A 114585-nucleotide genomic window follows, 5' to 3' on the forward strand; every position below is an offset into this window, starting at 1 on the left:
TACGAGGGGCTGAAGGTCTCCGGCAGCGCCGAGAGCGTCGGCATCATGACCACCAAGGCGGTCGTGGAGGGCATCTTCCTGGTGATCGTCATCGACGCGGTGTTCTCCGTCCTCTTCTCGCTGCTGGGGGTGTGATGGCAGGATCTCCCGTGATCCGCGTGCGTGGTCTGGTCACCCGCTTCGGCCCGCAGACCATCCATGACGGCCTCGACCTCGATGTCGAGCGTGGCGAGGTGCTGGGCGTCGTCGGCGGTTCCGGCACCGGCAAGTCGGTGCTGCTGAAGGAGATCCTCGGCCTGATCGACCCCGCCGCCGGCAGGATCGAGCTGCTCGGCCACGACATCGCCGCCATCGACCGGGCGGAGCGCACGGCGCTCCAGGCCCGCACCGGTGTGCTGTTCCAGAACGGCGCCCTCTTCAGCTCGATGACGGTGGCGGAGAATGTGATGCTGCCGCTGAAGGAGCATACCGGTCTGGCCCGGCCGCTGATCGCCGAGCTGGCGCGTGTGAAGATCGCCATGGCCGGGCTGCCGCTTGATGCCGGCACCAAGCATCCGGCCCAGCTGTCGGGCGGCATGATCAAGCGCGCCGGTCTGGCCCGCGCGCTGGCTCTCGACCCCGACATCCTGTTCCTGGACGAGCCGACCGCCGGGCTGGATCCCATCGGCGCCGCCGCCTTCGACACGCTGATCCAGGGGCTCCAGCGCAGCCTGGGGTTGACCGTCTTCATGGTCACCCATGATCTGGACAGTCTGACCTCGATCTGCGACCGCATCGCCGTGCTGGTCGACAAGACGATCCGGGTGGGCACGCTCGCCCAGCATCTGGCCGACCCGCATCCCTGGATCCACGATTATTTCCACGGACCGCGCGGCCGCGCGGCCCTCGACGCCAAAGAGCGCAATGACGCTCGGCTGTTTGCGAAAGGGTAGGGGCACGCCATGGAAACCCGCGCCAGCTATGTCCTGGTCGGCAGCTTCGTGCTGGCGCTGGTCGCCGGCCTGCTGGTCTTCACCGCCTGGATCGCCAAGGTCCAGCTGGATGAGACGCGCGAGACCTACCGCATCTATTTCACCGGCTCGGTCACCGGGTTGCAGCAGGGCAGCCCGGTGCGTTATCGCGGCGTCCCGGTCGGCACGGTGGCAGATATCCGGCTCGACCCCGACAATGTGACGCGGGTGCGGGTGACGATCCAGGTGCAGAACGGCACGCCGATCATGTCCGATTCCATCGCCTCGCTGGAGTTGCAGGGCATCACCGGCGGCGCCTATGTCCAGATTTCCGGCGGGACGGTGGGGGGCAAGCATCTGACCGCAACCGATGCCGACGGGGTGCCGACCATCCCGTCGCGGCCCAGCTCGCTGACCGCCGTGGTGGACAGCGCGCCGCAGCTGGTCAACCGCTCGCTGGAGGTCGTCACCAGGCTGGGCGAGATGCTGAACGGCGAGAACCAGAAGGCGGTCGCCGACATCCTGGCGAATGCCCGGACCATCAGCGCCGAGCTTGCCGGCGCCAGCGCCGGGCTGGAGGAGACGATGGCCCAGGCCCGCCGCACGCTGAACGGCTTCGAGACGGTGGGGCCGCAGCTGGCCCGCACGCTGGCCCAGGCGCACGACACGCTGGCGACGGTGGACGGCACGGCCAAGCAGTTGGGTGGCGAGACGCGCGAGCTGCTGCGGTCGCTGAAGCGGACGTCCGACACGCTGAACGCGCTCGCCGCCGAGAACCGCGAGCCGGTGCGCGACTTTACCGCCACGGGGCTGTATGAACTGACCTTGCTGATCACACAGCTGCGCGACCTGTCCGGCCAGCTGTCGCGGGTGGTCACGCGGATCGAGAACGACCCGTCGAACTTCCTGTTCGGCGGGACGCGGCAGGGCGTGGAGGTGCGTGGGAAATGAGGCGGGCGATGATGGAGCGGCGTGGAGTCGTGCGGCCGGTGGCGCGTGGAGTGCTGGCAGCTGTTCTGCTGCTGGGGCTGGCCGCCTGTTCGACGCTGAACCCGACGGCGCCGCATCTCTACACCCTGACCCCGCGGGCCGGCGTCGCCCCCGGCCCCAAGGCCGACTGGCAATTGCTGGTGGAGACCCCGGCGGCGGCGGCGGGGATCGATACGCCGCGCATCGCGCTCGCCCGCACGCCGACCTCGCTCGACTATTTCGCCGACGTGTCCTGGGCCGACCGGGCGCCGAACATGGTGCAGGGGCTGGTGGTCCAGACCTTCGAGGACAGCGGCCGCATCGTTTCCGTCGGGCGCGACACGGTCGGGCTGCGCTCCGACTATGTGCTGAAATCGGAGCTGCGCGATTTCCAGGCCGAATATTCCACGCCGGGTGCGGCCATGCCGGACCGGGTCCATGTGCGGCTGTCGGCCAAGCTGGTCGCCATGCCGCGCCGCTCCATCGAGGCCGGCGAGACCTTCGAGGCGTCGGTGCCGGTGCGGGGCCGGTCCTTCACCGACGTGGTCGCCGCCTTCGACGAGGCGCTGGGAAAGGTCACCGGCGATCTGGTCAACTGGTCGCTGTCGCAACGCCTGCGTCCGCCCGCCGGTTGATGTGTTCAAAGGGCATGGATTCGCAACCATAGGATGCGATTCCGAAAAGGCCTTGCCACGCTCCCATAACCGCGTAGCTAATAGGGGTGTTCGCGCAGCGCAGGATCGGGCGATGACGGATTTGTCGGAAATGTCCCGCGAAGAGTTGGAGGCGATGGCCGAGGCGGGGCGCGAGGTCCGTCTGTGCCAGCGCGTTCTGGCCAAGACCGGTGACACGGTGGTGGGCGAACTTCTGCGCGGGCACGGCACGCTGTACGAGTGGAAGCATTATCCGCCGGGCGACGTCTACGACGCCGAATTCCATGCCCAGTACTATTACCACTGCCATCCCGAAGGCGAACGGCCGCAGGGAGAGCACGGGCATTTCCATAGCTTCCTGCGCCCGCACGGCATGCCGCCTGGCGTGCGGCCGGCGCCGCTGGCCGATTTCGTGCCACCGGACAACGACAATGACGCGCTGTCCCATCTGATCGGCATCGCCATGGATGTGGCCGGCCAGCCGGTGCGGCTGTTCACCACCAACCGCTGGGTGACGGGGGAGACCTGGTATGGGGCCGAAGACGTGATCGCCATGCTGAACGCGTTCGAGGTCGACCACGCCCGTCCGTCCTGGCCGGCCAACCGCTGGATCACCGCGATGATGCGGCTGTTCCGGCCGACCATCATCGACCTGCTGCGTGAACGCGACGCCGCTATCGGACGCTGGGCGGAGAGCCACCCCGACGCCTATGTCTACGAGGATCGCGGGCTGGAGGTCGCCTCGCAGCGCCACATCTCAGTCGAGCAGCAGATCGCCGAGGTGGCTCTGCTGCTGCGCGGCACCCGCCGCCATCGCCCCATCCTGCCGGAACCGCCGAGTTTCGTCGAAATCCCTTGAGCAATGCGGCGGGATGCCGATCTTCCGTGGCGTCTCCGCCCAACGTCCTATGACCCCGGGGTGTTAAGGAAGGCTCAATCGTTTGGGAAGATCCTGTGGCGAGTGGACAAGTCTCCGCCCACATCCGCGCGGGTTTCGCCCTTCCGCGACCGATACGGAGATGGACCAGGGCAGGAAGGGTCCGGGATCCATGAGTGACGGTTTCAAAGCGGGTCAACTGACCCAGGGGGACGTGGCCCGGCTTCTGGCCGATCCCTCGCCGGACAGCCGGACCGATCTGGCTGTCAAGCTGGCCCAGCAGTTCGACAGTCCCGAGTTGTCGCAGTCGGAGCGCCGGCTGGCGGAGGACATCATCCGCGTGATGGTGAAGGACACGGTGCTGCGGGTCCGCCAGACCCTGGCCGAGAACCTGAAATCCAGCCACGCCCTGCCGCGGGATGTCGCCCTCGCGCTCGCCCGCGATGTCGAGGCGGTGGCGATCCCGGTTCTGAGCGTCTCCACCGTTCTGACCCCCGCCGATCTGGTCGAGATCCTGCGGTCGGGCGGCGAGGGCAAGAGCACGGCCATCGCCCAGCGGCCGACCGTGCCGGCCGCCGTCGCCGACGCGCTGATCGAGAGCGGGTCGGAACGCGCGGTGGCGGCGCTGGTCGCCAACGAGGGGGCCGAGCTGGGCGAGCGGAGCCTGGGCCGCGTGATCGACCGCTTCGGTGGCAGCGAGGCGGTGCAGGACCCGCTGGTCCACCGCTCCAAGCTGCCGATCACCATCGCCGAACGGCTGGTCGCCGTGGTGTCGGAACGGCTGCGCCAGCATCTGGTCGCGCACCATGAATTGCCGTCGCGGGTCGCGTCGGAGCTGATCCTGCAAAGCCGCGAACGGGCGACCGTCGCCCTGTTCACCGGGGAGAGCGACGAGGGGGCGCTGGACCGGCTGGTGACGCAGCTCGCCCGTACCGGCCGCCTGACGCCGTCGCTGCTGGTCCGTTCGCTGTGCACCGGCGACATCGCCTTCTTCGAGATGGCGACCTCGCGCATGGCGAACGTGCCGCTGACCAACGCCCGCCTGCTGATCCATGATGCCGGGCGGCTGGGGTTGAAATCGCTGTACGACAAGGCGAAGCTGCCGCCCGCCCTGCTGCCAGCCTGCCGAATCGCCATCGATGTGCTGAAGGAGACTCCCTATGACGGCGAGCCCGGCGACCGTGAGCGCCACCGCCGCCGCGTCATCGAACGCATCCTGACCCAGTACGAGGATCTGGCGCCGGAGGATCTGGAATTCCTGCTGGCGAAGCTGGGGGACATCATGCAGCCGGAAAACGCCGCCGCGTGAGCGACCGGAGCCGCCCCAGCGATCCGCCCCCGCGCCGGCTCCCGCCGTCGGTGAGCGACCCGGCTGAGACCATCCGCCGGCTGGAAGCCCGCATCGCCGAGTTGGAGGCCAACCTGCGCCGGAGCGAGACGCGGGTCGGCGAGTTGCGGTTCCGCTCCCTGGTGCAGACGGCGGCCAGCATCATCCTGGTTCTGGGGGCCGACGGGCGTGTGCTGGAGGCCAACCATGAGGCCGAACGCGCCTTCGGGCTGGAGGTTGGACAGGCCGTCGGCCGTCCTTGGACCGAAGTGATGGAGGAGCGGCCGAACGGGGCCTTCGCGACCCAGCTGGCCATGGCGGCGGAGGGAACGGAGATCCGCAATTTCGAGCAGGCGGTGCGTGATCAGCAGTACCGGAGCGAGCGGGTGTTGCTGTGGAACCTGAACCGGCTGCCGGAGTCCGACGGGGCGCCGGCGGGCATCCTCTGCGTCGGTCAGGACATCACCCGGCGCAAACGGGCGGAAATGGCGCTGCGCCAGGCGCGCGACGAGCTGGAGATGCGGGTCGCCGACCGCACCCGCGCGCTGATGCAGGAGATCCAGGAGCGCCGCCGCGCCGAACAGGCGCTGATCCAGGCCAAGGAGCAGGCCGAACTCGCCAACCGCGCCAAGAGCGAGTTCCTGGCCAACATGAGCCACGAGCTGCGCACGCCGCTGAACGCCATCATCGGCTTTTCCTCGATGATGGAGAGCGAGATCGTCGGGCCGCTCGGCCATCCCAAATATCTCGACTATGCCAAGGTGATCGGCAAGTCGGGCCAGCATCTGCTGGCCGTCATCAGCGACATCCTGGATGTGGCCAAGATCGAGGCCGGCAAGCTGGAGATGCATCCGCAGCCGATGGATGTCCGCGACGCGGTGGAAAGCTCGCTTCTGCTGATCGCCGAGCGGGCGAAGGAGGGCGGGTTGACCCTGGTCCAGGACATCGCCCCCGACACGCCCCGCCTGCTGGGCGACCCGGTGCGGGTGAAGCAGATCCTGCTCAATCTGCTGGCCAACGCCGTGAAGTTCACCCCGGCCGGCGGCAGCGTCACCCTGCGGGTCCGCCCCGAAGGCGGGCGCATCCTGATCGAGGTGGCGGACAGCGGCATCGGCATGAGCGCCGAGGGCATCGCCATCGCCCTGCAACCCTTCGGTCAGGTCGACAGCCAGCTGTCGCGCCGGTCGGGCGGTACCGGGCTGGGGTTGCCGCTGGTGCGGTCCTTCGTCGAGCTGTTGAACGGCACGCTCGACATCCGCAGCCGCGAGGGCGAGGGCACGACGATCAGCGTGCGCCTGCCGGTTGCGATGAGTTATGACATATAAAAATATTCAGATTGGGAATCCATACAATACAACTATGATCCATGTTTGGGATGCTCTTTTGGAGAGTTTCCCTAGATTGTAAGCATGGAGTCAATGGATGACGCTTTTTTTGATGAAGCCGGTGCATTGGAATGCAAGTGGGTATTTGAAGCCGGATGGGCATAGAGCGACGGGCGGATATCCTGCCGAATGCGGTTATGGTCATGAGGAATGGAATAATAACCCTCGGATGCGGTATCGCGGTGATGATCAGGATATCAAGGTTTTCCATACCGAAGGCCCGGGAAATATTGATGCGGAAGATCATGACGGAAGTGTTTTCGTCTTCATGTACGCGTCCCATCATGGCATCCAGCAAATTGTTGGCATCGCTGGTAGCGCCACTTGCTTGACCGATGAGAGTCGTCGCCGGCAACGCGAAGAGATCGTCAAGAAACTCAATATCAATGATTTTAAGGACGATGCCTGGGATCAGAAGCTCGTCAGGAAATGCTATTATGACAATGAAAAGAAATTTCTCAAGGATTGGAAAACAGACGTCAATTGGATTCCCAATTGGATATGTCCGGAGGAACAATATTTCTCCCCAGGCCCTGCGGAAACCATAGAAATTGACGCGTATTCAATAACCGGCAAAAAAAATCTTTCCACAAGATTCAGAATGTGGCACCTCATCGACAGGGCGACGGCAATCAGGGTGATGGAGCTTGTTCCTGATAGCCTGAGAACACGGGAATGGCACAATATATATAACGAGATTTCCGGCGGCCAGTCCGCAGTCTCCTATGACATCGACCAGCTCCAGAGTGAGGATATTCCCGAGACGGAGCGGCAGGCCCTGCATCAGGCCCGGATCGGGCAAGGGGCGTTTCGCGGCCGTCTGCTGGAGCGATGGAGCAACGCTTGCGCGGTGACGGGTTGCACTGTCACAGAGGCATTGCGTGCGTCCCATATCAAGCCCTGGTGCGAGTCCGGGAATGCCGAGCGGCTCGACCCCAACAACGGCCTCATCCTGTCGGCGACCATCGACGCGCTGTTCGACCGTGGGCTGATCTCCTTCACGGATGACGGGTCGATGCTGGTTTCCGCCGGGATCTCCGCCGATGACCGTGCTCTACTGGGGCTACCCGTATCATTGCGGCTTCCGTTGAGCGACCAGGAAAAGGCCTATATGGCGCTTCACCGTGGCAAGCACTTTTCCTGATGCCGGGCGTCGCGCCGCTTGCGCGGCGCGACGAGCCACGCCACCTTGCCGTTTTGAATGGACGACCGGCGGAGTGGGACATGGCGGTGAGCCGCGACGATCTGAAGACGCGCATCGGGCAGGCGCTGGGCGAGGCGAAGGCCGATCTGGTCATCAAGAACACGCGTTTCCTCAATGTCGTCACCGGCGAGATCGCCGAGGGCGACATCGCCGTCTGCGGCGAGACCATCGTCGGCACCTATGAAACCTATGATGGGGTGGAGGAGATCGACGGGCGCGGTCTGACCGTGGTTCCGGGATTCATCGACACCCATCTCCATTGCGAATCCACCTGTGTCACCCCGCAGGAATTCGACCGCTGCGTCCTGCCGCGCGGCACCACCACCGCGATCTGCGACCCGCACGAGATCTGCAATGTTCTGGGCGAGCGGGGCCTCCGCTATTTCCTCGACAGCGCCGGCGGCACCGTGCTCGACCTGTTCGTGCAGCTGTCCTCCTGCGTGCCGGCGACGGAGCTTGAGACCTCCGGCGCCCGGCTGGAGGCGGCGGACCTGATCCGCCACCGGGACCATCCCCGCGTGCTCGGCCTGGCGGAATTCATGAATTTCCCCGGCCTCTTCCACAAGGTCGACGGGGTGCTGGACAAGCTGGCCGCCTTCGACGGCCGCCACATCGACGGCCACGCCCCGCTGGTGTCGGGGAGGGAGCTGAACGCCTATCTGTCCTGCGGCATCCGCAACTGCCACGAGACGACCAGTGCGGACGAGGCGATGGAGAAGCTGCGCAAGGGCATGCAGGTGTTGATCCGCGACGGGTCGGTGTCGAAGGATGTCCATGCGCTGGCCGGGATCATCAGGCCTGAAACCTCGCCCTTCCTCGGCTTCTGCACCGATGACCGCAACCCGCTGGACATCGCCGAGGAGGGGCACATGGATCACCTGATCCGCAGCGCCATCCGCCTGGGCGCGCCGGTCGCCCATGTCTACCGCGCCGCCACCTGGTCGGCGGCCCGCGGCTTCCGCCTGTACGACCGCGGGCTGGTGGCGCCGGGCCATCGCGCCGATCTGGTGCTGCTCGACGATCTGGAGGAGTGCGCGGTCAACCGGGTCATCCGCAACGGCCGGGTCGTCGGCCCGCACAGCTTCGACGGAAGGCCGACGGTGACGCCGGTTGGGTTGGAGTCGGTGAAGCTGGAGCCGGTGGCGGAGGAGGATTTCGCCGTGCCGGCCGGCGGGTCGATGCAGTCGGTGATCGGGCTGGAGCCGGGCAGGATCCTGACCGAGCATCGGCGGATCGAGGTGCCGGTGGCCGGCGGCCGGATGATCGCCGATCCGGCGCGCGACCTGCTGAAGATCTGCGTCTTCGCCCGCCACGGCACCAACCGCAACATCGGCCGCGGCTTCGTCCAGGGCTTCGGCCTGACGGAGGGGGCGCTGGCCTCCTCGGTCGGCCATGACAGCCACAACATCTGCGTGGTGGGGGCGGACGACGCCGACATGCGCGTCGCGGTGAACCGGCTGATCGAGCTTCAGGGCGGCTTCGTCGCCGTGCGCAACGGGCGGGTGGTGGGGGAACTGGCCCTGCCGCTGGCCGGGCTGATGAGCCTGGAGCCGTTCGAGACGGTCGAGGTGAAGCTGCGCGCCCTGCGCGCCGCCGTCCGGGCCATGGGCTGTCCGCTGGCCGAGCCCTTCCTGCAATTGGCCTTCCTGCCGCTGCCGGTCATCCCGCATCTGAAGATCACCGACCGCGGCATGGTCGATGTCGACCGCTTCGAGCTGATTGCCGCCTGAACGGGCGGGTTGCCTGGGAAACAGGCGATTGTCTGGCAAATGGGCGGGCGGGATCGGGGTCCGCCCACCGCATAAGCGTATAAATGACGCAGCGGAACCACTGGCACGGGCTTTGCCAAGACGACACATTCATTGTCGTTCGTCCTTGAGCGAGCCCGACCCGCCATGGCTCATCTGGCCCCGATGTTCAAGCAATCGCACAGCCTGCTGCCGGTCCGGCCGCCGGAAACCGTGTCGATGCGGACACGGGACGGCGCGCGTCTGGATGCCGACCTCTATCGCCCCGATGCCGCCGGCAGTTGGCCGGTGCTGCTGCTGCGCGTGCCCTGCGGCCGGCGCACCGCGCTGACCAGCCATTACGCGCACCCGCGCTGGTACGCGGCGCGCGGCTATGTCGTGGTGGTGCAGGACATGCGCGGCTGCGGCACGTCGGACGGCCGGTTCCGCCCCTTCGAGGCGGAGCGGGAGGATGGGGCCGACGCGGTGGCCTGGGCCGCCTCGTTGCCGGGCTCGTCGGGGGCGGTGGCGATGTATGGCTGCGGCTATGCCGGCATGGCGCAGTGGCTGGCGCTGGCCGAGGCGCCGGCGGCCCTGCGCGCGGTGGCGCCGGCCTTCGCCGGCTGGGACGTCTTCTCCGACTGGGCCTATGAGGGCGGGGCCTTCCGGTTGGCCGACGCCATGGGCTGGGCCCTGCGCACCGCCGCCGACGCGGCGCGGCGGGTCGAGGACGGCACCGGCCACCGGGTGCTGTCGGACGCGGCCCGCCGCCTGCCGGTCGATGACGAGATCCCGTCGCGGCCGCAGGCGCTGCGCGATTATGCCCGCTACACCCATTACGACGATTGGTTGACCAACCCGGCGCCCGGTCCGGCCTGGGCGGCGCTGTCGCCCAAGGCGATGCGGGACGGCATGCCGGCCGATGTCGCGATCCTACAGATCGGCGGCTGGTACGATCCGCGTCTGGCCGGCATGCTGGATGCCCATGATTTCCTCAACGACCGCGTCGCCGCGCGCGGACGGGCGCCGTCGCGGCTGGTGATCGGTCCCTGGGGCGCCGACGGTCCCGCCGCCATCCCGCTTCCGGCGGGATCGGGACCGACGCTGGACACGCTGCAACTGGCCTGGTTCGAGCGGGTGCTGAAGGGCGAGGGCGGCGACCGCGGCGCTCCGGTCCGCCTTCATGACGTGGAGACCGGGCGCTGGCACGAGCTGCCGGCCCTGCCGGCGGCGGCGGCGGTCCTGCATCTGGCCAGCGACGGGCTCGCCAACCGCCAGGGCGGCCGGCTGGAGCTGGACATGCCCGAGCTGGAGGCGCTCGACGTGGTGGTGCATGACCCGCGCCTGCCGGTGCCGACGCTGGGCGGCCATGCGGTGCCGGATGCCGCCGGGCGCGTCGACCGCGCCGCCGTCGACCGCCGCGCCGACGTCGCCACCTACACCAGCCTGCCGCTGGAGGAACCGCTGATGCTGGCCGGGCGGGTGGCGCTGGATGTGTGGGTGGAGGCCGACGCCCCGTCCTTCGATGTCAGCGCCGTGCTGTCGGTGCTGCGGCCCGACGGGCAGGTGCTGCCGCTGACCCAGGGCCATGCGCGGGTCGAGCCGGGCGACCCGACCCGGCCGCTGACCATCGCCATGCGGGCGGCCTGCGCCACCCTGGCGCCGGGATCGGCGCTGCGCCTCAGCCTCGCCGGATCCTGTTTCCCGGCCTATCCGGTCAATCCCGGCACCGGGGCCGAGCCGGGCGAGACCCGGCGGGTCGATGAGCAGCCGATCACCCTGCTGATCCACAGCGGGCCCGACCGGCCGTCGCGCCTGCGCCTGCCGGCCGGAGGGGGCGCGGCGGGCTAGGCTCGGCGGGTTAGCCGAGGGGGTGCTCGGCGTCCGGCGCTTCCGGGGCCCCGCCGGCCGCTTCCAGGCAGAAATCCAGGCTTTGCGACAGGAAGCGCAGCATCAGGTCGCGGAAGGGCGTCTTGTCGCCGACCGCCCAGGCCCGTTCGACCAGATCCAGATACAGGCCGCGGTCGTCGGCCGGGATCACCACCGGGGGATAGCCGGCGCGGTTCAGAATCAGGTTGCACAGCAGCAGGGCCGTCGCCCGGTTGCCGGTGTGGAAGGGGCGGATGGCGCTCAGCCGGTGATGCGCCTCGAACGCGGTGTCGGGGGTGGCGTCGGACTTGCGCATCCAGGTCGACAGCGCCGACATCGACACCCGCAGCTTGGCCGGATCGGGGGCGGTTTCGGCCGGATCGTCCTTCGGCGGTCCGTCGCGGTATTTGCCGGCCTCATCCCCGATCCCACGATAGAGCAGGCCGTGGAAGGCCGCCACCGTCCGTTCGGTGACGGCGCCCGCCGGATCGAAGGACAGCCGCGCCATCAGTTCCAGCGCCGCGCGGTGGTTCAGGACGAAGCGCTGTTCCTCCACCGCGCGGTGACGCAGGATGCCGCCGCGCTCCAGGATCGCCTTCACGTCGGCGCGCTTCAGCGGCACCTCCTCCAGCGCGGCGGCGGCGGCGGTCAGATCCAGCTCCAACCGGTCGGCGATGCCGTGGACGACCTCCTGCGGCAGGGGGCGCGCGGCGTCGAGCGCCCGTTTCTTCTCCGCGATGTCGTCGAGCAGGGCCATCGGTCACTCTGTCGCTGGGGAAGGGATGAGGGCGGGGAGGGGCGGCACCCCTGCGGGGATTTGCCGCTTGGACGGGCACGGTTGCCGGTTTTAGGATCCCTGTCAAGATGTCCACAACCCGGCCATCCAACCCGGCCATCGCCGGTCGTGAAGGGGGAGATCGCCGCGATGAGCTACGTCGTCTGGGACGAGACCATGAGCGTCGGGGTTCCGGTTCTCGACGACGAGCATCGTCGCCTTCTGGATCTGTTCAACGGCCTGCTGGAAAGCGGCATCACCCCCGCCAACCGGGAGGAGCTGTCCAGCCTGCTCGCCAGCCTCCGCGACTATGTCGCCGTCCATTTCGCGCGGGAGGAGGCGATGATGGAGCGCGGCGGCTATCCCGACCTGGACGCCCATCTCGCCGCCCACCGCTATTTCGCCGACGAGGTGGAGAAGCTGGCCCGCGATTTCGACGGCGACAACCCGACCATGCTGCGGATGGACCTGATCCTGCTGCTGAAGGACTGGTTCGTCGAGCACATCCAGCAGACCGACAGCCTATACAGGCCCTATGTGGGGGCGGGCTGAGTGCCGAGCCGCCAGCTGGTCGAGCGTCGGCGGCTCGGAAATTTGTATGGCGTGCCGTTTCATCCGAACCTATGACTGCGACATCGGCAGTCTGTCATAGCGGCAACGATGAAGGCGGACGAGGCATGCGCGTCGCGACGACCGAAGATCAGGTGCGGCAAATCGTGGCCGATTTCAATGCCGGGCGCTTCGAGCAGGCGATATCCCTGTGCGAGGCCGGTCTGCGGCGGAATCGGAACGACCCGATCCTCAATCACCTTTTCGCGGCGGTTCTGTTCGCCAAGGGCGACGCGGCAAGGGCGGGCGCCCATATCCGGACAAGTCTGGCGGCGAAGGCCGACAACGCGCCGGGTCACCTGCTCGCAGGCCGCATCGCGCGATCCTGCGGGGATTTCGAGCGGGCCCTGTTTCACCTCGGACGTGCCGCCGCGATGTCCCCCAGCCTCGAAATCCTTCTCGAACAGGCCCGCACGGTCGATGCCGTGGGCGATCGGAACCGGTCGATCGATGCCTGGAGGGCGGTGACCCGCGCCAATCCCGGCCTGCCGGAAGCCGCCGCGCGTCTCGGCCGACTGCTTTTCGAAGATGGATTGCTGCGCGATGCGGCCGCCGTGCTGGAAGCCGTCCCGGCGGCCGGCCGGACCGCTTCCCTGTGGTTCGATCTTGGTCTGGTGAAACAGGATTTGCGCGATCTGGCCGGCGCGGCCGATGCCTATCGCGAAGCGCTCGAACTGCAACCCGGCAACGCCGAGGCGGCGGTCAATCTCGGCATCGTGCTCCAGGACATGCGGGACATCGACGGCGCCGTCGCGGCTTATCAAGTCGCCTACGGCGTGCAGCCCGAAACCTTCGGCGTGATCGCCATGTCGCTGACCTCGGCACCGCGGGGCCAGCTGTGGCTTGACCGCCAGGCCTTGAAGCGCATGCTCAAACCCTGATTCCAGGCCACGGTCAGACGGAGTCCGGCACGGGGCGGCGCCGCTTGGCGCGGAAGCGCTTCCGGTAGACGCCGGGCTTGGCGAGCACCTCGGCGACCGTCTTCTCGTAAGCGGTCTTGTGCGGCTCGTCGAAAGCTTCGAAAACCAGATCGGGAGCCGCCCGCGGCACCGGAAAGCACTGCGCGATGGGCATACCCTTCGGCAGGACACCCGAGAAATCGGGATCGGACCAGACCGCCGGGAAATTGATTCCCGCATCGGAAAAGCGATCCGAATCCACGACACCGGTCACCAGACGGAATGGAAGCTCGTGGCGATTGACCGGATGCGTCGCGAACAGCGACCAGCCCTCTTCCAGCTCGATCGTCCAGAAGCTGTTGAACTTCACCGCGGCCAGCCCATTGGAAAAAGGCGCGCCGGCAAGCTGTTCCGCCACATGGAAGCTGAGCGGTGACCGGGGATGGCCTTCGGTCGAAGGCTCCGGGATGGCCCAATCCCAGGTGAAGGCACCATTCCGAACGGTCACGTCACACGGCAGCAGGATCATGAAGCCGTGGGACATGGCGTCAACGAAAGGGGGGCATTGCTTCACGGTGCGGATTTCCCGACCGTGGATTTCCGAATGGGCCTTCGCCGGCATGAAACGCAGCCAATCCGGCAGAATGCCGCGGGCCGGAACAGGACGGGGCAGATGGCCGGCGAGCGCGGGATCGCAGCGGAACAGGATACGCATGGGAGTGCCTGAAGACGTTGACGGCGCCGTTTCCCGCAAAAGCCGGAAATCTCAGGTCCAGCAGAGCCCAGAACGGCCGGTGAGGCAAGGGGATGGGCCGAGTTCGGAGAAGGAGGCGTCGCGCGGGTCAAGGGAAGCGGCCGGGATTGCCGAAGCCCGATCCGGTCGAGACATGCCGCGCGTCCCCTCACTGCTTCGCGGCGGCCTTCCGGTCGGTCAGGCCCTTGTCCAGCTTGTCCTGGATGGCGCCCTTGTCGGTGTCCTCGTCGGCGTTGCGGAGCGCGCGCGTCCATTGGAAACGCGCCTCGTTGCGCCGGCCCGCCCGCCAATAGGCGTCGCCGAGATGGTCGTTGATGGTCGGATCGCCCGGCTTCAGCTCCACCGCCCGTTCCAGCTTGGCGACCGCGGCGTCGTAGTCGCCGAGCTTGTAGAGCGCCCAGCCCAGGCTGTCGACGATGTAGCCGTCGCGCGGGCGCAGTTCCACCGCGCGCTCGACCATGGCCCGCGCCTTGTCGAGATGCTCGCCGCGGTCGATCCAGCTGTAGCCGAGGAAATTGAGCAGCGACGGTTCGTCCGGCCGCAGCGTCAGCGCCCTTTGCAGATCGGCCTCGGCCTGCGGCCATTGCCCGGTCCTCTCGTAGCACATGGCGCGGGCGTACAGCAGCGGCCAATGCCGTTCCTGCGGCGTGCCGATCCGCTCCAGCGCCGTGCCGTAGGCGGGAATCGCCTCGGCGTAGCGTTTGGCGTAGCGGTAGATGTCGCCCAGCCGGATGATGGCGTCGGTGCGCTCCGGCCGCTCGGCGGCGAGATCCTTGAGGATCGCGATGGCGTCGTCGTCGCGATCCAGGCGGACGAGGCTGTCGGCCTCGCGCATGCGGGCGGTCCAGCGCAGCAGCGGGTCGGTTTCCAGGCGCTTGAAGGTCGCCAGCGCCTCGTTGTGATGGCCGCGGGAGGCGGCGATGTCGCCGATCAGCAGATGGGCGAGCGCCAGATCATCGCGCAGATGCAGCGCGATGCGGCCGAACAGCAGGGCCGGCTCGTCGGCATTCTCATGGTGCAGCGCGCTGCCGAGGTCGAACAGCGCCTCGGCAAGGCCGGAGCGGGCATCGGGCACCGGACGGACGTCGGACGGGCCGTTCGCCATGGCGTCCAGCGCCGGCTCCACCAGCAGACCGTCGGGGTTGTTGCCCTGGAAGGTCTGGTAGAGCTTGCGCGCCTCGTCCTTGCGGCCGGTGCGTGTCATGAAGTTGCCGACGATCTGCACCACCCGCAACGGCGCGTCGGTCTCCGTCACCTTGGCGTAGCGGGCCGCCGCCTCCTCGCTGCGGCCGGCGAGGTCGAGGACCAGGGCCGCATGCAGGTTGTAGAGCGCTTCGAAGCCCTTGACCTCCGCCAGCGGCCGCAGCGCCGCCAGCGCCTCGTCCGTCTTGCCGCGCGCGGCCGCCAGCCAGGCGCGGGTCAGCGGCGTCAGGAAACGGCCGAGCCCGTCGGACGGCAGGCGGGCGGCATAGCCGTCGGCCTCGTCCAGCCCGCCCCTGGCCAGCGCGTCGGCGGTCAGCAGGGTCAGCGCCATCTGTGGTTCGCCCTGCTCGCCCAGAAGGCGGGCGGCGTAGCCGAGCGCGGTATCGATCCGGCCCTCGCCCAGCCGCAGCAGAAAGGTGCGGCGCAGCAGGGAATCATCGTCCGGGTCGGCGGCGAGCGCCTGCGCGGTGAAGCGCGCCGCCGCGGTCCAATCATCCTGATGCTGGGCATAGCGCCCGGCCAGATAGCTGCCGGTGGCGGAGCCGGCGCCGTCCGCGGCCGATTCCGCGCCCGGGCCGGCGGCGACGGCCGGCGCCAGGGCGGTTCCCGTCATCAGGACCGCCAGGGAAATGGGCAGGAGCCGGCTTCGGACGCTCGTCATGCTCGGGTCACCTCTGATGCGCGGCCCGGATCGCTGGGGCCGCCGCGGTCATACACCACAAGGCGCCATCCCAGCATCTTCCACCGGGGACGGGCAAGACATTCCATCGCCGCCCGCCGCCGATCGGTCGATTCCACGGCTGGTGGGGCCGATCGCCCGATGCCGCGCGCGTCGGTGGCCGCATCCGGTTTGGGCTGTCCCAACGGAGATGCGCCGGATATGATGGGGTACGCCCTGTCTGCGATGGCATGCGAAGGATGGCGCCGTGAAGTTCGGGTCCGCTCTGTCCGCGTTGATGACGCTCGGCCTGCTGTGCGGAACGGCGGGGGGCCAGGCGCTGGCCCAGGCACTGGTCGAGGATGAGCCCATCGACCGCTCGATCGGCTGGGGAACCTGGCTTTATGAATCCGCGGCCGACCGCTATGGCAACGCGATGGACAGCGCCGGCATGGTCTGGTGGTCGGTCAGCCGGATCCTGACGCCGATCAATCCGTTCGGCGGCGAGACCCATGACGAGACCGGCCGGGCGCTGACCCCGGCCGACCGTGCCGCCCGCGACCGCAGCCGGCGGGAGGAGTTCGTGCAGATCGGCCAGGACGCCGGGTTCGAGCTGGTTTGCACGGTTTCCGGCATCGGCCTGCCGCCGCAGCTGACCTACAGTTTCCAGAACATCCGCGAATTGACCGAGGCCGACGCCATCGCCGTGCGCCGCCGGCTCGACGGCTTCCGCCAGACCTATTCGGGATTTCCGGCCCGCGTCGACGGGCTGGTGCTGGAGGCGATCGTCAAGGCCGGCACCTATGCCGACCAGACGGGTGCGACCGCCGTCATCGTGTCGCTGCTGCCGATCCCCACCGTGACCCTGGTGGCGGTCTCCCCGGCGCAAGTGGCGCAGACCGGCCCGATCTGCGGAGGGGCGTCGTGAGGCTTCCGAAGACCGTTTTGCGCATGGCCGCGCTGTGGGCGATCCTGCTCGGCGCCGGGGCGGCTCCGGCCGCAACCTCCGGCAACGACCCGGTGGTGCCGTGGCTGGCGGTTTCGACGACGCAGATGCCCTTCGCCAGGGCGGTGGCGGACCGTGTCGGCCGACGCGACCCCGGTCTGCGGGAACCGGTGCCGATCCTGCGGGACGTCGCGACGGCCGAGGGATTCGAGCGATTGTGCTCCGGGGCGCCGACGCTGGCGGCGGTGATCGCCACCCGCCGCATGACGGCGCGCGAATATGACCGTTGCCGCGCCGCCGAGGTCATCGACGTGGTCGAACTGACCGTCGGGCTGTCGGCGCTGGGGCTGGTGCATGGGGCGGCCCTGCCGATCGACGGGCTGACCTCGCGCAGCCTGTATCTGGCGATCGCCCGGATGGTGCCCCGCGACGGCAAGCTGGTGCCAAACCCCTACACGAGCTGGCACGAGATCGATCCGGCCCTGCCCGCCATACCCATCGCGGTGGCGCTGCCCAGCCCGCGGGAGGCCCGGCGGGCGCAGTTCGACGACGCCATCATGGAAGCCGGCTGCCGGCCCCTGCCGGAGATCCGCAGCGTCTATGGCGCCGACAAGCGCCGGCAGCTGTGCATCCAGGCGCGGACGGACGGCATGGTGCAGGAGGCCGACGACCCGGCCGAACTGATCCGGCGGATCGCGGCGCCGGGCAGCACCGTCCTGACCATCCTGTCGCTGGCGGACCTGCGCAGCGGCGCCGAGGAGGGCGCCCCGGCCGTCAATGCTCCAATCTCTATCGATGGGATCCCGCCGGTGCCGGATCGCTTTCTCGACGGCCGCTACCCGCTGACGATGGCGACCCGCCTGTATCTGACCAGACGGGCGCTGGATCAGGCCGGCGGGCTGCGGGACTATGTGGCGGAGTTCCTGCGCGAGGCGGCCATCGGTCCCGGCGGCTATCTCGAACCGCTGGGGTTGGTGCCGCTGCCAACCGACGACCGCCGCCTTGCCCGCCGCAACGCCGCCAATCTGCGGCTGTTCGCCCCTTGAGGGCCCGCGGACCGCCGGACGTTTCAGCCGGCGGTCCAGTCAGCCGGCAATCCAGTCCTGGCGCACCTGTTCGATCCGGTTGGCGCGCAGGATGTCGCTGGCATGGGCATCCATATGGGCGCGCAAAGCCTCCGGCATGCCGGGCGACAGGGTGGCGCCCTCCACCGACCAGCGGGCCATCCAGGACAGGGTGCGCAGCCAGGTCAGCCGGCGCAGCGGCTTCAACCACGGCCTCACCTCGTCGGCGAGGTCGCCCGGTACCGCTCTCGTCCAGGCGGCGATGAAGGCCTCGACCTCGGCCGGGGTCAGCTCGGCATCCACCGCCGGATCCCATCTCGTCGAGCTGTAGAGGCTGGCATGGGCGAGGTCGCTTGCCGGATGGCCGTATTGCAGCTTCTCAAGGTCGGTGAACCATGCCTTGCCATGGGCATCGATCAGGAAGTTGCCGGGATGCACATCCACCCCCACCGCGGTCAGCGGCATCGGCGTGTCCGGTGGCGGGGCGAGGTCGCCGGTGCGGGCGGCGTCCAACTCCGCCGCGATCAGGGCGCGGGCCTCGGACGACAGGGGCGCGCGGTCGAACCACTCCGTCTGCCGTTCGACCTGGCTTAGCAAGGCGGCGACCGGATCGGACGGCGCCGGCAACGGCTCGTGGAAGTCCGGCGGCGCCATGCGGTGCAGTGCCGCGAGCGCGCGGGCGATGGCCGGCATGTCGCCGGGCAGCACCGGCGTGCGCCCCTCCACCTCGCCGACCAGCAGGGCGCCCTGCGGCAGCCCCTCGCCCGGTGGCAGCAGGCCGGCGAAGCGCGGGGTGTGGCCCGACGGCTCCGCCCGCCTGAAGGCGGCGGCCTGCCGGTCCAGCGCCGTCCAGGCGTCGAGGCCGAGCTGGCTCCAGCGCGGGATGCGGGCGACCAGCCGCCGGCCGCGCAGCCGCACATGGTCGTGGGCGACGCCCTTCAGCGGCATCGGCTCCAGCGCGTCGGCGGGCAGGTCGGCAAGGCGCGGCAGCCGGATCAGGGCGTCGTGCAGCGCCCCCAACGAAAAACCGGCCAGCCCCGAACCGTTCGACCCGGCGCCGTTCGATCCGGTACCGCTCACGCCATATGCTCGCGCAGGCGGGGCATCAGCTCCACCAGATTGCAGGGGCGATGGCGGTTGTCGAGCTGCCAGACCAGGATGTCGTCCCAGGCGTCGCGGCAGGCGCTGGGCGAGCCGGGCAGGGCGAAGATGTAGGTGCCGTTCGCCACCCCGGCGGTCGCCCGGCTCTGGATGGTGGAGGTGCCGACCTTGGCGTAGCTGAGATAACGGAACAGCTCGCCGAAACCGGGGATCGCCTTTTCATAGAGCGCTTCGACCGCTTCCGGCGTCACGTCGCGGCCGGTGACGCCGGTGCCGCCGGTGGTCAGCACGACATCGATCCGCGGATCGGCGATGAAGGCCTGGACCTGGGCGCGGATGGCGGCGATGTCGTCCTTGACGATGGTTCGGGCGGCGGCCCGGTGGCCGGCCCCGGTGATCCGCTCCGCCAGCGCGTCGCCGGAGCGGTCGTCGGCGGCGCTGCGGGTGTCGGACACCGTCACCACCGCGATGTTCACGGGAAGGAAGGGGCGGTTCTCGTCGATCTTCGGCATGGCGGCAGGCATGTCCTCATGTCGGGCCGGAGCCCGACAGGGGACACCGGCGGTCAGGGTATCGGGCTGGCCTCGCCCCGCTCGGCCACTGTCGCAACCGGCGCCGTCTCAGCCGGTGCCGGCTTCGCCGCGACCGTGTCCGGCCGGCTGGCGACCTGGGCCGGGCGGGCCTCCACCGCGGTGTAGGACGGCCATTTCCCGTCGGCGACGGCACCGAGCGAGGCGGTCTCCTGGCCCAGCCTCAGCCGGTAAATCCAGAAGTTCGCCATCACCTTCTCCACATAGTCGCGCGTCTCGCCGAAGGGAAGGCTTTCGATGAACAGCAGCGGATCGTCGATGTCGTCCAGATCGCGCCGCCAGCGCGCCAGCGTGCCCGGCCCGGCATTGTAGGCGGCGGCGGCCAGGAACAGGTTGCTGTCGATGTCCGGCATGCCCAGCAGTTCCGACAGGTAGCGCTGGCCAAGCTCCATATTGCGCGACGGGTCGAACAGGGCGTCGCGGTTGGCGTCGTCGCTGCCGATGTCGGCGTTGCGCTCGCGCACATGCTGGGCGGTGCTGGGCAGGATCTGCATCAGCCCGGTCGCCCCGGCGGAGCTGACCAGACGCGGGTCGAAGCGGGATTCCTGACGCATCACCGCGAAGACCAGCGCGCGGTCGAGCGCGAAGCCGTCGCGCGGGGTCCAGTGCGGCAGCGGATAGAGGGCCGCGGCATAGGGAGCGCCATCGGGCCCGGCCACCGCGTTGCCCAGCCGCAGCGCCAGCGAGGCCACCCCTGCACGGTCGATCAGGGTGACCATCGCCTGTTCGGCCAGCGGATCGCCCTGCGGGTTGACGCGCTGGAGTTCGAGGCCGGCCAGTTCGCGTTGGCCCGCCTGGAGCAGGGCGATGGCGCGGGCGCCGGCCGGCTTGGCCGCCACCGCCGCCAGCTGCCGCCCGGTCAGATCCGGCGCCTGCCAGCGGACCTGGTCCAGGCTGCCCAGGCTGCGCAGCGCGATCAGGCCATAGAAGGTGTGGGGATAGCGGGCGGCGGCTGCCAGATGCTCCGCGGCCTCCTTCTCCTTGCCGGGCTTGCGCGCCAGCGCGCGGGCGGCCCAGTAATCGGCGGCGGCGGCCTTCCAGGGGGAGCGCGGGCCGGCCGCCGCCATGCCTTCGAAATGGCGGGCGGCGCGGTCGGTCTGCTTCAGCCGCCAGGCGGCCAGCCCGGCGATCCAGTGGGCCTCCGGCAGCATGTCGCCCGACCGGGCGGCGCTGGCCGAGGCCAGCTTCAGCGCCTGCGCCGTTTCGCCGGCGTAATAGAGCGATGCCGCGATCCGGGCGCGGGCGGCGTCATACTGCACGCTGTCGAGCCTGCCGCCGAACTCGTCCTGTCCCAGCAGGGTCAGGGCGCTGGACGTGCGGCCGGAGCGCAACAGGTCCTCCACCCGGGCCACCGCCGCGCGGTCGCTGCGGGCGCGGGACGCGGTGCGGCTGCGCGGCGCGACGGTGAGGCCGTCGTCCTCGTCCTCCTCGTTGCTGGCGACGGTGCGCAGGCCGCCCAGCCGTTCCAGCGATCCGACAAGGCGCACGCGCTCCTCCCCGCGCGGGGGCTTCGGGGGGCGCTGACCGGCGGGTTGGCGTTTCTGCGCGAGGCTGTGCACCCGCTCCGCCCCGGCGAGATCACCGTAATCCTGCATCCAGCGGGCGAGTTCCTCGTAGCTGGCGCGGCGGTCGGGATGGAGGTAGCGCTGACGCAGGACATAGCCGATCAGCCGGCGGTCCTTCAGCCTGGCGATCTCCGCATCGGCGGCGTCCCAGTCCGCCCGCTCCTGGGCCGCGAAGATGCGGCGGTAGCGGGCGGCATCCTCCTCGTCCAGCTGGACGGCGCGGGCCTCGTCGTCGGCCGCGAGCAGCAGCGGCGCGGCGGTCGGGTCCGGCGCCGCGGCCGCCGGGCCGCTGGCCGCGGCGGGGCCGGGAGCGGGCGAAAGGGCGGCGGGCGTGAGATTTTCGGGGAACCCCGCGGTCGGATCGCTTGGCGCGTCGCCGACCATGGGGCTGGTGAAGTCAGGCACGGAATCCCCGCCGGGCGGGACGACGGCGTGACCGTCCGGCGCGTGGATGATGAGGGCAGCGCAAGCGGGCCGAAACCCGACCGCACCGTCGGGCCCCAGGGTGTAAGCCACCGTGAGACCCAGCACCCCCAGAAGGTTCCGCCGCAGCGGGGTCGCGATCGCGACCCGGTATGCTGCACTGCAAAATATCCGGAGCATGGCTTCGGGATACAGCAGCAGCCGAAGAACCGCAAGCAACGGATTCGCGCGGAATGTGTCATCGCCCGGTATTCGCCAGTCCCTACAACGGCTTATCGGTTCCGGGGGAAATGCCTTAGCCCGTTGGGAAGGTGCCCTTCGGCAAGGGACGATTACATTCGTGTAATGCAACCAGCTCGGTCATATGAACGATTGCGGCCCGGTTGTGACATTGGGTTTTGTCTTTGGATTACTTGATGCCGACTTCGTCGATCTTTTGGCGCAGTGCAAGCATGTCCCGCCATGCCTCGCGCTTTGCGATAGGGTTGCGCAGGAGGTACGCGGGATGGAGCATCGGCATCAGCGGGATCGGCGTGCCCGCGGCCTCGTAGCTGCGCCATTGGCCGCGCAGCCGGGTGATGCCCTCCGCCCGGTTCAGCAGGGTCTTGGCGGAAACCCCGCCGAGCGCGACCAGAAGCTTGGGCCGCACCAGCTCCACATGCCGTTCCAGGAAGGGCAGGCAGGCGGCGACCTCCGCCTGGGTCGGGCTGCGGTTGCCGGGCGGGCGCCAGGGCAGGATGTTGGAGATGTAGACGGTGCCCCGGTCCAGTCCGATCTGGGCCAGCATGCGGTCCAGCAGCTTGCCGCTGACCCCGACGAAGGGCTTGCCCTGCCGGTCCTCGTCCTCGCCCGGCGCCTCGCCGATCAGCATGACCGGGGCCTGCGGGTTGCCGTCGGCGAAGACCGTGTTCATCGCGGTGGCCTTCAGCGGGCAGCCGTCGAAGCTGCGCAGGGCCGCCTCCAGCGCCTCCAGCGTCCCGGCCTCGCCGGCGCGGGCGCGGGCCTGGATGCCGGCCTCGCTGGCGCCCAGCGGCTGGTCGGGCGACGCGAAGGGTGCCGCCGGCCGCGCCGACGCGGGCGGCCGAGTCGCCGCCGGAGCGCGCGCGATCGCGGCGCCCGCGGCCGGCGCGACGCCGGGAGACGGCGCCCGCGTCGCCGGACGCGAGGCGAGAGCGGCCCAGTCGGTCGGCTCGTCGCCGATGGCCTCGTCGCAGCCGATGTCGGTGTGCCAGCGCAGCGCGTCGAGGATGTCGCATACGTCAATCATCGTTTGACCTTACCACAGATCGTGTGGTCTTACATGTTCAGATACCCAATTTGGGTGCGGCGCAAAACGTGCTACAAGCACGCGCCCGCGAAACACCATAGGGCGTCCCGAGGGAAACGGTATCAAAACAAAACGGTGGGGGAGTTGGAGATGGAACGCGAACCGCGCGAGGTTATGGAATATGATGTTCTGATCGTCGGCGCCGGCCCGTCGGGCCTGAGCGCGGCGATCCGTCTGCGGCAGCGCGCGGTCGAGAGCGGGCAGGAGCTCAGCGTCTGCGTGATCGAGAAGGGGTCGGAGGTGGGCGCCCACCTGCTGTCCGGCGCCGTCTTCGAACCGCATGCGCTGGAGGAGCTGATCCCGGACTGGAAGGAGAAGGGCGCGCCCCTGACCACCCAGGCGCGCGAGGATCATTTCCTGTTCCTGACGGAGACCAAGGCCTACAAGTCGCCCGTCACCCCGCCGCAGATGAACAACCACGGCAACTACATCATCAGCCTGGGCAACCTCGCCCGCTGGCTGGCGACCCAGGCCGAGGAGCTCGGGGTGGAGATCTACCCCGGCTTCGCCGCCGCCGAGGTGCTGTATGATGACACAGGCGCGGTGAAGGGCGTCGCCACCGGCGACATGGGCATCGGCAAGGACGGCGAGAAGACCGGCAACTACACGCCGGGCATGGAACTGCACGCCAAGCAGACCATCTTCGCCGAGGGCTGCCGCGGCTCGCTGACCAAGACCCTGTTCGAGCGGTTCGACCTGCGCCGCGACTGCCAGCCGCAAACCTACGGCATCGGCATCAAGGAGCTGTGGGAGGTCGATCCGTCGAAGTCCAAGCCGGGCCTGATCGTCCACACCATCGGCTGGCCGATGGATCCCAAGACCTATGGCGGGTCGTGGCTGTATCACATGGAGGGGAATCTGGTGTCGGTCGGCTTCGTCGTCGGCCTCGATTACTGGAACCCGCACATGAGCCCGTTCGAGGAGTTCCAGCGCTACAAGACCCACCCGGCGATCCGCCCGACCTTCGAGGGCGGCCGCCGTCTGGCCTATGGCGCCCGCGCCCTGTCGGAGGGCGGCTTCCAGTCGATTCCGAAGCTGACCTTCCCCGGCGGCCTGATCGTCGGCGATGCAGCCGGCTTCCTGAACGTGCCCAAGATCAAGGGCAACCACACCGCGATGAAGTCCGGCATGGTCGCCGCCGAGGCGGTGTTCGACCATCTGACCGGCGGTGAAGGCACCGGCGACGGCAATGGGGCGGCCAATGGGACAGAGGTGATCGCCTATCCGGAGCGCCTCAAGCAGTCCTGGGTCTGGCCGGAGCTGCATGCGGTGCGCAACATCCGCCCCGGCTTCCAGAAGGGCCTGTGGGCCGGCATCGCCAATGCCGCCTACGAAACGGCGCTGAAGGGCAAGTCGCCCTGGACGCTGAAGCACCACGCCGACCACACCACCCTGGTGAAGGCCAGCGAGGCGCCGAAGATCGCCTACCCCAAGCCGGACGGCAAAGTCAGCTTCGACCGTCTGTCCTCGGTCTACCTCTCCAACACCAACCATGAGGAGGACCAGCCGGCCCACCTGACGCTGAAGGACAAGTCGGTGCCGATCGGCATCAATCTGGCGCTCTACGACGCGCCGGAACAGCGCTACTGCCCGGCCGGCGTCTACGAGATCGTCCGCAACGACGACGGTGGCGATCCGCGCCTGCAGATCAACGCGCAGAACTGCGTCCACTGCAAGACCTGCGACATCAAGGACCCCACCCAGAACATCAACTGGGTCGTGCCGGAAGGCGGCGGGGGGCCGAACTATCCCGGCGGCATGTGAAAAGCGGCAGGGATGTGAAAAGGGGGGCGAGAGCCCCCCTTTTTCATTTCCGCAAGCGGCTGGAGGCGCCGACGGTCAGACCGGCAGCCGCTTCATCGCCGCCACAGCGGTCATCACGCCGCGGATCTCCGCCAGACCGCGCAGGCGCCCGATCATCGGATAGCCGGGATGGGTCGGCTTGCCGATGTCGTCCAGCAGCTCATGGCCATGGTCGGGGCGGAAGGGCAGGCGCCAATTGTCGTTGCCGGCGTCCTGGCGGCGCTTCTGCTCCTCCAGCAGGGTGGTGACGACCGACACCATGTCGACATCGCCGCCGAGATGGTCGGCCTCCTCGAAGGAGCCGTCCGGCTCCTTGGCGACGTTGCGCAGATGGACGAAATGGATGTCCTCGACGAAACGCTTCGCCATCGCCGGCACGTCGTTGCTCCGCCCGGCTCCAAGCGAGCCGGTGCAGAAGGTCAGGCCGTTGTTCGGCGACTTCACCGCGTCGATCAGGTGGGCAAGGTCGTCCTCGGTGCTGACCACGCGGGGCAGGCCGAACAGCGGGCGGGGCGGGTCGTCGGGGTGGATCGCCATGCGGATGCCGACCTCCTCCGCCGTCGGGATCACCTCGCGCAGGAAGCGGGCCAAAGTCTCGCGCAGGCCGTCGGCGGTCATGCCGTTGAAGCGCGCGATCATCTTGCGCAGACCGGGGATGTCGTAGCGGTCATAGGCGCCCGGCAGGCCGGCCATGATGTTCGACAGCAGCTTCGCCCGGTCGCTTTCCGACGAGTGGTCGAACCATTCCTTGGCCTTGGCGAGAACCTCCGGCGCATGGTCGTCCTCGGCGCCCGGCCGCTCCAGCATGTAGATATCGAAGGCGGCATGCTCATGGGCGTTGAAGCGCAGCGAGGTGCCGCCGCCCGGCAGCGCCGCCGCCAGCTCCGTCCGCGTCCAGTCCAGCACCGGCATGAAATTGTAGCAGATGGTGGTCACGCCGCAGGCGGCGAGGTTGCGCATCGACTGGCGGTAATTGTCGAACAGCTCGGTCAAATCACCTTCGCCGATCTTGATCGCCTCATGCACCGGCAGGCTTTCGGTGACGGTCCAGCTGAGGCCGAGTTCCTTGTCGGACTCGATCATCGCCTTGCGCTTCTGGATCTCCTCGACCGACCAGACGACCCCATAGGGGATGTGGTGCAGGGCGGTGACCACGCCGGTGGCGCCGGCTTGGCGGATGTGGTTCAGCTTGATCGCGTCTTCGGGGCCGAACCAGCGCCAGGATTGTTCCATGGCTGCGAACTCCTTGGAAAGAGAGGGGGCTTTGGACTTCTGGACAATCAGCGGAAAAGCAGGTTGGGCAGCCACAGCGACAGGGCCGGGATGTAGGAGACCAGGAACAGGATCACGATGTTGCAGAGCAGGAAGGGCCAGATCGCCTTGGTGATCGCGCCCAGCGAGATCTTGGCGATGTTGGCGGCGACGAACAGGCAGACGCCGACCGGCGGGGTGGTCAGTCCGATCATCAGGTTCAGTACGGCGAAGGTGGCGAAATGGATCGGGTCGATGCCGACCTGGGTCGCCACCGCCAGCAACGGCGGGAACAGGATGATCAGTGCGGCGATCGTCTCCATGAAGGTGCCGACGATCAGCAGCAGGATGTTGATCAGCAGGATGATCAGATACTTGTTGGTGGTCAGCGCCAGCATCGAGGCGGCGATGGACTGCGGGATCTGCTCGCTGGTCAGGATCCAGCCGAAGACGTTGGCGAGACCGACCAGCAGGATCAGCCCGCCAGAGCCGATGGCGCTTTCCAGCAGGATCGCCGGCAACTGGCGCAGCGTGAAGCCCTTGTAGACGAACAGCCCGATGACGAAGGCGTAGAGCGCCGAGACGATCGAGGCCTCGGTCGGGGTGAAATAGCCGCCGACGATGCCGAACAGGATGATCGCCGTCATCAGCAGAGCCCAGAAGGCACCGCGGCTGGCGCGGACCAGCGCGCCGAAGCCCTGCCAGGGTTCGCGCGGGTAGTTGTGCACCCGCGCCAGGATCCAGACCGTCAGCATCATGCCGAGGCCGAGCAGCAGGCCGGGCACGGCGCCGGCCATGAACATCTTGCCGACCGACAGGCCGGTCAGGGTGCCGACGATGATCATCGGCACGCTGGGCGGGATGATCGGCCCGACGGTGGAGGCGGCGGCGGTCACCGCGGCGGCGAAGGGAGCGTCATAGCCCGACTTGCGCATCGCCGGGATCATGACGGCGCCGATGGAGGCGGTCTCGGCCACGGCGGTGCCGGAGATGCCGGCGAACACCATCGATCCGGTGACGTTGGCAAGGCCGAGGCCGCCGCGGATATGGCCGACCAGCCGGTTGCTGAACAGCACGATCTGGTCGGTGATGCCGCCGCCGTTCATCAGGTTGCCGGCCAGCACGAAACCGGGGATGCAGAGCAGGACGAAGCTGTCCATGCCCGCATACATGAACTGGGGGACGACGGCCAGATCGATGTCGCTGCCGACCAGATAGACCGCCGAGGCGCCGCCCAGCGCGATGCCCACCGGCGCGCCCAGGATCAGCAGGATGGCGAAGGTGAGGAACAGTGCGGTGACCATCAGACGGTTTCCCCGTGGCTGGGTGGTGCCGCGTCACGGCCGAGCCCGGCGAGGCGGGCGATGGAGAAGAAGGCGAGCGACACCGGGATGATCAGCGTCACGGCATAGACCCAGATCATCGGCACGTTGAGGGAGCGCGCCCGCTCTCCGACGCTGCCGACGACATAGTCCCAGGCGCCGGGGATGATGGCGACGGCGAAGACCAGGATCGCCACGTCGACCAGCCGGGCGACGGCGGCCTGCGCGGGCTTGGGCAGCAGCAGGACGAACATGTCGACATTCACCAGCTCGCCGCGCAAAAGCGCCAGCCCGCAGGAGAAGGCGACGAGATGGACCAGTGCGAAGCGGGCGACCTCCTCGGTCCAGGGCGGCGAGGGGAAGCCGGGCACGCGGCCCAGCACCTGGATGGTCACGACGGTGATGAGGACGCCGATGGCCGCCAGGGTTCCCCAGCGGCAAAGGGCGGAGACGGCCGACACCAGGGCGGCAAAGGCATTGCGCATGGGAAGGGCTCTTGCGGTTGGGGGGAGGGGGACACGGCTCCGTATCCCCCCTCACTTCACCGCGAGGATTTCCTCGTAGATCGGCTTGATCTCCGGCGAAAGCGCCGCGACGACCGCCGGGCGGCCCTTCTCGGCGAAGGCGGCCTTGTCGACGGCGATGAACTCCATGCCCTTGGCCTTCAGGTCGGCGGCCAGCTTGGCCTCGTCCTCGATGAACAGCTTGCGTTCGGCGGTCTGGGCGGCCTTGGCGGCGTCCATGATGGCGGCGCGCTGCTCGGCCGGCAGCTTGCCCAGCTTCTTCGATCCGCCGACCAGATAGATCCAGCTGATGACGTGCTCCGTCTGGTTCACGTATTTCTGGACCTCGTAGAAGCTGGCCGACTTGATCAGCGCCAGTGGGTTCTCCTGCGCCTCGATGGTGTCGTTCTGTAGGCCGGTGAAGACCTCGGAGAAGGCCATCGGCGTCGGCTTGGCGCCCAGACCCTGCCAGAAGGAGACGAACAGCGGCACGTTGGGGACGCGCATCTTCAGGCCGTTCAGCTCGTCCGGCGACTTGATCGGGCGCTTGCTGGTCAGGTTGCGCGGGCCGCGGGCGAAATAGGTCAGCGGCACCAGCTGGGTCTTCTGCTCGATCGCTTCGGCGATCTTCCTGCCCGGCTCGCCGGTGACGACCTTGTCGAGATGGCCGAGGTCGCGGATGGCGTAGGGAACCGCCAGCAGCGCCGCGGCCGGCGCCCAGTTCTGCAACGACTCCCCGGTGATGGTGAAATCGATGGTGCCGAGCTGGATGCCCTTGATCAGGTCGGTTTCCTTGCCGAGCTGCTCGTTGGGGAACACCTTGACCTCGACCGCGCCGTTGGTGCGCTTCGCCACTTCCTCGGCGAAGACCAGCGAGGCCTTGTGCCAGACATTCTCCTCGTTGGCGAGATGGCCGAGCTTCAGCGTCGTCCTGGCCTGGGCGCGCACGATGGCAGGTGCCGCGATGCCACCCAGCAGAGTCGCCCCGGCGGCGATGCCGGCACCGAGACCGATGCTCTTGGCCAGCGTGCGGCGCGAGATCGGGGTCTTGCTGTTCATCCTGGTGTTCCTCCGTCTGGGCGGATCGGGTCCGCTTCTGATTGGCTGTTGGGAGCCTCCGGCCAGCGGTCAGCCTTCGAAGTCGAGCTGGACCTTGATGGTGCTGGACGGGTCGGTCTCGATCAGGGAGAAGGCGCTCGCCGCGTCGGCGATCGGGAAGACCTGGGTGATCATCGCCGCCGGTCGCAGCTTGCCGCTCTCCAGCCAGTCGATCACCTGCGGCAGCAGCCGGCGGTTCAGGCGCGAGCCGACCAGCGTCAGCTCCTTCTTGACGATCTCCTGCTGGCTGATGTTGCAGGGGGCCGGCGAGAAGCCGAGCAGACCGATGCGCCCGGCAGGGCTGGCGAGGCGGCAGGCCTCCTCCAGCAGCGCCGGGACGCCGGCGCCGTCGATCACCACCGTGGGGCCGAGCCCGTCATTCTCGTCGCGCACCGCGTCGGGAACCGACACGCGCGAGGAGTTGAGGACGACGTCGGCGCCGAACTCCCTCGCCCGCTCCAGCCGCTTGTCGTCGAGGTCGGCGACGATGCAGCGGGCGCCGTGCAGCTTGGCGACCTGCACGACCGTCAGCCCGACCGTGCCGGCGCCATAAACCAGCACGGTGTCGTCGGCGGCGATGCCGGTGCGCGACAGCACATTGGCGGCGATGGAGAAGGGCTCCGCCAGGGCGGCGATGGCGAAGGGCAGGTCGGCGCGCAGCTTCACCGCGTTGGCGGCCGGCACCAGCACATGGTTGCGGAAGCCGCCGTCGCGATGGACGCCGAACACCTCCAGATTGGCGCAGACATTGGTCCGCCCGGCCCGGCAGGCATAGCAGCGGCCGCAGGACACCACCGGATCGACCACCACATGGTCACCGGCCGCGATGGTGGTCACGCCGTCGCCCACCGCTTCGACGGTGCCGGCGAACTCGTGGCCGATCACACGGGGATAGACCGCGAAGGGATTGGAGCCGTGATAGATGTGCAGGTCCGAGCCGCAGATGCCGGCGCGCTGGACGCGGACCAGCACCTCTCCCGGCTTCACCGCGCCGGTGGCGGGGCCGCTGTCGGGGCGAAGGGCCAGCACATGCGGCTTTTCGACGGTCAGGGCGACCACGGCAACACTCCTTTGGGCAGGGAGATGCGAAAGACGGGGCCTCAGGCCGCGGCGGCGACCACGGCGCGGGCACCCTCGGCGAACAGGTGGTCGAGCGCCTGGCCGATCGGGCCGGTGAAGCGCGAATCGCGCGGCAGATCCTCGCCGAAGACGGCGGACAGGCCGAACAGCGCCTCGGCCAAGCGGTCGGGCTGGCCGGCGGTGGCGGCGGCGATCTCCGCCAGCCGGGAGGCCAGCGGGTCGCGCACGTCGATGGGCTGCCCCTTTTCATCCGTGCCGGCGACATAGCGCATCCAGGCGGCGACGCCGAGCGCCAGCCGGTCGATCGGCTGATTGGCGGCGAGCCGGTCACGGATCGGGTTCAGCAGCCGTTGCGGCAGCTTCTGCGTGCCGTCCATGGCGATCTGCCAGGTGCGGTGGCGCAGCGCCGGATTGCGGAAGCGGGCGATCAGCGCGTCCTTGTATTGCTCCATATCCGCACCGGGAGGCATGCGCAGCGTCGGCCCGGTCTCGCGGTCCATCAGGTTGCGGACCAGCGTGGCGAAGGCGGGATCGGCCATGCTGTCCGACACCGTCTCGTAACCCGCCAGATAGCCGAGATAGGCGATGGTGGAATGGCTGCCGTTGAGCAGCCGCAGCTTCATCGTCTCATAGGGATGGACGTCGGCGACCATCTGCACCCCGACCTCCTCCCAGGCCGGGCGGCCGGCGGGGAACCGGTCCTCCACCACCCATTGGGTGAAGGGTTCCGTCACCACCGGCCACGAATCCTGCATCCCCAGCGCCTGGGACAGGCGGTCGCGGTCGGCCTCGGTCGTGGCGGGGACGATGCGGTCGACCATGCTGTTGGGGCAGGCGACGTTCTCCGCCACCCAGGCGCCGAAGGCCGGATCGCGCAGTTCGGCGAAGCGGCGCAGGATGCGGGACACCGTGTCGCCATTGCTCGGCAGGTTGTCGCAACTCAGCACGGTGAAGGGCGGCAGGCCGGCGGCGCGGCGGCGGGACAGCGCCTCCACCAGGAAGCCGATGGCGGTGCGCGGCTGGCCGGGAGCGTCCAGATCATGGCGGATGTCGGGATGGCCCTCGTTCAAGGCCCCGGTCGCCGGATCGTGGCAATAGCCCTTTTCCGTCACCGTCAGGGTGACGATGCGCACCGACGGGCGGCACATCCGCTCCAGCACCGCGCCCGGATCCTCATGCGCCACCAGCAGGTCCAGCAGGCAGCCGATCACCCGCAGCCGCTCCCCCTCGGCATCGCGCACCGCGACGGTGTAGAGCCCATCCTGCGGCGCCAGCGCATCGCGGGTGTCGGGGCTGCGCAGGCTGACCCCGGCGATGCCCCACGGCCCGAACTCCTTCTCCAGCAGGGCGTCGGTGTAGGCCGCCTGATGGGCGCGCTGGAAGGCGCCGACGCCGAGATGGACGATGCCGATCTCCAGATCCCCGCGGTCATAGCCGGGTTGCGCCACCCCCGCCGGCAGGGCGGGGAGGCTGGACGCGCAAAGGCGCCGGGACGGGGTGCCGGAAGGAGGGAGGGGAGCGGCGGGCGTTTGCATGGGGAACGGTTCCTTCCTGGCGAGCTCTGGGCTCGCATTCTTGTATGGTAGTATGTCGTAGAGTCCGGAACGATACAACCCTGATTGTTGTGAAGGCGTACCATGGAGACGTAACACCAACCGGCGGCCCAGCCATTCGGCCCCGGGGCGCCTGCCGGAGGCCGGGCCGGTCAGCGTGCTCCGGCGATCCTGGATCCCGCCTTCCGGGAAGGCGCCTTCTGCGACGCCGCGGCGGCATCCTCCAGGGTGAACAGGTCGGGGAACTTGCCTTCCAGTTCGGGCAGCGAGGTCAGGATCTCGCGCAGGTGCAGCCCCATCGCCGCCTCCGCCTTGACGGGATCGCGGGCGATGATCGCCTCCAGCACCGCCTGGTGCTGCGAGATCAGCCGGCGGATCGGCGTGGCGTAGGGGACGCTGAGATAGCGCACGCGGTCCATCTGCGCCTTGGTCTCCTCGACGATGCGCCAGGCATAGTCGCACTCCGCCCCGAGCGCGATGGTCCGGTGAAAGGCCTCGTCCAGTTCCAGGAAGCGCACCGGGACCGGTTCGTCGGCGATGTCCCACTGGGCTTTCAGATTGTCACGCAGCTCGGCGATGCCGGCCGGGGTGATCGTCTCGCAGGCCTTGCGCACCACCGCGGTCTCCACCGCCTCGCGGACGAAGCGGGCGTCGAGCACCTGCTTGACCGAGATCTTGACGACGAAGCTGCCACGCTGCGGCCGGATGGTCAGCAGGCCGGATTCGCTCAATTTGATGAAGGCCTCGCGCACCGGCTGGCGGCTGACGCCGAGCTGGTCGGCGATCTCCTGTTCCGACAGGGCCTGCCCCGGACGGAACTCCATCGTCACGATGGCTTGGCGCAGCACCCGGTAGACGCGGCGCGCGATCGGTTCCCCGGAATCGACATCGATCTTGTTCAGCATCGCAACGTCATGCTTCGTATCGCCTCGGCATCGCCCACAGCAAAGGGCGGCATTCGATCTTTCAGGATACTACCATACCAAGTATAGGGCAAGAGTATCGCGCGGCGTTGCCGGAGCGATCGCCTGTGAAGATCCTGTTCCTCTCCAGAAAAACCCGTCATCCCCCTATGCGCATCCGCTGGGATGACGGGAATCTCTTCAAGGACATACAAGCCCGATATGCGATTGCCGCCGTCGCGGTGGACCGTCACGCCGCCGGGCGCTTGCCGCGGCCGACGATCTGGGTCGGGTTGACGAAGCGCAGCGCGACGATCAGCCAGACCAGCGTGGTCGCCATGTAGATCACCGCCATGGCGTCGATCGACTGCACCGCCCGCACGCCCGACGCGAACACGGCGTAGTAGAGCGCCACCACCAGCGTCTGGCTGCCGGGTCCGGAGACCAGGAAGGTCAGTTCGAACATGCCGATGGTCCGCACCAGCACCAGCAACAGCGCCGCCAGCACCCCCGGCATCAGCATCGGCACCAGCACATGGACGAACATCTGGAAGATGTTGGCACCGAAGACGCGGGCGGCCGCCTCGGTGCGGGGGTCGATCTGCTCGATGAAGGGGATCATCACCAGCACGACGAAGGGCACCGTCGGCACCAGATTGGCCAGGATGACGCCGGTCAGCGTGCCGCCCAACCCGGCCTTGTAGAGCACCGTCGCCAGCGGGATGCCGTAGGTGATCGGCGGCACCAGCAGCGGCAGCAGCAGCAGCAGCATGACCGCGCGCTTGGCCGGGAATTCGCGCCGCGCCAGCGCGTAGGCGGCCGGCACCCCGAGCAGGCCGGACAGCACCACCACGGCGCCCACCGCCTGGAAGGTGACCCAAAGCACGTCGCCTAGCTGGAACTCGTCCCAGGCGGCGAAATACCAGCGGGTGGTGAAGCCGGCCGGGAGCCAGGTGCCGAGCCAGCGCGTCGCCACCGAGGAGGTCAGGACCGAGGCGATCAGCCCCATCAGATTGACCAGGAACAGCCCGATCACCGCCCAGACGGCGAAGATCCACAGGCGGGATAGGAAGGATTTCTGCATCGCCGCCACTCCTCAGCCTTTGGCGCCCGCGGCGGGGCCGCGATAGAACAGGGACCGGCAGCCGAGCACGGCCACCACCACCAGCAATTGGACCGCCCCCATGATCATCGCGATAGCCGATGCCATGGAATAATCATACTCCTCGAAGGCGGCCTGATAGGCGGCGATGGAGATGACGCGGGTTGCGTTGGCCGGATCGCCGACCAGCACCGCCGACGGCAGCACCGAATAGGCCTGGACGAAGGACAGGCAGAAGGTGATGGCGAGGCCGGGCACCAGCAGCGGCAGGAACACCTCGCGGAAGCGGGCCGCCGGCCCGGCGCCCAGCGTCGCCGCCGCGTTCTCCAGCGACGGATCGATGCCGGTGACGTAGGACAGCGTCAGCAGGAAGGTGAAGGGGAAGCCGGTCAGCACCAGCGAGATGAAGACGCCCCAATAGCCGTTCAGCACCGAAACCGGATGCGACAGCAGTCCCACCGCCATCAGGATGCGGTTGAACCAGCCCTGCGGCCCGAAATAGAACAGCATGCCTTCGGCGACCAGCACGGTGCCAAGCGTGATCGGCAGCACCAGCAGCGTGGTCAGCAGCCGCTGCCGCCGCAACAGCCGCACCCGGAAGGCGATGGGAATGGCGATCAGCAGATTGAGCAGCGTCACCGGGAAGGCCAGCCGCAGGGTCTTGAAGATGGTGCCGTAGAGGAAGGGATCGCTGAAGAATCGGGCGTAATTGCCGAACAGCGACCCGTCCTTGGGCTGGAAGGACAGCACCAGCCCGTAGAGGAACGGGTAGATGAACAGCCCCAGGATCAGCGCCACGCAGGGCAGCACCAGCAGGGTGGCGCCGTCGATGCCGCGGGCGGCCAGCCGCTGGCGCAGGGTCGGCCCCTGGGCGCGGCTTTCCAGGACGGCGCTCATCGCGCCTCTCCGAACACCAGCACGCGGCCGGCATCGGCGCCGAGCCGGACGGTGGCGCCGCGCTCCAGCGGATGGTGGGAAGCGAAATGCAGCTCGGTGCCCGACGCGGTGACGCCGACGCCGTGGAAGCCGCGGCCGCGATATTCCACCGCCTCGACCCGGACCGGGATGCCGCCGCCGTCGCCGGTCGGCTCCAGATCGTCGGGGCGGATCGCCGCCACGGCGGCCTTCCCGGCGGCGGCGGCCCGCATCCGGCCGCGGATCACCGTGCCTTCGATGTCGAGCAGGGCGTCCTCGCCCTCCATCCCGACCAGCTCGCCGTTGACCCGGTTGCGGAAGCCCATGAAGTCGGCGACGTCGAGATGGGCGGGCAGGGCGTAGAGCTCCGCCGGGGTGCCGACCTGCCGGATGGCGCCGTCGCGCAGCACGACGATGCGGTCGGCCAGCGAGAGCGCCTCCTCCTGGTCATGGGTGACGTAGATGGTGGTGGAGCCGAGCGACTGGTGGATGCGGCGGATCTCCTGGCGCATCTCCAGCCGCAGCTTGGCGTCGAGGTTGGACAGCGGCTCGTCCATCAGCACCAGCGGCGGCTCGACCACGATGGCGCGGGCGATGGCGACGCGTTGTTGCTGGCCGCCGGAGAGCTGGCCCGGCAGCTTCTCCGCCTGCGATTCCAGCCGTACCGCCGCCAGGGCGGCGTCGACGCGCTTGTCCAGCTCCGGCTTCGGCACACCGCGCATGCGCAGGCCGAAGCCGATGTTCTTGCGCACCGTCATGTGCGGGAACAGGGCGTAGTTCTGGAAGACCATGCCGAAGCCGCGCTCCTCCGGCCGCAGCACGTCGACCCGGCGGTCGTCCAGCATGATGCGCCCGCCGCTGACCGGCAGCAGCCCGGCGATGCAGTTCAGCGCCGTGGTCTTGCCGCAGCCCGAGGGACCGAGCAGGGCGATGAACTCGCCCCGCTCGATGGTCAGGTCCAGCCCTTTCAGCGCCGTGAAGGCGTCGAACTCCCGCCTCACTCCCTGAAGATGCAGTTGCTTGAAGGTGGTGGGTCCGACGGTCATTCCGGGGTCCTGTGGCTGGATGGGGCGCTGGGTCGGTCGGGGTGCGCGGTCACTTGCCCTTGCGCGCGCCGATCTCCTCGTCCCAGCGGCGGAAGGCCTGGACCAGCTTGTCGGCGGCGAGCGGCAGTTCGATCGGGTGGTCGGCGATCAGCTTGTCGTAGCCCGGACGGCCGAATTCGGCGATGGCGTCCTGGCTTTCCCGCGGCGCCATCGCCAGCGTCACGCCCTTCACCGCCGGACCGGGATAGAAATAGCCCTCGTCATAGGTGTAGGCCTGCTGCGCCGGGGTCAGCAGATGGTTCATCAGGTCGAGCAGCACGGCCAGCTTCTCCGCCGATACGCCCCTGGGAATGCACATGTAATGGGCGTCGGCGACCCAGCGGAAATTCTCCACCGCGAAGATCTCGGCCGATTTCGGCACCACGCCGAGCACGCGCGGGTTGATGTCCCAGCCGGTGGTCGAGGCGATGATGTCGAGCGAGCCCTCGCCCAGCGCCTTCATCGTCGGGGTGGTGCCGGCCGGATAGGCCTCGATGGTCTCGCCCAGCTCGCGCAGATAGGCCCAGGTCTTCTCCCAGCCATTGACCGGATCCTTGGGATCCTTGTCGCCGAGGATGTAGGGCAGCCCCATCAGGAAGGTGCGGCCGGGGCCGGAATTGGCCGGGCGGGCATAGCCGAAGCGCTTCGGGTTGGCCTTGGCCCAGGCCAGCAGGTCCGCCGCGGTCTTCGGCACCTGCTTCACCCGTTCCGGCGCGTATTCGAACAGCGGGCCGGAGGGGTAGTAGGTGACGACCACGCCCTGGCCCTCGGCCAGGCCCTGCATGCGGGCGGCCGGCTCCAGATAGATGTCCGACAGCTTGGGCAGGTCGGCGGCGTGGTCGGGCAGCAGGGGAACCCACAGCTTCTGGTCGATGCCCGCCGACAGCACGTCGGTGCCGGTCAGCACCAGATCGATGTCGACCCGGTTGGCGTCCTGCTGCGCCTTCAGCTTGCCGGGAAGTTCCGGCGCCGGAGCCTTGGAGAAGACGATGCGCGAGGCCCAGTCGGGCTTGGCCTTGCGGTAATTCTCGATGGCCTTCTGGGTCAGCGCCAGATTGCCGGCGACATCCACCACGTTCAGCGTGACCGGGCTCGCGGGCTTTTGCAGCGCCGCGAACACCGGCCTGCCGGTCGCCAGCAACCCGGCGGTCCCGGCGGAGGCCGCAAGGAAGCCGCGTCGTGAAATCCCGAGGTCGATCATAGGGTTTCCTCCCATTTCAGGCTTTTTTCAGGTGTGGCGGGCATGCTGCGGGCGGCCGGTGCCGCGGGGACCGCCCGTGTGGATGCAGGATCGTCTAAGGCGCTGATGGTTCGTGATGCGTCTGAATGCTAGTATGGTAGCGGGAACTCCGCAAGCCGAAACTCGTATGGTAGAACCCGGCCGGCGGGAGCTTGCGGCGGCGGTGCCGAGGGGTGGACGGCCGCCCTTCGGCCGGTGATATGCGACGTCGCATCTCGCAGCGCTGCGAGATGCCGGTGGGTTTTGGGCGGGTTTTGGAAATCATTTCGCATCAGCACACGGACGGTTGAAACTTCCGGCGGAATCGTCATGCTGTCGCCGATGGTCTGACCACTTCGCGTGCAGGGGGTTCTCCTGCCCGGAATTTGACCATCCCCGTTCATGCATCCGGTGTTCGCATCGCCCCCTTATCCATCCATCCTCGACCAGGAAACCGTTGCCCATGTCCGCCATCCTGCTGCAGGAAAGTTCCGAGACGAAGGACCAGCCGCTCCGTGAGGACATCCGCCTGTTGGGGCGGATTCTCGGCGACACCGTCCGCAGTCAGGAGGGGGAGGCGGTGTTCGACATCGTCGAGCGCATCCGCCAGACCTCCATCCGCTTCCACCGTGACGAGGACGAGGGCGCGCGCAAGGAGCTGGAGGCGATCCTGAACAGCCTGTCGCCACCGCAGACGGCGCGGGTGGTGCGGGCCTACAGCTTCTTCTCGCACCTCGCCAACATCGCCGAGGACCAGCACCACATCCGCCGCACCCGCGCCCATGCGCTCGCCGGATCGGCCGCGCGCGACGGCACCATGACCCATGCGCTGGACGAGGCGACGAAGGCCGGCGTCACCACCCAGCAGCTGAAGGAGTTCTTCGACGGCGCGCTGGTCAGCCCGGTGCTGACCGCCCATCCGACCGAGGTGCAGCGCAAGAGCATCCTGACCGTGCAGATGGCCATCGCCAAGCTGTTGGCCGAGCGCGACCACGGCCCGATGACGCCGGAGGAGGAGGAGACCAACCTCGAATCGCTCCAGCGCGCCGTGCTGACCCTGTGGCAGACCGCGATCCTGCGCGCCACCAAGCTGGCGGTGACGGACGAGGTCTCGAACGGCCTGACCTTCTATGACTACACCTTCCTGCGCGAGATGCCGCGCTTCTATGCCCAGCTGGAGGACCATCTGCGCAAGATGGACCCGTCCTGGACGACGACGGAGCTGCCGTCCTTCCTGCGCATGGGCAGCTGGATCGGCGGCGACCGCGACGGCAATCCCTTCGTCACCGCGCCGGTCCTGCGTCAGGCGATGCGGATGCAGAGCACCCGTGCCCTGCAATTCTATCTGGACGAGCTGCACAGTCTGGGTGCCGAGCTGTCGCTGAGCACCCGCGTCATCGACGTGTCGGAACCGTTGCGCCAACTGGCCGAACGCTCGCCAGACCCGTCGCCGCACCGCAAGCTGGAGCCCTACCGCCGCGCCATTTCCGGCATCTATGCCCGGCTGGCCGCCACCATGCGCACGCTGGACGGGCTGGAGGCGCCGCTGCATGCGGTCGGCGACGCGCCGCCCTATCTGAGCCCGGCGGAGTTCGGCGCCGATCTCGACATCATCGACCGTTCGCTGACCGTCAACGGCTCGGCCGCGCTCGCCAAGGGCCGGCTGCGTCACCTGCGCCGGGCGGTCGACCTGTTCGGCTTCCATCTCGCCAGCATCGATTTGCGCCAGAATTCCGACGTGCATGAACGTTCGGTGGCGGAACTGCTGTCCTTCGCCGACACCGGCGCCGATTACACGGCGCTGTCGGAGGATGAGCGGATCGCGCTGCTGGTGCGCGAGCTGGAGACCAACCGCCCGCTGGCCTCGCGCTATGCCGACTATTCGGAGGAAACCAGTTCCGAGCTGGAGATCCTGCGTACCGCCGCCGACGCCCGCGCCCGCTTCGGCGCCGATGCGGTGGTGAACTGCGTCATCTCCAAGACCGACGGCGTGTCGGACATCCTGGAGGTCGCGGTCCTGCTGAAGGAGGCCGGGCTGCTGCGGCCGAAGGACCAGACGCTGGACCTGAACATCGCCCCGCTGTTCGAGACCATCGGCGACCTGCGCAACTGCGCCACCACCATGGACCGGCTGCTGTCGATCCCGACCTACCGGCGCTTCCTGGAAAGCCGCGGCAATCTCCAGGAGGTGATGCTCGGCTATTCCGACAGCAACAAGGACGGCGGCTTCATGACGTCGGGCTGGGAGCTGTACAAGGCCGAGATCGCGCTGGTCGAGGTGTTCGCCAGGCATGGCGTGCGGCTGCGTCTGTTCCATGGCCGCGGCGGCTCGGTCGGCCGTGGCGGCGGCCCCAGCTATCAGGCGATCCTGGCCCAGCCGGCCGGCGCCGTTCAGGGCGCCATCCGCATCACCGAGCAGGGCGAGGTCATCGCCGGCAAATATTCCAACCCCGAGGTCGGCCGCCGCAACCTGGAAACGCTGGCGGCGGCGACGCTGGAAGCCACGCTGCTGCACCCGGAATCGGCGGCCCCCTGTAGCGACCTGTTCCTCCAGACCATGGAGGAGCTGTCGGAGCATGCCTTCAAGGCCTATCGCGGGCTGGTCTACGAGACCGAGGGGTTCGAGAGGTATTTCTGGGAATCGACGGTGATCGGCGAGATCGCCAACCTCAACATCGGCAGCCGCCCGGCCTCGCGCAAGAAATCGACCAGCATCGAGGATCTGCGCGCCATTCCCTGGGTGTTCAGCTGGGCGCAATGCCGCCTGATGCTGCCCGGCTGGTTCGGTTTCGGCTCGGCGGTGAAGGCCTATCTGGCCGAACATCCCGACGGGATGGAACGGCTGCGCGCCATGCACCGCGACTGGGGCTTCTTCAGCACGCTGCTGTCCAACATGGACATGGTGCTGTCCAAGTCGAACATCGCCATCGCCTCGCGCTATGCCGGGCTGGTGTCGGATCCGGCGCTGCGCGACGCCATCTTCACCCGCATCCGGGCCGAGTGGCAGGACAGCATCGACGCCCTGCTGGCGATCACCGAGCAGTCGGCCCTCTTGGAGAAGAACCCGCTGCTGGCGCGGTCGATCCGCAACCGCTTCCCCTATCTCGACCCGCTCAACCATGTCCAGGTCGAGTTGCTGAAGCGGCACCGCACCAGCGACAGCGGCGAGCAGATCGCCCGCGGCATCCATCTGACCATCAACGGCATCGCCGCCGGCCTGCGCAACAGCGGCTGACGCCGCCGGCCTTTTGCCGCAGTGCCGTCGCCGGGCGGCAATCCGCCGCATCGCCGTCCATGAAAACGCCCTTCCGCCACCACGCGGAAGGGCGTTTTATGTTTGTGGCTGAATGGCTTCGGTCCGCCTTGCATTCATCTTGTGCGCCGCACGCCGAACTCTTCGGCATCGCAAAACAAACATCGTTTTGCGGCATTTTATCAAAATAAATCACTATAGATCGGCTGAAAATCTCAGTTGATCGCTGGCGAATATTTTGGTACCTCATGCCTCCCCGAGAGGAGAAATGGTATGACCACTCAATCCCAACAGCAGCAGATGGCCCAGCAGCAACAGGCGCGGGCGACGACCGTCACCGAACATGGGGCCGGCATCCAGGATGGCGCCACCGACAGCCATGAGGAATTCTGCGGCGGCGCCTGCGGTGCCGGCGCCGGGGCCGCGGTGATCTGGCGGCCGATCACGGTCGAATCCCGGCGTCGCTGAGCGATGGCCCGGTCAAAGGAAAAGCCCCTCTTCCCGTTCCGGAAGAGGGGCTTTTCCTTTGGGGATCATCGCTTCCGCCGCCCGCTCATCCCGCCCGCATGCGGTTGACCAGACTGTCGACCTGGGAACCGAGCGAGCGCACCTCATCGGCCACGGTGGACGACGCGGTGAGCACACGGGTGGCGGACTCGCCGGATTCCGCGGCGGCGCGGGCAACCGAATCGATGTTGCGGCGGACATGCTGGGTGCCGTCGGCGGCCTCGCCGACATTGCGGGTGATCTCGTGGGTGGCGGCGCTCTGCTGTTCGACCGCGGCGGCGACGGTGGCGGCGATCTCGTTGATCTCGCGGATCGTGCCGGCGATGGAACGGATGGCGTCCACCGCATCCTGGGTCACCGCTTGTATCGCCTGGATCTGGCTGGAAATTTCCTCCGTCGCCTTGCCGGTCTGGTTGGCGAGGCTCTTCACTTCGCTGGCCACCACGGCGAATCCCTTGCCGGCCTCCCCGGCGCGGGCGGCTTCAATGGTGGCGTTCAAGGCCAGCAGGTTGGTCTGACCGGCGATGGAGTTGATCAGCTGCACCACCTCGCCGATCTTGTTGGCGGATTGCGACAGGCCCTCCACGGTGCGGTCGGTGCGCTCGGCCTCGTCGGCGGCCTTGCGGGCGATCTGGCTGGAGGCGTGGACCCGGCTGCCGATCTCCTGGATCGAGACGGAAAGCTCCTCGGTCGCGGCGGCCACCGCCTTCACGCTGCCTTCGGCCTGCTGGGAGGTGCTGGCGGCGGTCGCCGCCTCGCCGGTGGTGGCCTCGGCGTTGCGGCTCATCCGCTGGGCCATGTCCTGCATCTCGCCGGCGGCGCGGGCGACGCGGTCCAGCACGCCGCGGACGCTGGTCTCGAAATTCTCCGCCATCTCGACCATGGCGCGGCGGCGTTCGCCGGCGGCGCGGCCGCGTTCGGCCTCGGCGCGGGCATTGGCGGCGTTCGCCTCGTTGGCGGTGTCGCGGAAGACCAGCAGGGCGCGGGTCATGTCGCCGATCTCGTCGGTGCCGGCGGCGGGGATCGGCGCGTTCAGATCGCCGGCGGCGATCGCCCGCATGGCGTCGGAGAGCTGGCCGATGCGCGCGACGATATTGCGGCCAACGACGAACCAGGCGAGTGCCGCGGCGCCGATCAGGCTGGCGGCCGCGAACAGGATCAGCATCTTGCGCCCCGCCGACAAGGCATCGGTCGCTCCGGCGGCGGCGGTGTCCGCCTCCTGCTTCATCGCGGCGATCTGGCCGTCGACCATGCCGGCGAACTGACCGGCGATCCGGCGGTTTTCCGCGATCACCTTCTCATTGTCGGTGGCGGCATCCAGTTCCGACCGGCGCAGCTTGAACAGGCTGTTGTCGCCCTTGCCGAAGCCGGCCAGCATTTCCGCGCTCCTCACCAGCTTCGGCAGCCCGTCGTCACCGGCGGCCTGGAGCGTCTTCAGCCGCTCCTCCATCGCCTTGGCGGCGGTGGTGAAGCGGGTCTCCAGCGTCGCCAGCCGGTCGGCGGTCGGCGCCTGGGTCGCCTCGTTCAGCGCGCCTACGGTGGCGGCGGCATAGGTCGAGAGTTCCAGATAGGTCCGCAGACGGGCCAACCCGCCACCCAGCAGATCCTGCATCGAGTCGCGTGTTTGCGAACGCGTGTTGACGCTCGCCAGCTTGATCTCCGCCTTCAGCCGCATCAGCGGCGGTTCCATCTGTTCCAGCAGGGTCGCCTGCCGGCTCGCGGCATCCGCCAGCACGTCGCTGATCTTCTGGCGCAGGGTGTCGCGCTCGGCGCTGCCGGCCGGCGATTCCAGCGCCTTGCGGCGGATGTCGAAGACGCCGGTGGCGCCATCGCCCAGCTGGAAGAATTCGTCGAGCCCGTCGGAGGTATCCTTGCTCAGGCGGCTGCCGATCTGCCCGGTGGCGCTGACCATGCGGGCCGCCGCTTCCAGATAGGCCTGCTGGTACTGGATGACGGCGAAGGTGGTTTCAGCGCTGCCGGCGCGCGTCAGCGCTTCCGATGCGACGCCCAGGTCGCCGCGCATCTCGTACATGGTGATCAGCGAGCGGACGGCGTCACCGAGCGCGTTCATGTCGCGCTCGGTGCTGTGGTCCAGCGTCTCGCCCATGTTGCGCAGGGTGGCGTCGGCGCGTTCGGTCAGCGGGGCGAGGTTGGCGAGAAAGGCGTCGTAGGATTTCGCCAGATCGCCGGCCATCGTCTCGCGCGTGCCGCGGACGGACAGGCGCAGGTTGGCCGCCGCGTTGGCGCGCTCCAGCGTGGCGACCAGATCCCGGGTCTTTCCGCGCAACTCGCCGATCCGCGGATCATCCTTCCGGCGGTTCGCCAACTCCTCCACCAGCGCGCCCAGCGCCTTGCCGCTGCCCATGATCTCGCCATAGACACGCTCGCGCTCGCCCTGGCTTTCCGCGGCGGCCAGAACCGGGGCGGCGGCGGCGATGCCGCTGCTTTCGCCCGACAGACGTTTCGCCAGCTCCATTTCGGGCAGGCCGGTACCGACGATCCGGGCCAGCGGTCTTTCCACCGCGGAAAAGGAGGTGAGGCCAACCATGCTGGCGGCCACCGTCATTCCGGCCATGCCGGCGAAGGCGAGCAGGAGCTTGCCGCGTACACCCATCCCGCGGCCGCTTTTCTGGGGGGATGGGGCACCGTCCTTGCGGTCCGGTATCGAGCCGTCGTCGCGCGAAATCGTCGTCATATGCGTGCTGCTCCCCGGAAGATGCGTCAGGTCGGGGCTTTTCGCCCGTTTTGTTGGCTCCCGCCGGCTGCGGACGAGCCCCCCCAACTCCCAGGGATTGCCTTCGTCCCGCACTGCTTGGCATGACAAGCATGCTACAGTGTGGTTGATAGATCATTACGGCAGATGACCGTTTTTTGCCGTTTCACGGAATCTTCTGCCGTTTTTACGGATATGAACCGACCACAGCTTCTCCGCGCTCCGGAGCCGCGACGGTCCGGATCCGGAATCGATGGTGATCGCGAGAAGGCCCGACGCGCATCCCGCTCGACCCGGTTTGCGGGAACCGGACGCCGAGCGGGGAGGCTTCGCGATCCGCCGCTAAATCCAGGAGTCGTCTCCACCGCTGCCACCGTCGTCATAGGATGAATCGTCGGAGGAGACATCGTCCGGCGGCGGATCGGGATCGTAGGAGGCGTCCTGGGCCGCGTCCGAGCCGCCACCGCCACCCTGCGGCCCGCGGTCGTCGCCATAGTAATTGTTGATGACGGTCTCGTTGATGGTCTCCCCACCCATCAGGGGTTGGGCCGTCGCCGTGCCGAAGGGGCCGGGCGAATGATTCAACAGGGAGGAGATGGCGCTCGCCGCCAGCATGCCGCCGGCGACACCGGCCGCGGTCTGGGCCGCGCCGGCGAAGAAGCCGCCGCCACGCGGAGCCAGACCCGGCTGCGGATAGGGAGGCGGGCTGTATTGCGGTGGCGGGTAGGCGGCGGCCGGTGCCGCACCCCAGGGGCTGCGGTCGGCGGCCGGCTGCTGATAGGACGGGGCGGGGGGCGGTTCGGCGGGGCGGCCCCAGGGACCACGGCCGATACCGAGCGCGTTCGACAGGAAGCTGCCGCCGGACGGGGCCGGCTGGGCCGGGCGGTCGCGCAATTGCCGCTCCAAATCCTCGATCCGGGTCTGGGCCGCGGTCAGCGCCTGCTGCTGCACCAGCACCGTCTGCGCCATGTAGTAGGACGAGAGCGGCTGGTCCTGGACCGACCGGCGGATGAAGTCCTCCGCCTCGGCGTCGCGCGGCTGGGAATGCTGCTGGGCCTCCACCTCGCGCAGGCGGCGGAACAGGTCGGACAGAAGCGTGCGTTCCTCGGGGGTCATCGACGTCTCCTAACAGGACGTCCATCGCGAGGACGTCGCCCCTTGATGTGGAGATGCCATCCCCCGCCGGACAAGCCCCCCAGGGGCCGCCAAGCGGTTGAAACATCCATCCGCTCCATCTCCAAGATATTCGGTCGTTTGATTTCGCGCCTTAAGCGATGTCGCGCAGGATTCGGGTTCTCCCGCCAAAGAGTCCGGCCGTCCTCGCTCAGATGGCGCGTTGACAGCCTGACCATTGTGGGAATGAGGCGGCTATATCGGCTATGGCGTCGCAGGCTCAACATATGACATTGACGGGGGTGCCTTTTTCGCGATGCTTGGTCCACATTTGGGCTGCGACCGCCCGGCGGCGCCGGTTGCGAAGCCGAGACCAAGATGAACAGGCACCCGGAGATGGTGGAACTGACCGACCTGGAGCGCGATGCGCTGACCGAGTTGGTGAATATGGGGGTCGGCCGCGCCGCCACCCATCTCAGCCGCATGGTCAATGACCAGGTCCTGCTGTCGGTGCCGACGGTGGACATCGTCAGCCGGCAGGAGGCGGCGGAATTCCTGATCGCGCGCGAACGCAACGGGCTGGTGGCGGTGGAACAGCAGTTCCAGGGCTCCTTCGACGGCCGGGCCATGCTGATCTTTCCGGAGGCCAACAGCCTGGAGCTGGCCCGCGCGGTGCTGGGCGGCGATCTGACCCTGGCGGAGATCGTCGATCTGGAACAGGACGCCCTGGCGGAGATCGGCAACATCATCCTGAACGGCTGCCTGGTCATCGTCGCCAACGCGCTGAAGGACCGGCTGACCATCTCGCTGCCGGCGGTGCTGCGCGGCGACGGCGCCAACATCCTGAAGGACAAGGCCGGCAACCTGGACGAGCTGGTGCTGTTCCTCTACATCGATTTCACCATCCGCAGCCGCAGCATCCGCGGCTACATCGCCCTGTTGATGGGGGTTTCGTCCCTTCAGTCGTTGAAGCAGCTGATCCACGCCTTCATCGAAGGCATCGCCTCCGAAGCCACCATATCCGCCGGACCGTCGCATGGCTCCCCGATTGCCTGAACAACCCACCTGGGCCCTGGATGTCCTCGGCGCGCTGGATGCCGGCATCCTGCTTCTCGACCGTCATTGCCGGGTCCTGTACTGGAACAGCTGGATGGAGCAGGCGTCCACCCTGGCGTCCCAGGAGATTCTGGGGCACGACCTGTTCGACGCGCTGCCCAACCTGCGCGAATCCCGCCTGCACAACGCGGTGCGCGACACCCTGACCACCGGCGCCCCCGGCGTCCTCTCGCACACGCTGAACCCCATGCTGTTCCCGCTGCGCCTGCCGGACGGGCGGCGGATGGTCCACAATGTGGTGATCCGTCCCCTGTCTTCCCATGCGCAGACCCATGCGCAGACGGGCGGCAGCGACGCGCGCTGCCTGATCCAGGTGACCGACGTCACCGTCTCGGTAAACCGGGAGCGGGTGCTGCGCGAACAGCGCGACGCACGCCATCGCGCCATCGTCGACACCGCACCCGACGCCATCGTCACCACCGATACCCGCGGCACGGTGCAATGGATGAACGGCGCGGCCACCCGGCAGTTCGATTACCGGCCGGACGAACTGATCGGCAAGAGCGTCACCATGCTGCTGGGCGACGATGCACCGGACTGGGTCGCCATGGCGGAGCGCGGCGGCCCCGGCGTCGGCGGAAGCCTGGACATCGCCGCCCAGCCGGTGGAACTGTCCGGCCGGCGCCGGGACGGCAGCCACATCGATCTCGAGCTGTCGATGGCGCGCTGGGAGTCGGAGGGGCGAGCCTTCATCACCGGCATCCTGCGCGACATCACCGAACGCCGCCGCACACGGGAGGAGTTGCGGGCCAGCGCGCTCGCCATGCGCCAGCTGGCCGAGCAGACCAAGGCGACGCTGGATGCGTTGCCGGCCTTCATCGCCGTGCTCGACCGGTCCGGCCGCATCGTTTCGGTCAACCGCGCCTGGGCGGAGGCCGGGCCGGAGACCGGCTTCCTCGGCCAGGGCTGCATCGTCGGTGACGATTATCTCGACCATTGCGGCCGGGGCGAGACCGCCGATCCGCGGGCCGACGCCGTGATGGACGGGGTGCGCACGCTGCTGGGCGCGGGCGGCCGGCCGGTATCGGCCGAATATGTCACCAACACCCAGCACTGGTTCCGCTGCCTCGCCGCCCCGATGCCGGCCGGTCCCTTCGGCGGCGCCGTGCTGATGCATATCGACGTGACGGAGATCAAGTCGATGGAGGCGGCGCTGCGCAAGCTGGTCGGCCAGAAATCGACCCTGCTGCGCGAGGTCAACCACCGCGTCAAGAACAGCCTGCAACTGGTGTCGAGCCTGCTGACCCTGCAAACGCTCAGCCTGCCCGACGAAGGGGTGCGGGTGCATTTCCAGGATGCCCGCAGCCGCATCGAGGCGATCGCCCGCGTCCATAACCGGCTCTATCAGGCCGACCAGTTCCAGACCATCGAGTTCGGCACCTACCTGAACGAGCTGTGCGAGGATCTGGGCCGCGCATCGGGCGGTGACAGCATGTGCGACATCGTCGTCCAGTCGGACGTGGTCGATCTGCCGATCGATCATGCCGCCCCGCTGGGCCTGATCGCGAACGAACTGATCACCAACGCGGTCAAGCATCGCGGCAGCGGCCCGGCACGGGTGCGGGTGACTTTCCGGCGCGAGGACGACCGGCTGGCCCTGACGGTTTCCGACCATGGTCCCGGCCTGCCGCCCAACTTCGACATCCGCAAGAGCCGCAGCCTTGGCATGCGGCTGGTCTCCAGCCTCGCGGGTCAGATCCGGGCCAGCGTCGACATCGACACCACCCCGCAGGGCACCATTTTCCGGATCGCACTGCCGGTACCGGATGCGGTGGCGCTTGCCGAAATCTCGCCCGCCGAGGAGATCGGGGGATGAGGATCCTGCTGGTGGAGGACGAGGTGCTGATCGCGCTGGAACAGCAACTCTATCTGGAGGCCGTCGGCCACAGCGTCACCGGCCCGGCGATCACCGCGGCGGAGGCGGTGGAGATGGCCGCCGCCGACAGGCCGGATCTGGCGCTGGTCGACATGCATCTCGGCATGGGCTCCAGCGGCATCGACGCCGCGCGGGGATTGAGCGAACTGGGCGTGCCCTGCCTGTTCATCACCGCGTTCCGGGACGAGCTCAAGAAGGGGGGGCCGGTCGCCGGCATCGGCTGCCTGCCCAAGCCCTTCACCGAGAGCGGCCTGATCGCCGCCGTCGAGGTCGCCCGCGCCGTGCTGGCGGGAGAGACGCCGTGCAACGTGCCGCAGACGATGGAGCTGTTCATGTGAGGGACGGGGTAGGGGGGAACAGTCGCTTCCTCCCCCCGCGCCCCCCTCTCACCCCCCGATCCGCCGCGCCGGCTCCGACGCCGACTGCTGTTCGAACAGGCGGCGATAGAGGCCGCCCGTCCGGTGGAGCAGGGTGGCGTGGCTGCCATCCTCGACCACCCGGCCCTGGTTGAAGACCAGGAGGCGGTCGAGTGTGCGCACGGTGGACAGGCGGTGGGCGATGATGATGGCGGTGCGGCCCTGCATCAGACGTTCGATGGCCTCCTGGATCAGCGCCTCCGATTCGGAATCCAGGCTGGAGGTCGCCTCGTCCAGAATCAGGATCGGCGCGTCGGCCAGGAAGGCGCGGGCGAGCGCCACCCGCTGACGCTCGCCGCCCGACAGCTTGACGCCGCGCTCGCCGACCAGCGTCGCATAGCCCTTGGGCAGGCGGGCGATGAAGTCGTGGGCGTTGGCGAGCCTCGCCGCCATCTCGATCGCCGCCATCGACGCGCCGGGGCGGCCATAGGCGATGTTCTCCGCGAGCGTGCGGTGGAACAGGATCGGTTCCTGCGGGACGATGGCGATCTGCGAACGCAGCGACTGCTGGGTCGCCCCCGCCACCTCCTGGCCGTCGATCAGCACCCGTCCGCCGGTCACGTCATACAGGCGCTGGATCAGCTTGACGAAGGTGGTCTTGCCCGACCCCGACGGCCCGACCAGCCCGACCCGTTCCCCCGCCTTGATGGTCAGCGACAGGTCGCGGTAGAGCGGCGTGGTGTGGCCGCCATAGCGGAAGGTGACATGGTCGAAACGCACCTCGCCGGCTCCGATGCGGATCGGCGTGGCGTCCGACCGATCCTCCACCCCCAGCGGTTCGGCATGGATCGCCACCAGCTCCTCCATCTCGTTGACGGAGCGCTGGAGGTGGTTGATGTGCATGCCGATGTCGCGCAGATAGCCATGCACGACGAAATAGGTGGTCAGCACATAGGCGACGTCGCCCGGCGTCGCCTGCCCGCGCCACCACAGCCAGAGCGCGGTCGCCACCACCGCGCTGCGGATCATCAGCAGCACCACCAGCTGGACGGTGCTGTGGCGGGTGTGGCGGGTCCAGGTGCGGTGGGTGCGGCGGCTCCATTTGCCGACCACGGCGGCCAGCCGGTCATCCTCGCGCGGCTCGGCGCCGAAGGCCTTGACCACGGCGTTGCAGCCGATGGCGTCGGCCAGCGTTCCGCCCAGCTTGGTGTCCCAGGCGTTCGACAGCCGGGCGGCCGGCGCGATGTAGAGGGTGGAGAACAGCACCGTCATCGCGATGTAGATCGCGGTGCCGAGCGCGATCACCAGCCCCATCGCCGGCCAATGCAGCCCCAGCGTCACCATCGTGCCGATCAACACGACCAGCGACGGCCACAGCGCCAGCAGCAGCGTGTCGTCCAGCGTGTCGAGCGCCCACATGCCGCGGGTGATCTTGCGCACCACCGATCCGGCGAAGCTGTTGGCGTGCCAGTCGGTGGAGAAGCGCTGGATGCGGTGGAAGCTGTCCCGGCCGACATCGGCCATGATGCGCAGGGTGAAGGGGATGATGCCGCTCCAGGCGAGATGGCGCATCACCACCATGCCGATGCCGAGCGCCACCATGGCGCCGAAGGCGGTCAGCGCCGCATGCAGCGCCGCCTCGCGGTCGCCCGGCAGCAGGGTCAGCGCATCGACCAGCCGGCCGGCGAACAGCGGCATGAAGACGTCGGCGAGCGTCGCGAGCGCGATGGCCCCGGCGATGCCGACGGCCCGCGGGGCCTGGCGCCGCCAGTGCCGGAAGGTGAAGGCCAGGACGCTGCGGATGGCGTTCGGGCGCGGGGTGCGTTTCGACTGGGCCATGGGTATCCAACCAGGGCAGGGCCGGCCATACGGGCGGCACCCCTGCCAAAGGAGCCATTGCGGAATGCGCCAATGATCGCCCTCTCCCCAGGGGGGAGCGGGGAATGGGGCCTGTGCCCTCTACCGTTACCGACCCTTCAGAGTCGTCTGGCGCGGCTTCATGCCGGACGGCTTGCCCCCAGCTCCGCCCCCCGCCCCGGCCGGCTTCGCCCCCGGCGCCTTGCCGACCGGCGGCACCATGCGGCGGCCCTGGCCGGCTTGCTGGGTCAGGAAGGTCTTACCCCCCTTCTCCCGCGGCTTGGCGGTGGCGCCGACCGGTTGCCAGGCCGGGATCAGCTGCTCCTCGCCGGGCCCGATCAGGTCCTCGCGGCCCAGGCGCTTCAGCGCCTCGCGCAGGATCGGCCAGTTCTCCGGATCGTGGTAGCGCAGGAAGGCCTTGTGCAGCCGGCGCTGCTTCAGCCCCTTGGCCGACGACACCAGTTCCGACCCGACGCGGCGCACCGGGCGCAGGGGGTTGCGCTCGCTGTGGTACATGGCGGTCGCCAGCGACATCGGCGAGGGCAGGAAGGTCTGCACCTGATCCGCCTTGAAGCCGTTCCGCTTCAGCCACAAGGCGAGGTTCATCATGTCCTCGTCGGTGGTGCCGGGATGGGCGGCGATGAAGTAGGGGATCAGGTAGAGCTTCTTGCCCGCCTCCTTCGCCGCCTTGTCGAACATGCGCTTGAACTCGTCATAGGCGCCCATGCCGGGCTTCATCATCTTGGCCAGCGGACCCGGTTCGGTGTGTTCCGGCGCGATCTTCAGGTAGCCGCCGACATGGTGGGTCACCAGCTCCTTCACATACTCCGGATTGCGCACGGCGAGGTCGTAGCGCAGGCCCGACGCGATGTGGATCTTCTTCACCCCCGGCACCGCGCGGGCCTTGCGGTAGAGCTGGACCAGCGAGGAATGGTCGGTGTTCAGGTTCTTGCAGATGTCGGGGAAGACGCAGGACGGGCGCCGGCAGACCGCTTCCGTCTCCTTGTCCTTGCAGGCCAGGCGGTACATGTTGGCGGTCGGCCCGCCCATGTCGGAGATGACGCCGGTGAAGCCCTTGGTCTTGTCGCGGATCTGCTCGATCTCGCGCAGGATCGATCCCTCCGACCGGCTCTGGATGATGCGCCCCTCATGCTCGGTGATCGAGCAGAAGGAACAGCCGCCGAAACAGCCGCGCATGATGTTGACCGAGAAACGGATCATCTCCCAGGCCGGGATGCGCGCATCGCCATAGGACGGATGCGGCGCCCGCGCATAGGGCAGGTCATAGACGCCGTCCATCTCGTTGGTTTCCAGCGGGATCGGTGGCGGGTTCAGCCAGACCTCGCGGTCGCCGTGGCGCTGGACCAGGGCGCGGGCGTTGCCGGGGTTGCTCTCCTGGTGCAGGACGCGGCTGGCATGGGCGTAGAGCACCTTGTCGGCGGTCACCTGCTCGAAGCTGGGCAGCCGCACGACCATGCGGTCGGCCCCGGCGGCACGCGGCGACACCGGCGCCGACGGATCGTCGATCGAGCTGCTGTCGACCACCGTCCAGCCCTCCGGCACGGTCGAGCGCATGATGGCGGTGCCGCGGATGTCGGTCATCGCCTTGGGCGATTCCCCCTTCAGCGCCCGTTGGGCGATCTCGATGATGGCGCGTTCGGCATTGCCATAGACCAGCATGTCCGCCTTGGAATCGACCAGGACCGATCGGCGGATCTTCTCGCTCCAATGATCGTACTGGGCGATGCGGCGCAAGGATGCCTCGATGCCGCCCAGGACGATCGGCACGTCCTTGAAGGCCTCGCGGCAGCGCTGGGAATAGACGATGACGGCGCGGTCGGGCCGCTTGCCGCCCTCGTCGTTCGGCGTGTAGCTGTCATTGTGGCGCAGGCGACGGTCGGCCGTGTAGTGGTTGACCATCGAATCCATGTTGCCGCCGGTCACGCCCCAGAACAGCCGAGGCTTGCCCAGGATCCTGAACGGCTCGGCGCTGTTCCAGTCCGGTTGGGCGATGATGCCGACGCGCAGCCCCTGCGATTCCAGCAGCCGGCCGATGATCGCCATGCCGAAGCTGGGATGGTCGACATAGGCGTCGCCGGTGACGACGATGACGTCGCACTGGTCCCAGCCCAGCCGGTCCATTTCCGCACGCGACATCGGCAGGAAGGGTGCGGCCTTGGGGCGCACGCTCCGGTCGGGGCGGTGGGTGAACAGGTTGGGGGCCGCGAGCATCGCGTTCTCCGGGTCTCGATCGACGATGTGGATTGGGTGAGCCGACAGTCTTACCCTGTCGGCCGACGGATTCCCACCGCTGATAACGCAGTGGAGCAATAGGTCATTGCCGGGTGCGGGCCACCGGAATGTGGGACGCCCCACAATTGGCGCAAGGGCCTGCCGTGGGGGCCCGTGCGGTGGCCGGCTGCGGAGACGCCTCAGGCGGCCAGGCGGTCCGCCTCCGCCGCCCGGCCGTTGCGGCGGGCCACCATCCAGCCGATGACGGCGCCGGCCAGCAACACGAATGCCGCGATCACGAAGGCGGAGCCCGGATGCGGGAACAGCGGGTCGTCGCCCATCGAGGCGGAATAGACCGTGCCGAAGAAGATCGGCGACAGGATGCCGGCGACGCTGGCCACGCTCATGTTGGCGCCCTGCAACTGGCCCTGCTCCGACGGCGAGACGCGCTGAGTCATCAGCGACTGGATGGTCGGCATCGCCAGCCCCCACAGCGCGTTCGGCACGATGGCGAAGGCGAACCAGCCGCCATCGGGCGCCAGCCCCATGCAGGCCAGCCCGACGGCGCCGCCGAACAGGCCGAGGATCATGGTGCCGCGGTCGCCCAGCCATTTGACCATCCGCTGCACCGCCAGCCCCTGGATGATCATGTCGAGGGCGCCGACCATCGCCAGCAGAAGCCCGACATCCCAGGCGCTCCAGCCATGGCGGTGCGCGGCATAGAGCACGAAGACGGCGGAGAAGACATGGTGGGAGAAATGCAGCATGAAATTGACCAGCGCCAGGCCCGACAGTTCGGGATGCGAGCGCAGCAGGCGCAGCGCGCCGAACGGGTTGGCCCGGCGCCAGGAAAAGGCCATGCGGTTTTCCGGCGCCAGCGATTCCGGCAGCACGACCAGACCATAGAGGAAAGCCAGACCGCTCAGCGCTCCCGCCGCCCAGAAGGGGGCGCGCGGCGACAGCTCGCCCAACAGGCCGCCAAGCAGCGGACCGGCGATGAAGCCGGCGCTGAAGGCGGCGCCGATCAGCCCATAGGCGCGCGCCCGCTGCTCCGGCGGCGTCACATCGGCCATATAGGCGAAGACGGTGGTGAAGCTGGAGGAGGTGATGCCGGCCACCGCCCGGCCGACCACCAGCCACCACAGATTCGGCGCCAGCGCCATCAGCACATAGTCCGCCGCCAGCCCGAGCGCCGACAGCAGGATCACCGGCCTGCGGCCGAAACGGTCCGACAGCGACCCGACCACCGGAGAGGAAAAGAACTGCATCAGCGCCCACAGCGCCACCAGAGCGCCGTTGATGGTGCCGGCCTGCGCATCGGCCCCGGCGAACTGCTCGATCAGCGCCGGCAGCACCGGAATGACGATGCCCATCGCGACGATGTCGAGCGCCGCGGTGACGAGGATGAAGACCGTTGCGGCCTTGCGCGGACGGAGGACGGGAGACATGGAGAAACCTGGACAGGGAAGGGACGGGGCGGGGCGTCGGCAAAGCGGGCCGGCGCCGGGACAGGGAAGCGGCACCGATAAGGTAGGGAGGGTGGCCGGAAATATCAAGCGGAATATTTCCTATATCGGATGTTTCTTCCGTCTTTGCGTGCTTCGCTCTCCCTTCAGTCCTCCCGCCGCCAGTCCTCCAGGATGCGTTCGACCCGCCGATCCGGCACCAGCCACCGCAGGATCGCCAGCACATTGTACGCCAAAGTCATTGGAGTTTATTCTACCTCTGCCGCTCGCGACGTTCCGAGATGGGATATTTTATGAAAAATACACCTCTTATTCCGCGCCGTCACTTATTCGGCAATCCCACCGCCTCAAGTGCTCAATTGTCACCTGATGGCAAATGGTTGACATGGCTTTCACCTCATGAAGGCGTCACCAATGTGTGGATGGCACCCGTCGACAACATCGCTGCGGCAGAACCCTTAACCCGCGTAAAAGATCATTCCATTTCTTCATATGGATGGACACTCGATAGTTGTTTTGTCTGGTTTAGCCGAGATAATAACGGCGATGAAAATTGGCACATTTTTATTATTGATCTCGCTCAGCGTAAGATGCGCGATCTAACGCCAATCGATGGCATTAGCGCTGAGGTTGAGATTCAGTCGCCTCAAGCCCCTGATAAAATTGTCATCGGCATCAACGATCGTGATAAGCGCTGGTACGATTATTATGCCGTCGATGTCAAAACGGGCAATCGTGATATCCTCTGGCTCAATACGCAGTCGTTCTTCATTGTAAGATTTGATTGGGATCTTAAACCACGATTCGCTCGTTCGGCCAGAGAAGATGGAGGATCCATCTGTTGGCGTATCGATGGAGAAGCTGTCACGCATTGGCTGGACATCGACTACATTGACAGTGGAGAGACATCTTCACTTACGTTTAGCGCTGATAACAAAAATTGCCTGATGTACACGTGCCTCGGGCGTAACACATCTGCGTATTCTCTAATTGATTGGGAAACTGGTGAGAAGACAATTCTGGCCGAGCACCCTCATTACGATATTGATAGGATAATTATTCATCCACAGACTAAAGAAATCCTAGCTGCGAGCATAAAGTCATTGCGCAAAGAATGGATTTTCATTGCACCTGAGGTTTGCAATGATTTTACCTTCCTAAAAAATAAGCTTCTAGGTTTCGATTTTGATATAGTAAGCCAAACAAACGACAACAGCAGGTGGGTGGTCAACGCTTACAGAGCAGAACAAGCTCATACGTTTTTCTTATATGATCGTAGCCATGGCGAGTTAGTCGAAATACTCCGCAGCAGACCGATGCTGAACGGGTATAAGCTTTCTCCGATGTGGCCGCTTAATATCAAATCGCGTGATGGTCTAAACCTGCTTTCTTACTTGACAATGCCGGAACACATTACTGCACTTATTCCCGAAAAACCGCTTCCAACGGTTCTCATCGTGCATGGTGGCCCCTGGATGCGTGACGTGTATGGGTACGGCAGCTATCATCAATGGCTCGCCAATCGTGGATATGCTGTTCTTTCAGTTAACTACCGTGGATCCGTAGGGTTTGGTAAAAATTTTATCTTTGCAAGTGAAAAAGAGCACGCCGCAAAGATGCACGATGATTTAATTGATGCCGTCAATTGGGTCATTGATAGAGGAATAGCTGATAAGAATAAAGTTGCCATCTATGGTGGATCTTATGGCGGTTACGCTTCATTTGTAGCCGCAACCTTCACTCCAACCGTGTTCTGTTGCTGCGTCTCGGTGGTTGGCTTCGCTAATTTGGAGACGTTTCTGGAATCCTTACCTGAAGCCTGGAGCGGTTCGATCGAATTTTTCTACAGAAGTTATGGTGACCCACGAACGGCGGAAGGCCGCGTGCTTCTTGCCGAACGTTCACCGATCCACAAGGTCGGCAACATCACGAAACCGATGCTGATCTTCCATGGAGAGAACGACGTCCGCTGCAAAGTCGCTGAGAGTGATGCTTTTGTTGCGGCCATGCAAGCTAAGGGTATTCCGGTCACCTACGTCACCTATCCCGATGAGGGGCATGGCTTCACTAAGCCTAAAAATGAGATTGCTTATATCGCTATGACTGAAGCATTCTTTGCCCGTTACCTGGGCGGCTATTTCGAATCTTTCGGATCTGATCTTGATAGGTCCAGCCACGAGATTCGCTGTGGCGGGGAAATTTTCAAAGCTGTTCAGCCCGAATGAATGACCTCCACCCTGGGAAGGCCCCCGCCGGCATGCCCGTTTGCACACCGATCCGCCCCCGCGGCGACCGCTCAGAACCTCGCCGAGAATCTCGACGCGCTGCAAATCCCGTTCGCTCATCGTGATCCAGCCCATCACCAGCCTCCCAGCCGTCGCAAAACTGACGGAAGACTGGCAGTTTAACATTGCGCGTACACAAAAAACATATAAGAATGATTATGGAAACAATCTCCGCTTTATGGAATTGGCCCTCAGCCTTCCGCAGGCACTGTCTCCGCGAGCGACCGCAGTTTCTGATAGAGGTCGGGCTCTTCGCTGGTGCAGACGCAGATGGCGCGGGCCGGTTCGTCACCGGCGTTCAGATAGGCGTGCCCCATGCTGCTGTCGAGATAGATGCCGTCGCCGACCCCCAGCACCGCCGGTTCATAGAATTCGGTATGGACGATGACCCGGCCGGAGGTGACATGGAAATACTCCTCACCCGAGTGACGCAGCAGCGGCCCGAACTCCTCCAGCGTGCGGGCCCGGATTTCGGCCAGGATCGGCACCATCTGCTTTCCAACCAGATCTGTGCATTGGTAGCGGTAGGAATAGAAGGTCGTATCCACCAGATGACCTTGTCCGGCCCGGCTGATGCTGCGGCGGGCGGTGATCATCTGGGGCGGTTCCGGCCGTGAGCCGGCCGGCTCGAACAGTTCGGCGATCTCGATCTTCAGACCGGCCGTCAGTTGCAAAAGCTTGTCGTAGGTCAGCGACATCTGGCCATTTTCCACCTTCGACAAAGTCGACAGCGCCATTCCGGTCCGTTCGGCCACCTGCTTCAGGGTCAACCCCCGCGCCCGGCGGGCCGCTTTCAGGCAAACGCCCAACCTCGACGTGGTGTTGGCCAACTCATCGTGATCCCGCATCAACCCATTCCGCCTTGCTGCCACTGGCGCTGCCGATTTTACGGGCAGGCTTTATTGCATGTGCTAAATAGTTTTCATCGACCGCTTCGCCAGACCGGCTGGCGGAAACCTTGATGGTCCCTGTTCTGCCACATGATTGCGCAATGCAGCAAGATCAGCGCCTATTTGCTGATCATATAAACTATTTGACCGATGCGCTAAATTTTGTGACGATGCGGCAAATTGAAGCCGGACGGATGGTCTCGCCATGCCCGATTTGCCCGCCCACACGCCCATCCACACTCCCATGCCTTCGGTGGCCGATCTCTCCCTGGCGGAGATGCGGCGGCGCATCGCCGATGGGAGCCTGTCGTCCGTCGAATTGCTGGAAGCCTGCCTCGCCCGCATCGATCTCGTCAATCCGGCGGTCAATGCCGTCGTCGCCCTCGACATCGACGGTGCCCGCAAGGCGGCGGAACAGGCCGATGCGGCGATGCGGCGTGGCGACGGGGTGGGACCGCTGCACGGGATCCCGCTTCTGGTCAAGGACACCCAGGACACCGCCGGTCTCCGCACCACCTATGGCAGCCCGCTCTTCGCAAATCATGTGCCGGCGGCCGACCAGGGATCGGTCGCCCGGCTGCGCGCCGCCGGGGCCATCATTTTCGGCAAGACCAACACCCCCGAATGGGCGGCCGGCGGCAACACCCGCAACCCGGTCCATGGCGCCACCGGCAACCCCTTCGACCCGCTGCGCTCGTCGGCGGGGTCGTCGGGCGGATCGGCGGTGGCGCTCGCCTGCGGCATGGCGCCGATCGCCACCGGATCGGACACCGGCGGCAGCCTGCGCAATCCCGCCGGCTATGCCGGCATCGTCGGCATGCGCCCCTCCTATGGGCTGGTCGCCAGCGAACGCCGCGCCATCGGCTGGTCGAACCTGTCGACCGATGGTCCGATGGCCCGCAACGTGGCGGATCTGGCGCTGATGCTGTCGGTCATGGCCAGCGACGACGGCCGCGACCCGCTGGCCTACAGCCTGCCCGGCGAAACGGTCCGCGGCCGGGCGGACCGCTGGTTCCCGGTCATCCCCGCCGACCTGTCCCGCCTGCGTATCGCCGCGACCGAGGATTTCGGCTTCGCCCCGACGGCGCAGGAGATCCGCCGCGTCTTCCGCGACCGTGTCCGCCACATCGCCCCGCTGGCCGGCGCCTGCGTCGAGGCGACACCGGACTGCGCCGGGGCCGACGACGCCTTCGCGGTTCTGCGGGCCTCGGTGTTCCTGGCGATGCATGCCAGGACCTTCCGCGAGCGCCCCGACATGCTCGGCCCCAATGTCCGCGCCAACATCGAGGAGGGGCTGGGCTACAGCCTGGAGGATTATACCCGCGCCGCGACGACCCAGACGCGGATCTACCGCTCCTTCCAGTCCTTCTTCGCGACGCACGACCTGCTGATCAGCCCGACCATCACCGTCAGCCCGCGCCCGTGGAGCGAACTCTATCCGCGGGAGATCGACGGCCGTCCGACCCGCTCCTACTTCCACTGGCTGGCCCTGGCCTATGGCGTGACGCTCGCCGGCCATCCGGCCTTGAGCCTGCCGGTCGGGCTGGACGAGTCCGGCATGCCCTTCGGCCTACAGATCGTCGGTCCGCGCGGCGGTGACGCGCTGGTGCTCGCCGCCGCCGCGGCACTGGAAGCGGCCTTCGCGAACGATCCGGCCCTGTGCCGGCCGCTGCCGAATCTGCGGATGCTGGCGGACGCCCCGCCACTTTCCGGAACGCCGGGCTTTCTCGCCTGGGATTGACCTTCCTTGGGGTTCCTCGTGGCTGAAGCCCACGAGGAACCCCAAGGCCATGAAAGCCGCTGACCGACCGACAGGCCGCCGGCCGACCGCCGTGCCGCAACGCCCTTTCCTTGTCCGCCGTCCGCGCCCCTGCCCGTCCGGCAAATCCAGATGAAAGCCGATGGAGCCGCGCTCCCCCAAATTCGACGGAGATCTCGCATGTCCGCCCTCAAGGCCCACAAGACCAGCATCATCGGGTTCTCGCTTCTCTATCTGGCCTTCTGCATCTCCTACATCGACCGCGCGGCGATCTCGATCGCGCTGGGTCAGATCGGGAAGGACTTCAACCTCCAGGCCTCGGAACTGGGCGTGGTGATCAGCGTCTTCTTCCTGGGATATTCGCTGATGCAGATTCCGGGCGGCTGGCTGGCCGACCGCTTCGGCTCCAAATATGTGATCGTGGTTTCCATCGCCCTGTGGTCGGTCTTCACCGTCTCGACCAGCTTCGCTTGGTCGCTGGGATCGCTGATCGCCATCCGGCTGGTGTTCGGCATCGCCGAGGGCGGCTTCCCGCCCGCCGCCATCAAGGCGGTGGCGGAGATGTTCGACAAGGACAACAAGCCGAAGATGTCGGCCTTTCTGACCTCGTCCAACTATGCCGGCAGCATGATCGCCCCGCTGGTGATGGCGCCGCTGATCCTCGGCCTGGGCTGGCGCCACGCCTTCGAGGTCATCGGCTTCGCCGGCATCGCCTTCGCCGTCGCCTACATCCTGCTGGTCCCCAACGACGCCAAGCCGGCCGCGAAGGCGGGCGCGCAGGATGGGGCCGCTTCCCAACGCACCGATTGGGCCACCACGCGCGTCCTGATGAGGACCCCGTTCCTGTGGCAGCTGGTCGTCGTCTGGTTCGGGCTGAGCTGCGTCAACAAGGGGCTGGATTCCTGGATGCCCCTTTATCTGCTGCAACAGCGCGGCCTCGACCTGAAGTCCGTCGGCGTCCTGGTGCCGATCCCCTTCCTGCTCGCCACCATCGCCACCGCCATCGGCGGCTGGGTGATGACCCGCTTCTTCGCCGACCGGGAGAAATATCTGCTGATCGGCAGCGCCCTGCTGACCGGCATCTTCCTGTTCGCGATGTACCGGTCCGAGACCATCGCGGCGCTGATCGTCTTCCAGTCGCTGGTCTATTTCTTCAAATCCTTCGTCCTGGCGACGGTCATCGCCCTGCCGACCAAGGTGCTGCGGGGAAATCAGGTCGGAACCGGCATCGGCATGGTCAATCTGGGCGGCCAGATCGCCGGCTTCGTCGCACCGATGGTCATGGGCTTCCTGGTTTCGGCCAGCGGGTCGTTCGACACCGCCTTCGGCTTCCTGATCGTCATGACCGGCCTGTCGGTCGCGGTCGCCACCACCCTGCGGACCGGGCGGCAGCGCCTCGCCGCCGGCATCGCCTGATCCCATGAGAGTCGCATCATGTCCCTCCCTCCCCGCCCCGCTCTCCAACCGCCCCCACAACCGCCACACGCCGGCGGGCCGGGCCGCCGCAGGCATCGTGATTGTCAAGGCCGGTTGGTGACGCCATGAAGCAGGTGATCATTCTCGGCGCCGGCATGGTGGGAATCGCCACCGCTCTCCAGCTCCGGAAACGCGGCTGGGCGGTGACGGTGGTGGACCGCCGCAGTCCGGGCGAGGAGACGAGCTACGGCAATGCCGGCATCATCCAGAGCGAGGCGGTCAGCCCCTATCCGATGCCGCGCGACATCGGCACGCTGGCCGCCGTCGCCACCGGCCGGACCAACGACGTCCATTACCACGCCATGGCCATGCCCGACCATGCCGAGGCGCTGGCCCGCTACTGGTGGCATTCCGCCGAAAGCCGCCATGCCCGCATTTCAGACTCCTATGCGCGGCTGATCATCCAGGCGACGGCCACCCACGAGGAGCTGATGGGGGATTGTCGGGCGGACGGGGGGCCGGCGGAGGCGGGACTGGATGATCTGGTGCGGCGCGACGGCTATCACGCGCTGTTCCGGCGCCAGAACCTGTTCGACAAGGCGCTTGCCGCCGCCGAAGAGAACCGGAAACGCTGGGGCGTCCGCTTCAAGGCCCTGACGCCGGGCGAACTGGCACGGGCCGAGCCCGCGCTGAAGCAGACGGGCGTCGGCGCCATCCATTGGCTCGATCCCTGGACGGTGTCGGACCCCGGCGCCCTGGTCGCCGCCTATGGACGGGGCTTCGTCGCGGCCGGCGGCCGGCTGCTGGAGGGCGACGCCCGCAGCCTGGCGGCCACGCCACAGGGCGGATGGGCGGTCAATACGGTGGATGGCCGGCTGGAGGCCGACGCCGTCGTGGTGGCGCTGGGGCCCTGGTCGCCGGAGCTGCTGCGGCCGTTCGGCCTGCGCTTCCCGATGGTCCGCAAACGCGGCTACCATCGCCATTACCGCGGCGGCGGCCTGAGGCTTCCGCTGCTGGACACCGGCTTCGGCTATGTCATCGCTCCGATGGCGCGTGGCCTGCGCATCACGACCGGCGCGCAGTTCACCCATGCCGACGCGCCCGCCGATCCGGTGCAGTTGGAGCAGGCGGAGCTGGGGGCCGAGGCTCTGCTCGACCTCGGCATGCCGGTCGAGCCGGAGCCCTGGCATGGAACGCGGCCCTGCCTGCCCGGCATGCTGCCGGTGATCGGCGAGGCGCCGGGACATCGCGGCCTGTGGATGAATTTCGGCCATGGCCACCAGGGCTTCACGCTGGGGCCGGCGACCGGCCGGCTGCTGGCCGAACTGATGGCCGGCGAGACGCCCTTCACCGATCCCACCGCCTTCCGGCCGGATCGGCACTGAGAACAGCGGCGTAAAAACGAAAGGCTCCCACCACCGGAGGGTGATGGGAGCCTTTCCTTTTGCCGGACCCGGCGCGAACGGCGTCAGCCGAAGCGGCCGGTGATGTATTCGGACGTCTTTTCCTTGGTCGGGTTGGTAAAGATCTCTTCCGTGTTCCCGAACTCGATGAGCTCGCCCAGATACATGAAGGCGGTGAAGTTGGAGATGCGGGCCGCCTGCTGCATATTGTGGGTCACGATGGCGATGCAGTAGTCGGAGCGCAGCTCATCCACCAGCTCCTCGCACTTGGCAGTGGAGATGGGGTCGAGGGCGGAGGTCGGCTCGTCGAGCAGCAGGACCGACGGCTTCACCGCGATGGCGCGGGCGATGCACAGGCGCTGCTGCTGGCCGCCGGACAGGCTCATGCCGTTCTGGCGCAGCTTGTCCTTCACCTCGTCCCACAGCGCGGCACGGCGCAGCGAGAATTCCACCCGCTCGTCCATGTCGGCACGGGACAGCTTCTCGTACAGCTTCACGCCGAAGGCGATGTTGTCGTAGATCGACATCGGGAACGGCGTCGGCTTCTGGAACACCATGCCGACGCGGGCGCGCAGCAGGTTCAGATCCTGCTTGGGCGACAGGATGTTGTTGCCGTCCAGGATCACCTCGCCGGTGGCGACCTGCTTGGGATAGAGGTCGTACATCCGGTTCAGGATGCGCAGCAGGGTCGACTTGCCGCAACCCGACGGACCGATGAAGGCGGTGACCTGACGGTCGTACAGCGGCAGCGAGATGCTCTTCAGCGCCCGGTAGCCGTCATAGAAGAAGTCCAGGTTGCGGACGGTGATCTTCTCGGGCAGGCCGGCACCGGCGATGGGGCGCTCGGCAGCGGTACCGGGAAGCATGCCGGGAGGCATCGGGTGGCTGCCGTGGGCGTGGCTGTTGGCGTCCATGTGGGTCATCGTCATGGTTACTTTCTCGTCGTGCCGAGACCGGCGAGCAGCCGGGCGCCGATGTTGAGGAGCAGGATGGCGACGGTGATCAGCAGCGCGCCACCCCAGGCAAGCTGGCGCCAGTCCTCATAGGGCGACATGGCGTACTGGAAGATGACCACCGGCAGGTTGGCCATCGGCGCGTTCATGTCCGCGCTCCAGAACTGGTTGTTCAGGGCGGTGAACAGCAGCGGGGCCGTCTCGCCGCTGATGCGGGCGATGGCCAGCAGGACGCCGGTGATCATGCCGTTGCGGGCGGCGCGGTAGGCGACCATGGTGATCACCTTCCATTGCGGCGCCCCCAGCGCGGCGGCGGCCTCGCGCAGGCTGTTCGGCACCAGCTTCAGCATGTCCTCGGTCGTGCGGACGACGACGGGGATGACCAGCACCGCGAGCGCCATGGCGCCGGCCCAGGCCGAGAAATGGCCCATGCGGACGACCATCACCTCGTAGACGAACAGGCCGACCATGATCGACGGCGCGCTGAGCAGCACGTCGTTGATGAAGCGCACCACTTCGGCCAGCTTGGTGCCACGGCCGAATTCCGCCAGATAGGTGCCGGCCATGACGCCGATCGGCGTGCCGACGAAGGTGGCGACCCCGGTCATGATCAGGCTGCCGAAAATGGCGTTCAACAGGCCGCCCTCGCCGCCCGGCGGCGGCGTGTTCTCGGTGAACAGGCTGAGGTTGATCGCGGACAGGCCGTTGTAGAGCAATGTCCACAGGATGGCGACCAGCCAGAACAGGCCGAAGCCTGCGGCGCCCAGCGCCAGGGCCAGCGCCACTTTATTGACGATGCGCCGGCGGTGATACAGGCCCCCGACGGGGACGGCCAGCGTCGCGGAATTGGAGAATGTCATGGGCCTCAGACTCCGGCCTTGCGCTGCAGGCGCAGCAGCATCAGCTTGGCGATCGACAGCACGGTGAAGGTGATCATGAACAGGATCAGGCCCAGCGCCACCAGCGACGAGGTGTAGACGTCGCCGACCGCCTCGGTGAATTCGTTGGCGATGGAGGCCGAGATCGTCGTGCCCGGCGCCAGGATCGAGGAGCTGATGCGGTGGGCGTTGCCGATGACGAAGGTCACCGCCATCGTCTCGCCCAGCGCGCGACCCAGACCCAACATGACGCCGCCGACCACGCCGGTGCGGGTGTAGGGCAACACCACGTTCCACACCACCTCCCAGGTGGTGGCGCCCAGCCCATAGGCCGATTCGCGCACCATCGGCGGCACCGTCTCGAAGACGTCGCGGGTGATGGATGTGATGAAGGGCAGGACCATGATGCCCAGGATCAGGCCGGCGGTCAGGATGCCGATGCCGTAGGGCGGGCCCATGAACAGATGGTCGATGCCCGGGATCTGGCCCAGCGTGGCGATCAGGAAGGGCTGGACCGTCGACTGCATGAAGGGGGCGAAGACGAACAGGCCCCAGATGCCGTAGATGATGCTGGGAATGCCGGCGAGCAGCTCGATGGCGACGCCGAGCGGGCGCTTCAGCCAGGCGGGGCACATCTCGGTGATGAACAGGGCGATGCCGAAGCTGACGGGAATGCCGACAGCCATGGCGATGACCGAGGTCACCAGCGTGCCGTAAATCGGGGCGAGCGCGCCGAACTGTTCGGACACCGGGTTCCACACCTCGGTCCCGACGAAACCGAGGCCGAAGGTGCGCAAGGCCGGAAGCGCGCCGTCGATCAGGGAAACCATGACGCCGCCCAGGATCAGCAGGACGAGCAGCGCGAAGGCGAGGGTGGCGTTGCGGAAGGCCGCGTCCTGCAAGCGCTGGCGGCGGGCCCGTCGGGCGGTGGAGGCGTGTTCGTCGGTCAAGGTCAGCGCGATCTCGGTCATGGCCGCTCCGTGAGGCGTGCGGTGGGGACGGCGAAATTTCCGTCCCCACCCGCGATCATGCCCCCGGGCGCGCCGGCCAACGGCCCGCCCGGGGTCGGTTGGCCGTCGTTACTTGGCCGACGCGGTCCAGACCGGCTTGCCGTCGGCCTGGATGGACTGCGACCAGGTCTTCTGGACCAGCGAGACGACCGCTTCCGGCATCGGCACATAGTCCAGCTCGGTCGCCATCTTGGCGCCGTTCTTGTAGGCCCAGTCGAAGAACTTCAGCGCTTCGGCCGAGGAGGCGGCGTCCTGCGGAGCCTTGTACATCAGGATGAAGCTGGCGCCGGTGATCGGCCAGCTGCCCGCGCCCGGCTCGTCCGTCAGCAGGACGTAATAGCCCTGGCTGTTGGCCCAGTCGGCGTTGGCGGCGGCGGCCTGGAAGGCCTCGATCTTCGGAGAGACGGTCTTGCCGTCCTTGTTCTGGAGGTCGAGGTGGGTGATGTTGTTCTGCTTGGCGTAGGCGTATTCGACGTAGCCGATCGAACCGTCCGTCTGCTTGACCATGTTGGCCACGCCCTCGTTGCCCTTGGCGCCGATGCCGGCAGGCCACTGGACGGAGGTGTTGGCGCCGATCTGGGTCTTGAACTTCGGGCTGGTCTTCGACAGGTAGTCGGTGAACAGGAAGTTGGTGCCCGACCCGTCAGAACGGTAGACCGGGGCGATGGCGGTGTTCGGCAGGTTGACGTTGGGGTTCAGCGCCTTGATCTGCGGGTCGTTCCACTTGGTGACCTCGCCCATGTAGATGTTGGCGAGAACGGTGCCAGACAGCTGGACCTCACCGGCCTTGATGCCCTTCAGGTTCACGACCGGAACCACGCCGCCCATGATCATCGGGAACTGGATCAGACCGGCCTGTTCGAGCTCTTCCGGCTTCAGCGGCATGTCCGAGGCGCCGAAGGTGACCGTCTTGGCCTTGATCTGCTTGATGCCGCCGCCCGAACCGATCGACTGGTAGTTCAGGCCCGTGCCCGTGTCCTTCTTGTAGGCGTCGGCCCACTTGGCATAGATCGGGTACGGGAAGGTGGCACCGGCGCCCGAGATGTCGGCGGCCGAGGCGACCGACAGCGGAGCGACCGACACGGACAGAACGGCCAGGGCACCGAAGGCGGCGCAACGAACGAACGCCGAGGTCATGGTTTTCACGGCTAAACTCCCGATAGGTTTGGACGGTGTCGTTGGGTTTTTGGGAAAGCCCGGCCTTGGCCGGATGTGAAACCCGCCTTCTTCGTCGCGGTGACCATAGCCGCCACCGGTGACGGGTTTGTTTTGTTTACGTGTCAGTTTTATGAAACCGACCCGTCTCTGGGCAGGCCGCGCCACTCATCGCGCGGCCCGGATTTCCTGGAGGAACAGATGGACGGAGGAGCCGAGGCTGGTCGCCTCGTGTGACAGGCTTTCCGCCACCGTCAGCACGTCACCGGCCTGGGTCCGCACCTTGGCGGCGGCCTCGGACAAGCCGGCGACATGGTCCGACGCCGCCTGGGTGCCGACCGCGACGCGGTGGGAGCTGTCGACGATGCTCGAGGTGATGGTCGCCTGCTCCTCCACCGCGGCGGCGATGGCGGACGCGTTGGATTCGATGCGCTGGACGCTGTTGGTCATGGTCGCCACGACCTCCGCCGTCTGGCGGCTGGCCGCCTGGGTCGCGGCGATCTGGCGCGCGATCTCGGCGGTGGCCTGGGCGGTCTGGCCGGCGAGCGCCTTGACCTCGCCGGCGACGATGGCGAAGCCGCGACCCGCCTCCCCCGCCCGCGCCGCCTCGATGGTGGCGTTCAGGGCCAGCAGGTTGGTTTGGCCGGCGATCTCGTCGATCAGCCCGACGACGGTGCCGATCTCCCCCGCCGTGCTCGACAGGTCGGCGACGGTCGCCTTGACCTGCTCCGCCCCGGCGGCGGTGTCGCCGATGATGCGGGCCGATTCGCCGGTGCGCTTGCTGATCTCGGCGATCGATTGCGAGATCTCCGACGCGGCGGTCGCCACCTGCTGGATGCCGGCCGCCATCTCGCCGGACAGCTGCATCGCGGCCTCGGCCTGATCGTTGGCGTTGGCGGCGATGTCGGTCAGCGAGCGGGCGCGGGCGGCCATCTGACGGGCGGCCTCGGCCAACGTCTCGACACTGCTCAGCACGTTGCGTTCAAACTGGTCGGCGATCTCCAGCATGCTGGTGCGGCGGGCGGACGCGGCGTTGCGGCGCTCGATCTCCACCTTCTCGTGCGCCTCCTCCATCGCGCGGGCGTTGTCGATGAAGACGAGCAGGGCGCGGGCCATGTCGGTGATCTCGTCGTTGCCCTCGGCCTTCTGGTCCACCGTCAGGTCACCGTCGGCGACCCGGCGCATGGCGGCGGCCAGCGCCTCCATCCGGCCGACGACGCGGCGTCCGACATAGAGCGAGACGATCAACCCGGCGAGCAGCACGCCGGCGGTCGCCAGCAGGAACTGGATCTCGTTGGTGCGCTCCAGCGCCTGGTGGGCGGCGGCGGCGCCGTCGGCGGCGGCCCGTTCCGCCGACTGGACCAGCCCGTCGACCATGGCGGTCAGGGCGGCGCCGGTGCTGCGGTTGCTGTCGATCAGCCCGGCATTCTCGGCATAGGCCGCCAGTTCGCCGGTGCGCAGCCCCAGGATGCCGTCGGTGCCGAATCCCAGATCGAGCAGCCGTTCGGCGAGCTTGCCGGTTTCCGTCCCCAGATCGTCCTTCGAGTCCTGAAGCGTCTTGCGGATCGTCGCCGCCAGCGGGTCGAGCATGCGGCGGGCGGCGGCCAGACGGGCCGGCGTCTCGGCGTTGCCGGCCTCCGCCAGCTTGCCGGCCAGCAGGTTGGCGTCGGCCATCAGGCCGCTCAGCACGGTATAACGGTGCTGGGCCGCCGGGACGGTGTTGGTGGACAGATCCTGCATCCGCTCGGCGATGGCGTTGCCGGCCTCGGCGATGCGGCCGCGCGAATTCAGCATCAGCGGCAGCATGCGGGTGTTGGCCTCACGATCCAGCCGGACGATGTCGTCGACGCTGGCGGCCAGCGACTCGTCCAGCTTGCGCGCCTCCGCCTCGGGAATGCCGGGGGTCAGCTGGCGGACGCGGCGGGTATAGACGCTCTTGTCGTCGCCGCCGAAGTCGGACAGCTCGTTGATCGCCGCGACGACCGGGGCCGCGGCCTCGCTCTTGGCCAGCGGACGGAGCGCGCCCTGGAGGTCGGACAGGGCGGAGTCGAAGTCGGTGGACAGCGACATCACCTTGGAGCGGTCGGTCTCGAAGGCGCCGATCAGCAAGGACTTGGCCAGGGCGGCCTCGGCGCCGCGCAGTTGGAACAGCGGGATCACCGTCTGCCCCAACTCGGCCCCGATCACCGCCGAGGATTGCGACGTCGCCTCCACCATCGCGGCGATCGCCTGGGCCAGCTGCTCGCGCGAGGCCTGCATGTCCGGCTTCAGGGCGGCGAGCAGGCGGGCATGGGCGTCGCTCAGCTCGGCCAGCCGGCCGCTGCGCTTCTCCTGCAAGGCCAGCCGCCGGCCGGTCGCGGTTCCCAGCGCGTCGATGGTGCCGAGCAGCGACCGGGCGGTGCCGGTCAGTTCGGCGACCCGCGCGGCATCACCGCCGGCATGGCCCTGGCCGCCGGACAGTTGGGCGAGCTGCCCGTCCAGCGCCACGCGCTGCACCGCCACGGCGTTGCGCAGCCGGACGAGATCCTCATCGGACGACGCGGCGTCGATCAGCGGCCCCAGCGCCAGCACGCGCGCCGTGGTGGTGGCGAGACCATGGGCGGCGCTGAGCACCGGCACCTGGATTCCGGTGATGTCGGCGACATGGCCGCGGACTGCGCCATAGGACAACCAGCCGACCACCGCCGCGATGCAGGGCAATGCCGCCACGACGCCGAAGGCGATCAGCATCTTCGACTTGATACCGGAGCGCCGGCGCTGGTCGATCGGCTTTGCCATATGGGCCACCCGTGGCTTGAAGGTTGTCCGTTCCGAAACCGCGGTTCTCCGCGAATCCGGCCGGCGCCATGGGTAGCCCCTCTGATTGGATGAATCGGTGACGGTTGAATGAAGTTTTCGCGACAGGCAATCGAAACAGTGTCGCAGGCGTGAAACGATCAGCCACAAGGCCGGCCATGGTGAATCGAACGTAAACAGTACTGGAAGGAAAAGCGGCGCCCGATTATAGCGGGCGCCGCAGTACTGCACGCATTCCGCGCAGATCTTAAGTCATATGACCGGCATTACACCGGCGGCGCCGTCCGCCGCAGACTGTCACGGTCGGAGGCCTTGGCGAACCAGGCGGTGAGAGCGGGACGGCCTTCCCGCCAGTCCTCCTGGCCGAAACGGAAATCGAGATAGCCGAGCGCCGCCAGCACCGCGATGGTGCCGATGGTGGTCGCACCGTCGAGCGATGCCGCTTCCGCCTCCAGCAGGTCGAGCGAGCGGGCGACCGCCTTGCGCTGGCGCTCCATCCAGCCGGCCGATTTCTCGCCATCCGGACGCCCTGATTCCAGCCGGCGCGACACGGCGGCGTCACAGATGCCGTCGCCGATGGCCTGGAGCCGCAGCGCCGTCCAGCGTGCCGGACCGGCGGACGGGAACAGGGGGGCGCCGTCGCCCAACTGGTCGAGATATTCGACGATCACCGGGCTGTCGAACAGGGTGGTGCCGTCCTCCAGCGTCAGGGCGGGCACCTTGCCCAGCGGATTGTCCTTCGGCAGATCGGTGTCGGCCGACCAGGGATCGGTCGCCACACGCTCCACCCGGTCCTCCAGCCCGCGTTCGATCACCACCATCATCACCTTGCGCACATAGGGGGAGTTGGGGCTCCAGCGCAATTTCAACATGGACGCTCCTTCCGCTTGCGAATGGAGGGGGAGCGTACCCCCGGACTGGGCGGCGGATCCATCGCCCAGGCGTGCGCCCTCACCCGCGGAAATGATCCTTGCGCCGGCGGAGTTCGGCGAAGACCTCCACCGCCGGGGCGCCGGCCATGCCGATGGCGGACTGGACGCCGGGATCGTCGGCCCGCAGGAAGGGGTTGGTGCGCCGTTCCATCCCGATGGTGGTGGGAAGGGTCGGCCGGCCACGCTCGCGCAGCGCCGCGACCTCCTCCATCCGCTGATGCAGGGCGCCGTTCCGCGGATCGACCGTCAGGGCGAAGCGGCCGTTCGACTGGGTGTATTCATGGCCGCAATAGACCAGGGTCTGGTCGGTCAGCGCCCGCAGGCTCCGCAGCGAGTCCCACATCTGGGCGGGCGTGCCTTCGAACAGCCGGCCGCAGCCGAGCGAGAACAGGGTGTCGCCGCTGAACAGCGTCTCCGCCGCCTCGAACCAGAAGGCGATGTGGCCGCTGGTATGTCCGGGCACCGCCATGACGCGGGCGGTCTGCTCGCCGAAGACGGTACGGTCGCCGTCGCCGAGCGCCACGTCCAGGCCGGGAATGCGGTGGGCATCGGCACGGGCGCCGACCATGATGGCGCCATGGCGCGCTTTCAGCGCCGCGGCGCCGCCGATATGGTCGTCATGGTGATGGGTCAGGAAGATGTGGGTCAGGGACCAGCCGCGCCGCTCCAACTCGGCCTGCACGGGGGCGGCATCACCGGGATCCACCACACCGACCTTGCCGGACGCCGCGTCGCGCAGCACATAGATATAGTTGTCGGCGAAAGCCGGAACGAGAATGACCTCCACGGCAGCGAACTCCCTGCTGTTGCGATACGAAACCCGTGTTACGCTTGGGATACCATGTACACAGATATCGTCGATCTGAGGGAGTTCTACGAGTCCGGATTGGGGCGGACGGCCCAGCGGATGATCCGCCGCCGCATCCGCGCGATCTGGCCGGACCTGCACGACCAGATCGTTCTGGGCATCGGCTACACCACGCCCTATCTGCGCCCCTTCATGGGCGAGGCCGACCGGGTGGTCGCGGTGATGCCGGCCAGCCAGGGCGTCAGCTTCTGGCCGGCGGAGGGGCCGGGCATGGTGGCGCTGGGCGACGAGGCCGACCTGCCCTTCGGCGACAACACCATCGACCGCGTGCTTCTGGTCCATGGGCTGGAGGGCACCGAGCAACTGCGCCCGATGATGCGCGAGATCTGGCGGGTGCTGGCCGGCGGCGGCCGGGTGCTGGCGGTGGTGCCCAACCGCCGCGGCCTGTGGGCGCGCGCCGACTGGACACCGTTCGGCCACGGCTTTCCCTATTCCTCCTCGCAACTGAAACAGGTGCTGCGCGATACCATGTTCGTGCCGGAGCGCACCCGCCACGCCCTGTTCATCCCGCCGCTGCGCTCGCATTTCCTGCAGAAGACGGCGCCGGCCTGGGAAGAGGTCGGCGGGCGCTGGTTCAAGGCCTTCGCCGGGGTAACGATGATCGAGGCGTCGAAGCAGATCTTCGCCGGCGTGTCGCGCCGGGCGGCCCAGCAGCCGGTCAAGCGCCGGCTGATCGTGCCGCTGCCGGGCGGGGCCGCTCCAGCCGCCCGCAGCGCCACCCGTAGCGCCATCGAGCGCAGCGTCATCAGCGGCAACGACACGGTGGACGGCAGCCAGCCCTATCCCCGGACCTGAGCGGACCGTCCGCCGGGTCCGCCGCTCCCCACCTTCCCCAGCCGCCTCTTGCCGCCGCGGGGGAAAGGGTGCGACACAGGGGACGTCGTCGCGCGTCCGCCAGCGGATTGGAGCTCATGACCGGCAATTCCATCATCGAGGCCGCACCGGCCAAGCTGAACCTCTATCTGCATGTCACCGGCCGCCGCGCCGACGGCTATCACGAGTTGGACAGCCTCGTCGCCTTTGCCGAACTGGGCGACGGCATCGCCCTGACGCCGGGAGCGACGCGGGTGGCTCTGCGCGGAGCGGATTTGCCGCCCGCCGGCCCGCGCCTGGCCATCGCCGGCCCCTTCGGCCCGGCCCTGATGGGCGAGGCGCCGTCCGGCAACCTCGTGATGCGCGCCGCCCACGCACTGGCCACCCGGCTGGGCCGCGAGGCCGATGTGATGATCGCCCTGACCAAGGTGCTGCCGGTCGCATCAGGAATCGGCGGCGGATCGGCCGATGCCGCCGCCTGCCTGCGGGCGCTGGCCCGGCTGTGGGGACTGCCGGCCGACGATCCGGCGCTGTTCGCGGTGGCCGCCGGGCTGGGCGCCGACGTGCCGGTCTGCGTCGCCGGACGAAGCTGCTATTTCGGCGGCATCGGCGACGTGCTGGACGAGGCGCCGGAATTGCCGGAAACCCATGTGGTTCTGGTCAACCCCAACCTGCCGGTGTCGACCCCGGCGGTGTTCAAGGCGATGGCCGCCGCCCGTGCCGAAAGCGGCGCCGCCTTCTCCACCCCCGCGCGCTTCGCCCGCGAGCCCGCCGACGCCGCCGACCTCGCCGCTCTGCTGGGTGAGCGGCGCAACGACCTGACCGCGCCGGCCCTGACGGTGGCGCCGGTGATCGCCGATGTCGTGGCGGCGCTGGAGCGCAGCGCGGGTTGCCTGCTGCCCCGCCTATCCGGCAGCGGCGCCACCTGCTTCGGCCTCTACGCCACGGCGGCGGCGGCGGAAGCCGCGGCCAGGGTCATCGCGGCGGCGGAGCCCGGCTGGTGGGTCAAGCCGACCCGCCTGCGCCCCACCCCGCCCGGTTCCCCCGCCCTGCCGCGCGGCATCGTCGCCGATCGGGTGGGCGACATCCCACCACCGGCCGCGCCCTTTCCGGACACCGGCGGATGGGGGATCGGCTGACCGCCGGGCAGGCCCTCATTCACGCCCGCATGTAGCCCCAGCCGTCGGCCTGCGCCTCGGCGATGTCGAGGACGCCGGCGGCGACCACCGTCAGCCCGTCGGCGGTCCGGCCGATCTTCGCCAGGCTGTTGCCACACACCCGCAGAAGCCGGTCGGTCTCCGCATCCGGGTTGTCGAGCGCGGCGGCGACGGCACCGGCATTGACGACGATGCGCAGTCTGGCATCGGGACGCGCCTTCAGCAGGTTGCGGGCGTTGTTCCGCGCCCGTTCCAACGCTGCGGGAGTGGGGGCGTGGATGACCAGCCGCAAGGGAGATGCCACCATCGCCGTCACCTCCCCATCGCCGCGTCATGGAAGGAGAAATCGAACAGCGAATCGATATCCACCGGCTCGCTGATCTGGTCGAGCGTCTGCTGGAAGGCCTGCATCCGCTTGGTGGAGTCCAGGATCACCCGCGGATCATCGATGAAGGTCGTCGCCCCGGAGGTCAACGCCGCCCGCATCACCTCGCGTTCGACCAGCCCCTTGCCGATGATGTCGGTGACCAGTTCCGCCGTGCGGTCCGGGTTTGATTTGGCGAAGGCGGTCGCGCGGATGTGCAGCTTGACCAGGGCCGCCACGGCGTCGCGGTTCCTGGCGATGGCGTCCTCGGTCACCACCAGCACGGCGCCGGGCTGCTTGGGGAACATGGAGCCGGCCTTGGCGATGATGGCGGCGTCCTGAAGACGCGACTGCACCAGCGTCAGGATCGGCTCCAGGATCGAGGCGCCGTCGATGGCGCCGGTCAACAGGGCCTGTTGCAGGGGCTGCTCGCCCATGCCGACGATCTCGACCTCGTCGGCGGCGATGTGGGCGATCTCCGCCATCCAATAGCGAAGCACCGTGTCCGGCACCGACCCGACGGGCAGCGAACCGATCTTCGGCCGTCGCCCGGTGGTGGCGCGGAAGGCCTTGATCCCCTCGGCAGGCGTGGTGGCGGCGGTCATCGCCTTCACCAGCGGCCCCCGGCCGATCAACGCCACCTGATCGATGACGTTGGCGGCGACCACCTTCAGCCTCACCCCCTTGGACCGCGCGATCATCGCCGGGCCGATGCCGACATAGGCGATGTCCAGCGTGCCCGAGGCGAGCGCCTGGATCATCGCCGGCCCGGATTGGAAGCTGGTGGTCTGCAAGCTCAACCCGGCGTCCCCGGCCCAGCCCTCACCCGTAATGACGTAGAGCTGGGTCATCGGAATGATCGGGATGTAGCCGACACGCAAGCCGGTCGCGGCGGAAGCCGGCGGGGACAGCGACGCGGCGGCGGCACCGGCGCCAAGTATCACGGCGCCGGCCAGAAGGTCGCGGCGGCCGAGCCGGGGCATGGACTTGAAAAGCGGGGTCTGCGGCATCGCCGTCTCCTCTTGCCGCGCCAGGCTCATCTGCGGCCGGCGGACTTCGATTCACGCCGCAGCTTACACGGCTCGGCCCGGATCGACGCTGTTTTTCATGTGCTTCAGGCCGCCGGCAGGCGGCGGCGGATCGGACGGACCAGCCACAGATTCAGCGCCAGGCTGACCAGCGCCGCGCCACCGATCACCGCCGCCATCGGCAGGGCGGTATCATCGGCCATCAGCCCGACCGCCCAACCAGACACGGCACCGCTGCTGAATTGCAGCATGCCGGCGAGCGCCGAGGCGCTGCCGGCCATCTGCGGGAAGGATTGCAACGCGCCGGCCATCGAGTTGGCGAAGCAGAAGCCGGTCAGCGACATGAACAGGAACAGGCAGCCGACCAGCCCCCACAGCCCGCCCCAGCCGCCCAGGACGCAGGCGACCAGCAGGATGCCGCTGGCGGCGGACAACCAGCCCCCGATCCGCAGCATCCTGTCGGAACCGAAGCGCATCACGGCACGGCTGTTGATCGTGCTGACGATCATCATGCCGACGATGTTGATGCCGAACAGGAAGCCGTAATTCTCCGGCCGCACCCCGAACAACTCGATATAGACGAAGGGCGAACCAGAGATGAAGGCGAACATCCCGGCATAGATGAAGGACGACCCCACCGCATAGCCGAGATAGCGCCGGTTGGTCAGCAAGCTGCGGTAGGACTGGAACAACCCCATCGGCCGCAGGCTGGTCCGCCTGGACGGGGGATGGGTTTCCGGCAGGGTGGCGAGCGCCAGCATCGCGATCGCGCCGAAGGCCGCCTGGGCCCCGAAGATCCAGCGCCAGTTCGCCCAGATCAGAATCTGGCCACCGATCAGCGGCGCGATGATCGGAGCCGCTCCCATCACCAGCATCATCATCGACAGGACGCTGGCGGCGCGGTCGCGCTCGAACACGTCGCGGATCATGGCGCGGACCAGCACCGGCCCGGCGCAGGCCCCCACCGCCTGGATGAAACGCCAAGCCGCGAGATGGCCGACATCGACGGTCAGCGAACAGCCGACACAGCCCACGGCATAAAGCAGGATGCCGGTCGCCACCGGGATGCGCCGGCCGAAACGGTCGCTCAACGCGCCCCACAGCAGTTGTCCGACGCCAAAGCCCAGGAAGAAGGCCGACAGCGTCCATTGAACCTGATCCTGCGCCGCATGCAGGTCGCGGCCGATCGCCGGCATGCCGGGCAGATACATGTCGGTGCCCATCGGGCCGAACGACATCAGGACGCCCAGCGCCGCGATGAAGAAGGGACTTTCGGCGGGGGACCGGGAACGGACGGCGGCAAGACGCGCGAGCATCAGAAAATCCGAATGGCGAAGGAGGGGGGGAATCGGACGGACGGAGTCCGCAGGCTTCAAGCTGATCCTCCCGCCGCCGAACGCAAAGTCCCGTCTCGGCATGGCTGCCCTGAGCCGGCTGCGACGGAATGACGCCGCGACAATCCGTGCCTTGGCCCATCCCCACCACGCCTCGCACCTCATGGCGACCGCATAGGACGGGAAAAATCCTGGTTCCACCGCGAGACTCATGCCTAAAATTGAGTCTGGATCCTGGGCTTCCCCCGGATCCTGGGCTTTTCCCGCGCCGGAGGCCGCGCCATGCCGCACCCCACCCGCCGGTCCGTCCTGTCCCTCGGCGCCGCCGGCACCATGCTTGCGCTGTCGCCTCGCCTTTCCCGGGCGGGCACCGGCCCGGCGGCGATCCGGCCGGGGCTGCTCTATGCCGCCGGGCAGAAATTCGACAAGAGCTTCAACGAGGGCGCCTTCACCGGGGCGGAGCGCTTCAAGGCGGCCAGCGGCATTCCCGTCCCGGAATATCTGCCCTCCACGCCGGCGCAGTTCGATCAGGGGGCGGCCTCGCTGCTCCGACGCGGCGTGACCGATCTTGTCGCCATCGGATTCTATTATGCGACGCCGATCGCCCGGCTGGCGCCGGCCCATCCGGCGGTGCGCTTCACCTTGATCGATGCGGTGGCGGAGGGACCGAACATCCGCTGCGTCACCTTCAAGGAGCAGGAGGGATCCTTCCTGGTCGGCGTGCTGGCGGCGCTGGCGTCGAAGAGCGGCACCATCGGCTTCATCGGCGCGCTCGACATCCCGCTGATCCGCAAGTTCATCGCCGGCTTCGAACAGGGGGCCCGCCATGCCCGCGGCGACATCCGGCTTCTGGTGAATTTCGTCGGTACGACGCCGGCCGCCTTCAACGATCCTTCCGCCGGGGCGGAGGTGGCGCGCAGCCAGTTCCAACGCGGGGCCGATGTCCTGTTCGCCGGTGCCGGCGTTTCGAATTTCGGAATCTTCGCCGCGGCGAACGAGGCGCAGCGGCTGGCCATCGGCGTCGACAGCAACCAGAATTACCTCTACCCCGGCACCATCCTGACCTCGATGCTGAAGCGGGTGGATCTGGCGGTGGAATCGAGCTTCCAGGCCGCCCATCAGGGCAAATGGGGTGCCGGAACGGTGGCGCTGGGGCTGGCGGACGGAGCCCTCGACTACGCGATGGACGAGAATAACAGATCCCTCGTGACCCCGACGATGCTGGAGGCGGTGGAGGCCGCCCGTCGCGGCATCATCACCGGCCACATCCCGGTGACGGACGGCAGCTGAAACCGTCTCCGCCCAGCCTTCCCCGGAACCCTCAGGCCGGCGCCTCGGAAGAGAGCCCGCCACGGACGGCGGACAGGTCGGCGCCCTTCAGCGTGGCGAAACTGGTCTTGATCGCGGTCAGGTCGGTGCCGCGCAGAACAACGCCGGCAAGACTGGCGTCGCGCAGGTCGGCGCCGTTCAGACGGGCCTTGGCGAAGCTGGTCGGCCAGAGCCGGCTGCCGTCGCCACTGAGGTCCACCTTGCGGAACTTGGCCCGCCACAGCTTGGCGCCGGCCAGATTGGCACCCTCCAGATTGCAGCCGGACAGGTCGGCGCTGGTGAAGTCGGCATCGCGCAGGTCGCTGTAGGACAGATCCGCCATCATCAGCTTGGCACCGGAGAAATCCGCCCCGCGCAGCCCGCAGAACCGCATCACCGCCCCGCACAAAAGCTGGTTGGCGAAATTGTAGCCGCGCAAATCGATCCGCTGCAACTGGATGCGGTCCCCGCCCTTGCCCAGCTTGTCGACCCAGATCTGATGCTCGGCGATCAGTTCGCTCATCCGCGCCGCCGTGGTGGTCAGGCCGGTGCCGTCCACATCGACCCCATGCCGCTCCAGCGCCACGCGCAGCTCGTCATTCAGCTTGGCGCCGCACATCAGCACGCCGTCGAGCGTCGCCTTGCGCATGGTCGCCCCGGTCAGATCGGCCCCAATCAGGATGGCGCCGCTGAGGTCGCTGCCGCTGAGATCGGCGCCCGAAAGGTCGCTGCCGCTGAAATCGCATTGCGCCATCCGGCAATCGGCAAGCACCGCCTGGGACAGGCTGCAACCGACGAAAGTGGTGGTGCCGTCGCTGTTGCCCGCCGCCCGGAATTCGCCGCCATCCAGCACCATGCCGCGCCGCAGGTCGGCACCCTGGAGGTTGGCATTCTGCAATCTGGCGCCATCCACCCTGGCACCGCGCAGGTCGGCCCCCTGCAACTGGGCGCCGGTCAGGTCGGCCTTCGACAGGTCGGCGCCGTACAGGTCGGCCTTCGACAGCAGCGTGCCGGCCATCCGCGTCCGCGCCAGGCTGGCGCCGGTCAGCTTGGCGCCCGACAGGTTGACCCGGTTGAGGCCGAGCCCGGACAGATCGTAGAAGCTGAGATTGGCGCGCCGCCCCTGCCCCGCCGGGTCGCGCAGCAGCCATTGCTGGTGCCGAACCAGCACGTCGCGAACCGCCCGGAGGTAGCGTTCATCCATCATGCGGCGCGTCGTTGCCCCGGCATTGCCGTCCCGGACACATCGCCCCGGACTGTCGACTCTCTGGATATTACCGGAAATGGTTCGATTCCGGAAGCCATGCGCCGTTCCCTCCCCCTTCGGGCGGGCAAGATTCTTTTGACACCATGGCCATTTTGGTCCGATCCGGGGGTCGCGCCGGTCACAACCGCGTGATTGCCTCCGCCATCGGCTTGGTCGGGGGAGAAGGCAAACCAATATAGTGGGTTCGGACCAGCGACCATCAGCAGGGGAGACCGGCGGAATGCCCGAATCGGACAATACGCGATTGGCCAAGACCGATCAGGACTGGCGAAAGGAACTGACGCCGAACCAGTTCAAGGTGCTGCGTCAGCACGCCACCGAATATCCAGGAACCAGCGCGCTCAACGGCGAGAAGCGGGAGGGCCTGTACCGCTGCGCCGGCTGCGGTCAACCGCTTTATGCCAGCGAAACGAAGTATGAGAGCGGCTCGGGCTGGCCCAGCTTCTGGGAACCGCTGCCCGGAGCGGTCGAAACCTCCACCGACCACAAGCTGGCCTACCCGCGCACCGAGGTTCATTGCGCCGCCTGCAAGGGCCATCTCGGCCATGTCTTCGACGACGGACCGCAGCCGACCGGCAAACGCTATTGCATGAACGGGATCGCCATGCGCTTCGAGCCGACTGGCGGCACCGACTGAAAATCCGGCAGGCGAACAGGGTCGCGACCGGACGTCCGGGCATCTCCGCTTGCGCGCCGTCCGGTCGGAAACCCCTATGGAGAAGGCGGGCTTACCCTTATTTCAGCTAAAAATGACAACCCTGACACCGAGCGCGATGGTATGATCGGCGGCGCGACGGGGTCTAACGGGGGCGGCGCGGCGGCCCTTCTCCGATCGTTGCGGGATGCGTCGTCGCGGCGGCGCGAACATCCGGTGCGTCTGGCGGAGGGCGAATGGTCATTTCGGCCGATTTCCTGGGGATGCTTCTTCTGATCGCCAGCGCCGCCGCGCTTGGACTTTCCATCGTCGTCGATGTCGGCCGTGTCAGCGCTGAAAAGACCCGGGAAGCGATGAATCTGCGCCTGTTCGAAAAGAAGCGCGTGGCGCTTGCCGAATGGCGTCAGCGGATCGAGCGCAAGCGCGTCGACCTGATCACGCTCCAGGCCCGCCTGACCGAGTTCAACGGCCGGCGTCAGAAGGCGCTGACCGAGTTGAAGGCTCTCGAATATGCGAAGGTCGAGCTGGTGCATGAACTGAGCGACCTGGATGGAAACGGCGAAATCTACTGGTCGAAATTGGCGGTCGGCCCGACGTTCAACGAGCTGGACCGCAAGGATGTCGTGTTCTCGCGCCAGATCTGGGAGTACCGCAACGTGGCGCACATCACCGCCCCGTCGGCCGAAATCGCCTATATCACGGTACGGAGCAGCTTCTCCGATCGTACCGGCCTGATCTGCTCGCCCGTGGTGCCGCTGGCGCTCGCCCCCGACCCGGAGGCCGAAATCGAAGCCGAGGTGCCGGCGGCATGACCGGTATGATGCTGTATTTCGCCCTGGGCCTGATGGTTCTGACCGTCCTGTCCAACCGCTACTGGCGCCGTCAGCTCATCCTGACGCGGATCGCGATGTCAAAGCTGAAGGGCAAGATCGACGACGTGAGCGGCGAGGTCTCCGACGTCTCCGCCGACTATGGCCATCTGGCGCAGCAATATGCGGATATGGAAAAGCGCGTCCAGAAGGCGGAGGTCGACATGCAGGCCGCCATCCTGGAAGTGGAGCAGAAGCGGTCGGCCACCATGGAGCGCTATTACGTCTTCGATCGGAACGAGCCGCGCCCTGGCCGTTTTTGGGAGGTCACCGTCCGTTTCCACCCCTCCGCCGGACTGCTGGGCCAGGGCGGCTTCCATGGCTGGACCGGGATCCGCCGCTTCCTGCTGATCGCCGATGGCGACCGCGAGGCGCGCGAACGGGTTGCCGCGCGCTATCCCCGGAAGATCGGCTTCGAGATCATCGAGGTTGCCGGCTGCCGCCTGAACGGCCTGACCGTAAGCAGAATTTCCGAACTCAGCACCTTCCGCAAGCCGGGCAAGCCGGAGGAGGAGGGCGCCGCCCCCCGTCCGCAGCGCCGAGCCTCGACCGCCGAACCCTGACCGGCGGTCTGATCGCCCGGCCTTCGCCCCGTTCCTTTTCCCGCCGCGTGTCGGCGGGGGAGAGTCGGACTTCCATGTCCGGCTTCAGCGGGCGATACCGGCTCCGGAGCGTCAGACCATTCCGAACCCGCTATCGCTGGGCCAGGACAATTTGAATTGCGCCCCCCCTTTGGCGGACGGAGCATAACCAACCTGACCTCCATGCGCCCGGGCAATCGAGGAAACGACGGCCAAACCCAGCCCGCTTCCCTTGCGTCCACCCGAGCGCGTTGAGTCGGCACGCCGGAAGGCCGTGAACAGATGCGGGACGAAGCCGTCCGGAATGCCGGGCCCCTCATCCTCGACGATCAGGTGACACCAGCCATCGTCCAGGCGCGTTCGGATATGGATCGCCCCCGGTGACGCATGCTGGCGGGCGTTTTCCAGCAGGACCAGCAGCGCTTGCCGAATTCGAACCGCATCGCAGCGGACGCGCCGTTCGTCCAAATCCAGAACCGGATGTTGCCCGGCCGACGCGAGGGAGCTGCTGAAGACCTCCACGATCTCCGTGATTTCAGCGGAAAGGTCGGTCTCCCGGATCTGGAGATCGAGATGGCGGCTTTCGGCCAGGCTGATCACCCGCAAATCCTCGATCAGCCTGGCCAGCCCCTCGACCTGGGTCAGCAGGCTCCTGAACTGGGTTTCATCCGGTGTGAAGAGACCTTCGGCCAAGCCTTGCAGCCGGCCACGCAAAATGGTCACCGGCGTGCGGAGTTCATGGGCGATCGCCGCGTTCCAGAACCGTTGTTCCTCGGTCACGCGTTGCAGTTCATCCGCCAACGCGTTGAAGTCGTCGGCGAGCAGGGCCGCTTCGCCCAAAGACCGGTCCCCGGCGATCGCGCGGGCGTTCAAATCCCCTTTGGCGACGCGACGGATGCCGTCCGCCACCGAGTTCAGCGGTACGAGGATGCGACGCGCCAGATTGACGGCGACGGCGATGGCGATCACCAGCCCGGCGAAGGTGGTCGCGACCAGCCAGATCCACTCCGCACCGGTGGTGGGTACCCAACTGGCCGGGTCGAAATGGTCCGGCCAGTAGGTGAATGCGACATAATAGAAGGTGTAGGAGGTCAGCACCACCAGCAGCGTGACGCCAAGCGCGATCGCCGCCATGGTCAGGACGATCTGCCGGCTGAGACCGACCAACCTCATTCGCCGCTCCAGAGCTTGTAGCCGACACCGCGAATCCCGACGGGAACGCCGGAAACGCCGACCTCCTCCAATTTCCTGCGCAGCTTGCTGATGTGGCTGTCAACCGTCCGCTCCAGGGCGTCGCCTTCGGGCAGGCAGGTGGTCAACAATTCGGCACGGCTGAACACGCGTTTGGGCGCGCGCACCATCTGCGCCAGAAGATTGAATTCGGTCAGCGTCAGGCTCAGGGGACGGCGGTGATGGTCGACCTCCACCATGGCTTCATGGTTGTCCAGGTCGATATGGAACGGGCCGGCTTGCAGAACATGCTGGTTCCCGCGGCCGGCGCCGGGCAGCGTCCGACGCAGCACCGCCTGGATTCTCGCCGCCACTTCCGCCGGATTGAACGGCTTGACGATATAATCGTCGGCACCGATGCGCAGCCCCATCAGCTTGTCGATGTCCTGATCCAACGCCGTCAGCATGATGACCGGCGTCGTGCCGAGATGCCGGATCTCGGAGAGGACCTGCCAACCGTCGACATGCGGCATGTTCACATCCAGCAGCACCAGGTCGGGTCTGAGGGACCGGTGGAGTTCCAAGGCCCGGCGGCCATCGGTGGCATGGACGGTGCGCAGGCCGCTGCGGGCCAGATAGACGGCGAGGATATCGACGATTTCCGGTTCATCCTCGGCGATGAGGATCAAGGCCTGGGAAACCGGGCTGGCGTCGGGCGGAGGCGTCATGGGCATCGCGGCGTCTCGGATTAATTTCCACACTCCATCGACTCTCCACACTACCTCGAACCAACCGCAATCGGCTGCTGCGAAATCGCCGGCGGTTATGCCGATACACGTCCGCGCCTTTAAGGAAAATCGATGAGGATCACCCGGTTGTGGCGCCATGGCGGCGCCTGTGCCCTGTTGGCCGTGATGCTGATGGGGTGCGAGCGATCCGAACCGGCCCCGGCCCCTCCGGCCCCGCTGGTTTCCGTTCTCACCATGGCACCGTCCCGACTGGAGCTGACCGACGATCTGCCCGGCCGTGTCGCCGCGCTGCGGGTCGCCGAGATCCGGCCGCAGGTCAGCGGCATCGTGCGGCGCCGGAACTTCGAGCAGGGCAGCGAGGTGCGAGCCGGCCAGCCGCTGTTCCAGATCGACCCGGCGCCCTTCAAGGCCGACGTGGACATGGCCGCCGCCGCCCTGCAACGGGCGATGATCGGGCTGGAACGCGCCAAGCTGCAGGTGGCGAGGTTGCAGCCGCTGGTCAGGACCGATACCGTCAGCCGTCAGGCCTATGACGAGGCGGTGTTCCAACGCGATCAGGCCGCGGCCGATGTGGCGCACGCCCGCGCCACGCTGGCCCGCCGCGAACTCGACCTGACCTTCGCCACGGTGGAGGCGCCGATCTCCGGCCGCATCGACCAGGCGTTGGTGACGGAAGGGGCGCTGGTCGGCGGCAACGACGGCAACCCGATGGCGCGCATCCAGCAGATCGATCAGGTCTATGTCGACGTGCGCCAGCCGGCATCCTCGCTGGCCCCCCTGCGCAAGGCCCTGGCCGCGCGGCAGGCGGAGTCCAGGGACGGCCTGCCGGTCTCCATCCTGCGCGACGGCGGTGAAGCGTACGGGGCGACCGGGCGGGTTCTGTTCTCGGGCGTCTCGGTCGATCCCGGCACCGGCAATGTGCTGCTGCGCATCCTCGTCGACAATCCGGAACGCGACCTGCTGCCGGGCATGTTCGTTCGCGCGCGGGTGCCGCGCACCAGCTACGCCGACGCCCTGACCCTGCCGCAACAGGCGATCCTGCGCATCGGCGGCCTGCCGCAGGTGTGGACGCTCGACCGGAACGGCCTGGCTTCCCTCAAGCCGGTGGAGCTGGGCGAACTGGTCGACCGTCGCTATCGCATCAGCGCCGGCCTCGCAGCCGGGGAAAAGGTCGTGGTCGAGGGCATGGAGCGTCTGTCCGAAGGCGTCCAGGCGACCGCGCGTGACTGGCCGGCTTCCCAGCCCGCCGCCGCCGCGATGCGCTGAGCGAACAGGACAATCCCGCCATGCCTCAATTCTTCATCCAGCGCCCGGTCTTCGCCTGGGTCATCGCCCTGTTCATCATCCTGTTCGGCGCGATCGCCATTCCACAGCTGCCGATCGCCCGTTACCCGTCGGTGGCGCCGCCGGCCGTCAGCATCTCGGCGACCTACCCCGGAGCCTCGCCGCAGACGATGAACGACGGGGTGATCAGCCTCATCGAACGCGAGCTGTCGAGCGTCAAGAACCTGCTCTATTTCGAATCGGTGACGGACGCCTCGGGAACGGCGACGGTCACCGCCACCTTCAGGCCCGGCACCGATCCGGACCTGGCCCAGGTCGATGTGCAGAACAAGCTCAAATCCGTCGAGCCGCGGCTGCCGCAGACGGTGCGCCAGAATGGCCTGACCGTGGAATCATCGACATCGGGCTTCCTGATGATCGTCGGGCTGAAATCCGACGATGGCCGCTTCGATGAAACCGCGCTCAGCGACTACATGGCGCGCAACATCGTCGAGGAACTGCGGCGCATCGACGGCGTCGGCCGCGTGCAGCTGTTCGGCTCCGAGCAGGCGATGCGCGTCTGGGTCCATCCGGCCAAGCTGGTGGCCCATGGCCTGTCGATGGGCGACCTGACGGCGGCGATCAACCAGCAGAATGTCCAGATCGCTCCCGGCAGCATCGGCGCGGCGCCGGCGCCGTCGGAACAGGCCGTGACGGTGCCGCTCACCGTCCGGGGGCAGCTGACCACGCCGGAGGAGTTCGCCGGCATCGTGCTCCGTGCCACCCCCGACGGTTCGAAGGTGACGCTCGGCGATGTCGCGCGCGTCGAACTCGGCGCCAAGTCCTACAGCTTCATCAACCGCGAGAACGGCAAGGCCACCACCGCCGCGTCGGTGCAGCTCACCCCCGGCGGCAACGCGGTGAGGACCGCCGAAGGCGTGCAGGCCCGCATGGAGGAGCTGAGCCGGACCCTGCCCACCGGCATGAGCTATTCGATTCCCTTCAACACCGCCCCCTTCGTGAAGGTGTCGATCGAGAAGGTCATCCAGACGCTGGCCGAGGCGATGGTCCTGGTCTTCCTGGTAATGTACCTGTTCCTCCAGAATGTGCGCTACACGCTGATCCCGGCCATCGTCGCGCCGATCGCGCTGCTCGGCACCTTCGCCGTGATGCTGGCCGCGGGCTTCTCGATCAATGTGCTGACCATGTTCGGCATGGTGCTCGCCATCGGCATCATCGTCGACGACGCCATCGTCGTGGTCGAGAATGTCGAGCGCATCATGGCCAAGGAGGGGCTGTCCCCCAGGGACGCGACGGTCAAGGCGATGAAGGAGATCACCGGCGCCGTGATCGGCATCACGCTGGTCCTGACCGCCGTGTTCATTCCCATGGCGTTGGCCAGCGGTTCCGTCGGCGTGATCTACCGGCAGTTCACGCTGTCGATGGCGGTGGCGATCCTGTTCTCCGCCTTTCTGGCGCTGACCCTGACGCCGGCGCTCTGCGCGACGCTTCTCCGGCCGGTCGACCCGGCGCATCATGGGAAGCGCGGCTTCTTCGGCTGGTTCAATCGCGGCTTCGACCGCCTGACGCAAGGGTATGAGCGGCGCGTCGCCGGGCTGGTGACGCGCACCGGCCGCGTGATGCTGGTCTTCGCGGCGCTGGTCGCGGTCCTGTCGCTGGCCTTCCGGCAACTGCCGACCTCCTTCCTGCCCGAGGAGGACCAGGGCTACTTCATGACCTCCATCCAGCTTCCCGCCGACGCCACGATCGACCGCACCCTCAAGATCGTCCAGACGTTCGAGGAGCACATCACCGCGCGCCCGGCGATCGGACCCAACCTGACCATCGTGGGATTCGGCTTCTCGGGCTCCGGCACCAACGCCGCGATGGGGTTCACCATGCTCAAGGACTGGGGCGAACGCGACGGCGCCACCCCCAGGAGCGAGGCGGACCTCGCGCAGCGGGCGATGGCCGGCACGACGGAAGGGACGGTGATGACCCTGTTGCCACCCGCCATCGAGGAGCTGGGCAACAGCTCCGGCTTCACGCTGCGCCTTCAGGACCGCGCCAACCAGGGATATGACGCCCTCAAGGCCGCCGAAGCGCGCCTGCTGGAGCTGGCGGCGGGGAGCAGGCTCGTGACCGGCGTCTATCCCGACGGTCTGCCCGCCGGCACCAGCGTCCGCCTGGACATCGACCGGAAGAAGGCCGAAGCGCTGGGCGTGGGCTTCACCAGCGTCAGCGACATGCTGTCGACGGCGATGGGGTCGACCTACGTCAATGATTTTCCCAATGCCGGGCGCATGCAGCAGGTCATCATCCAGGCCGACGCGTCGGCGCGCATGCAAATCGACGACGTGCTCAAACTCTATGTGCGCAACACGGCCGGTGGGATGGTGCCGCTGTCGGAAATCGTCCGTCCGGTCTGGATCGATACGCCGCTGCAACTGGTCCGCTACCAGGGCCTGCCCGCCGTGCGCATCTCCGGCAACGCCGCACCCGGCGTCTCCAGCGGCACCGCCATGGCCGAGATGGAGCGGCTGGCCGCGCAGTTGCCATCCGGCTTCGTCATCGCCTGGACCGGCCAGTCGCTGCAAGAGCGGCAATCCACCGCCCAGGGGCCGATGCTGATGGCGCTGTCGATGCTGGTGGTGTTCCTCGTGCTCGCCGCGCTGTACGAGAGCTGGGCCATTCCGGTGTCGGTCATGCTGGTGGTGCCGCTCGGCCTGCTCGGCGCGGTACTGGCGGTGATGCTGCGCGGCCTGCCCAACGACGTCTATTTCAAGGTCGGCATGATCACCGTGATCGGCCTGTCGGCCAAGAACGCCATCCTGATCGTCGAGTTCGCCAAGCAGCTGCGCGCGGAGGGCATGGGGCTGGTGGAGGCCGCCGTGGCCGCCGCCCGCCTGCGCCTGCGCCCGATCCTGATGACCTCCCTGGCCTTCGGTCTCGGCGTGGTGCCCCTGATGATCGCCATGGGCGCCAGTGCCGAGACCCAGCACGCCATCGGCACCGGCGTGTTCGGCGGCATGCTCAGCGCGACCGTGCTGGCCATCGGCTTCGTTCCCGTCTTCTTCGTGTTCGTGATGGGCTGGAAGGAACGCATTGAGATCCGGCGGATGAACCGTCGAGCCATGGCGGAGACGCGACCATGACCGGAGATGAAACAATCGGAGCGGACGGTGGCGGCTGGCGCCTGCGCTTCTACGCCATCCTCGGCGGCCAGGCGCTGTCCCTGATCGGGTCGGCCCTGACGCAGTTCGTGCTGATCTGGTGGATCACCGACACCACCGGCAGCATCACGGCATTGACCGCGGCCGGCATGGCGGCGCTGTTGCCCCAGGCGGTCCTCGGCCCGCTTGGCGGGATTTTCGCCGATCGCTACAGCCGCCGCCTGCTGATGATCGCGGCCGACGGCCTGTCCGCCCTGTGCATGCTGGTGCTGATCGCGCTGTTCCTGACTGATCGGATCGAGCTGTGGCATGCCTTGACGATGATGGCGATCCGCAGCGCGATGCAGGGCTTTCAGGAGCCAGCCATGGTGGCCAGCACGCCGATGCTGGTGCCGGGCGGCTTCCTGGTTCGCGCCGTCGGCCTTGAACAGTCCGTGCACAGCCTGACCCTGGTCGCCGCCGCCCCGCTGGGGGCGCTCGCCATCGCCGTGATGCCGATCGGCTGGGCCCTGGCGATCGATGTCGCCACGGCCATTCTCGGCATCGCGCCGCTGCTGCTTTTCCGCATCCCGCAAGCCCTCGCGCCGGAGGGCGGGAAGGCCGGCCTCTGGCGCGAGTTCCGCGAGGGCGTCGAGGTGGTCTGGAGGACACCCGGCCTGCGACAGCTCTTTCTCCTGCTCAGCGGGGTCGTGCTGGCTTTTCTGCCGGTCTTCACGCTGGTGCCGCTGCTGGTGAAGGAGCATTTCGGCGGCGGCACCGGCCAGTTGGCCCTGATGGAGAGCCTGTCGGGTGTCGGCATGGGGGTGGGCGGCCTGCTGGTGGCCGCACTGGCGCCGCGCAGACCGATGCCGTGGATTCTGTTCGGCTTTGCCGTCTCCTGTGGCGCGATGGCTCTCACGGCTCTGGCGCCACGCGGTCTTTTCGGAGTGGCCGTGGCGTGGTGGGTCATCAGCGGGCTGACCTTCGTGCTCGCCGACGCTCCGCTGACCGCAGTGCTTCAGACCATCGTGCCGAACCATCTGCTCGGGCGTGTGCTGTCCCTGATGAACATGGTCATGGGACTGGCGGCCCCCGTGGGGTTGGGGCTTCTGACGCCGCTCGGCGAGGTGTTCGGGGTGCGCGGGATGTTCATCGTTGCCGGACTGTTCGGCGTGGCCGTCAGTCTGTGCGGGTTTCTATCACAGCCATTGATGGCCCTGGACCGGAGCCGTCTGGGATCGGACCTGATGCGTCATGCCGACTGACCGGCGAAGTGATGGCTTTGTTGCAGGGGGAACTCGCTGGGACCGGTGCCGGATATGCCGACGGGGTCCTGGCGCCGCTGAACAGAGGCGTCCGATCAATCCACCGCAGCCTGGAACATGTAGCCCATGCCATGGACGGTGACGATCCGGCTGGGGTCGGCCGGATCGTGCTCCACCACCCGCCGCAGCCGGCGGACCAGCCGGTCGATGGAGCGGTCATAGGGCACGGAGTCGCCACGCAGCGTCAGGTCGAGCAGATCGTCCCGGCTCAGCACCCGTCCGGGATGCTCGACGAAGGCGGCGAGCAGTTCGAATTCGGCCGAGGTCAGCCGCGCATCCTCCCCGCCGGGATCGCGCAGGCGCCGCTTGTCCAGATGCAGCTCCCACCCGTCGAACCGCTTCACCCGCCCGCCCGCCGGCCGGGTCGGCTTGGCGATGCGGCGCAGCAGGCTGCGGGTGCGGGCCAGGATCTCGCGCGGCTCGAACGGCTTGGTGATGTAGTCGTCGGCCCCCAGCTCCAGCCCGATCAGCCGGTCCATCCGGTCGGAGCGCCCGGTGATCAGGATGATCCCGATGTTGGAGGTCGCCCGCAACTCCCGCGTTACCGCCAGACCATCCTTGCCGGGCAAGCGGATGTCCAAAAGCAGCAGGTCGATCCGTCCGCGCGCCAGCAGCGCCGACAGCTGATCGCCGTCGCGCGCAAGCATCACCCGATAGCCTTCCCCTTCCAGATAGGCCTTCAGGGTCTCGCGGGTGATGGGATCGTCGTCGACCACCGCGATGGTGTGCATTGTCACCCGTACCGGACTGCGATGGATGGCGGATTGTCCACCATGCCCAACAGCGACGTTATCGGTTCCGCCAGCCAGGCACAAGGTGGCGCGTAACAGCCCGGCGCGGCGACTTCACGGATTGTTCGGATCTTCCACCCTCATGAAGGGGGACAATCGCGCGGACCTTGCCAGGAAGCCGGGACAATGCCACATTTGTCCCCATGACAAATTGGACCCCGAACCTGGAGGGCCGTCCCGGCCCGCTCTATCGCGTCATCGCCGACGCGTTGGCCGACGACATCGCGGAGGGCGCCCTGCCCACCGGCACGCGGCTGCCGACGCACCGCGACCTCGCCTTCCGCCTCGGCGTGACGGTGGGAACGGTGACCCGCGCCTATACGGAGGCTGAAAAGCGCGGGCTGATCGGTGGCGAGGTCGGGCGCGGCACCTTCGTCCTCGACCAGCGTCCGTCGGCGACCCCGTTGCCGCTCAGCTGGCCGCCCGCCGGGATGGCGGCAGCCGGTCCCGCGACCGTCAACATGACCACGCTCCGCCCCGAGCATGCCGTGGCGGTCCAGAGCTTCGGCCAGACCCTGACCGCCATCGCGGCGTCGGGCCATGCGGCGACGCTGCTCGGCTACGGTCCCCATGCCGGCCTGCCCGACCATCGCGCCGCCGCCGCCCTCTGGCTGGAGCGCCAGCACCGGGTGAAGGCGACCGCCGAGTCGGTGTTGCTGACCACCGGCGCGCAGAATGCGCTGGCGGTGGCGCTGGCCGCCGTGGCCCGCCCCGGCGACATCATCCTGGCGGAGCGGCTGACCAACATCGGCACCAAGGCGCTGGCGGCCACCCAGGGCTACCATATGGAAGGCGTTGCCATCGACGAGCATGGTCTGGTGCCCGACGCTTTCGACAGCGCCTGCCGCCGGCTGGGTCCGAAGGCGGTCTATCTGGTGCCGACCTTGCAGAACCCGACGGCGGTGGTGATGCCGGCCGCCCGCCGGCGCGAGATCGTCGAGATCGCCCGCCGCCATGGCGTGATCCTGATCGAGGATGACGTGTTCGGCTTCATGGTGCCGGATGCCGTGCCGATCCAGACCATCGCGCCCGACATCACCCTCTATGTCTCCAGCGTGTCGAAAAGCCTTGCCGCCGGACTGCGGCTGGGCTTCGTCGTCGCCCCGCCGGACCTGCGCTCCCGCGTCGAGACCACCATCCGTGCCCTGCAATATTCCGCCCCGGCCCTGCCGGCGGAGGTCGTGGCGCGCTGGGTCCAGGACGGGACCGCCGACCGCATCGTCGCCGCCCAGCGCGAGGAGGATCTGGCCCGCCAGCGGCTGGCCCGCTCCATCCTGCCGGCCGAAACGGTCTATGGCCACCCGGCGGCGCAACATCTGTGGCTGGTGCTGCCGGAGCCCTGGCGCCGCGAGGATTTCATCGGCGAGGCCCGGCGCCGCGGGGTGATCGTCGCCGGGGCCGACGCCTTCGCCGTCGGCCGAGCCAGCGCCCCCCATGCGGTGCGCGTCGGCCTGTGCATGCCGGGCAGCCGCGACGAGGCCGCCCGCGGCCTGCGCGCCCTTGCCGATGCCCTGGAAGCGCCGGCGGCGGCGATGCTGTCGATCGTGTGACGCGGCGGTCAGAGGAGTTCTGACCGCCACGTCCATGCGCCATGCAGGCTCCACCCCTGTCGACGCGCATCCCAACGGGAATGATGGGCAAATGCTGCCGCCCGGCCGGCACGAATCTGCCGCCCGGCATATCGTTACCCACCACGAAACCATTTGTTGCCAAGGGGTCGGCGTTGGCCCGCATCCTGCAATCCCCTTGATCGTCATTCCGTCCGGGAATGCGTGAAGAGGGGAGTTCGCCATGGTCAGCCTGTCCAGTTACGCCGATGTCGGCAGCATGGCCCAAAGCCTGCAACAGTCGATCGACGCCGCGGTCAAGCGCGTGCAGCAACAGGCGGCTGACAATGGCGGCGCGGCCGACAAGGTCCAGAACTACGAGCAGACCGTCAACAAGTCGGCGATGACCACCGCCCCATTCGCGACGAACATCGGCACGTTGGTGAAGGACACCAGCCGCCTGAACGTCTTCAGTTCCCTGGCCTCCAACGACCCGGTCGATTTCTACAAATTCTCCGTTCCCACCGCCGGCGCCGCGTCGTTGGGAACGGTCGGCGATGCCGGCGTCCGGCTGCAATTGATGGATCGCGGCGGCAAGGTCCTCGCCGACAGCAACAAGGATGCCGGAGCCGCCTATGACGCTTTCCAAAAGCTGAAATCCGGCCAAATGACCCTGGACAAGGGCGATTACACGCTGCGGGTCGCCCGTGACAAGGACGTGCCGGTCAAGGATGCCAAGAGCTATGGCGTCCAGCTGCGCATGGGCGGCTACAGCAAGGATTACGACACCATCGCCAAGCAGCCGGCCAAGGCCGACAACCCCTTCGGCGGCAACACCAAGCTGCAGGGGCTGGCCTCGATCCTGGGGGCCGGCAGCGCCTCGCCCAATCCGGCCTCGATGCTGCTCGGCGGCTCGGGCGGCAGCTATGGCGGCCGCGGCTCGCTGCTGAACGCCATCCTGTAGAGCGCGCCCTCACGCCAGCCGGTCGCGCCCCGATTCCTTGACCAGCAGCACCGCCTGGGTGCGGCTGCCGACGCCGAGCGCCTTCAGCACGCCGGTGACGTGGGTCTTCACCGTCGACAGGTTCAGCCCCAGGCGCTCGCCGATCTCCTGGTTGGACAGGCCCTGCGCCAACAGATCCAGCACCTCCAGCTGGCGGCGGGTCAGCCCGTCGAAAATGCCGGGCGCCGCGTTCCGTGCTGCGGCGGTCGCGACCGGCGCCGGAGTCCCCGGCATGCCCAGCACCGGCGGCACATAGGATCCGCCGGCCATCACCAGCCGCAGGATGTTGACCACCAGCACGTCATCGGTCGATTTCGGAATGAAGGCCCGGACGCCGCGCGACAGCACGGCGCGCATCTCATCCGGCGATTCGATCATCGAGAAGATGGCGACCGGAACCGGCGCCACGCGCTTGACCAGCGCCTCGACATCGTCCAGCCCGCCGAGACCGGGCATGCGCAAATCCATCACGATCAGGTCGAACGCTGCCCCCCCATCCTGCATCGCCCCGTCATTCAGTGACGCGTCAAGGATGGCGTTCAACTGGCCGAAGCTCGTGGCGGCGACCACGGTGGCCCGCTCGTCCAGTTCACCCACCAAATGGGTCAAGCCGCTGCGGACGATGGAGTGATCATCGGCGATCAGAACCTGCATGTAATGTCTCGGACCGGAAATGCCTGCCTACCGCACCGTCATACGCTGACGCAACGGTCCGCGCTACCTCCTTCGCACGTCACGCGCCCTTCCCCCCGTGCCGCGTGCCGGAAGGGTTGCAGACCGTCGCGGGGAAAGAGCCATGCCCTCTCCCCGCCCGCCGGCCGGAACCGCCGGATCAGGAGATCTTGATCATGATCTGGGCGCGGCGGTTCGACGGCTCCCGCACATTCGGACCGGTGGGAACCATCAGCTGATTTTCGCCGACACCTTCGATCGAGATGATGTTGGCCGGAGTGCCATGGCCGACCAGCGCCTTGCGCACCGCCTCGGCCCGGCGCAGCGAGAGCTTCTGGTTGTAGGAGGGTGAACCGGAGGTGTCGGTGTGGCCGATCACCTGGATGCGGACGGCCCGGGCCCGGCCGGCGGCCTCTGCCGCATCGGCGATGATCTTGTCGGAATTCGGCGTGATCGCCGACTTGTCCCAATCGAAGAACACCTGATACTCGCTCTGCGGCTGGGCGGCCATCGGGGGTGCCACCGGAGCCGGGGCGGCGACCGGCGTGGCGCGCTCCGGCCCGCCGAAGCTATAGCGCAGCCCGGCCAGGATGGTGTGGTTGCGGTACTCGCCCTTCGAGGTCACCGGCCCCAGTTCGAACTCCGGATCGACGGTGGCGAAATAGCGGTAGTCGAGCGTCAGCGCCACTTTGTCGTTGATCGCATAGGACGCGCCGACGATGCCCTGATAGGCGAAGACCCAGTCGCGGTCGCTGGCGCCGTTCAAGGTCTGCTTCACGCCAGCGATGCCGGCACCGGCGCCGATATAGGGGGTGATCGGCAGACCGACATCGATATCGTACAGCAGGTTGCCCATGAAGGCGACCGAACTGGTCCGGCCGCCAAGCCCGTTCGAGGCGGGGGTGGCGCTGCTGGTGCTGTCGATGCCGTTGCGCCACCGCCAGGCGGCCTCCAGCTCGGCGCGCAGCCCCATCACGGAGGCATAGCCGACCGACAGGTCGCCGATGCCGCCGATCTTGAACTTCTCCTTCAGCCCCAGGCCCGGAGCCGGATAGCTGCCGAGGTCGGCATCCTCGGTCCAGTTCACGCCGGCGCCGGCGCCGACATAGAAGCCTTCGGTGCCGGCAAGGGCGGCGGCCGGAGCGGCCAGGACGGGAAGGGCGGCGGCCAGTGCCGTGCCCAGCAGAAACCCACGCATCGTCATGTTCTTGTTCCCATGGTTGACGGCGTTGGCGGATCGGGACGTCCCGGCCTGCGGCGAAACGCGTGACAGAACGGGCTCAGGCCCCGACAATGGACGCCGCTGGCATGGCTTCCAATCCCGGCTCCGTACACCCATTTTCCCTGTTGCAGATCCGCCGCAGCAGCTCCATAGACATTTCTTTTCGTGATAACAATGGCTTGGACAAAACCGCGATGGCTTCTACCCCGGACGATTCGGTCGACTACCCCCTCTGCGCCACCCCGGAACCCGGAGGATGGCAGGCGGTGGCGCCCGGCGTGTTGTGGATCCGGCTGCCCCTGCCCTTCCAGCTCGACCATATCAATGTCTGGGCGCTGGATGGCGGGGCCGCCGGCTGGACGCTGGTCGATTGCGGGCTGGGCGACCGGCGCAGCCGCGCGGTGTGGGAGGCGCTGCTGCGCGACGCGCTGGGCGGGCGTCCGGTGGAGCGGGTGGTGGCCACCCATTTCCATCCCGACCACATCGGCGCCGCCTCCTGGCTGGTGGAACAGACCGGTGCCGAGTTCGCCACGTCACTGACCGAATGGCTGTTCGCCCGCATCCTGTCGGCTGGCGGCGGCGACACCGCCAACGCGGTGGCTGAGCGATTCTACCGCCGCTGCGGGCTGGAGGAGGAGGCTCTGGCGGCGCTGCTCGCCCGCAAGGACGGCTACAGCCGAGGGGTTCCCGGCGTTCCGGCGACCTTGACCCGCCTGCGGGCCGGCGACCGGCTGCCGGTGGGCGGCGGCGGTTGGACAATGGTCGGCGGCAGCGGCCATTCGGCGGAACCGGTCAGCCTGTACCGGGCGGCCGAGGGCGACAGCCCGCCTCTGCTGATTTCCGGCGATCAGATCCTGCCGCGGATCAGCCCCAACATCAGCGTCTGGCCGACGGAACCGGAGGCCGATCCGCTCGCCGATTATCTCGCCAGCCTGGAGGCGTGGAGCGTCCTGCCGGCCGACACTCTGGTTCTCCCCTCGCATGGGCGCCCTTTTCTCGGCCTGCATCGCCGGGCCAGCGACCTGTCCCGCCATCATGCCGAGCGGCTGGTCGAAATCGAAGCTTTGTGCACGGCGCCGCAGACCGCGGCGGCGGTGACGCGGGCGCTGTTCCCACGCCCGCTCGACCCGCAACAAATGCTCTTCGCCGTCGGCGAGGCCGTCGCCCACCTCAACCACCTGATCCGCAAGGGGCGGCTGGAGCGGATCGCCGGGCGGCAGGTCGGGGGGATGCGGGACGCCGACCTTTACCGCCTTGCTGTCATGGAACCGGCCTGACGGCGCTCACTCGGTGACGATCTCGAACTCGTGGGGATCGAGCAGGGTCGCCACCGACAGGGTCTTCAACGTCTTCGGATCATCCGTCCGTTTCATCTGGGCATGCTGGGTGCCCATGCCGTCCTTGCGGATGGCGACCACTTCCCAATAGCCGCCGCTGGGGGACAGCTTGCGATAAATCTGTCCCTCGACCACCTCGCGCTTCCTGCGCATTTTCGTTCTCCAAAACCCGTCCCATACCGGCGGCCGTCACGGTCGCCGCGAAGGGCGCCATTGAAGCACAAAACACCCCCGTCGTGGCGAGTGTCCGTTCGGTGACTCGTTGCCGATGCCGCATTTGCGCTGTTGCAACGCAACACGACCGGAGCACCCCCGATGACCTTTTGCCGCACTGCGGTTTCACAGTGGAACAAAAGCCGCCGCCGTGGGTTCATAGCGGTCATGGATACCGATCTCGACGTGCTTGTCTTCGCGACCCGCCTGGTCGATGAACTGGGAGACACCGCGATTCGCATGAGCCGCGTTCGTCTCGTCGAACTCACGGCCGCCAATCACACCCGTGCCGCCATCTTCTGGCGGGATGTGATGCGCACCTGCGAAGGATTGTTGAGCGAACGCTCGGGCCGACGGACGGCAGGCGGGCTTTCCTCCCCGGCCCCGGCCCCAAGCATTGCTGCGGCGCAACCGGGGGCCTCCCATGTTCCCCGCCCCATTCCCTGACCCGTTCCCCGGCTGGGCCGCAAGACGCTGCCGATAGGAAAAGGGCGCCGATGGAAAAAGGGCCGGCACGTCGTGCCGGCCCTCTCCTTTTCGCGGAACGCGGTCGCGCTTCGCTTACTTCACTTCGGCATACTGGCCGGCGTGCCACTTGTACCAGACATAGGCCGGGCTGGTGACGTCGCCCTTGGCGTCGAAACCGATCTTGCCGATGACGGTGTCGTAGCTGCCCTTGCGCAGGACGTCGGCGACCTTGGCCGCGTCGGTCGAGTTCGCCTGCTTCACCGCGTTCGCCCAGATCTGGAGCGCCGCGTAGGTGTACAGGGTGTAGCCTTCCGGCTCATAGCCAGCCTTGCGGAACTTCTCCACGACGGCCTTGGCGTCCGGCTTCTCACGCGGATCCGGACCGAAGGTCATCATGGTGTCCTCGCCGGCGTCGCCGGTGATGGCCCAGTACTCGTTGGTCACCAGCGCGTCGCCCGACACGATGATGGCCTTCAGGCCCTGGTCCTTCATCTGGCGGGCGATCAGGCCGGCCTCGGTGTGGTAGCCACCGATATAGACGGCGTCGACATTCGCCTGCTTCAGCTTGGAAACCAGAGCGGAATAATCCTTCTCACCGGCCGTGTAGGCTTCGTAGATGGTTTCCTTCTGGCCGCCGGCGTTCAGCGCCTTCTGCGTCTCGTCGGCCAGACCCTTACCATAGGCCGACTTGTCGTGCAGGATGGCGACGTTCTTGCCCTTGTACGTGTCCAGCAGATACTTGCCGGCGATCGCGCCCTGCTGGTCGTCACGGCCGCAGACGCGGAAGACGTTCTTCAGTCCCTGCTCGGTCAGCTTCGGGTTGGTCGAGGCCGGGGAGATCTGCAGGATGCCCTCCTCGGAATAGACCTGGCTGGCCGGGATCGACGAACCGGAGCAGAAGTGGCCGGCCACGAACTTCACACCGGCCTTGGCCAGCTGGTTGGCGACGGCGACGGCCTGCTTGGGATCGCAGGCGTCGTCACCGACCTCCAGCTTCAGCTTCTGGCCCAGGACACCGCCGGCGGCGTTGATGTCCGCCACGGCCTGCTCCATGCCCTTCTTCATCTGCTCGCCGAAGGTGGCGTACTGGCCGGTGATCGGGCCGGCGGTGGCCACCGCGATGTCGGCCTTGGCGGCCGTGGCGGAAAGCGCGGTCGCCGCGATGGCGGCGAGAAGGGACAGCTTGAATTTCATGGGTGTGCTTGCTCCCTGTTCTATGAATGGTCCCTGTTGCAACATACCCCCGGCCCTTGCGGGCCTTGCCGCCGGGTCCCCTCCGGCGGTGTTCAGATTACCATACCCCAAGTGGCGCGACCTGCGACAGTTTCGCGGGCACCAATCAGCCGTACGGTCTAATTCCTTCGCCCTAGGCCTCGGTCCCGCTGCGCTCTTTCCAAGCGAAGGGCCCTGCGCGCTCATAGAGCCACGGGTACTGGTTGACCATGCGGCGCGCGATGGCGACGCGGTGGGCGGTGAGCGTGATCAGGGCGATGACGGCGGTGTGGACGATGAAGCCCCACAGCGACAACAGCTGCCCGCCGAACAGGCCCCAGGCGAGGAAGCGGTCGCCGACGCCCAGCAGCAGCGAATAGGCGATCACGCTGGAGACCGGCTTCCACCCCTCCGCCAGCGTCTGGCCGGTCAGAACCCCGCAGCCGCCGAACACCAGGACCGTCAGGAACACGAAGACCGGCAGCGAAGACCCGAGAAGCGCCTCCATCTCAATGTCCCCCTTCCAGATAGGCCGACCGCACCTCCGGGTCGGCCAGAAGCTGCGCGCCCGTCCCCGTCATCGTGATCTTCCCCGTCACCATCACATAGGCCCGGTGCGCCAGCTTCAGCGCGTGGAAGGCGTTCTGCTCCACCATGAACACCGTCATCTTCTGTTCCCGGTTGATCTCCTGGATCACCTGGAAGATCTGCTTCACGATCAGCGGCGCCAGGCCGAGGCTCGGCTCGTCCAGCAGCAGCAGGCGCGGCTGGCTCATCAGCGCCCGCCCGATCGCCAGCATCTGCTGCTCGCCGCCCGACATCGTCCCGGCCCGCTGGTTGATGCGCTCCTTCAGCCGCGGGAACAAGGTCAGCACCCGCTCCAGCTCGCGCTCGAAACTGCCGGGCTGGGCGACGATCGAGCCCATCTGCAAATTCTCCAGAACCGTCATCCGCGGGAAGATGCGCCGCCCCTCCGGGCTTTGCGCGATGCCGCGCCGCACGATCTCGTGCGTCGGCAGGTCGGTGATGTCCTCGCCCTCGAAGAACACCCGGCCCTGGCGCGCCCGCGGGCTGCCGCAGATCGTCATCAGCAGCGTCGATTTGCCCGCCCCGTTGGCGCCGATCAGCGACACGATCTCGCCGGCGCCGATCTCGATGTCGATGCCCTTCAGCGCCTCGATCGCGCCGTAGAAGGTGTGGACGCCCGATACCTTCAGCATGGATCAGGCTCCCTTCCGGGCGAGGTTCAGGTCGGCGGCGACCTCCGGCGGCAACGCCTCGTCCTCGTCCTCGCCGAGATAGGCGCGGATCACCGCCGGGTCGTTCTTCACATGCTCAGGCGTGCCGTCGGAAATCTTCCGGCCATAGTCCAGCACCACCACATGGTCGGAAATGCGCATCACCACGCTCATGTCATGCTCGATCAGCAACACGCCGGTGCGGTGGCCCCGCGGCGTCCGCACATCGCGGATGAAGGTCAGGATCTCGGCCAGCTCCCCCGACTCGCGCGGGTTCAGCCCGGCCGCCGGCTCGTCCAGGCACAGCAGCACCGGCTCGGTGCACATCGCCCGCGCGATCTCCAAACGGCGCTGGGCGCCATAGGGCAGGTTGCCGGCCTCCCAGTCGGCGAACTCGGTCAGCCGCACCCGGTCCAGCCAGTATTTCGCCAGCTCCACCGCCTCATGCTCGGCCCGGCGGAAGCCGGGAAGCCCGAGCAGCCCGGCGATGGCGAAGCCGGACGCCCGCATCAGCTTGTTGTGCTGGGCGACGATCAGGTTCTCCAGAACGCTCATCCCGCCGAACAGCCGGATGTTCTGGAAGGTGCGCGCCACCCCGGCCAGCTGGGCGATGCGGTAGCCCGGCATCCGCTCCAGCAGGAATTCCTTGCCCGCCGGGTGACGCAGCGTCAGCCGCCCCACCGTCGGCGTGTAGAAGCCGGTGACGCAGTTGAACAGCGTCGTCTTGCCGGCGCCGTTCGGGCCGATCAGCGCGGTGATCTCGCCGGCCCGCGCCTCGAACGACACGTCGTTGTTCGCCACCAGCCCGCCGAAGCGCATGGTCAGGTGTTCGACGCTCAGCAAAGGCTTGTCGTTGTTCATCCCAACATTGTCCATGGGGGCGCTCATTTCGCGGCTCCCGCGGCGGGCTTCCCGCCGCCATGCAGGAGGATGGTCGGGTCGCGGTGGGCCAGCAGGCCGCGCGGACGCCACAGCATGATCACCACCATGCCGGCGCCGAACGCCAGCATGCGGTAGTCGGCCAGCTCGCGGAACGCCTCGGGCAGGCCGATCACCAGCAGCGTCGCCACCACCACGCCGATCTGGCTGCCCATGCCGCCCAGCACGACGATGGCCAGGATGATCGCCGACTCGATGAAGGTGAAGCTCTCCGGGCTGATGAAGCCCTGGCGCGTCGCGAAGAAGGACCCGGCGAAGCCGCCGAACATCGCGGCGATGGCGAAGGCCGCCAGCTTCATGTTGGTGCGGTTGATGCCGAGCGAGGCGCAGGCGATGTCGTCCTCGCGCAGAGCCTCCCACGCCCGGCCCAGCGGCAGCTTGCGCACGCGCAGCGTGAACAGGTTCACCACCAGCGCCAGCGCCAGGATGAGGTAGTAGAGGAAGATGATGCGGTGCAGCGGCGAGAATTCCAGCCCGAACAGCTCATGGAAGGCCGGCATGCCGTCGGCCGGGCTGCGCGAGAAGTCGGCGATGCCGAAGAAGCTCGGCCGCGGGATGCCGGAGATGCCGTTGGGGCCGCCGGTGAACTGGTACCAGTTGACCAGGATGATGCGGATGATCTCGCCGAAGCCCAAGGTCACGATGGCGAAATAATCGCCGCGCAGCCGCAGCACCGGGAAGCCCAGCAGCACGCCCGAACAGGCGGCCAGCACGCCCGCCAGCGGCAGGCAGAGCCAGAAGCTCAGCCCGAAATAATGGGCGAGCAGCGCGTAGGAATAGGCGCCGACCGCGTAGAAGGCGACATAGCCGAGGTCGAGCAGGCCGGCGAGACCGACGACGATGTTCAGGCCCCAGCCCAGCATGATGTAGGTCAGCAGCAGGATGCCGATGTCGAGGATCATGCGGTCGGCCAGCGGCGTCAGCGGCAGCACCGCGGCGAAGGCGACGGCGACCGGGCCGATGTAGCGGCTGGCGTGCTGCACGCGTGCCGCGACGCGGTCCATCCGCTTGTCGCGCTCGGCCTGACTGAGCTTGGAGCGGCCGGTGGCGACCGTCATGGCGGCGCGGATGGCGATGACGCCGCCGCCCAGCACCAGGACGAGGCGCAGCACCTGGGTCGGCATCGGCAGCACCAGCCCGACGCCGGCGCAGACCAGCGCCAGGATCAGCACCGGCAGAGCCATGCCCTGGCGGATCAGCCCGAGCCCGAGCCGGCCGAGGAAGACCAGCAGCAGCGAGGCAGCCACCTCCTCCGGCCGGGCCTCGATGCCGAGACCGGTCGGGCGGTCGACGGTGCGCAATCCCACCAGCGGCACGGTCAGCAGAAGGGCGACGAAGGCGGCGAGAGCGGCGTCCTTGAGGGTGGCGGGCCAATCGACGCCGGGACGCTTGCCGTTGATGTGGTAATGGGGGTGCGACGGCGCGTGGGAAGGGGTGGTCATGGCGCTTACACCTTCTCGATCTCGGGCCGGCCGAGCAGGCCGGTGGGCCGGAAGATCAGGACGAGGACGAGGATGGAGAAGGTGGCGACGTCCTTCCATTCGGAGCCGACATAGCCAGACCAGAAGGCCTCGATCAGGCCGATGACCACCCCGCCGAGCATGGCGCCGGGCAGCGAGCCGACCCCGCCGAGCACGGCGGCGGTGAAGCTTTTCACGCCCGCCAGGAAGCCGATGTAGAAGTCGATGACGCCATAGATCAGCAGCACCATCATGCCGGCGACGGCGGCCAGCGCCGCGCCCATGACGAAGGTCAGCGAGATGACGCGGTCGACATTGACGCCGAGCAGCCCCGCCATCTTCTTGTCCTGCTCGCACGCCCGCTGGGCCCGGCCGAGCGAGGTGCGGTTGATCAGCAGGGTGAAGCCGACCATCAGGACCAGCGTGATGATGATGGTGGCGAGCCGGACATAGCTGACCGAGACGGCGCCGTCCATCAGGGTGAGGTTGCCGGGCAGGATCGGTTGCAGCGGCTTGGAGCGGGCACCCTGGAGGATCTGGATGTAGTTCTGCAGGAAGATCGACATGCCGATGGCCGAGATCAGCGGCGCCAGGCGCGGCGACGAGCGCAGCGGCCGATAGGCGATCCGCTCCACCGTCCAGCCATAGACGCTGGTGAACAGCATCGAGGCCACAAGCATGATCAGCAGCGCCAGGGGCACCCAGGTGATGCCAAGCGCCCCGATCGCCAGGAAGGTGATCAGCGCAACAAAGGCGCCGATCATGTAAATCTCGCCATGCGCGAAGTTGATCATGCCGATGATGCCGTACACCATCGTGTAGCCGATCGCGATCAGCCCGTAAATCGCGCCAAGCGACAAGCCGTTGATCAATTGCTGTAGAAAATAGTCCATGTCCTCATCCCACCTTCAGCGCGGCGCAAAGCCAGGGTGCGGCGGCACGGGCACACTCGGCACACCGGTCTCGCAACAGCACCCCCCCTGTCTGGTGCACCCTGTCTGGTGCAGCCCGTCCATTCACCAAACGGAATGCCCCATCATCCGGAATTCCGTCTATCAGCCTGACGGACCATGATTTTTCCCATTCGGAGCGGGCGTCTGCGATCCGGTCTGGCCGTCCGGCAGGTGCCCCTCCTGACCTTTTCGGTAGTAACAGCCTGACGGATTTTTGCAAGACAGATTTGTGTTGCCCGCATGCGTGATCGACACGGACAACCCAAGACCGAACGGAAAGGCCGAAAACGCGAAACGCCCCGCCGGCGGCAGCCGGCAGGGCGTCTTGCTGAACGGAAACTCGATCTTGAAGGCGTCAGCGAACCGCGACGGACTGCTTGGCCGGCACGGCGGCGACCTTCTGCTTCGGCTTGGCTTTCGTCTTGGCGGTGGCGGCCTTCGGCGCGGCCGGCGCCGGAGAGGCCTGGGCGACGGCGATGACGGGATCCGGACCGCTGACCACCTTCACGTCGCAGAGCGGCCGGCTGGCCAGATGCATCAGGCCGGCATTCTTCTCGTCCGAGGTCAGGGTGCGCAGATCGTCGGCGGTCAGATCCTTGGCGGCGGCCGAGCGGTCGACAAAGTTGGCGCAATATTGCGGAATGCCGATGGTGGCGGCACGGCGGCTGATCTCGTTCGCCAGCTCGGTCCGGAACATGTCGAACTGGCGCGTGGCGTTGCCGCCGGCGCCGGAGCGCTTGTAATAGCTGATCAGCGACGCCTCGGAACTAGACAGGAGAGCGCGGTTCTTGACCGAGAAATCCTGGTACAGGTCGAACGGCTTCTTGTCCGGCATCACCGTGCGGCAGGTCAGGCCGACCACCATCATCTCGGTGTGCATGCGCATCAGCTGTTCGGCCGCATGCTCCGCCCGGTTGTAGCAGGCGGGAGCGGCCGGGGTGCTGGCCTTGGCCGGGCGCGCCTTGGCGGCGGCGGGCTTCGCCGGATCCTTGGCGGCGGCGCTGGCGGGCGCGGGCAGGGCGAACAACCCGCCGAGGATTGCGGCGGCGGTCAGGGCTTTCAGGGACAAGCGGAGGGCAGCGCGCTGGCGACTCATCAGGGGCTCCGGTGGCGCGGTACAAACAGGACAGGGGTCGGGACGGAGATCGGCAGCGCCCGACAGTCGGCGACCTTCTACCCGAACACCGGGACGGGTCAATGGGAATTGGCCGCCATTTGCGTTTTGTCTCATCAACCGGACGGCGGCGCAACGGCGATTCGGATCCTGCCCCACCGGACAGATCAGGGCTCCGAATCCGTGTTAACGGATATTAACGTCGAGGATAGCGTTGAGGTAATCGGTGTCCCAGCCTGCCAGCTTCCTGCGGAGCTTGATGCTGGTGGGTCTGGGAGTGGCGGCCGGCTTTTTGGTGGCGCGCCGTAATCCGGAGCGCGGCCGGGCGGGTTCGGCGGCCTTGCGGACGAGGTTGATGGCGAAGTGGCGGACGACGGCCATGTTCAGGGCGCCGTGGCCTTTGCGCAAGCGGGACTGGTCCTCGTTGAAGACGACGTCGAGCAGCCAGTGCAGTTGGTTCTCGATGCGCCAATGGCCGCGCACGGCCTCGGCCGCCGCCTGGGCGGCGAGCGGGGCGGAGGTGATGTAATAGCGCGTGTCGGTGCGGCAACGATCCTTCAGCTCGGTCTTGCTGACCACCCGAACGATGGCGGCGACGGCGGGCAGGCGGACTTCGCCGGGAAAACGCCGCGCGCCGCTCAACCAATCGACCTGGCGCGCGACCGTGACCGCGCGCTGCTCGATCCGGCCATGGCCCTTGTCGATATCGGCGGCGTGATCGAGCGTCTCCGGCGGTGCGCTGGTGAAGAAACTCTCGATCTCGTCGCGCAGGGTGGGCTGGTTGGCTTTGACCGCCAGCAGATAGTCGGCCCCGGCGTCGCGAACGGCCTGGGCGATGGTGGCGTTGCAGGCGATGGCGTCGATGGTGACGATCGCGCCCTTGAGCCCGCCCTCGGTCGCCAGGCGCTCCAGCAGAACCGGAATGGCCGCCAGTTCGCTGGCTTTGTCCTCGACGGCCTCCTGGCCGAGGACCAGACGGCTGGTGGTGGCGAAGGCCGAGACCAAGTGCAAAGGGGCCTGCCCAAGGCTGCGGTCATGGCTGCGTCGCGAGGTCTTGCCGTCGATGGCGACCAGTTCCGGCCGGTCGGGCCACGCCTCGCGCACCCAGGACAGGAAGCAGTCCTGGAACAGGCCGGGAGGGATCCGGTTCATGAACACGGTCAGCCAGCGTCCGCTCGGCACCCCATGGTGATAGGGCTGGAAGCGCCGCAGAAAGTCGAGCCGCGCTTCACCCCAGGCGGCGATCGCCTCGTAATCCTCGCAATCCGCGATCGTCCCGCACACCGCCAGAAGCAGGATCTCCGGTAACGGATAGGCGACCCGCCAGGGAGCACGCGGGTCGTCGATCCGCGAAAAATGTTCCAGCAGCGCCTTCAGCCGCGATTTCTCACCAAAGCCGGCTTCGATCGAACTCATGGGAGGACCTTCCAAGACGAGAGCCTCCACCGAATCAGAAACTTCCCAATTCGTAAACCGCTGTTAACCCGACTTCGGAGCCCTGCCGGACAGATGCGTCCGCTGGACGCGGCGGGGCGGGCGACGCTATGGATGGATCTTGGACAGTCGGACGGGTGACAGGGCATGGCAGCCACCGGATCGCAATCGGCCGGAACGGGGTACAGCAGCGGATACCGGATCGGCATCGATCTCGGCGGCACCAAGACCGAAGGGATCCTGCTCGACCGCCAGGGAAGCCAGCTGGCGCGTCTGCGGGTTCCGACGCCGAAGGGCGATTACGACGGCACCGTCGCCACCATCCGCGATCTGGTGGCCCGGCTGGAGGGGGACATTCCCGCCGGCGCCAGGGCGACGGTGGGCTTGGGCATTCCCGGCGCCATCTCCCCGGCGACCGGTCTGGTGAAGAACGCCAACTCAACCTGGCTGATCGGGCGGGATTTCACCCGCGACCTGACCAGGGCGCTCGCCCGGCCGGTGCGGATCGAGAATGACGCCAACTGTCTGGCGGTGTCGGAAGCGACCGACGGCGCCGGGGCCGGCTGCGGCGTGGTGTTCGCGGCGATCCTCGGCACCGGCTGCGGCGCCGGAATCGTCGTGCATGGCCGGGTGCTGGGCGGACGCAACGCCATCGCCGGGGAGTGGGGGCACAACCCGCTGCCCTGGCCGACCGACGGCGAGCGGCCGGGACCGGCCTGCTATTGCGGCAAGCATGGCTGCCTGGAAAATTTCGTGTCGGGGCCGGCGGTGGCGGCGGACCATCTCGCGGCGACCGGCGAGAGGCTGGACGCCGCGACCATCCTGGCCCGCGCCGCCGATCCGGGCGACGCCCCCGGCGGCGACAGCGGTTGCCGGGCGACGGCGGAGCGGCTGGTCGGACGGCTCGCCCGCGGGCTGGCCGCCGTCGCCAACCTGCTGGATCCCGACGTCATCGTGCTGGGCGGCGGGCTGTCGAACGCGGAACTGCTGTATGAACGGCTGCCGGCGGCGATGCAGCCCTGGGCCTTCAGCGACCGGCTGGACACGCCGGTACGCCGCGCCCGCCACGGAGATTCAAGCGGCGTGCGCGGCGCCGCCTGGCTGTGGCGGCCCGGAGAGGTACCGGAAGAATAGCCGGACCTCAGTCCCGCTGCGCCGTCCGCGGGACCGGCGGGGCGTCGGCGCTGCGCGGCGGGGCCATCACCCGTTTGGCGGCGGCGGGATCCACCGGCGGCGGCGTCAGCGAATGGGTGCTGGAATAATGCTGGCTCGTCTGTTTCACGTCGGTGCCGTAGCGCGTCATGCCGGCACGGTCCTTGCCGGCCTTGATCGCGCCCCAATGGGACGGAGCCGGGCCGGGCAGCGGCTGGGCCTGATCCAGGTTGCGCAGCAGCGGGCCGGTCGGGACCATCTGGTCATACACCCAGGGCGCATAGTCCTGCTTTTGGGCATGGGCCGGCGATGCCAGCGTCATCATCGCCAACGCGGCGGCGGCAACAATGGTCCTGGCGGCGGTTTCGGCAGAGAGGACAACGCGGGTCATCGAACAGGCGCCTTTCGTCCGGGGAAACGGATCGGTAGGCCCAGTCGAACGGAAAGCGCCCGCGCCGTCCAATGCGGAGGCGCGTTACCCACCCCGGTGGCCGCCTCCCCAAGCGGGGCAGATACCGGCCAGGGAGGAGAGCGGCGGCTTACGGAGCCGCCAGACGGTAGAGCGTCAGGTGCAGGCGCTTGCCGGTGTTGTAGTTGAAGCCCGACAACTCGGCCAAAGGCAGCGGCGTGCCGCCGCCCAACTCGTCGAGGAAGGCCGGCGCCTCGCGATCCTCGACCAGCGCCAGCCCACAGGCGCGGTCGGCCGTCAGATGCGCCGCGGCGCCGGCGCCATGGACCAGCTTCGTCGGCGTGCCGAGAAGGAAGACGAGGCTCGGCTCCGAATAGCCGGCGGCGGCCACCACGCTGTCCGGGCAGGGGCGGAACTGCTCGACCGCGCGGGCGGCCTGCCGGCTGACCCAGACGCCGTCGATGTTCGGCAGCACGACGGCATAGGTGCCGGCATAGAGCAGCGCCGCCGCCCCGACCCCGGCGGCGAGCCCGGTCCGCCGCCTGTCCCGCAGCAGCGCGCGCAGCGCGAGGGCGAAAAGGCCGCCGACCGCCGGCACCAGCGCCACCGCGACCGGATCGATCCGGCGATCGACCAGCCAGGGGATCACCGCCACCGCCAGCGTCAGGGCGCCGAAACCGATCGCCCCCAGCGCCACGGCGGCGGCGGCCAGCCAGCGGCGCGGCCGTTCCCGGCTGCGGTCGAAGCCGTCGACCAGCGCCGCGGCGGCGAGAGCGGCGATGGCCGGAAACACCGGAAGGGTATAATGCAGCAGCTTGGTCGGCACCGCCTCGAACACCAGCCAGCTCGGCACGATCCAGGCGATGCAGAAGCGCACGGCGTCCAGCCGCCGCCGCGCCCAGATCCAGGGAAGCGCCAGCAGGGCCAGCGGCGACCAGGGGGCGAAGGTCACCCAGAAGGTGCCGAGATAATAGCCGGGCGGCAACCCCTTGCCCTCCTGCCCGCCCGACACCTTGCCCAGCATGTCGTGGCCGACGGATTCGGCGAAGAAGGCGCCCTTGCTCTTGATGGCGATGGCGATCAGCCAGGGGGCGGCGATGGCGACGACGATGCCGAGCCCCGCCAGCGGCTTCAACCGCTTCAGCCAGGCGGCCTCGCGGTCCCACAGGGCAAGCACCAGCGCGGTGCTGCCGGACACCAGCAGGACCATCGGCCCCTTGACCAGCACGCCGACGCCGGCGGCGATCCAGAAGACCAGCGGAGCGGTCCAGGCGGCGCGCCCGGCGGGGGCCGCGTCGCGGCGGCGGAGATAGAGATGGGCCAGCACCGCCTGCCCGATCACCACGGTGGCGAGCAGGACGGCATCGGTCTTGGCCATCCGCGCCTCGACCCCCAGCACGACGCAGGAGGCCAGCATCAGCCCGGCGATGAAGCCGGCCGCACCACCGAACAGCCGGGCCGCCGTCCAGGCTGCGGCGACAACGGCCAGGATCGCGCCGAGAAAGGAGGGGATGCGGTAGGTCCAGATGGGCTTGTCGGCCCCGACCGGGATCCCGCGCACGGCATCGGCGGCGGCGGTCGCGGCACTCTGCAACCAATAGATTCCGACCGGCTTCTTGTAGCGCGTCTCGTCCTGGAAGCGGATGTCGACATAATTGCCGCTGTCCAGCATCTGGGAGGAGGCCTGGGCGAATCGTGCCTCGTCGCGGTCGAAGGGCGGCAGCAGGGTGAAACCGGGCAGGAACAGCGCGGCGGCGATCAGCGCCAGCAACGCATAGGCCCATAGTGGCAGAGGACTGGGTGGCGGAGGGCTGGGCGGCAGGCGGCCCTGCGACGGGGACGAAGAGGTCACGGCTTGCTCGGCACCGGATCGCCGCCGGCCTGCGACTTCTTGTGCGACCAGACGAAATAGACGTTGCGGGCGTAGATCACCAGGCCCATGCCCTGCCCCAGCATGAAGACCGGGTCGAAGCGGTAGAAGGCATAGGCGAACAGCATGACGCCGCCGCCGAGCGAGAAATACCAGAACAGTTCGGGCACCACGCTGCGGCGCGCCTTCTCGCTGGCGATCCACTGCACGATGAAGCGCATGGTGAACATGAGTTGGGCGAAGAAACCGATGCCGACCCAGATCAGGTCGGTGGTGCTTTGCCCCTGGAACCACGCTGCGGCGCGCTCAAGCATCTTGAAATCCTGTCCCGGCTGGGTCGCTGTGAAGGTCGATCGGTTGCGGAAAGCGTCAGAGGCGTTCGGAGACCGGCGTCAGTTTCGTCCGCCGTTTCAGCCAGTAGACGCCCAGCAGATCGACCACGCCGATCAGCCCGCGCCGCCAATTGTTGTATTTCGACACGCCGCGCTCGCGCGGGCGATGGTTCACCGGCACATAGGCCACCGGATGGCCATGCGCCCGGAAAAGCGCCGGCAGGAAGCGATGCATCGCCCCGAAAAAGGGCAGGTCAAGGAAGGCGTCGCGGCGGAACAGCTTCAGCCCGCAGCCGCTGTCGGTGCAGCCGTCCTGCAGCAAGGACTGGCGGATGGCGTTGGCGGCCTTGGAGGCCCAGCGCTTGGACAGGCTGTCCTGGCGTTTCCGGCGGATGCCGCCGACCAGCACCGGCGCGCCGGGCTTGCCCGCCGACACCAGGGCGAACAACGCCGGAATATCGGCCGGGTCGTTCTGGCCGTCGCCGTCGAGCGTCACCACGAATTCGCCGCGCGCCGCCTTGACGCCGCTGCGCACCGCGGCACTCTGGCCGGAGCGGTTGACATGGCGCAGCACGCGCAGCCGGCCGGCCTCGACCGCCGGGGCAAGGCGCGCCTGGGTGTCATCCTCCGACTGGTCGTCGACGAAGATGATCTCGAAACCGCCGGCCGGGGTCAGTGCCCGCTCGATCTCTTCGAGCAACGGCAACACATTCTCGGCCTCGTTGAAAACGGGGACAACGACCGACAGCCGCACCGGCTGGCCGCTCTCCGGAAAAATGCTCACGGTTTGCCATCCCATTCGCCAAACGGGCGGCAAATTACTCTCGCGGCGCCGCGAACGGTAGCGGAAAAGGAAGAGACGGGAGCGGGGCAGCTCTCCGCGCCCGTCCCATCCGGCGGCGGCGCCGGCCGGATTACCCCTTCCTGCCGTCGGGCGGCGAGCCCGGCGCGGGCAGCGTCAACGGGACATAACGCAACTCGCCGCCCCGGCTGACCAGCATCAACAGGGTCTTGCGCCCCTGCTCCCTCGCCCTGGCGATGCGGGAGTCCAGGTCGGCGGGCGTCGCCAGCGGCTCCTGGCCCACCTCGACGATGACGTCGCCGAGGTCGAGCCCGCGCTCCGCCGCCGGGCTGTCCCGCTCGACCTCCGTCACCACCAGCCCGTTGACATCCTCGCCGATGGAGAAGCTTTCCCGCAGGCCGGGGGTCAGCGGCGCCAGTTTCAGACCGAGCGCCGAGGCGCTCTCCTCCGGCTGGGCGGACCGGGGAGCGCCGCTCGACCCGGACATCGCCAGTTGCTGCGGCTCGTTGCGCAGCTCGCCGACCGTCACCTGGACCGATCGCTCCTTGCCGGCACGCAGAAGGGTCAGCGGAACGGTGCGCCCGATCGCGGTGGAGGCGACGAGACGGGGCAACTGGCGCATCTGCTCCAGCGGCCCGCCGTCGAAGGCGGTGATGACGTCGCCCTGGCGCAGGCCCGCCGCCGCCGCCGGGCTGCCGGGCGACACGCTGGTGACCAGCGCGCCGCCGGTGCCCTGCACGCCCAGGCTCTCGGCGATGTCCGGCGTCACCCGCTGGACCTGGACGCCGAGCCAGCCGCGCCGCACCTTGCCGCCATCCTTCAACTGGTCGACGATCGGCTTGGCAAGAGAGGATGGAATGGCGAAGCCGATGCCCACCGATCCGCCGGTCGGCGAATAGATCGCGGTGTTGATGCCGATCACCGCCCCGCCGACGTCATAGAGCGGACCGCCGGAATTGCCGCGGTTGATCGCGGCGTCGGTCTGTAGATACTCGTCATAGGGGCCCTGCTGGATGTCGCGGGCGCGGGCCGACAGGATGCCGGCGGTCACCGACCCGCCGAGGCCGAAGGGGTTGCCGATGGCGACCACCCAATCGCCGACCTCCACCGATTCGCTGTCGCCCCAATGGGTGGCGGCCAGTGGCCTGTCGCTTTCGACCTTCAGCAGAGCCAGATCGGTCGGCGCGTCCGCCCCGACCAGCTTGGCCGGCAGTCTGGTGCCGTCATGCAGGGTGACGGCGATCTCGGCCGCATCGGCGACGACATGGTTGTTGGTGACGACCAAGCCCGACGGATCGATGATGAAGCCCGAGCCCAGCGCCATGCTCGGCGGGACCGGCGGACCGCCGCTCCCCGGCCCATCCCCGGCCCCATTCCCCGGCCTCTCTCCCGGTCTCTCTCCGGGCCCGCCTCTCTGACGGTTGCGGAACCCACGGAAGAATTCCTCCAGCGGGGAGCCGGGGGGGATATCCATCCCCTCCGGCAAGCGGCCGGCGCCGGCCGGGGCCGAAGGCGCCTGCGTGCTGGAGATGTTGACGACCGTGTCGATCTGCGTCCGCGCGAGGTCGCGGAAGGAGGGGGGCGCATAGGTCCTGCTGGCTCCGGGCTGGGGACCGGCGGGGGCGTCCTGCGCGGCGACCGGAGCCGCCGGTGAAAAAACCGCGCCAAACAGCAGCGCGCAAAGCGCCACGGCCGGAAGGCGTCGAAGAATGCGGTATGAACGCGGCGCGGACGCATGCGGCATGGACGGTCTCCGCAAAAACGGTTGGGCGGAACGAAGCAGGCGGTGATCGGATGCTCGCCGCCGAAGCTGCTATGGAACTGAAAACACGCTTGCCCCCGTCCGGGGTCCATCCTGGCTTTCAAAAGGCGGCGCCCCAGAGGGCACACCACCACCGGTTTCCGCCCCCCCGGCCTTTAAAATTCCCGGATTCCAACACGCGTCGCGCCCTGTTGCGGCAAGGGACGGAAAATCACGATTCCTTGCAAAGTTATGCTGGCATTTTTGAGAAGAGTTTCCGATAGTCATCCGTACCGAAAACATCGCCCGCCAGCGTGAAGCCTCGATGCTGCTGACGCACGCGCCCGCGTGGTCCCGCGTCCGAAGCATGCGGTCCGGGTGGACATGCTGACGAATGACTGAAAATTCACTTTGGCAACCGAGCGATATAATGAACGCAGAAACCGGGAGCGAGCCGGAGTCTCCCAAGAAGCGTGGGCGCATTCCGCAGTCGGCGTGGCCCCAAATTCTTGATCGGTACCGCAGCGGCGCAACTCTTTCCGCCATCGCGCGTGAATTCGAATGCACGCCGAGCGCAATCTCCTACATCATCAAGAAGGCGGAGGCCGCAAGCGGTCAGGGCGATGCCGCTCCGGCTGACGCGGCACAGGACGAGGCCCAGGCCACGGACGGCAGCGCTTCGGCGGTTGCCGGCGAAGCTCCAGCAACCCCAGCCAGTTCGGACGCTCCGGCAGACACCCCTGCCGCGGCCACGCCGGAAGCCGATGCCCCGGCGGAACCCCGCCGCCCGGCCGGCCGCGCCGCCCGCACCACGCTGACCCGCGCTCCCCGCACGGAACAGGCCGCCGAACCGCCGGCTCCCGTCGAGACTCCGGCTCCGGCTCCCGCGCCGGCCCCGACGGAAACGCTGCGCCTGAACCGTCCCGAACCTGCACCGGCGCCCGCCCCGGCGCCGATGCCGGTGCCCGCGGCGGCTCCGGCCGCGGCCGAGGCGTCGCGGCCGGCCGGTCAGCCGACGCCGCCGGTGGATGCGGTGGAAGGCCGCCTGCGCGATACCGCCAAGGCTTGCATTTCCGCCTATCGCGGCTGGCGTCAGCAGCCGAGCGAAGGCACGATCCAGGCCCTGTCCGACACCGTGCATGAGCTGCGCAAGGCCTTGGCCCGCGTCGAGATCGACATGTCGGCCAGCCGTCGCGAGGAGCAGGCGATCCGCCCGATCCCGATCCCGGCGCATCGCGCGTCGCGCCGTCCGAACTGAGCGGACTTTGAAAAGACGCCTTTGAAAAGGCGGGTTTAAAAAACCTCCGCCCCCGACCGGGGCGGAGGTTTTTTATTTTTGCGCTGACGCTGGCATTTTCGGTACGAAAGGGGCTTGACGCCCCCCTGATCGAAAGGCTAATCCTCTGCGCCCCGATGGAAGGGTGGCCGAGTGGTTAAAGGCAGCAGACTGTAAATCTGCCCGCGTACGCGTACGCTGGTTCGAATCCAGCCCCTTCCACCAGTCTCGCGGAAACAGCGGCTTCATGGAACCCAGTGTCGCCTGAAGTCATCGCGAGTCGATGATAGCCATTTCAAAAAGACGATCCCGCGCCACCAAAAGTCCACGTCATCGTGCCTTCGGCAACGAGACATGCCCGACGGTGTAGACTTGCGTCGTCTCCGTCATCATCGCCGGCAACCGCGGCCAAAGAGCGAATCTCGCCGACTGCCATCCCGTCGGATCGAACGCGGCGATGGCGGCCAGCGCGCCGGCCTCGATCAGCGATCCGGTCTCCGCGATGGCGTCATCCCGTTGCGCGGCCAAATCCGAATAAGTCGCAATTGGGCCGATCTCGCGGGTCGCATATGTGGCGGCTTGCAGATCCGCCGTGAGTTCCGCATGCCGGATCAGCCATGTCCGCACCGACGGCCAACCGAAATCGCGCGACACCGCCGCGAAGCCAGGACCGGACAGGAAGTTGCCGATCCCTTCCGGCTCATCCCACAGATAGAATGGCGCATAGAGGTTTTCCGCGCTGGCGAAGCCGGTGTCCCGCTTTCTTGCGGCAAGATAAGCTTTGAAACGCAGCTGCGGAAAACCGTCGAGCAGCGGCCCCCTCTCGCGGATGCGGCGGTCGATGACCGCCATATCGTAGTCGGCCGGCAGGACGAAACTGTATTGCATGGCGATCATCGCGGCGGACCTCCCTGTTCGACCTCTTCCATCCAATGAACGGCAGTCCCGAGCCTGACCGGCTGGACGCTGACATAGCTGAACGGGCTGGACGGCGCCGCGCCATGCCAGTGGCGTTCGCCAGGGGCGAACCAGACGGAATCCCCGGCACGCAGCGCGACCGGATCATCTCCATCACGTTGAACGACGCCGACCCCATCGAGCACGAACAGAAGCTGCCCACCGGGATGACTATGCCAACGGGTCACCACCCCCGGCGGGACGAAGGCGCGCATCGCCGTCATCTCGCCGTCCGTCCGGCTGGTCAGCAGCATCTGGACGAGAAAGGACCCGCTGGAAATTCCATCGGGGGCGGCGGCGATGCCCTCGCCGGCACGCCGGATGGCCATGACCGGCGGACAGGCCGGTTGCATCGCGAAGGAACCGGTCATCGCGAACCATCCTCCGCCGCCACGCCCGCGGCCGACAGGCCGGAAGCGAAGGACCAGTCCTCGAAGCTCGAGTTGGCGATGGCGACCATGACATCCTCGGGCCGAACGCCCGGCGACGCCGCGAGAGCCTCGACCAGACGGCGATAGAAGCGGGCCTTGGTTTCCGCTGATCGCGCCTTTCCGGTGGTGATGTGGAAGAAGATGTAATCATCCGAACGCGGGCCGCCGCGATAGGTCCGATCAAAGATCAATTCCTCCGGCCGATGCTGGTGGATCGCGACGAAGCGATCCTTTTCCGGCACGTCGAAACACTCCACCAGCGCATGGTCGAGACCATCGGCAACAGCGGCGAGATAGGCGGGGGATTTTCCCGCGAGCAAGGAAATCCGGGTGAAGGGCATGGCCTGCCGCTCCTGTGAAAGCGATTGACAGGCACAGTATGGAACCACAAGATCATCCTGATAATCAGATTATTTGGCAGAAATAATCCTGTTTTTCAGGACTAAAGCGATGCGCCTGACCAACCTCGATATGGATGCGCTCCGCAGTTTCGTCGCTGGCATCGATGCCGGATCCTTCGCCCAGGCCGCCGACCGGCTTGGACGCTCGACATCGGCGGTCAGCGCCCAGCTCAAGAAGCTGGAGGACCAGACCGGAACAGCACTGGTGCGCAAATCGGGACGCGGTTTGGCGCTGACCGATGGCGGTGAGGTGCTGCTGTCCTACGCCAGGCGCCTGCTGACCCTCAATGACGAGGCGATGAGCGCCGTTCGCGGGGTGGAGTTGGAGGGGTGGATCCGTCTCGGCATCCAGGAGGATTTCGGCGAAACCATGCTGCCACAGGTGCTCGGCCGCTTCGCCCGCGCCCATTCCAAGGTCCGGATCGAAGGGCGGATCGCCCGAAACAGCGAGCTGACGGAAAAGATCGCCTCCGGCCGTCTCGATCTGGCTCTGGCCTGGGACGACGGCACCGCCGCGGCCGCCGAACGGATCGCCTCCTTGCCATTGTGCTGGTTGGGCACGGTGGCGGAGGAGCCGATCTGGCGGGCCGATGGCACGGAGCCCTTGCCGCTGGCGGCATTGGAGGCTCCATGCCTGCTGCGAACCATCGCTTGCGACCATCTCGACCGGCAGGGGATCGCTTGGCGCATCGCCTTCGTCAGCCCAAGCCTGGGTGGGCTCTGGGCGGCGACGGCGGCCGGTCTCGGCATCGCCCTGCGCACCCCGGTGGGTCGGCCGCCGGCGGTGCGCGTGCTCGATCCCGTGACCCGCGGCCTGCCGCAACTCCCGTCGCTCGGCCTGAGACTTCTCCGGTCCGGCAAGAGGCCGAATCCGGTCGCCGATCACCTCGCGGCGATCATCCGGCAGTCATTGCGCGAAACCTTGCCGATGGACTGGATGCCACGGCCGGAAACCGTCGACTGATGCCGGAGAACGAAGCGCCCGAACCATCGGGAGGCCATCGGGAGGCCATCGGGAGTCCGGCTCAGAGCGGCAGCGGATCTCCCGGCGTCACGCGCGGAAAGCGCAGCGTGAAGGTGGTTCCTGCCCCGGACGCGCTGTCCAGCCGCAGGCGGCCGCGCAGCTTGCGGGTGACCAGGGTGTAGACGATGTTCAGCCCCAGCCCGCTGCCGCCCCGGTCGCGGCTGGTGGTGAAGAAGGGCTCGAAGACCTTGCCGTGCAAATCCGCCGGAATGCCGCGCCCGTCGTCCCTGTAGACCAGTTCGACCTCGTTCCCATCCACCGCGACGGTGATCGTCAGCCGGCCGCGACCGCCGGGCTCATAACCATGCAGAAGGGAGTTGATGACGAAATTGGTCAGGATCTGGCCGAAGGCCCCGGGGTAGCTGTCGAGCATCAGGTCATCCGGGCAATCGACCGCGACCGTATGCCCGCTGCGCCGGATCCGCATGCCCAGGCTGCGCAGGATCTCCTGGATATACTGGTTCAGGTCGAAAATCCGGCGTTCCTCGCTGGCCTGGTCGACCGCGATCTGCTTGAAGCTCTGGATCAGGCGGGTGGCGCGCTCGACGTTCAGCAGCATCAGCTGGGTCGCCTCGTCGGCGATGTCGATGAAATCGGCGAAATCACCACGCCGCAGGGCGCCGGCCTCGAACAGCTGACGCAGGGCGCGGGTCTTTTCCGCCAACAGTGAGGCGCCGGTCAGGGCGATGCCGACCGGCGTGTTGATCTCATGGGTCACGCCGGCCACCAGCGATCCCAGCGCCGCCATCTTCTCGGCCTGGATCAGCTGGACCTGCGTCTCCTTCAGCTCCTGCAGGGCGCGCTCGGCCTCCTCCTTGGCGGCGCGCACCGCCTCGGCCGCGCGCACGCTTTCGCTGACATCGGTATGGGATCCGACGATGCGGAGGGTCTGGTCGTCGGTGCCGGCCACGGCGAGCGCGCGGGTCTCCAGAAAGACGGTCTCACCCGACCGGTGGCGGAAACGCTGCAACAGCCGGCTTTCGGAGCGCCGGCCGGTCGCCAGATCCTCCACCTGTTCCAGGGCTGCGGCGAGATCCCGCGGGTCGATCAACTCCTCCCAGCGGCGGCGGCAGTTGTCCATCTCCGCTTCGGAATACCCCAGCAGGCCCCACCATTGCGGGGAGAACCACACCTCGCCGGTGCGCAGATCCCATTGCGAGATGCCCTCCCGCGCGGCCCGGATCGCCAGTTCGAGCAGTTCCCGGCTGGAGGCCAGCTCCCGCTCCGCCAGCTTGCGCCGGGTGATGTCGGTGTAGGTGGTGACGAACCCGCCATCGGGCAGCGGCAGGGTCACCGTCTCGATCACCAGCCCGTCGGGCCGGACCCGCTCGTTGTAGAAGGGCCAGGAGGCCTTGCGGATATAGTCCAGCCGCTGCGCCACCAGATCATCCACGTCGCCGCGGCCATAGCCGCCCTGCTCGGCGATGTGACGGACAACCACCTCGTAGGGCTGGGCATAACGCGGGAACCGGGGGTCGATGTAAAGCAGTTCCAGCACGCGCCTGTTCCAGGCGACCAGCCGCAGATCCTGGTCGAAGGCCATCACCCCCTGGCTCAGGCAGTCGAGCACCGAACTGGTCTTCTCCCAGGGGCCGCGCTCCGCCGCGCCGGCATCGATCGCCGTCAGCAGCCATTCGCCCGGCCCGCCGGCGCCCAGCGCCAAGGTGACGGCGCCGCCGTCGGGAAGCGTCGGCATCATCGGGGTTCCACGACGCAGGTCGGCCAGAGCGGACGCGCCGAGAAGCCCACCGAACAACCCCTCCAGTGTCGAATCGTCCCGCACCGCGAACCGGTTCGCGAAGGCGGCATTGGCCCATACCAGACGTTCGTCGGCGTCAAAGCGGGCGAACCCGGTCTCCCCCATGCCCGTGCCTACTCCCTCCACTGAGCCCGCGGCCGATCATGTGATCGAAGCGCCTGCGCGGAGCCCTCGACGCACAACCGGACGACAAAATTCCGGCATCCGAACGCGTCATATGGCCCCTCGCCGCATTCTTGTCTCTCGGCAGT

At 67.7% G+C, this 114585-nt stretch carries 98 protein-coding genes and 1 tRNA gene (1 of these 99 only partly in view); 41 read left to right on the forward strand and 58 right to left on the reverse strand.

What is annotated here, in order from left to right:
* The 10 genes from AZL_RS31095 to AZL_RS31140 form a co-directional block, all read left to right on the forward strand.
* A protein-coding gene (locus AZL_RS31095; RefSeq protein WP_247894577.1) for an ABC transporter permease crosses the window boundary here: on the forward strand, positions 1-135 show its end. Its footprint begins 1041 nt before the window's first position; only the last 135 of its 1176 coding nucleotides appear in the window; the start codon falls outside the window, past its left edge; the stop codon is at positions 133-135.
* On the forward strand, positions 135-932 hold the full coding sequence (locus AZL_RS31100; RefSeq protein ID WP_173380541.1) for an ABC transporter ATP-binding protein: 798 nt from the start codon (positions 135-137) through the stop codon (positions 930-932). The genes AZL_RS31095 and AZL_RS31100 overlap by 1 nt, the downstream gene beginning before the upstream one ends.
* A gap of 9 nt (positions 933-941) precedes the next feature.
* Positions 942-1901 (forward strand): MlaD family protein, encoded by a 960-nt coding sequence (locus AZL_RS31105; RefSeq protein WP_012978334.1) that lies wholly within the window; start codon positions 942-944, stop codon positions 1899-1901.
* On the forward strand, positions 1898-2554 hold the full coding sequence (locus AZL_RS31110; RefSeq protein ID WP_247894578.1) for an ABC-type transport auxiliary lipoprotein family protein: 657 nt from the start codon (positions 1898-1900) through the stop codon (positions 2552-2554). The genes AZL_RS31105 and AZL_RS31110 overlap by 4 nt, the downstream gene beginning before the upstream one ends.
* A gap of 112 nt (positions 2555-2666) precedes the next feature.
* Entirely contained in the window at positions 2667-3431 is a 765-nt protein-coding gene (locus AZL_RS31115; protein WP_012978336.1) for a DUF6969 family protein, read from the forward strand.
* A gap of 190 nt (positions 3432-3621) precedes the next feature.
* A complete protein-coding gene (locus AZL_RS31120) occupies positions 3622-4758 on the forward strand; it encodes a DUF2336 domain-containing protein (protein WP_012978337.1) in 1137 nt (378 codons plus the stop codon).
* 50 nt (positions 4759-4808) lie between these two features.
* Positions 4809-6101: a PAS domain-containing sensor histidine kinase gene (locus tag AZL_RS31125; RefSeq protein ID WP_148219781.1), complete on the forward strand. Its 1293-nt coding sequence runs from the start codon at positions 4809-4811 to the stop codon at positions 6099-6101.
* Positions 6102-6198: 97 nt separating this feature from the next.
* Positions 6199-7305: an HNH endonuclease gene (locus tag AZL_RS33915; protein ID WP_012978339.1), complete on the forward strand. Its 1107-nt coding sequence runs from the start codon at positions 6199-6201 to the stop codon at positions 7303-7305.
* Between the two features lie 80 nt (positions 7306-7385).
* Entirely contained in the window at positions 7386-9095 is a 1710-nt protein-coding gene (gene ade / locus AZL_RS31135) for an adenine deaminase (RefSeq protein WP_012978340.1), read from the forward strand.
* 165 nt (positions 9096-9260) lie between these two features.
* A complete protein-coding gene (locus tag AZL_RS31140) occupies positions 9261-10943 on the forward strand; it encodes a CocE/NonD family hydrolase (protein WP_042446620.1) in 1683 nt (560 codons plus the stop codon).
* A 10-nt stretch (positions 10944-10953) separates the two neighbouring features.
* Here the strand turns inward: AZL_RS31140 and AZL_RS31145 are convergent, their stop codons facing one another.
* Complete coding sequence (locus AZL_RS31145) at positions 10954-11718, reverse strand: Fic family protein (protein ID WP_012978342.1); 765 nt, start codon at positions 11716-11718, stop codon at positions 10954-10956.
* 168 nt (positions 11719-11886) lie between these two features.
* Here AZL_RS31145 and AZL_RS31150 point away from each other — a divergent pair, with 168 nt between their 5' ends.
* Positions 11887-12288 (forward strand): bacteriohemerythrin, encoded by a 402-nt coding sequence (locus AZL_RS31150; RefSeq protein WP_012978343.1) that lies wholly within the window; start codon positions 11887-11889, stop codon positions 12286-12288.
* 71 nt (positions 12289-12359) lie between these two features.
* On the forward strand, positions 12360-13226 hold the full coding sequence (locus tag AZL_RS31155) for a tetratricopeptide repeat protein (RefSeq protein ID WP_247894579.1): 867 nt from the start codon (positions 12360-12362) through the stop codon (positions 13224-13226).
* 13 nt (positions 13227-13239) lie between these two features.
* Here AZL_RS31155 and AZL_RS31160 read toward each other — a convergent pair whose 3' ends face one another.
* Positions 13240-13959, reverse strand: coding sequence for a hypothetical protein (locus AZL_RS31160; RefSeq protein WP_042446621.1), 720 nt, complete (start codon positions 13957-13959; stop codon positions 13240-13242).
* A gap of 187 nt (positions 13960-14146) precedes the next feature.
* Positions 14147-15862, reverse strand: coding sequence for a tetratricopeptide repeat protein (locus AZL_RS31165; RefSeq protein ID WP_012978346.1), 1716 nt, complete (start codon positions 15860-15862; stop codon positions 14147-14149).
* A 265-nt stretch (positions 15863-16127) separates the two neighbouring features.
* Between AZL_RS31165 and AZL_RS31170 the strand changes: the two genes are divergently transcribed.
* The gene (locus AZL_RS31170; RefSeq protein ID WP_012978347.1) at positions 16128-16787 is read left to right on the forward strand and encodes a hypothetical protein; all 660 of its coding nucleotides are present in this window, start codon (positions 16128-16130) and stop codon (positions 16785-16787) included.
* Complete coding sequence (locus AZL_RS31175) at positions 16784-17851, forward strand: PstS family phosphate ABC transporter substrate-binding protein (protein WP_012978348.1); 1068 nt, start codon at positions 16784-16786, stop codon at positions 17849-17851. The genes AZL_RS31170 and AZL_RS31175 overlap by 4 nt, the downstream gene beginning before the upstream one ends.
* Before the next feature lie 39 nt (positions 17852-17890).
* Here AZL_RS31175 and AZL_RS31180 read toward each other — a convergent pair whose 3' ends face one another.
* The 4 genes from AZL_RS31180 to AZL_RS31195 all read right to left on the reverse strand — a co-directional run bounded on the left by AZL_RS31180 (position 17891) and on the right by AZL_RS31195 (position 22815).
* Positions 17891-18949 carry a phosphotransferase family protein gene (locus AZL_RS31180; protein WP_012978349.1) on the reverse strand — a complete coding sequence of 353 codons (1059 nt, stop codon included), beginning with the start codon at positions 18947-18949 and terminating at the stop codon, positions 17891-17893.
* Positions 18946-19482 carry a molybdenum cofactor biosynthesis protein B gene (gene moaB, locus AZL_RS31185; protein WP_012978350.1) on the reverse strand — a complete coding sequence of 179 codons (537 nt, stop codon included), beginning with the start codon at positions 19480-19482 and terminating at the stop codon, positions 18946-18948. The genes AZL_RS31180 and moaB overlap by 4 nt, the downstream gene beginning before the upstream one ends.
* Before the next feature lie 53 nt (positions 19483-19535).
* Entirely contained in the window at positions 19536-21530 is a 1995-nt protein-coding gene (locus AZL_RS31190; protein ID WP_247894580.1) for a lytic transglycosylase domain-containing protein, read from the reverse strand.
* A 427-nt stretch (positions 21531-21957) separates the two neighbouring features.
* Positions 21958-22815, reverse strand: a complete 858-nt coding sequence (locus AZL_RS31195) for a uracil-DNA glycosylase (RefSeq protein ID WP_012978352.1) — start codon at positions 22813-22815, stop codon at positions 21958-21960.
* A gap of 150 nt (positions 22816-22965) precedes the next feature.
* Between AZL_RS31195 and AZL_RS31200 the strand changes: the two genes are divergently transcribed.
* Positions 22966-24639 (forward strand): electron transfer flavoprotein-ubiquinone oxidoreductase, encoded by a 1674-nt coding sequence (locus AZL_RS31200; protein ID WP_012978353.1) that lies wholly within the window; start codon positions 22966-22968, stop codon positions 24637-24639.
* A gap of 75 nt (positions 24640-24714) precedes the next feature.
* Here the strand turns inward: AZL_RS31200 and uxuA are convergent, their stop codons facing one another.
* The 11 genes from uxuA to AZL_RS31255 all read right to left on the reverse strand — a co-directional run bounded on the left by uxuA (position 24715) and on the right by AZL_RS31255 (position 36690).
* The gene (uxuA, locus tag AZL_RS31205) at positions 24715-25911 is read right to left on the reverse strand and encodes a mannonate dehydratase (protein WP_012978354.1); all 1197 of its coding nucleotides are present in this window, start codon (positions 25909-25911) and stop codon (positions 24715-24717) included.
* 47 nt (positions 25912-25958) lie between these two features.
* On the reverse strand, positions 25959-27233 hold the full coding sequence (locus tag AZL_RS31210) for a TRAP transporter large permease (protein WP_012978355.1): 1275 nt from the start codon (positions 27231-27233) through the stop codon (positions 25959-25961).
* Positions 27233-27736, reverse strand: coding sequence for a TRAP transporter small permease (locus tag AZL_RS31215; protein ID WP_012978356.1), 504 nt, complete (start codon positions 27734-27736; stop codon positions 27233-27235). The genes AZL_RS31210 and AZL_RS31215 overlap by 1 nt, the downstream gene beginning before the upstream one ends.
* 51 nt (positions 27737-27787) lie before the next feature.
* A complete protein-coding gene (locus tag AZL_RS31220) occupies positions 27788-28813 on the reverse strand; it encodes a TRAP transporter substrate-binding protein (protein WP_012978357.1) in 1026 nt (341 codons plus the stop codon).
* A gap of 69 nt (positions 28814-28882) precedes the next feature.
* Entirely contained in the window at positions 28883-29911 is a 1029-nt protein-coding gene (locus AZL_RS31225; protein ID WP_012978358.1) for a Zn-dependent oxidoreductase, read from the reverse strand.
* Between the two features lie 41 nt (positions 29912-29952).
* Complete coding sequence (locus tag AZL_RS31230; protein ID WP_012978359.1) at positions 29953-31467, reverse strand: mannitol dehydrogenase family protein; 1515 nt, start codon at positions 31465-31467, stop codon at positions 29953-29955.
* Between the two features lie 170 nt (positions 31468-31637).
* Positions 31638-32390, reverse strand: a complete 753-nt coding sequence (locus tag AZL_RS31235; protein ID WP_012978360.1) for a GntR family transcriptional regulator — start codon at positions 32388-32390, stop codon at positions 31638-31640.
* A 247-nt stretch (positions 32391-32637) separates the two neighbouring features.
* Positions 32638-33471 (reverse strand): ABC transporter permease, encoded by an 834-nt coding sequence (locus AZL_RS31240; protein WP_042446631.1) that lies wholly within the window; start codon positions 33469-33471, stop codon positions 32638-32640.
* 12 nt (positions 33472-33483) lie between these two features.
* Entirely contained in the window at positions 33484-34386 is a 903-nt protein-coding gene (locus AZL_RS31245) for an ABC transporter permease (RefSeq protein ID WP_012978362.1), read from the reverse strand.
* Positions 34383-35450 carry an ABC transporter ATP-binding protein gene (locus AZL_RS31250; RefSeq protein WP_012978363.1) on the reverse strand — a complete coding sequence of 356 codons (1068 nt, stop codon included), beginning with the start codon at positions 35448-35450 and terminating at the stop codon, positions 34383-34385. The genes AZL_RS31245 and AZL_RS31250 overlap by 4 nt, the downstream gene beginning before the upstream one ends.
* A gap of 49 nt (positions 35451-35499) precedes the next feature.
* Positions 35500-36690, reverse strand: a complete 1191-nt coding sequence (locus AZL_RS31255) for an extracellular solute-binding protein (RefSeq protein WP_012978364.1) — start codon at positions 36688-36690, stop codon at positions 35500-35502.
* Positions 36691-37171: 481 nt separating this feature from the next.
* Here AZL_RS31255 and ppc point away from each other — a divergent pair, with 481 nt between their 5' ends.
* Together ppc and AZL_RS31265 are read left to right on the forward strand one after the other, a co-directional pair.
* Entirely contained in the window at positions 37172-39943 is a 2772-nt protein-coding gene (gene ppc, locus AZL_RS31260) for a phosphoenolpyruvate carboxylase (RefSeq protein WP_012978365.1), read from the forward strand.
* Between the two features lie 291 nt (positions 39944-40234).
* Complete coding sequence (locus tag AZL_RS31265) at positions 40235-40429, forward strand: hypothetical protein (RefSeq protein ID WP_012978366.1); 195 nt, start codon at positions 40235-40237, stop codon at positions 40427-40429.
* Positions 40430-40514: 85 nt separating this feature from the next.
* Here the strand turns inward: AZL_RS31265 and AZL_RS37585 are convergent, their stop codons facing one another.
* Both AZL_RS37585 and AZL_RS31275 read right to left on the reverse strand, forming a co-directional pair.
* The gene (locus AZL_RS37585) at positions 40515-43163 is read right to left on the reverse strand and encodes a methyl-accepting chemotaxis protein (RefSeq protein WP_148219782.1); all 2649 of its coding nucleotides are present in this window, start codon (positions 43161-43163) and stop codon (positions 40515-40517) included.
* Positions 43164-43523: 360 nt separating this feature from the next.
* Complete coding sequence (locus AZL_RS31275; RefSeq protein WP_012978368.1) at positions 43524-44297, reverse strand: DUF2076 domain-containing protein; 774 nt, start codon at positions 44295-44297, stop codon at positions 43524-43526.
* Between the two features lie 375 nt (positions 44298-44672).
* On the opposite strand from AZL_RS31275, the gene AZL_RS31280 reads away from it, so the two are divergent.
* The 3 genes from AZL_RS31280 to AZL_RS31290 are packed head-to-tail and all read left to right on the forward strand — an operon-like array spanning position 44673 to position 47624.
* Entirely contained in the window at positions 44673-45350 is a 678-nt protein-coding gene (locus AZL_RS31280) for a chemotaxis protein CheX (protein ID WP_012978369.1), read from the forward strand.
* Positions 45343-47226, forward strand: coding sequence for a sensor histidine kinase (locus AZL_RS31285; protein WP_247894554.1), 1884 nt, complete (start codon positions 45343-45345; stop codon positions 47224-47226). Before AZL_RS31280 ends, AZL_RS31285 begins: the two co-directional genes overlap by 8 nt.
* Positions 47223-47624: a response regulator gene (locus tag AZL_RS31290; RefSeq protein ID WP_012978371.1), complete on the forward strand. Its 402-nt coding sequence runs from the start codon at positions 47223-47225 to the stop codon at positions 47622-47624. Before AZL_RS31285 ends, AZL_RS31290 begins: the two co-directional genes overlap by 4 nt.
* Positions 47625-47672: 48 nt before the next feature.
* On the opposite strand, the gene AZL_RS31295 is transcribed toward AZL_RS31290, so the two are convergent.
* The 3 genes from AZL_RS31295 to AZL_RS31305 form a co-directional block, all read right to left on the reverse strand.
* The gene (locus AZL_RS31295) at positions 47673-49481 is read right to left on the reverse strand and encodes an ABC transporter ATP-binding protein (protein ID WP_012978372.1); all 1809 of its coding nucleotides are present in this window, start codon (positions 49479-49481) and stop codon (positions 47673-47675) included.
* Positions 49482-49607: 126 nt separating this feature from the next.
* Positions 49608-51731: a YgiQ family radical SAM protein gene (locus AZL_RS31300; RefSeq protein WP_012978373.1), complete on the reverse strand. Its 2124-nt coding sequence runs from the start codon at positions 51729-51731 to the stop codon at positions 49608-49610.
* Positions 51732-51931: 200 nt separating this feature from the next.
* The gene (locus AZL_RS31305; protein WP_042446635.1) at positions 51932-53179 is read right to left on the reverse strand and encodes a TCR/Tet family MFS transporter; all 1248 of its coding nucleotides are present in this window, start codon (positions 53177-53179) and stop codon (positions 51932-51934) included.
* Positions 53180-53490: 311 nt separating this feature from the next.
* On the opposite strand from AZL_RS31305, the gene AZL_RS35070 reads away from it, so the two are divergent.
* Positions 53491-55422 carry a S9 family peptidase gene (locus AZL_RS35070; protein ID WP_247894555.1) on the forward strand — a complete coding sequence of 644 codons (1932 nt, stop codon included), beginning with the start codon at positions 53491-53493 and terminating at the stop codon, positions 55420-55422.
* A gap of 251 nt (positions 55423-55673) precedes the next feature.
* On the opposite strand, the gene AZL_RS31310 is transcribed toward AZL_RS35070, so the two are convergent.
* Positions 55674-56330, reverse strand: coding sequence for a helix-turn-helix domain-containing protein (locus AZL_RS31310; RefSeq protein ID WP_042446638.1), 657 nt, complete (start codon positions 56328-56330; stop codon positions 55674-55676).
* Positions 56331-56649: 319 nt separating this feature from the next.
* Between AZL_RS31310 and AZL_RS31315 the strand changes: the two genes are divergently transcribed.
* From AZL_RS31315 to AZL_RS31325, 3 genes are all read left to right on the forward strand, one after another.
* Positions 56650-58113: an amidase gene (locus AZL_RS31315; RefSeq protein WP_371304268.1), complete on the forward strand. Its 1464-nt coding sequence runs from the start codon at positions 56650-56652 to the stop codon at positions 58111-58113.
* A gap of 198 nt (positions 58114-58311) precedes the next feature.
* Positions 58312-59547 (forward strand): MFS transporter, encoded by a 1236-nt coding sequence (locus tag AZL_RS31320; RefSeq protein ID WP_012978378.1) that lies wholly within the window; start codon positions 58312-58314, stop codon positions 59545-59547.
* A gap of 125 nt (positions 59548-59672) precedes the next feature.
* On the forward strand, positions 59673-60932 hold the full coding sequence (locus AZL_RS31325; RefSeq protein ID WP_012978379.1) for an NAD(P)/FAD-dependent oxidoreductase: 1260 nt from the start codon (positions 59673-59675) through the stop codon (positions 60930-60932).
* 83 nt (positions 60933-61015) lie between these two features.
* On the opposite strand, the gene pstB is transcribed toward AZL_RS31325, so the two are convergent.
* The 7 genes from pstB to gloB all read right to left on the reverse strand — a co-directional run bounded on the left by pstB (position 61016) and on the right by gloB (position 69461).
* Complete coding sequence (gene pstB, locus AZL_RS31330) at positions 61016-61816, reverse strand: phosphate ABC transporter ATP-binding protein PstB (RefSeq protein WP_162471010.1); 801 nt, start codon at positions 61814-61816, stop codon at positions 61016-61018.
* A gap of 65 nt (positions 61817-61881) precedes the next feature.
* Positions 61882-62763 (reverse strand): phosphate ABC transporter permease PstA, encoded by an 882-nt coding sequence (pstA, locus tag AZL_RS31335; protein ID WP_042446641.1) that lies wholly within the window; start codon positions 62761-62763, stop codon positions 61882-61884.
* 5 nt (positions 62764-62768) lie between these two features.
* Entirely contained in the window at positions 62769-63752 is a 984-nt protein-coding gene (gene pstC / locus AZL_RS31340; RefSeq protein WP_012978382.1) for a phosphate ABC transporter permease subunit PstC, read from the reverse strand.
* A 108-nt stretch (positions 63753-63860) separates the two neighbouring features.
* A complete protein-coding gene (gene pstS / locus AZL_RS31345; RefSeq protein ID WP_012978383.1) occupies positions 63861-64928 on the reverse strand; it encodes a phosphate ABC transporter substrate-binding protein PstS in 1068 nt (355 codons plus the stop codon).
* Between the two features lie 186 nt (positions 64929-65114).
* Complete coding sequence (locus tag AZL_RS31350) at positions 65115-67724, reverse strand: methyl-accepting chemotaxis protein (protein ID WP_148219783.1); 2610 nt, start codon at positions 67722-67724, stop codon at positions 65115-65117.
* 284 nt (positions 67725-68008) lie between these two features.
* Positions 68009-68614 (reverse strand): glutathione S-transferase N-terminal domain-containing protein, encoded by a 606-nt coding sequence (locus AZL_RS31355; protein WP_012978385.1) that lies wholly within the window; start codon positions 68612-68614, stop codon positions 68009-68011.
* A 79-nt stretch (positions 68615-68693) separates the two neighbouring features.
* Positions 68694-69461, reverse strand: a complete 768-nt coding sequence (gloB, locus tag AZL_RS31360) for a hydroxyacylglutathione hydrolase (protein WP_012978386.1) — start codon at positions 69459-69461, stop codon at positions 68694-68696.
* Positions 69462-69515: 54 nt separating this feature from the next.
* Here gloB and AZL_RS31365 point away from each other — a divergent pair, with 54 nt between their 5' ends.
* A complete protein-coding gene (locus AZL_RS31365) occupies positions 69516-70337 on the forward strand; it encodes a methyltransferase domain-containing protein (protein WP_012978387.1) in 822 nt (273 codons plus the stop codon).
* A 116-nt stretch (positions 70338-70453) separates the two neighbouring features.
* Positions 70454-71494 carry a 4-(cytidine 5'-diphospho)-2-C-methyl-D-erythritol kinase gene (locus tag AZL_RS31370; protein WP_042446644.1) on the forward strand — a complete coding sequence of 347 codons (1041 nt, stop codon included), beginning with the start codon at positions 70454-70456 and terminating at the stop codon, positions 71492-71494.
* A gap of 19 nt (positions 71495-71513) precedes the next feature.
* Here the strand turns inward: AZL_RS31370 and AZL_RS31375 are convergent, their stop codons facing one another.
* The 3 genes from AZL_RS31375 to AZL_RS31385 form a co-directional block, all read right to left on the reverse strand.
* The gene (locus AZL_RS31375) at positions 71514-71819 is read right to left on the reverse strand and encodes a hypothetical protein (protein ID WP_042446647.1); all 306 of its coding nucleotides are present in this window, start codon (positions 71817-71819) and stop codon (positions 71514-71516) included.
* Positions 71820-71824: 5 nt separating this feature from the next.
* Positions 71825-72886 (reverse strand): ABC transporter substrate-binding protein, encoded by a 1062-nt coding sequence (locus AZL_RS31380; RefSeq protein ID WP_148219784.1) that lies wholly within the window; start codon positions 72884-72886, stop codon positions 71825-71827.
* Between the two features lie 104 nt (positions 72887-72990).
* Positions 72991-74220: a Bcr/CflA family multidrug efflux MFS transporter gene (locus AZL_RS31385; protein ID WP_042446650.1), complete on the reverse strand. Its 1230-nt coding sequence runs from the start codon at positions 74218-74220 to the stop codon at positions 72991-72993.
* Positions 74221-74520: 300 nt separating this feature from the next.
* On the opposite strand from AZL_RS31385, the gene AZL_RS31390 reads away from it, so the two are divergent.
* Positions 74521-75528, forward strand: a complete 1008-nt coding sequence (locus AZL_RS31390) for a BMP family lipoprotein (RefSeq protein WP_012978392.1) — start codon at positions 74521-74523, stop codon at positions 75526-75528.
* Between the two features lie 31 nt (positions 75529-75559).
* On the opposite strand, the gene AZL_RS31395 is transcribed toward AZL_RS31390, so the two are convergent.
* Positions 75560-76753, reverse strand: a complete 1194-nt coding sequence (locus AZL_RS31395; protein ID WP_012978393.1) for a pentapeptide repeat-containing protein — start codon at positions 76751-76753, stop codon at positions 75560-75562.
* A 280-nt stretch (positions 76754-77033) separates the two neighbouring features.
* Between AZL_RS31395 and msrB the strand changes: the two genes are divergently transcribed.
* From msrB to AZL_RS31410, 3 genes are all read left to right on the forward strand, one after another.
* Positions 77034-77450, forward strand: coding sequence for a peptide-methionine (R)-S-oxide reductase MsrB (gene msrB / locus AZL_RS31400; protein ID WP_042446653.1), 417 nt, complete (start codon positions 77034-77036; stop codon positions 77448-77450).
* Positions 77451-77704: 254 nt separating this feature from the next.
* Complete coding sequence (locus tag AZL_RS31405) at positions 77705-78280, forward strand: hypothetical protein (RefSeq protein WP_012978395.1); 576 nt, start codon at positions 77705-77707, stop codon at positions 78278-78280.
* Positions 78277-78900, forward strand: coding sequence for a hypothetical protein (locus AZL_RS31410; RefSeq protein WP_012978396.1), 624 nt, complete (start codon positions 78277-78279; stop codon positions 78898-78900). The genes AZL_RS31405 and AZL_RS31410 overlap by 4 nt, the downstream gene beginning before the upstream one ends.
* A gap of 111 nt (positions 78901-79011) precedes the next feature.
* Here AZL_RS31410 and AZL_RS31415 read toward each other — a convergent pair whose 3' ends face one another.
* Positions 79012-80091, reverse strand: coding sequence for an ATP-binding protein (locus AZL_RS31415; RefSeq protein ID WP_012978397.1), 1080 nt, complete (start codon positions 80089-80091; stop codon positions 79012-79014).
* Complete coding sequence (locus AZL_RS31420) at positions 80088-80816, reverse strand: response regulator (protein ID WP_086935521.1); 729 nt, start codon at positions 80814-80816, stop codon at positions 80088-80090. Before AZL_RS31420 ends, AZL_RS31415 begins: the two co-directional genes overlap by 4 nt.
* A 132-nt stretch (positions 80817-80948) precedes the next feature.
* On the opposite strand from AZL_RS31420, the gene AZL_RS31425 reads away from it, so the two are divergent.
* The 3 genes from AZL_RS31425 to AZL_RS31435 are packed head-to-tail and all read left to right on the forward strand — an operon-like array spanning position 80949 to position 86517.
* Positions 80949-82103: an efflux RND transporter periplasmic adaptor subunit gene (locus AZL_RS31425; protein WP_012978399.1), complete on the forward strand. Its 1155-nt coding sequence runs from the start codon at positions 80949-80951 to the stop codon at positions 82101-82103.
* A 20-nt stretch (positions 82104-82123) separates the two neighbouring features.
* Positions 82124-85255: an efflux RND transporter permease subunit gene (locus tag AZL_RS31430; RefSeq protein ID WP_012978400.1), complete on the forward strand. Its 3132-nt coding sequence runs from the start codon at positions 82124-82126 to the stop codon at positions 85253-85255.
* On the forward strand, positions 85252-86517 hold the full coding sequence (locus AZL_RS31435; RefSeq protein WP_012978401.1) for an MFS transporter: 1266 nt from the start codon (positions 85252-85254) through the stop codon (positions 86515-86517). The genes AZL_RS31430 and AZL_RS31435 overlap by 4 nt, the downstream gene beginning before the upstream one ends.
* Positions 86518-86612: 95 nt before the next feature.
* Here AZL_RS31435 and AZL_RS31440 read toward each other — a convergent pair whose 3' ends face one another.
* Positions 86613-87308 carry a response regulator gene (locus tag AZL_RS31440; RefSeq protein ID WP_042446658.1) on the reverse strand — a complete coding sequence of 232 codons (696 nt, stop codon included), beginning with the start codon at positions 87306-87308 and terminating at the stop codon, positions 86613-86615.
* A 203-nt stretch (positions 87309-87511) separates the two neighbouring features.
* Here AZL_RS31440 and AZL_RS31445 point away from each other — a divergent pair, with 203 nt between their 5' ends.
* The gene (locus tag AZL_RS31445) at positions 87512-88918 is read left to right on the forward strand and encodes a PLP-dependent aminotransferase family protein (protein ID WP_012978403.1); all 1407 of its coding nucleotides are present in this window, start codon (positions 87512-87514) and stop codon (positions 88916-88918) included.
* A 241-nt stretch (positions 88919-89159) separates the two neighbouring features.
* Entirely contained in the window at positions 89160-89879 is a 720-nt protein-coding gene (locus AZL_RS31450) for a hypothetical protein (RefSeq protein WP_012978404.1), read from the forward strand.
* A 9-nt stretch (positions 89880-89888) separates the two neighbouring features.
* Here the strand turns inward: AZL_RS31450 and AZL_RS31455 are convergent, their stop codons facing one another.
* Together AZL_RS31455 and AZL_RS31460 are read right to left on the reverse strand one after the other, a co-directional pair.
* The gene (locus AZL_RS31455; protein ID WP_012978405.1) at positions 89889-90572 is read right to left on the reverse strand and encodes a response regulator transcription factor; all 684 of its coding nucleotides are present in this window, start codon (positions 90570-90572) and stop codon (positions 89889-89891) included.
* 178 nt (positions 90573-90750) lie between these two features.
* Entirely contained in the window at positions 90751-91794 is a 1044-nt protein-coding gene (locus AZL_RS31460; RefSeq protein WP_012978406.1) for an OmpA family protein, read from the reverse strand.
* 212 nt (positions 91795-92006) lie between these two features.
* Between AZL_RS31460 and AZL_RS31465 the strand changes: the two genes are divergently transcribed.
* The gene (locus AZL_RS31465; protein WP_148219785.1) at positions 92007-93089 is read left to right on the forward strand and encodes an MBL fold metallo-hydrolase; all 1083 of its coding nucleotides are present in this window, start codon (positions 92007-92009) and stop codon (positions 93087-93089) included.
* Between the two features lie 6 nt (positions 93090-93095).
* Here AZL_RS31465 and AZL_RS31470 read toward each other — a convergent pair whose 3' ends face one another.
* Positions 93096-93302, reverse strand: a complete 207-nt coding sequence (locus AZL_RS31470; RefSeq protein ID WP_012978408.1) for a hypothetical protein — start codon at positions 93300-93302, stop codon at positions 93096-93098.
* 228 nt (positions 93303-93530) lie between these two features.
* On the opposite strand from AZL_RS31470, the gene AZL_RS35075 reads away from it, so the two are divergent.
* On the forward strand, positions 93531-93809 hold the full coding sequence (locus AZL_RS35075) for a hypothetical protein (protein ID WP_086935515.1): 279 nt from the start codon (positions 93531-93533) through the stop codon (positions 93807-93809).
* 114 nt (positions 93810-93923) lie between these two features.
* Here AZL_RS35075 and AZL_RS31475 read toward each other — a convergent pair whose 3' ends face one another.
* The 8 genes from AZL_RS31475 to AZL_RS31510 all read right to left on the reverse strand — a co-directional run bounded on the left by AZL_RS31475 (position 93924) and on the right by AZL_RS31510 (position 102162).
* Positions 93924-95024 carry a branched-chain amino acid ABC transporter substrate-binding protein gene (locus tag AZL_RS31475; RefSeq protein ID WP_042446662.1) on the reverse strand — a complete coding sequence of 367 codons (1101 nt, stop codon included), beginning with the start codon at positions 95022-95024 and terminating at the stop codon, positions 93924-93926.
* 172 nt (positions 95025-95196) lie between these two features.
* The gene (locus AZL_RS31480) at positions 95197-95550 is read right to left on the reverse strand and encodes a DUF6867 family protein (RefSeq protein ID WP_012978410.1); all 354 of its coding nucleotides are present in this window, start codon (positions 95548-95550) and stop codon (positions 95197-95199) included.
* A 1-nt stretch (position 95551) separates the two neighbouring features.
* Positions 95552-96262, reverse strand: a complete 711-nt coding sequence (locus AZL_RS31485; RefSeq protein ID WP_012978041.1) for an ABC transporter ATP-binding protein — start codon at positions 96260-96262, stop codon at positions 95552-95554.
* 3 nt (positions 96263-96265) lie between these two features.
* Positions 96266-97168, reverse strand: coding sequence for an ABC transporter ATP-binding protein (locus AZL_RS31490; RefSeq protein ID WP_012978411.1), 903 nt, complete (start codon positions 97166-97168; stop codon positions 96266-96268).
* Positions 97165-98661, reverse strand: coding sequence for a high-affinity branched-chain amino acid ABC transporter permease LivM (gene livM, locus AZL_RS31495; protein WP_012978412.1), 1497 nt, complete (start codon positions 98659-98661; stop codon positions 97165-97167). The genes AZL_RS31490 and livM overlap by 4 nt, the downstream gene beginning before the upstream one ends.
* Positions 98662-98666: 5 nt before the next feature.
* On the reverse strand, positions 98667-99572 hold the full coding sequence (locus tag AZL_RS31500) for a branched-chain amino acid ABC transporter permease (protein WP_012978038.1): 906 nt from the start codon (positions 99570-99572) through the stop codon (positions 98667-98669).
* 415 nt (positions 99573-99987) lie between these two features.
* Positions 99988-100728 carry a hypothetical protein gene (locus AZL_RS31505; RefSeq protein ID WP_148219786.1) on the reverse strand — a complete coding sequence of 247 codons (741 nt, stop codon included), beginning with the start codon at positions 100726-100728 and terminating at the stop codon, positions 99988-99990.
* A gap of 204 nt (positions 100729-100932) precedes the next feature.
* The gene (locus tag AZL_RS31510) at positions 100933-102162 is read right to left on the reverse strand and encodes an ISAs1-like element ISAzs5 family transposase (protein WP_012973506.1); all 1230 of its coding nucleotides are present in this window, start codon (positions 102160-102162) and stop codon (positions 100933-100935) included.
* Positions 102163-102327: 165 nt separating this feature from the next.
* Between AZL_RS31510 and AZL_RS31515 the strand changes: the two genes are divergently transcribed.
* Positions 102328-103314, forward strand: a complete 987-nt coding sequence (locus AZL_RS31515; RefSeq protein ID WP_012978414.1) for an ROK family protein — start codon at positions 102328-102330, stop codon at positions 103312-103314.
* 7 nt (positions 103315-103321) lie between these two features.
* Here AZL_RS31515 and AZL_RS31520 read toward each other — a convergent pair whose 3' ends face one another.
* The 5 genes from AZL_RS31520 to AZL_RS31540 all read right to left on the reverse strand — a co-directional run bounded on the left by AZL_RS31520 (position 103322) and on the right by AZL_RS31540 (position 108489).
* Positions 103322-103723, reverse strand: a complete 402-nt coding sequence (locus AZL_RS31520) for a hypothetical protein (protein WP_012978415.1) — start codon at positions 103721-103723, stop codon at positions 103322-103324.
* 148 nt (positions 103724-103871) lie between these two features.
* Positions 103872-105593 (reverse strand): ArnT family glycosyltransferase, encoded by a 1722-nt coding sequence (locus AZL_RS31525; protein ID WP_012978416.1) that lies wholly within the window; start codon positions 105591-105593, stop codon positions 103872-103874.
* On the reverse strand, positions 105590-105925 hold the full coding sequence (locus AZL_RS31530; RefSeq protein WP_012978417.1) for a lipid-A-disaccharide synthase N-terminal domain-containing protein: 336 nt from the start codon (positions 105923-105925) through the stop codon (positions 105590-105592). Before AZL_RS31530 ends, AZL_RS31525 begins: the two co-directional genes overlap by 4 nt.
* A gap of 55 nt (positions 105926-105980) precedes the next feature.
* Positions 105981-106742, reverse strand: a complete 762-nt coding sequence (locus tag AZL_RS31535) for a glycosyltransferase family 2 protein (protein WP_012978418.1) — start codon at positions 106740-106742, stop codon at positions 105981-105983.
* Positions 106743-106857: 115 nt separating this feature from the next.
* Positions 106858-108489, reverse strand: coding sequence for a DegQ family serine endoprotease (locus tag AZL_RS31540; protein WP_012978419.1), 1632 nt, complete (start codon positions 108487-108489; stop codon positions 106858-106860).
* A gap of 427 nt (positions 108490-108916) precedes the next feature.
* Between AZL_RS31540 and AZL_RS31545 the strand changes: the two genes are divergently transcribed.
* Together AZL_RS31545 and AZL_RS31550 are read left to right on the forward strand one after the other, a co-directional pair.
* Entirely contained in the window at positions 108917-109744 is an 828-nt protein-coding gene (locus tag AZL_RS31545; RefSeq protein WP_042446664.1) for a hypothetical protein, read from the forward strand.
* 157 nt (positions 109745-109901) lie between these two features.
* A tRNA-Tyr gene (locus AZL_RS31550) sits at positions 109902-109987 on the forward strand.
* Between the two features lie 105 nt (positions 109988-110092).
* Here AZL_RS31550 and AZL_RS31555 read toward each other — a convergent pair.
* The 3 genes from AZL_RS31555 to AZL_RS31565 are packed head-to-tail and all read right to left on the reverse strand — an operon-like array spanning position 110093 to position 111491.
* Positions 110093-110659 carry a DUF4865 family protein gene (locus tag AZL_RS31555; RefSeq protein ID WP_012978420.1) on the reverse strand — a complete coding sequence of 189 codons (567 nt, stop codon included), beginning with the start codon at positions 110657-110659 and terminating at the stop codon, positions 110093-110095.
* Complete coding sequence (locus tag AZL_RS31560; protein WP_012978421.1) at positions 110656-111090, reverse strand: cupin domain-containing protein; 435 nt, start codon at positions 111088-111090, stop codon at positions 110656-110658. The genes AZL_RS31555 and AZL_RS31560 overlap by 4 nt, the downstream gene beginning before the upstream one ends.
* Complete coding sequence (locus AZL_RS31565) at positions 111087-111491, reverse strand: tautomerase family protein (RefSeq protein ID WP_012978422.1); 405 nt, start codon at positions 111489-111491, stop codon at positions 111087-111089. The genes AZL_RS31560 and AZL_RS31565 overlap by 4 nt, the downstream gene beginning before the upstream one ends.
* Before the next feature lie 109 nt (positions 111492-111600).
* On the opposite strand from AZL_RS31565, the gene AZL_RS31570 reads away from it, so the two are divergent.
* Positions 111601-112515 carry a LysR substrate-binding domain-containing protein gene (locus tag AZL_RS31570; protein WP_012978423.1) on the forward strand — a complete coding sequence of 305 codons (915 nt, stop codon included), beginning with the start codon at positions 111601-111603 and terminating at the stop codon, positions 112513-112515.
* Between the two features lie 61 nt (positions 112516-112576).
* On the opposite strand, the gene AZL_RS31575 is transcribed toward AZL_RS31570, so the two are convergent.
* Positions 112577-114439: a PAS-domain containing protein gene (locus AZL_RS31575; RefSeq protein WP_042446668.1), complete on the reverse strand. Its 1863-nt coding sequence runs from the start codon at positions 114437-114439 to the stop codon at positions 112577-112579.
* Positions 114440-114585 lie beyond the last annotated feature (146 nt).

It is taken from the genome of Azospirillum sp. B510, assembly GCF_000010725.1.
GTDB classification, from domain to species: Bacteria; Pseudomonadota; Alphaproteobacteria; order Azospirillales; family Azospirillaceae; genus Azospirillum; species Azospirillum lipoferum_B.

Excerpts from the sequence above, each read along its gene's own strand:
- AZL_RS31100 (WP_173380541.1), top strand. The coding sequence starts at position 135 with ATGGCAGGATCTCCCGTGATCCGCGTGCGTGGTCTGGTCACCCGCTTC.
- AZL_RS31105 (WP_012978334.1), top strand. The coding sequence starts at position 942 with ATGGAAACCCGCGCCAGCTATGTCCTGGTCGGCAGCTTCGTGCTGGCG.
- AZL_RS31110 (WP_247894578.1), top strand. The coding sequence starts at position 1,898 with ATGAGGCGGGCGATGATGGAGCGGCGTGGAGTCGTGCGGCCGGTGGCG.
- AZL_RS31115 (WP_012978336.1), top strand. The coding sequence starts at position 2,667 with ATGACGGATTTGTCGGAAATGTCCCGCGAAGAGTTGGAGGCGATGGCC.
- AZL_RS31120 (WP_012978337.1), top strand. The coding sequence starts at position 3,622 with ATGAGTGACGGTTTCAAAGCGGGTCAACTGACCCAGGGGGACGTGGCC.
- AZL_RS33915 (WP_012978339.1), top strand. The coding sequence starts at position 6,199 with ATGACGCTTTTTTTGATGAAGCCGGTGCATTGGAATGCAAGTGGGTAT.
- ade (WP_012978340.1), top strand. The coding sequence starts at position 7,386 with ATGGCGGTGAGCCGCGACGATCTGAAGACGCGCATCGGGCAGGCGCTG.
- AZL_RS31140 (WP_042446620.1), top strand. The coding sequence starts at position 9,261 with ATGGCTCATCTGGCCCCGATGTTCAAGCAATCGCACAGCCTGCTGCCG.
- AZL_RS31145 (WP_012978342.1), bottom strand. The coding sequence starts at position 11,718 with ATGGCCCTGCTCGACGACATCGCGGAGAAGAAACGGGCGCTCGACGCC.
- AZL_RS31150 (WP_012978343.1), top strand. The coding sequence starts at position 11,887 with ATGAGCTACGTCGTCTGGGACGAGACCATGAGCGTCGGGGTTCCGGTT.
- AZL_RS31155 (WP_247894579.1), top strand. The coding sequence starts at position 12,360 with ATGACTGCGACATCGGCAGTCTGTCATAGCGGCAACGATGAAGGCGGA.
- AZL_RS31160 (WP_042446621.1), bottom strand. The coding sequence starts at position 13,959 with ATGCGTATCCTGTTCCGCTGCGATCCCGCGCTCGCCGGCCATCTGCCC.
- AZL_RS31165 (WP_012978346.1), bottom strand. The coding sequence starts at position 15,862 with ATGACGAGCGTCCGAAGCCGGCTCCTGCCCATTTCCCTGGCGGTCCTG.
- moaB (WP_012978350.1), bottom strand. The coding sequence starts at position 19,482 with ATGCCGAAGATCGACGAGAACCGCCCCTTCCTTCCCGTGAACATCGCG.
- AZL_RS31195 (WP_012978352.1), bottom strand. The coding sequence starts at position 22,815 with ATGATTGACGTATGCGACATCCTCGACGCGCTGCGCTGGCACACCGAC.
- AZL_RS31200 (WP_012978353.1), top strand. The coding sequence starts at position 22,966 with ATGGAACGCGAACCGCGCGAGGTTATGGAATATGATGTTCTGATCGTC.
- uxuA (WP_012978354.1), bottom strand. The coding sequence starts at position 25,911 with ATGGAACAATCCTGGCGCTGGTTCGGCCCCGAAGACGCGATCAAGCTG.
- AZL_RS31210 (WP_012978355.1), bottom strand. The coding sequence starts at position 27,233 with ATGGTCACCGCACTGTTCCTCACCTTCGCCATCCTGCTGATCCTGGGC.
- AZL_RS31215 (WP_012978356.1), bottom strand. The coding sequence starts at position 27,736 with ATGCGCAATGCCTTTGCCGCCCTGGTGTCGGCCGTCTCCGCCCTTTGC.
- AZL_RS31220 (WP_012978357.1), bottom strand. The coding sequence starts at position 28,813 with ATGAACAGCAAGACCCCGATCTCGCGCCGCACGCTGGCCAAGAGCATC.
- AZL_RS31230 (WP_012978359.1), bottom strand. The coding sequence starts at position 31,467 with ATGCAAACGCCCGCCGCTCCCCTCCCTCCTTCCGGCACCCCGTCCCGG.
- AZL_RS31235 (WP_012978360.1), bottom strand. The coding sequence starts at position 32,390 with ATGCTGAACAAGATCGATGTCGATTCCGGGGAACCGATCGCGCGCCGC.
- AZL_RS31240 (WP_042446631.1), bottom strand. The coding sequence starts at position 33,471 with ATGCAGAAATCCTTCCTATCCCGCCTGTGGATCTTCGCCGTCTGGGCG.
- AZL_RS31245 (WP_012978362.1), bottom strand. The coding sequence starts at position 34,386 with ATGAGCGCCGTCCTGGAAAGCCGCGCCCAGGGGCCGACCCTGCGCCAG.
- AZL_RS31250 (WP_012978363.1), bottom strand. The coding sequence starts at position 35,450 with ATGACCGTCGGACCCACCACCTTCAAGCAACTGCATCTTCAGGGAGTG.
- AZL_RS31255 (WP_012978364.1), bottom strand. The coding sequence starts at position 36,690 with ATGATCGACCTCGGGATTTCACGACGCGGCTTCCTTGCGGCCTCCGCC.
- ppc (WP_012978365.1), top strand. The coding sequence starts at position 37,172 with ATGTCCGCCATCCTGCTGCAGGAAAGTTCCGAGACGAAGGACCAGCCG.
- AZL_RS31265 (WP_012978366.1), top strand. The coding sequence starts at position 40,235 with ATGACCACTCAATCCCAACAGCAGCAGATGGCCCAGCAGCAACAGGCG.
- AZL_RS37585 (WP_148219782.1), bottom strand. The coding sequence starts at position 43,163 with ATGACGACGATTTCGCGCGACGACGGCTCGATACCGGACCGCAAGGAC.
- AZL_RS31275 (WP_012978368.1), bottom strand. The coding sequence starts at position 44,297 with ATGACCCCCGAGGAACGCACGCTTCTGTCCGACCTGTTCCGCCGCCTG.
- AZL_RS31280 (WP_012978369.1), top strand. The coding sequence starts at position 44,673 with ATGAACAGGCACCCGGAGATGGTGGAACTGACCGACCTGGAGCGCGAT.
- AZL_RS31290 (WP_012978371.1), top strand. The coding sequence starts at position 47,223 with ATGAGGATCCTGCTGGTGGAGGACGAGGTGCTGATCGCGCTGGAACAG.
- AZL_RS31295 (WP_012978372.1), bottom strand. The coding sequence starts at position 49,481 with ATGGCCCAGTCGAAACGCACCCCGCGCCCGAACGCCATCCGCAGCGTC.
- AZL_RS31300 (WP_012978373.1), bottom strand. The coding sequence starts at position 51,731 with ATGCTCGCGGCCCCCAACCTGTTCACCCACCGCCCCGACCGGAGCGTG.
- AZL_RS31305 (WP_042446635.1), bottom strand. The coding sequence starts at position 53,179 with ATGTCTCCCGTCCTCCGTCCGCGCAAGGCCGCAACGGTCTTCATCCTC.
- AZL_RS35070 (WP_247894555.1), top strand. The coding sequence starts at position 53,491 with ATGAAAAATACACCTCTTATTCCGCGCCGTCACTTATTCGGCAATCCC.
- AZL_RS31310 (WP_042446638.1), bottom strand. The coding sequence starts at position 56,330 with ATGCGGGATCACGATGAGTTGGCCAACACCACGTCGAGGTTGGGCGTT.
- AZL_RS31315 (WP_371304268.1), top strand. The coding sequence starts at position 56,650 with ATGCGGCGGCGCATCGCCGATGGGAGCCTGTCGTCCGTCGAATTGCTG.
- AZL_RS31320 (WP_012978378.1), top strand. The coding sequence starts at position 58,312 with ATGTCCGCCCTCAAGGCCCACAAGACCAGCATCATCGGGTTCTCGCTT.
- AZL_RS31325 (WP_012978379.1), top strand. The coding sequence starts at position 59,673 with ATGAAGCAGGTGATCATTCTCGGCGCCGGCATGGTGGGAATCGCCACC.
- pstB (WP_162471010.1), bottom strand. The coding sequence starts at position 61,816 with ATGCTTCCCGGTACCGCTGCCGAGCGCCCCATCGCCGGTGCCGGCCTG.
- pstA (WP_042446641.1), bottom strand. The coding sequence starts at position 62,763 with ATGACATTCTCCAATTCCGCGACGCTGGCCGTCCCCGTCGGGGGCCTG.
- pstC (WP_012978382.1), bottom strand. The coding sequence starts at position 63,752 with ATGACCGAGATCGCGCTGACCTTGACCGACGAACACGCCTCCACCGCC.
- pstS (WP_012978383.1), bottom strand. The coding sequence starts at position 64,928 with ATGACCTCGGCGTTCGTTCGTTGCGCCGCCTTCGGTGCCCTGGCCGTT.
- AZL_RS31350 (WP_148219783.1), bottom strand. The coding sequence starts at position 67,724 with ATGGCAAAGCCGATCGACCAGCGCCGGCGCTCCGGTATCAAGTCGAAG.
- AZL_RS31355 (WP_012978385.1), bottom strand. The coding sequence starts at position 68,614 with ATGTTGAAATTGCGCTGGAGCCCCAACTCCCCCTATGTGCGCAAGGTG.
- AZL_RS31365 (WP_012978387.1), top strand. The coding sequence starts at position 69,516 with ATGTACACAGATATCGTCGATCTGAGGGAGTTCTACGAGTCCGGATTG.
- AZL_RS31370 (WP_042446644.1), top strand. The coding sequence starts at position 70,454 with ATGACCGGCAATTCCATCATCGAGGCCGCACCGGCCAAGCTGAACCTC.
- AZL_RS31375 (WP_042446647.1), bottom strand. The coding sequence starts at position 71,819 with ATGGTGGCATCTCCCTTGCGGCTGGTCATCCACGCCCCCACTCCCGCA.
- AZL_RS31380 (WP_148219784.1), bottom strand. The coding sequence starts at position 72,886 with ATGCCGCAGACCCCGCTTTTCAAGTCCATGCCCCGGCTCGGCCGCCGC.
- AZL_RS31385 (WP_042446650.1), bottom strand. The coding sequence starts at position 74,220 with ATGCTCGCGCGTCTTGCCGCCGTCCGTTCCCGGTCCCCCGCCGAAAGT.
- AZL_RS31390 (WP_012978392.1), top strand. The coding sequence starts at position 74,521 with ATGCCGCACCCCACCCGCCGGTCCGTCCTGTCCCTCGGCGCCGCCGGC.
- AZL_RS31395 (WP_012978393.1), bottom strand. The coding sequence starts at position 76,753 with ATGATGGATGAACGCTACCTCCGGGCGGTTCGCGACGTGCTGGTTCGG.
- msrB (WP_042446653.1), top strand. The coding sequence starts at position 77,034 with ATGCCCGAATCGGACAATACGCGATTGGCCAAGACCGATCAGGACTGG.
- AZL_RS31405 (WP_012978395.1), top strand. The coding sequence starts at position 77,705 with ATGGTCATTTCGGCCGATTTCCTGGGGATGCTTCTTCTGATCGCCAGC.
- AZL_RS31410 (WP_012978396.1), top strand. The coding sequence starts at position 78,277 with ATGACCGGTATGATGCTGTATTTCGCCCTGGGCCTGATGGTTCTGACC.
- AZL_RS31415 (WP_012978397.1), bottom strand. The coding sequence starts at position 80,091 with ATGAGGTTGGTCGGTCTCAGCCGGCAGATCGTCCTGACCATGGCGGCG.
- AZL_RS31420 (WP_086935521.1), bottom strand. The coding sequence starts at position 80,816 with ATGACGCCTCCGCCCGACGCCAGCCCGGTTTCCCAGGCCTTGATCCTC.
- AZL_RS31425 (WP_012978399.1), top strand. The coding sequence starts at position 80,949 with ATGAGGATCACCCGGTTGTGGCGCCATGGCGGCGCCTGTGCCCTGTTG.
- AZL_RS31430 (WP_012978400.1), top strand. The coding sequence starts at position 82,124 with ATGCCTCAATTCTTCATCCAGCGCCCGGTCTTCGCCTGGGTCATCGCC.
- AZL_RS31435 (WP_012978401.1), top strand. The coding sequence starts at position 85,252 with ATGACCGGAGATGAAACAATCGGAGCGGACGGTGGCGGCTGGCGCCTG.
- AZL_RS31440 (WP_042446658.1), bottom strand. The coding sequence starts at position 87,308 with ATGCACACCATCGCGGTGGTCGACGACGATCCCATCACCCGCGAGACC.
- AZL_RS31445 (WP_012978403.1), top strand. The coding sequence starts at position 87,512 with ATGACAAATTGGACCCCGAACCTGGAGGGCCGTCCCGGCCCGCTCTAT.
- AZL_RS31450 (WP_012978404.1), top strand. The coding sequence starts at position 89,160 with ATGGTCAGCCTGTCCAGTTACGCCGATGTCGGCAGCATGGCCCAAAGC.
- AZL_RS31455 (WP_012978405.1), bottom strand. The coding sequence starts at position 90,572 with ATGCAGGTTCTGATCGCCGATGATCACTCCATCGTCCGCAGCGGCTTG.
- AZL_RS31460 (WP_012978406.1), bottom strand. The coding sequence starts at position 91,794 with ATGACGATGCGTGGGTTTCTGCTGGGCACGGCACTGGCCGCCGCCCTT.
- AZL_RS31465 (WP_148219785.1), top strand. The coding sequence starts at position 92,007 with ATGGCTTCTACCCCGGACGATTCGGTCGACTACCCCCTCTGCGCCACC.
- AZL_RS31470 (WP_012978408.1), bottom strand. The coding sequence starts at position 93,302 with ATGCGCAGGAAGCGCGAGGTGGTCGAGGGACAGATTTATCGCAAGCTG.
- AZL_RS35075 (WP_086935515.1), top strand. The coding sequence starts at position 93,531 with ATGGATACCGATCTCGACGTGCTTGTCTTCGCGACCCGCCTGGTCGAT.
- AZL_RS31475 (WP_042446662.1), bottom strand. The coding sequence starts at position 95,024 with ATGAAATTCAAGCTGTCCCTTCTCGCCGCCATCGCGGCGACCGCGCTT.
- AZL_RS31480 (WP_012978410.1), bottom strand. The coding sequence starts at position 95,550 with ATGGAGGCGCTTCTCGGGTCTTCGCTGCCGGTCTTCGTGTTCCTGACG.
- AZL_RS31485 (WP_012978041.1), bottom strand. The coding sequence starts at position 96,262 with ATGCTGAAGGTATCGGGCGTCCACACCTTCTACGGCGCGATCGAGGCG.
- AZL_RS31490 (WP_012978411.1), bottom strand. The coding sequence starts at position 97,168 with ATGAGCGCCCCCATGGACAATGTTGGGATGAACAACGACAAGCCTTTG.
- livM (WP_012978412.1), bottom strand. The coding sequence starts at position 98,661 with ATGACCACCCCTTCCCACGCGCCGTCGCACCCCCATTACCACATCAAC.
- AZL_RS31500 (WP_012978038.1), bottom strand. The coding sequence starts at position 99,572 with ATGGACTATTTTCTACAGCAATTGATCAACGGCTTGTCGCTTGGCGCG.
- AZL_RS31505 (WP_148219786.1), bottom strand. The coding sequence starts at position 100,728 with ATGAGTCGCCAGCGCGCTGCCCTCCGCTTGTCCCTGAAAGCCCTGACC.
- AZL_RS31510 (WP_012973506.1), bottom strand. The coding sequence starts at position 102,162 with ATGAGTTCGATCGAAGCCGGCTTTGGTGAGAAATCGCGGCTGAAGGCG.
- AZL_RS31515 (WP_012978414.1), top strand. The coding sequence starts at position 102,328 with ATGGCAGCCACCGGATCGCAATCGGCCGGAACGGGGTACAGCAGCGGA.
- AZL_RS31520 (WP_012978415.1), bottom strand. The coding sequence starts at position 103,723 with ATGACCCGCGTTGTCCTCTCTGCCGAAACCGCCGCCAGGACCATTGTT.
- AZL_RS31530 (WP_012978417.1), bottom strand. The coding sequence starts at position 105,925 with ATGCTTGAGCGCGCCGCAGCGTGGTTCCAGGGGCAAAGCACCACCGAC.
- AZL_RS31535 (WP_012978418.1), bottom strand. The coding sequence starts at position 106,742 with ATGGGATGGCAAACCGTGAGCATTTTTCCGGAGAGCGGCCAGCCGGTG.
- AZL_RS31540 (WP_012978419.1), bottom strand. The coding sequence starts at position 108,489 with ATGCCGCATGCGTCCGCGCCGCGTTCATACCGCATTCTTCGACGCCTT.
- AZL_RS31545 (WP_042446664.1), top strand. The coding sequence starts at position 108,917 with ATGAACGCAGAAACCGGGAGCGAGCCGGAGTCTCCCAAGAAGCGTGGG.
- AZL_RS31555 (WP_012978420.1), bottom strand. The coding sequence starts at position 110,659 with ATGATCGCCATGCAATACAGTTTCGTCCTGCCGGCCGACTACGATATG.
- AZL_RS31560 (WP_012978421.1), bottom strand. The coding sequence starts at position 111,090 with ATGACCGGTTCCTTCGCGATGCAACCGGCCTGTCCGCCGGTCATGGCC.
- AZL_RS31565 (WP_012978422.1), bottom strand. The coding sequence starts at position 111,491 with ATGCCCTTCACCCGGATTTCCTTGCTCGCGGGAAAATCCCCCGCCTAT.
- AZL_RS31570 (WP_012978423.1), top strand. The coding sequence starts at position 111,601 with ATGCGCCTGACCAACCTCGATATGGATGCGCTCCGCAGTTTCGTCGCT.
- AZL_RS31575 (WP_042446668.1), bottom strand. The coding sequence starts at position 114,439 with ATGGGGGAGACCGGGTTCGCCCGCTTTGACGCCGACGAACGTCTGGTA.